109 protein-coding genes, 2 pseudogenes, 2 riboswitches and 1 other annotated feature (2 of these 114 running past the window's edge) are annotated in these 115,343 nt (G+C 41.5%); of the genes and pseudogenes, 80 read left to right on the top strand and 31 right to left on the bottom strand.

Annotated elements, in window-relative coordinates; translation table 11 throughout:
- Both EC328_RS10875 and EC328_RS10870 read left to right on the top strand, forming a co-directional pair.
- Positions 1–1,299 carry the 3' portion of a heavy metal translocating P-type ATPase gene (locus EC328_RS10875; protein WP_128426814.1) on the top strand. It extends 582 nt beyond the left edge of the window, so the window shows 1,299 of its 1,881 coding nt (coding positions 583–1,881); its start codon lies beyond the left edge, outside the window; its stop codon occupies positions 1,297–1,299.
- Between the two features lie 2 nt (positions 1,300–1,301).
- A complete protein-coding gene (locus tag EC328_RS10870) occupies positions 1,302–1,976 on the top strand; it encodes a Crp/Fnr family transcriptional regulator (RefSeq protein WP_128426813.1) in 675 nt (224 codons plus the stop codon).
- Between the two features lie 37 nt (positions 1,977–2,013).
- On the opposite strand, the gene EC328_RS10865 is transcribed toward EC328_RS10870, so the two are convergent.
- Positions 2,014–2,571 carry a hemerythrin domain-containing protein gene (locus EC328_RS10865; RefSeq protein WP_128426812.1) on the bottom strand — a complete coding sequence of 186 codons (558 nt, stop codon included), beginning with the start codon at positions 2,569–2,571 and terminating at the stop codon, positions 2,014–2,016.
- A 90-nt stretch (positions 2,572–2,661) separates the two neighbouring features.
- Between EC328_RS10865 and EC328_RS10860 the strand changes: the two genes are divergently transcribed.
- From EC328_RS10860 to EC328_RS10820, 9 genes are all read left to right on the top strand, one after another.
- Complete coding sequence (locus EC328_RS10860; protein WP_128426811.1) at positions 2,662–3,852, top strand: anaerobic nitric oxide reductase flavorubredoxin; 1,191 nt, start codon at positions 2,662–2,664, stop codon at positions 3,850–3,852.
- Between the two features lie 96 nt (positions 3,853–3,948).
- Positions 3,949–5,067, top strand: a complete 1,119-nt coding sequence (locus EC328_RS10855; RefSeq protein WP_128426810.1) for a glycerate kinase — start codon at positions 3,949–3,951, stop codon at positions 5,065–5,067.
- A gap of 16 nt (positions 5,068–5,083) precedes the next feature.
- The gene (gene mnmL / locus EC328_RS10850; RefSeq protein WP_128426809.1) at positions 5,084–5,998 is read left to right on the top strand and encodes a tRNA modification radical SAM protein MnmL/YtqA; all 915 of its coding nucleotides are present in this window, start codon (positions 5,084–5,086) and stop codon (positions 5,996–5,998) included.
- Between the two features lie 89 nt (positions 5,999–6,087).
- Positions 6,088–7,047: a hypothetical protein gene (locus EC328_RS10845; RefSeq protein WP_128426808.1), complete on the top strand. Its 960-nt coding sequence runs from the start codon at positions 6,088–6,090 to the stop codon at positions 7,045–7,047.
- Positions 7,048–7,197: 150 nt separating this feature from the next.
- Positions 7,198–8,430 carry a DUF438 domain-containing protein gene (locus EC328_RS10840; protein ID WP_128426807.1) on the top strand — a complete coding sequence of 411 codons (1,233 nt, stop codon included), beginning with the start codon at positions 7,198–7,200 and terminating at the stop codon, positions 8,428–8,430.
- A gap of 66 nt (positions 8,431–8,496) precedes the next feature.
- Positions 8,497–9,066, top strand: a complete 570-nt coding sequence (locus EC328_RS10835) for a DJ-1 family glyoxalase III (protein ID WP_128426806.1) — start codon at positions 8,497–8,499, stop codon at positions 9,064–9,066.
- A 109-nt stretch (positions 9,067–9,175) separates the two neighbouring features.
- Complete coding sequence (locus EC328_RS10830; protein WP_164906113.1) at positions 9,176–10,120, top strand: LCP family protein; 945 nt, start codon at positions 9,176–9,178, stop codon at positions 10,118–10,120.
- Positions 10,121–10,150: 30 nt separating this feature from the next.
- Positions 10,151–11,161, top strand: coding sequence for a type 2 isopentenyl-diphosphate Delta-isomerase (fni, locus tag EC328_RS10825; RefSeq protein ID WP_128426804.1), 1,011 nt, complete (start codon positions 10,151–10,153; stop codon positions 11,159–11,161).
- 55 nt (positions 11,162–11,216) lie between these two features.
- The gene (locus EC328_RS10820) at positions 11,217–12,194 is read left to right on the top strand and encodes a biotin--[acetyl-CoA-carboxylase] ligase (RefSeq protein ID WP_128426803.1); all 978 of its coding nucleotides are present in this window, start codon (positions 11,217–11,219) and stop codon (positions 12,192–12,194) included.
- Here EC328_RS10820 and EC328_RS10815 read toward each other — a convergent pair.
- Positions 12,153–12,704, bottom strand: a complete 552-nt coding sequence (locus tag EC328_RS10815) for a biotin transporter BioY (RefSeq protein ID WP_128426802.1) — start codon at positions 12,702–12,704, stop codon at positions 12,153–12,155. The genes EC328_RS10820 and EC328_RS10815 overlap by 42 nt on opposite strands.
- Positions 12,705–12,890: 186 nt before the next feature.
- Here EC328_RS10815 and EC328_RS10810 point away from each other — a divergent pair, with 186 nt between their 5' ends.
- Positions 12,891–13,781, top strand: a complete 891-nt coding sequence (locus EC328_RS10810; protein ID WP_128426801.1) for a DMT family transporter — start codon at positions 12,891–12,893, stop codon at positions 13,779–13,781.
- Positions 13,782–13,798: 17 nt separating this feature from the next.
- On the opposite strand, the gene EC328_RS10805 is transcribed toward EC328_RS10810, so the two are convergent.
- Complete coding sequence (locus EC328_RS10805; RefSeq protein WP_128426800.1) at positions 13,799–14,473, bottom strand: hydrolase; 675 nt, start codon at positions 14,471–14,473, stop codon at positions 13,799–13,801.
- Between the two features lie 156 nt (positions 14,474–14,629).
- Here EC328_RS10805 and corA point away from each other — a divergent pair, with 156 nt between their 5' ends.
- The gene (gene corA / locus EC328_RS10800) at positions 14,630–15,685 is read left to right on the top strand and encodes a magnesium/cobalt transporter CorA (RefSeq protein WP_164906112.1); all 1,056 of its coding nucleotides are present in this window, start codon (positions 14,630–14,632) and stop codon (positions 15,683–15,685) included.
- Here corA and EC328_RS10795 read toward each other — a convergent pair.
- Complete coding sequence (locus tag EC328_RS10795; protein WP_128426798.1) at positions 15,682–16,542, bottom strand: DMT family transporter; 861 nt, start codon at positions 16,540–16,542, stop codon at positions 15,682–15,684. The genes corA and EC328_RS10795 overlap by 4 nt on opposite strands.
- A 209-nt stretch (positions 16,543–16,751) precedes the next feature.
- Between EC328_RS10795 and EC328_RS10790 the strand changes: the two genes are divergently transcribed.
- Positions 16,752–17,237 (top strand): ECF transporter S component, encoded by a 486-nt coding sequence (locus tag EC328_RS10790; protein ID WP_128426797.1) that lies wholly within the window; start codon positions 16,752–16,754, stop codon positions 17,235–17,237.
- A 27-nt stretch (positions 17,238–17,264) separates the two neighbouring features.
- Here the strand turns inward: EC328_RS10790 and EC328_RS10785 are convergent, their stop codons facing one another.
- Positions 17,265–17,501, bottom strand: coding sequence for a hypothetical protein (locus EC328_RS10785; protein WP_128426796.1), 237 nt, complete (start codon positions 17,499–17,501; stop codon positions 17,265–17,267).
- Positions 17,502–17,525: 24 nt separating this feature from the next.
- Positions 17,526–18,065, bottom strand: a complete 540-nt coding sequence (locus EC328_RS10780) for a MarR family transcriptional regulator (protein WP_164906111.1) — start codon at positions 18,063–18,065, stop codon at positions 17,526–17,528.
- Positions 18,066–18,325: 260 nt separating this feature from the next.
- Here EC328_RS10780 and EC328_RS10775 point away from each other — a divergent pair, with 260 nt between their 5' ends.
- The 5 genes from EC328_RS10775 to EC328_RS10755 all read left to right on the top strand — a co-directional run bounded on the left by EC328_RS10775 (position 18,326) and on the right by EC328_RS10755 (position 23,943).
- Positions 18,326–19,501, top strand: coding sequence for a MalY/PatB family protein (locus tag EC328_RS10775; RefSeq protein ID WP_128426794.1), 1,176 nt, complete (start codon positions 18,326–18,328; stop codon positions 19,499–19,501).
- A gap of 216 nt (positions 19,502–19,717) precedes the next feature.
- Positions 19,718–21,058, top strand: a complete 1,341-nt coding sequence (locus tag EC328_RS10770) for an MATE family efflux transporter (protein WP_128426793.1) — start codon at positions 19,718–19,720, stop codon at positions 21,056–21,058.
- Between the two features lie 256 nt (positions 21,059–21,314).
- Complete coding sequence (locus EC328_RS10765; protein WP_128426792.1) at positions 21,315–21,998, top strand: response regulator transcription factor; 684 nt, start codon at positions 21,315–21,317, stop codon at positions 21,996–21,998.
- A complete protein-coding gene (locus EC328_RS10760) occupies positions 21,995–23,386 on the top strand; it encodes a sensor histidine kinase (protein ID WP_128426791.1) in 1,392 nt (463 codons plus the stop codon). The genes EC328_RS10765 and EC328_RS10760 overlap by 4 nt, the downstream gene beginning before the upstream one ends.
- A 95-nt stretch (positions 23,387–23,481) precedes the next feature.
- Positions 23,482–23,943, top strand: a complete 462-nt coding sequence (locus EC328_RS10755; RefSeq protein WP_128426790.1) for a hypothetical protein — start codon at positions 23,482–23,484, stop codon at positions 23,941–23,943.
- Between the two features lie 40 nt (positions 23,944–23,983).
- On the opposite strand, the gene EC328_RS10750 is transcribed toward EC328_RS10755, so the two are convergent.
- From EC328_RS10750 to yedE, 3 genes are read right to left on the bottom strand one after another with little or no spacing between them, the layout of a single operon-like run.
- Positions 23,984–24,223 carry a putative Se/S carrier protein gene (locus EC328_RS10750; RefSeq protein WP_128426789.1) on the bottom strand — a complete coding sequence of 80 codons (240 nt, stop codon included), beginning with the start codon at positions 24,221–24,223 and terminating at the stop codon, positions 23,984–23,986.
- Between the two features lies 1 nt (position 24,224).
- The gene (locus tag EC328_RS10745) at positions 24,225–24,431 is read right to left on the bottom strand and encodes a sulfurtransferase TusA family protein (RefSeq protein ID WP_128426788.1); all 207 of its coding nucleotides are present in this window, start codon (positions 24,429–24,431) and stop codon (positions 24,225–24,227) included.
- 26 nt (positions 24,432–24,457) lie between these two features.
- Positions 24,458–25,528, bottom strand: coding sequence for a YedE family putative selenium transporter (gene yedE / locus EC328_RS10740; protein WP_128426787.1), 1,071 nt, complete (start codon positions 25,526–25,528; stop codon positions 24,458–24,460).
- Positions 25,529–25,718: 190 nt separating this feature from the next.
- On the opposite strand from yedE, the gene EC328_RS10735 reads away from it, so the two are divergent.
- The 17 genes from EC328_RS10735 (at position 25,719) to EC328_RS10660 (ending at position 40,266) form a co-directional block, all read left to right on the top strand.
- Positions 25,719–26,867 (top strand): aminotransferase class V-fold PLP-dependent enzyme, encoded by a 1,149-nt coding sequence (locus EC328_RS10735; RefSeq protein WP_128426786.1) that lies wholly within the window; start codon positions 25,719–25,721, stop codon positions 26,865–26,867.
- Between the two features lie 118 nt (positions 26,868–26,985).
- Positions 26,986–27,792 carry an adenosylmethionine decarboxylase gene (gene speD / locus EC328_RS10730; protein WP_128426785.1) on the top strand — a complete coding sequence of 269 codons (807 nt, stop codon included), beginning with the start codon at positions 26,986–26,988 and terminating at the stop codon, positions 27,790–27,792.
- Between the two features lie 12 nt (positions 27,793–27,804).
- On the top strand, positions 27,805–28,656 hold the full coding sequence (gene speE / locus EC328_RS10725; protein WP_128426784.1) for a polyamine aminopropyltransferase: 852 nt from the start codon (positions 27,805–27,807) through the stop codon (positions 28,654–28,656).
- A 126-nt stretch (positions 28,657–28,782) separates the two neighbouring features.
- Positions 28,783–29,616, top strand: a complete 834-nt coding sequence (locus EC328_RS10720) for an RMD1 family protein (RefSeq protein ID WP_206363867.1) — start codon at positions 28,783–28,785, stop codon at positions 29,614–29,616.
- Between the two features lie 34 nt (positions 29,617–29,650).
- On the top strand, positions 29,651–30,025 hold the full coding sequence (locus EC328_RS10715; RefSeq protein ID WP_128426782.1) for a deoxyribodipyrimidine photo-lyase: 375 nt from the start codon (positions 29,651–29,653) through the stop codon (positions 30,023–30,025).
- A gap of 46 nt (positions 30,026–30,071) precedes the next feature.
- The gene (locus EC328_RS10710) at positions 30,072–30,275 is read left to right on the top strand and encodes a hypothetical protein (RefSeq protein ID WP_128426781.1); all 204 of its coding nucleotides are present in this window, start codon (positions 30,072–30,074) and stop codon (positions 30,273–30,275) included.
- A riboswitch (cobalamin riboswitch) is annotated at positions 30,268–30,449 on the top strand. (Overlaps the previous gene by 8 nt.)
- An 88-nt stretch (positions 30,450–30,537) precedes the next feature.
- Positions 30,538–31,377: a cobyric acid synthase gene (locus EC328_RS10705; protein ID WP_128426780.1), complete on the top strand. Its 840-nt coding sequence runs from the start codon at positions 30,538–30,540 to the stop codon at positions 31,375–31,377.
- A 1-nt stretch (position 31,378) separates the two neighbouring features.
- Positions 31,379–32,311, top strand: coding sequence for an adenosylcobinamide-phosphate synthase CbiB (gene cbiB / locus EC328_RS10700; protein ID WP_128426779.1), 933 nt, complete (start codon positions 31,379–31,381; stop codon positions 32,309–32,311).
- Between the two features lie 13 nt (positions 32,312–32,324).
- On the top strand, positions 32,325–33,377 hold the full coding sequence (locus EC328_RS10695) for a pyridoxal phosphate-dependent aminotransferase (RefSeq protein WP_128426778.1): 1,053 nt from the start codon (positions 32,325–32,327) through the stop codon (positions 33,375–33,377).
- 36 nt (positions 33,378–33,413) lie between these two features.
- A riboswitch (cobalamin riboswitch) is annotated at positions 33,414–33,596 on the top strand.
- 165 nt (positions 33,597–33,761) lie between these two features.
- Entirely contained in the window at positions 33,762–33,899 is a 138-nt protein-coding gene (locus EC328_RS11560) for a hypothetical protein (protein WP_164906110.1), read from the top strand.
- A 15-nt stretch (positions 33,900–33,914) separates the two neighbouring features.
- A complete protein-coding gene (locus EC328_RS10690; RefSeq protein ID WP_128426777.1) occupies positions 33,915–34,868 on the top strand; it encodes an ABC transporter substrate-binding protein in 954 nt (317 codons plus the stop codon).
- Positions 34,869–34,870: 2 nt separating this feature from the next.
- A complete protein-coding gene (locus EC328_RS10685; RefSeq protein ID WP_128426776.1) occupies positions 34,871–35,893 on the top strand; it encodes a FecCD family ABC transporter permease in 1,023 nt (340 codons plus the stop codon).
- Positions 35,887–36,681, top strand: coding sequence for an ABC transporter ATP-binding protein (locus EC328_RS10680; RefSeq protein ID WP_128426775.1), 795 nt, complete (start codon positions 35,887–35,889; stop codon positions 36,679–36,681). Before EC328_RS10685 ends, EC328_RS10680 begins: the two co-directional genes overlap by 7 nt.
- On the top strand, positions 36,665–37,189 hold the full coding sequence (locus EC328_RS10675) for an ATP:cob(I)alamin adenosyltransferase (protein ID WP_128426774.1): 525 nt from the start codon (positions 36,665–36,667) through the stop codon (positions 37,187–37,189). The genes EC328_RS10680 and EC328_RS10675 overlap by 17 nt, the downstream gene beginning before the upstream one ends.
- A 109-nt stretch (positions 37,190–37,298) precedes the next feature.
- Positions 37,299–37,814, top strand: a complete 516-nt coding sequence (locus EC328_RS10670) for a hypothetical protein (protein ID WP_128426773.1) — start codon at positions 37,299–37,301, stop codon at positions 37,812–37,814.
- Between the two features lie 211 nt (positions 37,815–38,025).
- Positions 38,026–39,660 carry a ribosomal protection-like ABC-F family protein gene (gene abc-f, locus EC328_RS10665; protein ID WP_128426772.1) on the top strand — a complete coding sequence of 545 codons (1,635 nt, stop codon included), beginning with the start codon at positions 38,026–38,028 and terminating at the stop codon, positions 39,658–39,660.
- Positions 39,661–39,720: 60 nt separating this feature from the next.
- The gene (locus EC328_RS10660) at positions 39,721–40,266 is read left to right on the top strand and encodes an NADPH-dependent FMN reductase (RefSeq protein ID WP_128426771.1); all 546 of its coding nucleotides are present in this window, start codon (positions 39,721–39,723) and stop codon (positions 40,264–40,266) included.
- A 33-nt stretch (positions 40,267–40,299) separates the two neighbouring features.
- Here EC328_RS10660 and EC328_RS10655 read toward each other — a convergent pair.
- A pseudogene (locus EC328_RS10655) lies at positions 40,300–41,514 on the bottom strand (aminopeptidase).
- A 166-nt stretch (positions 41,515–41,680) separates the two neighbouring features.
- On the opposite strand from EC328_RS10655, the gene EC328_RS10650 reads away from it, so the two are divergent.
- From EC328_RS10650 to EC328_RS10620, 7 genes are all read left to right on the top strand, one after another.
- Positions 41,681–42,205, top strand: a complete 525-nt coding sequence (locus tag EC328_RS10650) for an AI-2E family transporter (protein ID WP_164906109.1) — start codon at positions 41,681–41,683, stop codon at positions 42,203–42,205.
- A gap of 118 nt (positions 42,206–42,323) precedes the next feature.
- On the top strand, positions 42,324–42,806 hold the full coding sequence (locus EC328_RS10645; RefSeq protein WP_128426769.1) for a DUF2975 domain-containing protein: 483 nt from the start codon (positions 42,324–42,326) through the stop codon (positions 42,804–42,806).
- Between the two features lie 10 nt (positions 42,807–42,816).
- Positions 42,817–43,026, top strand: a complete 210-nt coding sequence (locus EC328_RS10640) for a helix-turn-helix domain-containing protein (protein ID WP_128426768.1) — start codon at positions 42,817–42,819, stop codon at positions 43,024–43,026.
- Between the two features lie 515 nt (positions 43,027–43,541).
- On the top strand, positions 43,542–45,527 hold the full coding sequence (locus tag EC328_RS10635; RefSeq protein WP_128426767.1) for a phospholipase D family protein: 1,986 nt from the start codon (positions 43,542–43,544) through the stop codon (positions 45,525–45,527).
- 66 nt (positions 45,528–45,593) lie between these two features.
- Positions 45,594–45,818, top strand: a complete 225-nt coding sequence (locus tag EC328_RS10630; protein WP_128426766.1) for a hypothetical protein — start codon at positions 45,594–45,596, stop codon at positions 45,816–45,818.
- A gap of 59 nt (positions 45,819–45,877) precedes the next feature.
- Positions 45,878–46,627, top strand: a complete 750-nt coding sequence (locus EC328_RS10625; RefSeq protein ID WP_128426765.1) for an Ldh family oxidoreductase — start codon at positions 45,878–45,880, stop codon at positions 46,625–46,627.
- A gap of 26 nt (positions 46,628–46,653) precedes the next feature.
- A complete protein-coding gene (locus tag EC328_RS10620) occupies positions 46,654–47,532 on the top strand; it encodes a dihydrodipicolinate synthase family protein (protein ID WP_206363865.1) in 879 nt (292 codons plus the stop codon).
- A 47-nt stretch (positions 47,533–47,579) separates the two neighbouring features.
- On the opposite strand, the gene EC328_RS10615 is transcribed toward EC328_RS10620, so the two are convergent.
- Both EC328_RS10615 and EC328_RS11950 read right to left on the bottom strand, forming a co-directional pair.
- Positions 47,580–48,137 carry a DUF924 family protein gene (locus EC328_RS10615; RefSeq protein WP_128426763.1) on the bottom strand — a complete coding sequence of 186 codons (558 nt, stop codon included), beginning with the start codon at positions 48,135–48,137 and terminating at the stop codon, positions 47,580–47,582.
- A gap of 128 nt (positions 48,138–48,265) precedes the next feature.
- A pseudogene (locus EC328_RS11950) lies at positions 48,266–48,400 on the bottom strand (IS3 family transposase); the annotation flags it as partial.
- 135 nt (positions 48,401–48,535) lie between these two features.
- Between EC328_RS11950 and EC328_RS10605 the strand changes: the two are divergent.
- Together EC328_RS10605 and EC328_RS10600 are read left to right on the top strand one after the other, a co-directional pair.
- Complete coding sequence (locus EC328_RS10605) at positions 48,536–49,240, top strand: EAL domain-containing protein (RefSeq protein ID WP_128426761.1); 705 nt, start codon at positions 48,536–48,538, stop codon at positions 49,238–49,240.
- 79 nt (positions 49,241–49,319) lie between these two features.
- A complete protein-coding gene (locus EC328_RS10600) occupies positions 49,320–50,108 on the top strand; it encodes a 2-keto-4-pentenoate hydratase (RefSeq protein ID WP_128426760.1) in 789 nt (262 codons plus the stop codon).
- Positions 50,109–50,146: 38 nt separating this feature from the next.
- Here EC328_RS10600 and EC328_RS10595 read toward each other — a convergent pair whose 3' ends face one another.
- Together EC328_RS10595 and EC328_RS10590 are read right to left on the bottom strand one after the other, a co-directional pair.
- Positions 50,147–51,310: a M20 aminoacylase family protein gene (locus EC328_RS10595; protein ID WP_128426759.1), complete on the bottom strand. Its 1,164-nt coding sequence runs from the start codon at positions 51,308–51,310 to the stop codon at positions 50,147–50,149.
- Between the two features lie 129 nt (positions 51,311–51,439).
- On the bottom strand, positions 51,440–52,030 hold the full coding sequence (locus EC328_RS10590) for a 5' nucleotidase, NT5C type (protein ID WP_206363864.1): 591 nt from the start codon (positions 52,028–52,030) through the stop codon (positions 51,440–51,442).
- Between the two features lie 782 nt (positions 52,031–52,812).
- On the opposite strand from EC328_RS10590, the gene EC328_RS10585 reads away from it, so the two are divergent.
- From EC328_RS10585 to EC328_RS10570, 4 genes are all read left to right on the top strand, one after another.
- Positions 52,813–53,151, top strand: a complete 339-nt coding sequence (locus EC328_RS10585) for an arsenate reductase/protein-tyrosine-phosphatase family protein (RefSeq protein ID WP_128426757.1) — start codon at positions 52,813–52,815, stop codon at positions 53,149–53,151.
- A 131-nt stretch (positions 53,152–53,282) separates the two neighbouring features.
- Positions 53,283–54,203, top strand: coding sequence for a Ppx/GppA phosphatase family protein (locus tag EC328_RS10580; RefSeq protein ID WP_128426756.1), 921 nt, complete (start codon positions 53,283–53,285; stop codon positions 54,201–54,203).
- Positions 54,193–56,331 (top strand): polyphosphate kinase 1, encoded by a 2,139-nt coding sequence (gene ppk1, locus EC328_RS10575; RefSeq protein WP_128427059.1) that lies wholly within the window; start codon positions 54,193–54,195, stop codon positions 56,329–56,331. Before EC328_RS10580 ends, ppk1 begins: the two co-directional genes overlap by 11 nt.
- Positions 56,332–56,367: 36 nt before the next feature.
- Positions 56,368–57,675: a CHAD domain-containing protein gene (locus EC328_RS10570; RefSeq protein WP_128426755.1), complete on the top strand. Its 1,308-nt coding sequence runs from the start codon at positions 56,368–56,370 to the stop codon at positions 57,673–57,675.
- A 39-nt stretch (positions 57,676–57,714) separates the two neighbouring features.
- On the opposite strand, the gene EC328_RS10565 is transcribed toward EC328_RS10570, so the two are convergent.
- Both EC328_RS10565 and EC328_RS10560 read right to left on the bottom strand, forming a co-directional pair.
- On the bottom strand, positions 57,715–58,848 hold the full coding sequence (locus EC328_RS10565; RefSeq protein ID WP_128426754.1) for a YibE/F family protein: 1,134 nt from the start codon (positions 58,846–58,848) through the stop codon (positions 57,715–57,717).
- Between the two features lie 71 nt (positions 58,849–58,919).
- Positions 58,920–60,503 (bottom strand): alkaline phosphatase, encoded by a 1,584-nt coding sequence (locus tag EC328_RS10560; RefSeq protein ID WP_128426753.1) that lies wholly within the window; start codon positions 60,501–60,503, stop codon positions 58,920–58,922.
- Positions 60,504–60,703: 200 nt separating this feature from the next.
- Here EC328_RS10560 and EC328_RS10555 point away from each other — a divergent pair, with 200 nt between their 5' ends.
- The 4 genes from EC328_RS10555 to EC328_RS10540 all read left to right on the top strand — a co-directional run bounded on the left by EC328_RS10555 (position 60,704) and on the right by EC328_RS10540 (position 71,029).
- The gene (locus EC328_RS10555) at positions 60,704–63,487 is read left to right on the top strand and encodes a PD-(D/E)XK nuclease family protein (protein WP_128426752.1); all 2,784 of its coding nucleotides are present in this window, start codon (positions 60,704–60,706) and stop codon (positions 63,485–63,487) included.
- Positions 63,478–66,855: a UvrD-helicase domain-containing protein gene (locus EC328_RS10550; protein WP_128426751.1), complete on the top strand. Its 3,378-nt coding sequence runs from the start codon at positions 63,478–63,480 to the stop codon at positions 66,853–66,855. The genes EC328_RS10555 and EC328_RS10550 overlap by 10 nt, the downstream gene beginning before the upstream one ends.
- A gap of 159 nt (positions 66,856–67,014) precedes the next feature.
- Positions 67,015–70,128, top strand: coding sequence for an HD domain-containing phosphohydrolase (locus EC328_RS10545; RefSeq protein ID WP_164906107.1), 3,114 nt, complete (start codon positions 67,015–67,017; stop codon positions 70,126–70,128).
- A gap of 55 nt (positions 70,129–70,183) precedes the next feature.
- Entirely contained in the window at positions 70,184–71,029 is an 846-nt protein-coding gene (locus EC328_RS10540) for a DUF6544 family protein (RefSeq protein WP_128426749.1), read from the top strand.
- Between the two features lie 11 nt (positions 71,030–71,040).
- Here the strand turns inward: EC328_RS10540 and EC328_RS10535 are convergent, their stop codons facing one another.
- Positions 71,041–71,817 carry an ABC transporter ATP-binding protein gene (locus EC328_RS10535; protein ID WP_128426748.1) on the bottom strand — a complete coding sequence of 259 codons (777 nt, stop codon included), beginning with the start codon at positions 71,815–71,817 and terminating at the stop codon, positions 71,041–71,043.
- A gap of 176 nt (positions 71,818–71,993) precedes the next feature.
- Here EC328_RS10535 and EC328_RS10530 point away from each other — a divergent pair, with 176 nt between their 5' ends.
- The 4 genes from EC328_RS10530 to pstB all read left to right on the top strand — a co-directional run bounded on the left by EC328_RS10530 (position 71,994) and on the right by pstB (position 75,691).
- Positions 71,994–73,019, top strand: a complete 1,026-nt coding sequence (locus EC328_RS10530) for a PstS family phosphate ABC transporter substrate-binding protein (protein WP_128426747.1) — start codon at positions 71,994–71,996, stop codon at positions 73,017–73,019.
- Positions 73,020–73,098: 79 nt separating this feature from the next.
- Positions 73,099–74,019: a phosphate ABC transporter permease subunit PstC gene (gene pstC, locus EC328_RS10525; protein ID WP_128426746.1), complete on the top strand. Its 921-nt coding sequence runs from the start codon at positions 73,099–73,101 to the stop codon at positions 74,017–74,019.
- Positions 74,019–74,897 carry a phosphate ABC transporter permease PstA gene (gene pstA / locus EC328_RS10520; RefSeq protein WP_128426745.1) on the top strand — a complete coding sequence of 293 codons (879 nt, stop codon included), beginning with the start codon at positions 74,019–74,021 and terminating at the stop codon, positions 74,895–74,897. The genes pstC and pstA overlap by 1 nt, the downstream gene beginning before the upstream one ends.
- A 14-nt stretch (positions 74,898–74,911) precedes the next feature.
- A complete protein-coding gene (gene pstB / locus EC328_RS10515) occupies positions 74,912–75,691 on the top strand; it encodes a phosphate ABC transporter ATP-binding protein PstB (RefSeq protein ID WP_128426744.1) in 780 nt (259 codons plus the stop codon).
- Between the two features lie 58 nt (positions 75,692–75,749).
- Here the strand turns inward: pstB and EC328_RS10510 are convergent, their stop codons facing one another.
- Together EC328_RS10510 and EC328_RS10505 are read right to left on the bottom strand one after the other, a co-directional pair.
- Positions 75,750–76,298, bottom strand: a complete 549-nt coding sequence (locus EC328_RS10510) for an isochorismatase family protein (RefSeq protein ID WP_128426743.1) — start codon at positions 76,296–76,298, stop codon at positions 75,750–75,752.
- 13 nt (positions 76,299–76,311) lie between these two features.
- Entirely contained in the window at positions 76,312–77,442 is a 1,131-nt protein-coding gene (locus EC328_RS10505) for a DUF362 domain-containing protein (RefSeq protein ID WP_128426742.1), read from the bottom strand.
- A gap of 63 nt (positions 77,443–77,505) precedes the next feature.
- Here EC328_RS10505 and EC328_RS10500 point away from each other — a divergent pair, with 63 nt between their 5' ends.
- The 10 genes from EC328_RS10500 (at position 77,506) to EC328_RS10455 (ending at position 90,008) form a co-directional block, all read left to right on the top strand.
- A complete protein-coding gene (locus EC328_RS10500; protein WP_240671489.1) occupies positions 77,506–78,132 on the top strand; it encodes a DUF3841 domain-containing protein in 627 nt (208 codons plus the stop codon).
- Positions 78,133–78,168: 36 nt separating this feature from the next.
- A complete protein-coding gene (locus EC328_RS10495) occupies positions 78,169–79,098 on the top strand; it encodes a D-alanyl-D-alanine carboxypeptidase family protein (protein ID WP_164906106.1) in 930 nt (309 codons plus the stop codon).
- Between the two features lie 19 nt (positions 79,099–79,117).
- Positions 79,118–80,398, top strand: coding sequence for a 3-phosphoshikimate 1-carboxyvinyltransferase (gene aroA / locus EC328_RS10490; protein ID WP_240671488.1), 1,281 nt, complete (start codon positions 79,118–79,120; stop codon positions 80,396–80,398).
- Entirely contained in the window at positions 80,388–81,479 is a 1,092-nt protein-coding gene (aroC, locus tag EC328_RS10485; protein WP_128426740.1) for a chorismate synthase, read from the top strand. The genes aroA and aroC overlap by 11 nt, the downstream gene beginning before the upstream one ends.
- A gap of 74 nt (positions 81,480–81,553) precedes the next feature.
- Positions 81,554–83,890 (top strand): ATP-dependent DNA helicase, encoded by a 2,337-nt coding sequence (locus EC328_RS10480; RefSeq protein ID WP_206363863.1) that lies wholly within the window; start codon positions 81,554–81,556, stop codon positions 83,888–83,890.
- 93 nt (positions 83,891–83,983) lie between these two features.
- Positions 83,984–85,852, top strand: coding sequence for a molecular chaperone HtpG (gene htpG / locus EC328_RS10475; protein WP_206363862.1), 1,869 nt, complete (start codon positions 83,984–83,986; stop codon positions 85,850–85,852).
- Between the two features lie 165 nt (positions 85,853–86,017).
- On the top strand, positions 86,018–87,466 hold the full coding sequence (locus EC328_RS10470) for a transglutaminase domain-containing protein (protein ID WP_164906105.1): 1,449 nt from the start codon (positions 86,018–86,020) through the stop codon (positions 87,464–87,466).
- Between the two features lie 87 nt (positions 87,467–87,553).
- Positions 87,554–87,803 (top strand) — a binding site (T-box leader).
- Positions 87,804–87,873: 70 nt separating this feature from the next.
- Entirely contained in the window at positions 87,874–88,656 is a 783-nt protein-coding gene (locus tag EC328_RS10465) for an amino acid ABC transporter substrate-binding protein (protein ID WP_240671487.1), read from the top strand.
- A 32-nt stretch (positions 88,657–88,688) separates the two neighbouring features.
- Positions 88,689–89,339 (top strand): amino acid ABC transporter permease, encoded by a 651-nt coding sequence (locus EC328_RS10460; protein WP_128426737.1) that lies wholly within the window; start codon positions 88,689–88,691, stop codon positions 89,337–89,339.
- Positions 89,340–89,348: 9 nt separating this feature from the next.
- Positions 89,349–90,008: an amino acid ABC transporter ATP-binding protein gene (locus EC328_RS10455; protein WP_128426736.1), complete on the top strand. Its 660-nt coding sequence runs from the start codon at positions 89,349–89,351 to the stop codon at positions 90,006–90,008.
- A 48-nt stretch (positions 90,009–90,056) separates the two neighbouring features.
- Here EC328_RS10455 and EC328_RS10450 read toward each other — a convergent pair whose 3' ends face one another.
- The 3 genes from EC328_RS10450 to ilvB all read right to left on the bottom strand — a co-directional run bounded on the left by EC328_RS10450 (position 90,057) and on the right by ilvB (position 93,510).
- The gene (locus EC328_RS10450; protein WP_164906104.1) at positions 90,057–91,217 is read right to left on the bottom strand and encodes an ATP-grasp domain-containing protein; all 1,161 of its coding nucleotides are present in this window, start codon (positions 91,215–91,217) and stop codon (positions 90,057–90,059) included.
- A 161-nt stretch (positions 91,218–91,378) separates the two neighbouring features.
- The gene (gene ilvN / locus EC328_RS10445) at positions 91,379–91,861 is read right to left on the bottom strand and encodes an acetolactate synthase small subunit (protein ID WP_128426734.1); all 483 of its coding nucleotides are present in this window, start codon (positions 91,859–91,861) and stop codon (positions 91,379–91,381) included.
- Positions 91,861–93,510 (bottom strand): biosynthetic-type acetolactate synthase large subunit, encoded by a 1,650-nt coding sequence (ilvB, locus tag EC328_RS10440; protein ID WP_128426733.1) that lies wholly within the window; start codon positions 93,508–93,510, stop codon positions 91,861–91,863. Before ilvB ends, ilvN begins: the two co-directional genes overlap by 1 nt.
- Before the next feature lie 203 nt (positions 93,511–93,713).
- On the opposite strand from ilvB, the gene EC328_RS10435 reads away from it, so the two are divergent.
- The 9 genes from EC328_RS10435 (at position 93,714) to rlmD (ending at position 101,187) form a co-directional block, all read left to right on the top strand.
- The gene (locus EC328_RS10435) at positions 93,714–93,974 is read left to right on the top strand and encodes a MoaD-like domain-containing protein (protein WP_128426732.1); all 261 of its coding nucleotides are present in this window, start codon (positions 93,714–93,716) and stop codon (positions 93,972–93,974) included.
- Between the two features lie 89 nt (positions 93,975–94,063).
- Complete coding sequence (locus EC328_RS10430) at positions 94,064–95,122, top strand: type II secretion system F family protein (protein WP_164906103.1); 1,059 nt, start codon at positions 94,064–94,066, stop codon at positions 95,120–95,122.
- 18 nt (positions 95,123–95,140) lie between these two features.
- Positions 95,141–95,452 (top strand): hypothetical protein, encoded by a 312-nt coding sequence (locus tag EC328_RS10425; protein ID WP_128426730.1) that lies wholly within the window; start codon positions 95,141–95,143, stop codon positions 95,450–95,452.
- Positions 95,453–95,460: 8 nt separating this feature from the next.
- Entirely contained in the window at positions 95,461–95,946 is a 486-nt protein-coding gene (locus EC328_RS10420) for a DUF4860 domain-containing protein (RefSeq protein ID WP_128426729.1), read from the top strand.
- Between the two features lie 17 nt (positions 95,947–95,963).
- A complete protein-coding gene (locus EC328_RS10415) occupies positions 95,964–96,476 on the top strand; it encodes a type II secretion system protein (protein WP_128426728.1) in 513 nt (170 codons plus the stop codon).
- Positions 96,473–96,940, top strand: a complete 468-nt coding sequence (locus EC328_RS10410) for a hypothetical protein (protein WP_128426727.1) — start codon at positions 96,473–96,475, stop codon at positions 96,938–96,940. The genes EC328_RS10415 and EC328_RS10410 overlap by 4 nt, the downstream gene beginning before the upstream one ends.
- Complete coding sequence (locus EC328_RS10405; RefSeq protein WP_128426726.1) at positions 96,933–97,994, top strand: type IV pilus twitching motility protein PilT; 1,062 nt, start codon at positions 96,933–96,935, stop codon at positions 97,992–97,994. Before EC328_RS10410 ends, EC328_RS10405 begins: the two co-directional genes overlap by 8 nt.
- A 35-nt stretch (positions 97,995–98,029) precedes the next feature.
- On the top strand, positions 98,030–99,445 hold the full coding sequence (locus tag EC328_RS10400; protein ID WP_128426725.1) for a transglutaminase domain-containing protein: 1,416 nt from the start codon (positions 98,030–98,032) through the stop codon (positions 99,443–99,445).
- Positions 99,446–99,549: 104 nt separating this feature from the next.
- Positions 99,550–101,187 (top strand): 23S rRNA (uracil(1939)-C(5))-methyltransferase RlmD, encoded by a 1,638-nt coding sequence (gene rlmD / locus EC328_RS10395; protein WP_128426724.1) that lies wholly within the window; start codon positions 99,550–99,552, stop codon positions 101,185–101,187.
- A 141-nt stretch (positions 101,188–101,328) separates the two neighbouring features.
- Here rlmD and EC328_RS10390 read toward each other — a convergent pair whose 3' ends face one another.
- Genes EC328_RS10390 through EC328_RS10380 form a run of 3 tightly spaced genes read right to left on the bottom strand, consistent with a single transcriptional unit; the run spans position 101,329 to position 102,873 of the window.
- Positions 101,329–101,781 carry a hypothetical protein gene (locus EC328_RS10390; RefSeq protein ID WP_128426723.1) on the bottom strand — a complete coding sequence of 151 codons (453 nt, stop codon included), beginning with the start codon at positions 101,779–101,781 and terminating at the stop codon, positions 101,329–101,331.
- A gap of 2 nt (positions 101,782–101,783) precedes the next feature.
- Positions 101,784–102,254 carry a hypothetical protein gene (locus tag EC328_RS10385; protein WP_164906102.1) on the bottom strand — a complete coding sequence of 157 codons (471 nt, stop codon included), beginning with the start codon at positions 102,252–102,254 and terminating at the stop codon, positions 101,784–101,786.
- A gap of 25 nt (positions 102,255–102,279) precedes the next feature.
- Positions 102,280–102,873, bottom strand: coding sequence for a recombinase family protein (locus EC328_RS10380; protein ID WP_128426721.1), 594 nt, complete (start codon positions 102,871–102,873; stop codon positions 102,280–102,282).
- 775 nt (positions 102,874–103,648) lie between these two features.
- Between EC328_RS10380 and dcm the strand changes: the two genes are divergently transcribed.
- The 3 genes from dcm to EC328_RS10365 all read left to right on the top strand — a co-directional run bounded on the left by dcm (position 103,649) and on the right by EC328_RS10365 (position 109,074).
- Positions 103,649–105,760 carry a DNA (cytosine-5-)-methyltransferase gene (gene dcm, locus EC328_RS10375; protein WP_240671486.1) on the top strand — a complete coding sequence of 704 codons (2,112 nt, stop codon included), beginning with the start codon at positions 103,649–103,651 and terminating at the stop codon, positions 105,758–105,760.
- A 563-nt stretch (positions 105,761–106,323) separates the two neighbouring features.
- Positions 106,324–106,761 (top strand): helix-turn-helix domain-containing protein, encoded by a 438-nt coding sequence (locus tag EC328_RS10370; protein WP_128426719.1) that lies wholly within the window; start codon positions 106,324–106,326, stop codon positions 106,759–106,761.
- Positions 106,762–107,202: 441 nt separating this feature from the next.
- On the top strand, positions 107,203–109,074 hold the full coding sequence (locus tag EC328_RS10365; protein WP_164906101.1) for an HNH endonuclease: 1,872 nt from the start codon (positions 107,203–107,205) through the stop codon (positions 109,072–109,074).
- Positions 109,075–109,395: 321 nt separating this feature from the next.
- Here the strand turns inward: EC328_RS10365 and EC328_RS10360 are convergent, their stop codons facing one another.
- Complete coding sequence (locus EC328_RS10360) at positions 109,396–110,424, bottom strand: DNA methyltransferase (protein WP_164906100.1); 1,029 nt, start codon at positions 110,422–110,424, stop codon at positions 109,396–109,398.
- A 316-nt stretch (positions 110,425–110,740) separates the two neighbouring features.
- On the opposite strand from EC328_RS10360, the gene EC328_RS10355 reads away from it, so the two are divergent.
- On the top strand, positions 110,741–112,438 hold the full coding sequence (locus EC328_RS10355; RefSeq protein WP_128426716.1) for a recombinase family protein: 1,698 nt from the start codon (positions 110,741–110,743) through the stop codon (positions 112,436–112,438).
- Between the two features lie 169 nt (positions 112,439–112,607).
- On the opposite strand, the gene EC328_RS10350 is transcribed toward EC328_RS10355, so the two are convergent.
- From EC328_RS10350 to EC328_RS10335, 5 genes are all read right to left on the bottom strand, one after another.
- Positions 112,608–113,165 carry a DNA cytosine methyltransferase gene (locus tag EC328_RS10350; protein WP_128427054.1) on the bottom strand — a complete coding sequence of 186 codons (558 nt, stop codon included), beginning with the start codon at positions 113,163–113,165 and terminating at the stop codon, positions 112,608–112,610.
- A gap of 1 nt (position 113,166) precedes the next feature.
- A complete protein-coding gene (locus EC328_RS11760) occupies positions 113,167–113,514 on the bottom strand; it encodes a DNA methyltransferase (protein ID WP_240671485.1) in 348 nt (115 codons plus the stop codon).
- A complete protein-coding gene (locus tag EC328_RS10345; RefSeq protein WP_240671484.1) occupies positions 113,421–114,332 on the bottom strand; it encodes a ParB N-terminal domain-containing protein in 912 nt (303 codons plus the stop codon). Before EC328_RS10345 ends, EC328_RS11760 begins: the two co-directional genes overlap by 94 nt.
- 3 nt (positions 114,333–114,335) lie before the next feature.
- Entirely contained in the window at positions 114,336–114,869 is a 534-nt protein-coding gene (locus tag EC328_RS10340) for a hypothetical protein (protein ID WP_128426715.1), read from the bottom strand.
- 128 nt (positions 114,870–114,997) lie between these two features.
- On the bottom strand, positions 114,998–115,343 hold the 3' portion of the coding sequence (locus tag EC328_RS10335; protein WP_128426714.1) for an HNH endonuclease signature motif containing protein. The gene runs 5 nt beyond the window's last position; 346 of the gene's 351 nt are visible here — the last part of the coding sequence; its start codon lies off the right edge, out of view; its stop codon occupies positions 114,998–115,000.

Here is a 115,343-nt window from a genome sequence, read left to right as displayed (position 1 = left end):
ATAAGAGCTGACAAAATTGGAGACGACACAACTTTTGCCAGGATATTGGAAATGGTTGAGGAAGCTCAGGATAAAAAAGCCAAGACCCAGAAGTTTCTGGAGAGATTCTCAAGATATTATACTCCAGGGATCATAGTCCTTGCAGCTGCATTATACTTTTTTACCAGAGATTTGGTGCTTTCGCTTACGCTTCTTGTAATTGCCTGTCCGGGAGCACTGGTGATTTCCACTCCGGTCTCCATAGTTGCAGGTATTGGAAATGGCGCAAAGCACGGAGTACTTGTAAAGGGCGGAGAAATAATGGAAAAGCTTGGAACAATAAAGGTCATTGCCTTTGACAAGACCGGAACCCTGACAATTGGGAAGCCTACTGTAACTGAAGTGGCAGCATTTGGAATAGAGAAGAATGAGCTTTTGAGGATAGCGGCTATTGGGGAGGGCTATTCTGAGCATCCCCTGGGCAGAGCAATAATCAACTATGCAAGTGAGCAGCTGGGGTCAATAGAAGGACACCCGGAAGAAGCCGAAATGGTTACCGGACAGGGGATAAGGGCTAAAATAGAGCGCCAGGTTTACCTGCTTGGCAATAGAAAGCTATTCAATGAGAATGGTTATGATCTTGAAAAGTACGAGGAGATCCTCCGATCCGAGGAGGATAAGGGACAGACTGCAGTTATAGTTGGGGCAGAGGGGAATGTATTGGGTATCATAGCCATAGCTGATGTAGTTCGTGAGGATGCAAAGAAGCTTATAAAGAATCTTAAGGAACAAGGCATTAGTAAAGTGGTAATGCTTACCGGAGACAACGAAAGAGCAGCAAAAGCAATCGCCAAGGAATTGGAGCTGGACGGATACTATGCTGAGCTTCTTCCTCAGGATAAGGTGAGGGTATTGATGGAGCTTCAGGAGAAATATGGTCCCGCAGGGATGGTGGGTGACGGAGTCAACGATGCTCCCGCCCTTGCATCTGCAGAGCTTGGGATCGCAGTCGGAGGTGCCGGGAAGGATGTCGCAATGGAGACTGCCGATGTAATTCTGATGAGCGAGGAGATAAGAAAGCTTTCCCACGCTATCGGACTGAGCAGGGCAACGGTTAGAAATATGAAGCAAAACATATACTTTGCCATAGCAGTAGCAGCATTACTCTTAATGGGTGTTTTGGTAAAGACTGTGAACCTATCCTTAGGGATGCTTGTTCATGAAATGAGTGTTCTTCTGGTTATAATAAATGCAGTGAGGCTTCTGGGCTTTGGAGATAAGGGAAGCAGCAGGAAGAAGGTACTTCAGACAGGAGAATGATCATGAAATGTAATTGCGGTGATAGAGGACAAAACTGTATAGAAATGGTTCCAATATTCAGCAATCTGACAAAAGATGAGATGTTGGAGATCGCAATGATAACCTCAGAGAAAGAGTTGGACAAAGGCGACACCATCTACTCAGCTGGATTTCTTACTGACAGCCTCTACGTAATCCACAAGGGAAGGGTAAAGATAGTGAGACTCAATGAATCAGGCAAGGAGCAGATAATAAGAGTGCTTGGTCCAGGGCAATTCATCGGTGAACTTGCTATCTTCAACCGCGAGCCCGCATCAGACAGCGCCATAGCTATTGAGAAGACCATAATGTGTAAGATAGACGGTCAGGACATCAAATCTCTCATGGCAAGATTTCCTTCGATAGCCTTCAAAATATTGGAGGAGTTAAGCCAAAGGCTCCAGAAAGCTGAAGCTCTTGTGGAAGACATAAGCCTTTCATCGGTTGAAAAACGTGTTGCCAAGAGTATCCTGCAAATGGATACAGAGGATATTGTAAAGCTTCAGATGAGCAAGGGAGATTGGGCATCTCACCTTGGAATGAGCCAGGAGACTCTTTCACGAAAGTTGACAGCCTTTCAGGATCAGGGCTTGATAGAGCTGGTTGGACATAGAGGGATAAGGATCATAAACCGGGAAGGTCTTGAGGATATCCAGTAAAGCAAAACAAAAAGCCCCTTAAGGGCTTTGATGTCCACTAACCTAGATATTTATCCTCAAGAGACTTCAAGCTGGAGAGAGAATGATTCTGGATACCATCATCCAGAGCCTTTTTTTCAACTATTTCGCAGTCTGCATCGACCTTTTGCTTGGTTTCATGGCTAAGCATATTCTGGGCGAATTTGTATAGGGCAGTATTCTCTTTCTCTATATGTCTGTCAAGTAGGTCAGTATAGGCTATGGCATTGGCAATAATATCGAGCCTTGCCCGATCTTCTCCAGCCCTAAATGCCTCAACTCCCTTGAGAAGATTTGCTATAAACAACCTGCCCTGGTCGTGCTCAATGTACATCCCGGTTATAGCACCTGATTTGGCAAGCTTCTGGATCTCGGAGTTCATCGCTTCAAACAGTATGTCCTCTTCTTTTCCGTGGTGGAGCTTATCAGCATAATTTTTTATAAAATCCGTGACTGGGCCAAAGTCCTCAAGACTGAAGTCTCCATTAGTAAGGACCCTGTAAGAGATTTCTCTGACAACCTTTAGCATTCTTCGTATATTTTCGTGCTCATTAACCATAATATCAATTGATTTCATATCGACACCCCACATATGTTTGATCGTATTGATGTTACCCAATATGTAATGTGTATAACAATAGAGTAATAAAAAAGAGGAGGTTTTGTTATGAGTTTTAAAATGACAGACAAGGTCACCTGGGTAGGCAAAATCGACTGGGAACTGAGACGTTTCCATGGAGACGAGTACTCAACAGATAAGGGTACCTCCTATAACTCCTATCTTATCAGAGACAAGAAGACAGTACTTATCGACACAGTTTGGGAGCCTTATGCTCATGAATTCATCGCAAATTTGAAAAGAGAGATCGACCTGAAGGAAATCGACTACATCATAGCTCAGCACGGTGAAAGCGACCACAGCGGCGCTCTCCCCCTATTGCTTAAGGAGATCCCAGGGACGCCTGTTTACTGTACGAAGAACGGAAGAAAGATACTCGAAGGCCACTACCACGAGGACTGGAACTTTGTAGAGGTTAAAACAGGGGATACGCTTGAAATCGGAGATTCAACCTTAACCTTTGTGGAAGCAAGGATGCTTCACTGGCCTGACAGCATGATGACTTATATGAGCGGGGACAATATCCTTTTCTCCAACGACGCCTTCGGCCAGCACTACGCATCTGAGTTTATGTATAACGACAAGGTGGATCAGTGCGAGCTTTATGTTGAAGCCCTTAAATACTATGCAAACATACTGACTCCATTCAGCAAGCTTGTCACCATGAAGATAAATGAGGTATTGAGCTTCAACCTTCCACTTAGCATGATCGCAACGTCACACGGTATAATATGGAGGGATGATCCTGCACAGATAGTCCATAAGTATCTTGAATGGGCAAATGATTATCAGGAAAACCAGATATCCTTGGTGTATGACTCTATGTGGCATGGTACCAGACGTATGGCAGAGGCTATTGCAGAGGGCATCCGCGAGGAGGATCCCGAGGTTACGGTCAAACTGTTCAACGCTGCAATAACTGACAAGAACGATATCATAGCTGAGATATTCAAATCAAAGGGAGTTCTTTTCGGATCATCAACTGTGAACAAGAGTATCCAGCATGCTGTAGGCGGGATATTGGATATGATCAGGGGTCTTGACTTCAAGAACAAAAAGGCATCCAGCTTCGGCTCTTACGGTTGGAGCGGTGAGTCAGTCCAGATACTATCTGACAGACTTGAAGCTTCGGGCTTCGAGATAGTCCAGCCGGGAATCAAGGCTCTTTGGAATCCGGACCAATCGGCAAAAGCAGAGTGTTTCGAATTCGGCAAGAGCTTTGCAAAGAGCTTCAAATAAATATTCCAAAGACGGGATCTGATCCCGTCTTTTTAGTGTAGAAAATGATTTATTGGGGTAATATGTCCTCATAGTGAAAAGAGAGGGCTTGGTAATATGAAGATCGTAGTAGCTCCCTGCGGAATCCGGGAAAGGATGACGCCAAAGGAAATGGCAGATCATATAGAAAAGGGAATAAGAAGGGCAGCTCCTGAAGCAGAGATCAAATTATACCCTCTTCTTAAAGGTGATGATCCGCTTGAACAGTTGACAGCCTTTGGAGGAACACTAATCGAAGCGGATGCTTCAGATCCATTGGGCAGATCTATCAAGGCAAGCTATGGAGTCTTTCGTGACAAGTTTACCCTAATAGATCTGAAGCAAGCCTCAGGTCTTGGGAGACTTACCGAAGAGGAGAGAAATCCGCTTCTTACATCCACTTTCGGAACAGGACAGCTAATTTTAGATGCTCTTGATCGGGGTTTGAGAGAGTTCTTCATATTTACGAAGGGAACTGCAACGAATGATGGCGGGATTGGTATTCTTTCTGCCATCGGATACAGATTCTTTGGAAGTGATGGAGAATCGGTACCATTAAATGGCAAGGGTCTGTATGCCATAAGGTCCATCGATGAAAAATCCGCAGACGAAAGGCTTAAGGAGTGCAGTTTCACACTTGTTACAGACTATATAAACCTGTACTCCGGAGTACGGGGGATAGCTTATGGATATGGACCATTAAAGGGCGCAAGTCCACTTATGGTACAATCTCTTGACAGAGGGTTGAGAAACTATGCCATTGAGGTAGAAAAAGCTACCGGAGTCGATGTGGAAAAGATAAGAGGTACAGGAGCAGGAGGAGGAACCGGTGCCGGGCTTGTGGCATTTTTAAAAGCTGATATAATATCATTTGTGGAAGCATTCAGGATAATAACTGGAGCAGATGACGATATCAGGTCAGCAGACCTGGTCATAACCGGTGCCGGGAAGGCAGGGAGCCTGGATAAAATCCACAAGGGTATGATGGCAACTGCACAGATGAGTCAGAGAAACCATATACCCTTGGTTGGGCTATTTGGATATCTGGATGATAACTACAACGAACTATATACCAGAGGCTTCTCGGGGATCTATGCTTTGTACAACGATAAAAATCCCACGGATATACAATGGGATAAAGCAGGGATGCTGCTGGAAAGAATGTCTGAGGCTGTAGTACAGCTTACAATGGAATGAATGGAGAACAACGGGGATGGATGGGAAAAGATACACAAATCTTAGCTCAGAGCTAAGACGGGTATTTGGTGAGAAGGTGGGAAAGCTTGCTCTGGATGGAGGATTCACATGTCCGAACAGAGACGGCAGACTTGGAAACAGAGGCTGCATATATTGCGGCGAAAGAGGTGCAGGTGAGTTCACCCATAAAAAAATACCCATTTCAGAGCAGATAAGATTCCAGACCTTAGACAACTATAAAAAGTGGGGAGCAAGTAAGTACATTGCATACTTTCAGTCCTTCACAAATACCTATGCTCCTTTGGACAGGCTTAAGGAGCTATATGATGAAGCACTGGCGAATCCTGGGATAGTAGGTCTTGCTATAGCCACCAGACCTGACTGCCTGCCCGAGGATGTTCTCGACTATCTTGAGGAGCTCAATAGGCGAACGTACCTATGGGTCGAGCTTGGACTTCAGACAATCCATCAAGACACAGCAAGCTTGATACGCAGAAGGTATCCTCTTTCTGCTTATGATGAGGCAGTAGAAAAATTAAAGGAAAGAAAGCTTCGTACAGTCACACACCTTATACTTGGACTTCCAGGCGAAACCAGTGAGAAAATACTTGAATCGGTTGACCATGTTGCAAAAACCGGGACCTGGGGGATCAAGCTTCATTCACTGTATATCCAAAGAGATACCGATCTCTATGGATTATATAAGAAGGACCCTTTTCCTCTTATGGATAAGGAAGATTATGTCAAGCTGGCCTCAGAAGCCCTGACGAGACTTTCTGAAGATATGGTGGTCCACAGGATAACAGGAGATGGAGAAAAAAGTCTTTTATACAAGCCTGAGTGGAGTGCTGATAAGCTGGGGGTCATCTCCTCGATCGATAGGTATATGAAGGAAAATAATTTGAAGCAAGGGTGCCGATTTAAATTGTAATTATATTGTAAAGACTTTCTGCGTGGGAGGTCTTTTTTGGGGGGTATACTATAAGCGTAGGGCTTAACCTGATTAAGGGAGGTGCAGATATGAAAAAGAAGGCTTTGATTTTTCTTGTGTTTGTATTGGTATTGACAGTAGTTTTTGCAGGCTGCAAGAAGAAGGATGAACCGGTAGAGGAGCCAAACACACCACTGGTGCAGCAGCCAGTCGAGGAAGCTGAGGAAAACGAGAAGAAAGCGATAATGGATGGATTCAATGAGCTGATCAGCAAGGATCCACATGTGCTTGATATAAAGGAGTATATCCATGAAAATATTGCAAAGCTGGGTCCTTTAGAGGTCAGCACCATGGTGGATAATCTGGAAGCCGCCTTGAAAAAAGGCCTTGATGGCTTAAGGACAGAAATTGGTTCTATAGATAAGGATAATGAGCTGATCGAGTTAGTTGGCCAGGATCTGTTCCTCAAGGAAGCCATGATCGATGACATCAGGAACGCAGAGCTTAAGGAATTAGTAACCAAGGCTTATAATGGTCATTATAAGCTGATGTCAACTGAGGGAATGATAGAGCCTGTCATAGACTACATATCACTGCTGCAATACGGGGATAAGCTGACCGATGAGTGGAGGGAGTATATCGAGCTGATGGCTGAAGACTCAGACTCGCCGCCATATCTTGACGGTTCCTTGTTAATTAGCTTTGATGAGCTTGGTCAGAGGATTATAAATCTGGAAAGCTACATGAACAGGTACATTTCAGGTCCAAGACATGAGGAGCTTGTTGACATTTATGAAGAAAGACTTACGGCCTTCATGAAGGGACTGCCCAACTCTCCTCTTGCTGCATATGATAACAACATTATTTTTGAGAATATATACAAAGCCTATGAGTCTTTTGGAGCCAATGAAGGCTTAGTATCCACCGGTTTTGTTTACGACTATATGGCTGCCATAAGGGACAATGGGATGAAGGTGGACAGCAATATTTTGAGGCTGGCTGATGAGTATATAGAGGAAGCTGTAAGGATAATGAAGGAATTTAAGTAAATGCTCAATGAATCAAGAGCCGTCTCAGGTTTTCTGCAGGCGGCTTATTTATGGGATAATTTAAAAGTTGTCAGGTTTTTAATGCAATTTGAATGGGTAGATATAGGTGAATATGTTTAGCTATAAACATATTATACGAGGAGGGATATTATGAGTGAGTTGATTGACAATAGACGGAATCTGATGTCAGATGATGAAAGACAGGATAAGCTTAAAGAGGTGATCCAGGAGCTGCACGCCGGGAAGACTGTCGCAGAGGTCAAGGCAAAGTTTGCCGACGTGATAGCAGGGGTATCGCCTGTTGAAATATCAAGGCTGGAGGTACAGCTTGTAAAGGATGGGCTCCCTATTGAGGAGATCCAGAATCTTTGCGATGTACATGCTGAGGTTTTCAAGGGCTCACTTGAAGAGTACCACCACCCAGAGGAAGTCCCAGGACATCCTGTGTACACAATGAAGCAGGAAAATGAAGCTTTAAGGGCATTGATGAAAGTAGGCTTAAGGGGTGATCTGGATGCGTTTAAAGCGGATCCTTCGGATGACAACAGGTTCAAGCTCCTTGAAAGTGTAAACCTGTTCTACGATATCGATAAGCACTATAGCAGGAAGGAAAACCTGATTTTCCCATTCCTTGAAGCTGCTGGTGTTACCGCTCCTCCAAAGGTCATGTGGGGAGTAGATGATGAAATAAGACAAAAGATCAAGGATGCAAAGAAAGCACTGGTTGAATTTTCCGGAGATGTGAAAAATGTGGAAGAAAAACTCAATGCTGCAATCGTTCAGGCTGGAGAAATGATCTTCAAGGAAGAAAGCATATTATTCCCAATGTGTCTTGAGACACTGTCAGAGGACGAATGGATCAAGGTCTATGAGGGCTCGGATGAAATCGGATACACCCTGATACCCCCACAAAAGGAGTGGGAGCTTAAGAGGGTAAACGTAGTCAAGAAGGAGCAGGACAAGGGGATTACTGAAAGCGGCTTTATCAGATTCGACACAGGCGTTCTCTCTGCAAAGGAGCTGAATCTGATGCTGAATCATATGCCTGTAGATTTCACCTTTGTGGATAAGGACAACGTCGTGAAGTACTTTTCAAACGGAAAGGAAAGGATCTTTGCAAGGACCAAGGCAATAATCGGAAGAACGGTTGAGAATTGCCATCCTCCAAAGAGCGCACATATTGTTGAGAAGCTGGTTGAAGATTTGAAATCGGGAAAGAAGGATTCAGAGAGCTTTTGGATCCAGATGGGCGATAGATTTGTCGTTATCTCATACTATGCAGTAAGGGATGAAAATGGCGAATTTATGGGAACTCTCGAGTTCAGCCAGGATATAGCACCATTGAAAGCCCTTGAGGGCGAGAAGCGACTTATGTCAGAATAGCCATCTTCCCCGGGGTTGTCCGGGGATATTTGTTTTTTGGGTATTATTAGGGGAGGTGTTTTTTTGATGAGCAAGATCCTGGTCATGCTTGCAGAGGGATTTGAGGAGGTAGAAGCCATTACAGTAATTGACTATCTCAGGAGAACGGGAGTAGAAGCGGAAATCATATCAACCGAGAAGGAACTTTACGTAGAGGGAGCTCATGGAATAAGCGTAGCGGCTGATAAGCTGCTCAATCAAATAAAAGACCTGTCCGGCTACAGGGGGGTTGTGATCCCTGGTGGTAGACCCGGGGCAATGTCACTGAGAGAGAATGATAGAGTCATCCAAATAGTTCAGGAGCTTTATGCCTCAGGAAAACTTGTAGCTGCCATTTGCGCAGGGCCGATAGTTTTAGAACGAGCAGGTGTACTGAAGGGTAAGGCGGCGACGTGTTATCCGGGATTTGACAAAGAGATGAAGGATATATCCATGAAGGAGGAGCTCGTCGTTAAGGATGGCAATATCATAACTTCGAGGGGACCAGCTACTGCTGTGTACTTTGCTTTAAATCTTGTAGAATACCTGCAGGGTGAGGATAAGATGATTGAATTGAAAAGGGCGATCCTGCTTGACCTTATAGATGACAGCAATTGAAGTACCCAATTGTATCCAAATTGTAACCCGGTAGTTGCCATAAGTAATTGTAATCCCTCCTCATATATAGTATTATTTATAATAGCTATTTATATGAATGAGGTGTAACATGAAAAAACTATTTATTACGGTTTTCCTGGTATCTATCGTTGTATTCGGGCTGTTTTATAGCTTCCTGGGAGATGCAATCTTCGAAGATGAGCCCGTATCGGCAGAGACGCCTTCACCCTCCGATGAGGAGCCAGTGGCGGAGGAGCCGGCAGAGCCTGAAAATAATGATATAATATTTCTGCTTATGGGAGTCGATGCAAAGGACGTTGCCAAATCCAAGGGAACAAGGACTGACACACTTATGCTTACACGGGTAAATCTTGACTCGGGAAAGATAAGCATCATGTCAATCCCAAGGGATACAAGGACAACTGTCAATGGGAAAAAGGACAAGATAAATGCAGCCCATGCATACGGTGGCGCTGAAGCGGCACTTGAAGCTGTGGAGGAATTACTTGGACTGGATCTTGAGTACTACGTCAAGGTGGACTATCAGATAGTACAGGACGTTGTAAATGCTATTGGTGGAGTTACCGTCGAGGTACCCTTCAACATGAGATACAACGATCCTACAGCTGATCCTCCTTTAAAAATCAATATTGACAAGGGTCTGCAGACACTTGATGGAAAGAATGCCCATGATTTTCTTCGCTTCAGACATAATAACGACATGACGGTGGGATATCCTGATGGGGATGTTGGAAGAACAAAGACCCAGCAGTATTTCATGAAGGAGCTTGTCAAACAGACTATAACTCCAAAAAATCTTTTGAAGCTGCCAAAGCTTGTGGAAACCTTTTTCGACAATGTTGAGACAAATATTACTCTGAAGCTTATGCTTAAGGGTGCCCTTGCAGCAAATAAGATAGACGTAGAGGCAATGGAAACTGCAACACTGCCTGGAGCTGGAGGATATATCGGTGAAGTAAGCTATTTCCTTCACGATGCAGAGGCTACGGATCAGCTTGTTAAGTCTATGTTTGGAGATTATTCTCCAGAATAATTGAACCCGAACTCTAAAAGAGGTGTAAAAATGCGAAGGGTCAGAAAAAAAGAGCACATTGAGAACTATTTGAAAACCTCCTACAAAGGGGATAATTTGATGGGAGATGTTTATTTAGCCCATAATTCACTTCCTGAGTTGGACTTTGTCCAAATCGATACCAGCACCGGATTTCTCGGTAAGGTTATAGACTATCCAATATTGATCAATGCTATGACCGGAGGATCTGAATTTACCCAGGAGATAAACAAGGACCTTGCTGCACTGGCCAGGGAATTGAGGATACCTATGGCGGTAGGATCCCAAACCATAGCATTGGAGGATGACAGCGCCAGGGAATCCTTTCACATCGTCAGGGAGGTTGTAGGACCTGATGGTATAGTAATCAGTAACCTTAGTGGCCTTGCAACTGTTGATGAAGCCAAGAGAGCCATCGAGATGGTTGACGGGGATGCTCTTCAGCTGCACCTTAATCTGGCTCAGGAGCTTGTAATGGAAGAGGGAGACAGGGACTTCAGGGGAGTTCTTAGGAATATCGAGGCTATAGTAAAGGAAATTGACAAACCGGTAATCGTCAAAGAGGTAGGATTTGGGATATCTCTTGATGCAGCCTCCAGATTATACGATGCAGGAGTAAGATATATAGATGTATCCGGCTTCGGCGGGACGAACTTTATTGAAATTGAAAACCTGAGGAACAATGCATACGACTATACTGATCTCTATTCCTGGGGCATCCCGACTGCTGCAGCTCTTATCCAGTGCAGGAGACTGCCTCATGACCTTAAACTCATCTCCAGCGGTGGTATAAGGACAAGCATGGATGTGGTCAAGTCTATAATCCTTGGAGCGGACATTGCGGCTATTAGCGGGGAGCTACTTGCTTATTTGGTGCATGGAGGATATGCAAATGCAATTGAGTACCTGGAGGGAATTATCCACAAGCTGAGAATCGTGATGATGCTTCTGGGCAAGGAAAATATTGAAGCACTTAAGAATACAGATTATAAAATAACTGGTAAATTAAAGGATATAATTTAACGGAAAGGCTCTTTAATGGAGCCTCTTTTTTATATACAAGTAGGGGGGAATATATATGAAACATAAAATCATAGACAGGCTTCATGAGGAGGAAGGATTCATATCCGGGGAAAAGCTTTCTGAAGAGTTTGGATTGTCGAGGACGGCAATTTGGAAGCACGTAAACGCCCTTAGGGAAGATGGATATGAAATAGAGTCAGTTACAAGAAGGGGCTACAGACTTATTTCTTCGCCGGATATAATAAACTACGATGAGATAAAAGGAGAGCTTACAGCTTCTGTAATTGGTAAGAAGCTAATATATTTCCAAAGCATTGGCTCGACAAACGACAAGGCAAAGGAATTGGCAGCTAAAGCGGAAGAGGGTACTGTAATCGTTGCTGAAGAGCAGACCTCTGGAAAAGGAAGACTTGGAAGAAGCTGGTCATCACCTGGAAGAAAAGGGATATACGCTTCAATCATCCTAAAACCTGATATGGAGCCCTTCAATGCAGCTAAACTGACACTTTTGGGAGCAGCTTCAGTTGCGCTTGCACTTGAGGATTGTGGCATCGAATCACAGATCAAGTGGCCTAACGATATAATCATAGGTGGTAAGAAGGTCGCTGGAATACTTACAGAAATGAGCTGCGAATTGGGCATAGTCAATTACATTATTTTAGGAATTGGTATCAACGTAAACCAGAGCGTTGAAGAGCTTCCACCGGAATTAGTGGACAAAGCAACTTCACTGAGGATAGCTGAAGGGAAGGCGATCAAAAGGAAGCACCTTTTAGCTCAGGTACTGAACAGACTGGATGAGCTTTATGTCCAGCTTAAGGTAACAGGCGACATCGAGCAGGCCTTGGACATATGCAGAGAGAGATCCGCAGTTATCGGAAAGGACATAATAGTAGTTCAAGGACGAAAGCAAAGACCTGGTCATGCAGTGAGCATCAATCACGATGGAGAGCTTATGGTAAGATTTGATGAGGGTCTCGAGCAGGTAATATCAGGAGAGGTCTCGATCAGAACTGAGTACGGATATGTTTAGTCTTTTTCCTAAATATGCAGCGATGATCAACTTAATGAGATCTCCTGGAATAAATGCAATAACTCCTATACTAAGGATTTTTTCAAGTGAAAGACCGCTATCCATAACATAATTAAGAATAAACGCCATGTATGGAAGTCCGAATAAATATATTACAAGTGTGCCTGCTGAACAGGCGGCAAGATAACTAAAGAATCCTTTTGCTCTACGGGACAGGGTCCCTACAGTATAGGCCCCTGCAACGAATCCAATTAGAAATCCAAAGGATGGCTTTACGATCGATTGGATCCCTCCGGAGAAGCCCGCGAAAATTGGAAGACCAATCAAACCAAGAGATATGTAGATTAGCTGCGACAACGCAGCTTTTCTTGCACCCAGGACATAACCAGATACCAGAACGAAAAGGGTTTGAAGAGTCAAAGGAACCGGGCCTAACGGAATTGATATAAAGGCTCCAATAGATGTAAGTGATGCAAATAGTGATATTAAGGTAAGGTCTTTAGCTTTCAAATTTGTCCCTCCAAGATTGTCAACTTAAAATCATAAATCAAGTTTACAATTATTCTTCTATTATTGCAAGTAAAAAAATGAAATGCTGAATAAACCGAGCAAATATCCACGATTTAATCTAATCCCCCTACAGTGTATTGTTTATTATGCTCCCATAGGATATAATCTTATCCGGAGGAGATTTTGATGAATGACAAAAAAGCACTTATAGCAGACATTTCACTACTTATTGTTGCAGCGATCTGGGGCTCAAGCTTCGTGGTAACCAAAAGCACACTTGACCATATAACTCCCTTTTACCTCTTGGCATTCAGATTCATAATTGCGACGATCCTGATAGGGATAGTATCACTTAAACATTTGAAAAAAGCAAAGATCTCAGACATCAAGGCAGGCCTTGTCATAGGGATAACCATGCTTTTAGGATTTTTATTACAGACAATTGGCCTTATGAATACTACTGTTGGCGTAAATTCTTTTATTGTAAGCGCAAATGTTGTAATGGTACCTTTCTTCTATTGGCTTCTAACCCGGCGTAGGCCTGATGGCTACGAGATATTTGGGGCAATCATGTGCTTTGTTGGAATAGGAGTTTTGAGCTTAGACGGGAATTTAAGACTTGGATCCGGCGAGATATTATCCCTTATCAGCGCATTGTTCTTTGCTCTTCAAATAGTTGCTGTAGGTCACTATGCGAGAGAATCTGATGTTTATGTGATCACGACAGTACAAATGGCTTTTGTTGCGGTATCAGCCTTAATACTGGCATCAATATTTGAACCCCAAATAACCACTTTCAATACTGATATGGCAGTACCTATAATCTATTTGGCAGTATTTAGCTCTATGATTGCCTTTCTTGTTCAAAATATTGCACAAGCTCACACTTCATCTACCCATGCAGCCATAATCCTAAGTACTGAAGCATTATTTGGAAGCATAATGGGAGTAATATTCCTTAAGGAAATTATAACAATAAAGTTTCTGATTGGATGTATGGCGATATTGATATCTGTTATTATAAGTGAGGTAAAACCAAACCTATCAAACCTTAAAAGACAAAAGACTCCTGCTTAGGAGTCTTTTGCTATAAATCAAAGCTCATTTCTGTACTTCTTCATCACACCAGCAAATATTTCTCCGGTAGATGGGGGAGTGTATGTTATAGCGTTGGCACCTGCATCGATTGTATCCAGAATACTTTCTTCAGTCGGTCCTCCAGTAGCAATGATAGGAAATTCTCTGCCCAGCACTCCTCTTATGACCCTTACCATTTCTACTGTATTTGAACCTCCCGATACATTCAGTATACTTACACCGGAATCGATCTTACCTCTATAATCGTCATTAAGCGATGCTACAGTGGCAATGATAGGGATATCAAGTATCTTTTTCATTTCCCTTATGACATCATTTTGCATAGGAGCATTAACAACTACTCCATAAGCTCCAAGGAGCTCGGCTTGGATGGCTATCTGGATCGACCTCTGACCGGTAGTCAGACCTCCTCCGACTCCAACAAAAACTGGAACACTGGCCACTTCAAGTATAGCGTGTGTTATTGATAGCTGTGGAGTAAAGGGGTACACTGCAATGATTGAATTTGCATTGGTATTCTTTATTATTGCTACATCCGTTGAAAACAATAGAGATTTTATGCGGGTACCCAGAATTTTGATCCCGCTTGCTCTGTATATTGCCTCGGGGACTATAACTGAGCGGCCTCTTAACTGAGAAGAAATCTCTGGGACAAATTTTTCTTTATCCATAGGTACACCTCCAGTGTTATTGCCTATATCGCTTGGTGGAATAATTATAGCATAATAAGTCGATAATTGATACTGGGATAAATAGCAAGAACAAGCTACATTACAAGCTTTATAAGGGGTATAATAAGTATATGGGATCCAATGGGAGATGGTAAAATGTTAAGTAAAGTTAAAAATCTATCGGCTACAGCAAACAAACCGCCAGGTTCTCTTATATACACGGGTAAAGGTGAAAAACAGAATCAGAAACTGGTTCTAACTGTATATAACGATGAAATCCTGGAAAGGCAGGAGATAAAATCCTCCAAAGAACTCCTTGATGAAAACAGGAACGTGGTCAAATGGCTTGATGTTATTGGAATAGCTAACACTGAGACTGTTTTTGAGATTTGCAGAACTTTTGGGATTCATGCTCTTGCTCAGGAGGACATACTCAATACCTCTCAAAATCCGAAAGCTGAGGAGTACGATAGTTTTCTTTTCATAGTCACAAAAAATATCTTTTTCGATGAAAGTGGAGCCCTGGATACGGAGCAGATATGTCTGGTCCTCTTTGATGATTCAGTAATCACTTTCCAGGAATATAACAATGACAGCTTTCAGTTTATACACCAAAGACTGGAGGAGGGAAAGACCTTAAGGAAAAACGGATCTGATGATCTTGTATATGCACTGATAGACTCCATAGTTGACAATTACTTTATTGTTCTTGAAGCGATAGGAGAAGAAATAGATGAGGTAGAGGACCAGTTGCTCGAAAAACCTGAGAAGGAAGTATTGAATAGGATATACCGACTAAAAAGAGAGCTCATTTTTTTCAGGAATATCCTCTGGCCAACTAGAAATCTAGCCAGTGAACTGGCGAGAGGAGAGTTTGAAGCTATAGATCAAAAGACGATAATTTACTTCAGGGATGTATATGACCATGTAATCCAGATGATAGATATAGTTGAAACCTATAGAGATATTTGTTCTGGAATGCTTGATACCTATCTCTCCAGCATAGGTTATAAGACCAATGAGGTAATGAAGATACTTACAGTATTCTCAACCATATTTATTCCATTGACGTTCCTTGCAGGTGTATATGGCATGAACTTCAAGTACTTTCCAGAGATCGAATGGAGGTTCGGCTACTTCGGCTTCTGGGGAGTATCAGCGCTGATCACCATATTTATGTTAAGGTTCTTGCGTAAAAAAGGCTGGCTCTAAGCCCTTGCAACCAAATAAGCACCGAATAAAACCCCTGCACCGCCAATTAACTGCCAAACGGTCAAGAATTGCTGAAGCATAATAGCTGACAATACTACAGTATAAACTGCCTCCGTCAAACTAATGATGGAGGTTTTTGTAGGTCCGATATACTCCATTCCTTTAAAAAATGTGATCATGGCGATTACTGAGCAGACAAGAGCTATTCCAATGATCCATATCCAGGTGTATGGTTCGAAGTCCAGGTTGTATCCGCCGGAGAGTGATCCGATTATGAAGGTGCCAAACGCTGAGAATAGCACTATATAAGCGCTTGCAGTGACAGCAGGGACTCTCTTTATGAGCTTGTTGCTGGCAACAATATATAAGGAATACACCAAGGAAGCCAAAAGAGCAAACCCAACTCCACGAATATCAACTGATCCCATGGAGGCGCCCATCACCAGCACAAGGCCAAGTGAAGATATGACAATCGAAGCTGCCAATCTAAGTGAAGGCTTTTCCTTATCGACAAAATATGTAATTATACTTACGATAACCGGATATGTGTAAAGAAACATACTGGCTATAGCAGGAGTTATATACTTGAGTGCCATGAAGAAAAATCTGCTTTGAAGAGTGTATCCAAAAACCCCTAATAATAAGAACTTAAAGAGAGTGCTCCTGTCAAGCTTTATGTTATATCTTTTTAGCTTGAGATAGCTGAAGAATACTACTGTAGCGAGGGAAAATCTGATCAAAAGCAAGGTATTGGCATCCGCTCCTCCATCATATGCGAATACTACAAAAATCGGCAGAAAGCTGAATGCAAATGCTGAGGCGAGTACTAAAAGGACTCCCTTCAAATAGTTGTTCATTCCTCAAGACCTCCCAAATGTTATGAATCAATTATACAACGGAAGGATTTGTAAGACAACTCATTTAGAGACGTTGAATATCAGAACGTACAGGATGGAAATTGCCCAAGAAAGTAGTTGAACAAATCTAACCAAGGTGTTATTATAATAATAGGTACACTACCAATACAAAACAAAAGTGTAACGATACAATTAAAGAGGTGTTACTTATGAAAAAAACAAAAACACTTGTTACCTACGCTGTATTAATGGCTCTTACAGTAGTTATGACAATGGTGGTTCAAATACCAACACCAACAAGCTATGGCTATCTAAACCTGGGGGATATGGTAATATTTGTTGCAGCATTCATGCTGGGAAAGAAAGCAGGTTTTCTTGTTGGAGGTATTGGGTCTGCAATGGCTGACATTCTCCTTGGATGGGGGGCATATGCACCAATAACCTTCGTGGCCAAAGGGTTGGAAGGATTTGTGGCAGGACTTCTAATGGAAACGACGTGGGGGAAAAAACTGCCATTTATACCCACTGCGATCGGAGGCCTTGTAATGGCAGGGGGTTATTATCTTGCGGAGATATTTATGTATGGCGCAAAGGCAGCAGTAGTAAATCTACCGGCAAATATCATGCAAGGTCTATTTGGTGCTATAGCAGCTACTATCCTATGGAGAGTTTTGAAAAATAGGCTAAAGGTATAAAAAATAAGGTCGGACAATAGTCCGGCCTTATGATATTAATGCAACTAATATGAATAGTATAGGAAAAAACGCGAGAAATAATCCTACGCGGTAATATTTCTTGGTGAACATAAGTATAAATCCTGCAATCCAGAAAAGGACGGCGCTTAAATCGTCTATAAGGCTTACATCAAGTCCTCTCTTCTCGATGATAGGCAAAACTATTAAAAAGGCGATGAATCCCGTAGCCATTACATACATTGACCTAAATATGGATCTTCTCATACAAGATTGTCCTCCTTTTAGTTCCTACTTACCATCCCTGTTCTTCAGAAGAGTCTTATAAAGTTCAAGACTGTTGAACATAATGAGTATTTCGTCCACGCTCAGCTCCCTATTAAGGACTTTAAGTGTTTTTATTGTGTCTAAAACATCATATCTTTTATGGTCGTCGGAAATTTTTTTACCTCTTTCCGTAGGGCTAAGGTGAAATACTTTACCGCTATCTTCAGATTCTTTTCTTTGAATGAGTCCTTTTGACATTAATTTCCTAACTGTCTGGCTGGTTGCACTTTTTGATCTTTCCCAGTTTTCAGCTAGAGTTGTGACCGTCATATTCTCATTGTCACATATATCTGTGAGAATGTGAGCCTCCATCATAGACATTGGTATACCATCGGAGTATTCATGTCCGGAGTTCATATAGTCATTATAGGTCAATACAAATTTGTATATTTTTAGCATCTCTTCATTGATTTGACTAAATAACATATCTACTTCCTCAGCTGGCATTGAAAAAATGTCCAGCTTTTGAGACCTTACTAAGCTTTCCATTAACTTCTTATCCATTTTCCACCTCTTATAGATTTTATTCATCATAAAGAAACCTTAGAACGTCAAATACATTATAACTTAAACTATTTAGAGGGTCAAATAATATATGTAATAGTTACTACAGATTTCCCTATCACAAAATCTTACAATTCAAGAAATAAATGTTGAATCGTATTAGGCCTTAAAGTATAATGACCTTAAATAGTTTAAGTACTAAACAATTATATTTTTGCACAGTAGGCAAGCATATTAAATAAATAAGAAGGGGGATTCAAGTGAAGTACAACTTTGATCAAATCATCGATAGAAAAGGCACAAATGCTTCTAAGTGGGAGCCTCAGGTTTTGAATCAGCTGTTTGGAGAGGAGGATCTTCTTCCATTTTGGGTAGCAGATATGGATTTTAAGGTAGCACAACCCATTGTCGATGCAATTGTAAAGGCTGCCGAGCACGGGATTTACGGTTACTCCGTTAGACCGGAAGAGTATTATAAGGCAATAATAGACTGGACAGAAAAGAGGTTTGGATGGAAGATCGATAAAGAGTGGATAGATTACACTCCAGGGATCGTTCCAGCAGTTAACTACGCAATTCAAGCTTTCTGTATGCCAGGAGATAATGTAGTGATCCAACAACCCGTATATTACCCATTCTCTAATGCTATCAAAAACAACGGCTGTCACGTAGTGAGTAATGATCTGGTATTCGATGGGGGAAAATACAATATGGATTTTGGGGATCTAGAGAGCAAGCTTAAAGATCCAAAGGTGACCATGATGATTCTGTGCAGTCCCCATAATCCGGTATCTAGAGTTTGGGATCTGGAGGATCTAAAAAAGGTTGCGCAGCTATGTCTTGAAAATAACGTACTCCTTATATCTGATGAGATACATAACGATCTTGTATATTCAGGATATAAACATACGATCTTCGGGCTTGTTGGAGAAGAATTTCTTGACAACCTCATGGTATGTACAGCTCCAAGTAAAACCTTCAATCTTGCAGGGATGCAATCGTCAAATGTCATAATACCAAATCCGGTACACAGACAGCGATTCAGAAGAATTCTGGAGAAGAATTCAATAGGTGGACAAAATCCTCTAAGTATAGTTTCCCTTATAGCAGCTTACACCGAGGGAGAAGAGTGGCTTGAGCAATTACTTGAATACTTAGAGGGAAACATCAAATTCATAGAAGAGTATTTGAAGGAAAATCTTCCTAAAGCGAAGATGATTAAGCCACAGGCAACCTATCTTGCATGGATCGATTTCAGTGGGTATGAGTCTGACAGCAGGAAGCTTGAGGAGTTGATGGCTAAGAAGGCAAGGGTTGCAATGGATGGCGGTACCTGGTTTGGAGACCAGGGAGCTGGATATATGAGGCTCAACTTTGCATGTCCAAGGGAGCTGTTGAAGAAGGGATTGGATAGAATAGCAGCTGCTTTAAGTTAAGCTTTGTAAAGTGGAGAATTACAATTACCAGCATTGTTTATTATCGACGAAACTGGTACAATAGTATACGCTAAGTATGCTAAAAACCTTGGAGATCTACCTTCAGCTGAAGAAATAGCAGCAATGGTGTAGTTAAAAAAAATAAGCTCCATTTGTCCATAGAAGCATACTTGTTGTATCCTGGACAAATGGAGCTTTAAATAATTGGAGAGAGTTATGACGGATGAAATGATCAGGAGCATTAGAAAAAGAATATTAGCCATGATAATCCCAATAACCTCAGAGAACCTGCTACAGATGATCGCAGGAACAGTGACGATGGCTTTCATGGGAAGGCTCGATGCTGCTTCGGTTGGTGCTGTTGGAATCGGCAATATCATCTTCAGGATGGCGTGGGCAATATTCAGAGGCATTGGAATAGGGGCTTCTGCTGCGATATCAAGGTATTATGGTTCAAATGACACCCACAGGATGTACCGCCTTATCGTTGAGGGGATAGGGGCTGTATTTTTGCTGTCTCTTTTTGTGCAACAGATAGTTTTCCGGTTTGCAAAGTATCTGATAGGCTTTTTAAGCAGTGGAGGGGGACTTCTTGAGGATGCTCTTATGTTTACCGGCATAATTTCATACAGCATACCACTCATGGCTTTAGTTGTTTTTTCCGCAGGCGTATTTCAAGGTATGACAAATTCAAAGACTCCAATGTATGCAGTAGGGATAATGAACGGCATCAATATAATATTCAGTTACCTTTTAATATTTGGGAATTTTGGTTTGCCGGCGCTGGGAATAAGGGGTGCTGGATATGCCTATAATATAGCACAGCTCAGTGCAGCTATTTTCAGTTTAACAATGCTGCTGGGAGCAACAAGGAAGCTTAAGCCCAAGGACACTAAAGGATTTTCATTCACTGGCTATTCAATTAGAGAGCTTGTAAGGTATGGTTTTCCATCAGCTATGGAGATCTTACTATGGCAGGTATCCTCTGTTGTTTTAACCAAAGCGGTCCTCACATATGGTGAAACAGCTTATGCCTCCTATCAACTGGGGCTTCAGGCAGAATCCATATCATACATGCCAGCTGCAGGATTCTCGATAGCTGCAACTGCTTTTATCGGTCAGCATCTTGGAGCTAACGACTTCAAACAGTCTAAAACCTATATGAGCGAGCTTAGGAAGATGGTAGTGGCCATTACTCTTGTGATGAGTTCAGTTTTGGTATTTATACCTGGACTTGTAATGAGACTTCTTACAACGGATCAATCGATGATAGCTATAGGGAGCACCTATCTAATAGTAATGGGTGTATCTCAACTGCCTCAAAATCTTGCAGGCCTGTATAATGGCGCATTAAGGGGAGCTGGTTACCCAAATGTTCCAATGTTTACAACTATACTTGGCATATGGTTCATCAGGATACCGCTTGTCCTAATTCTAACTTACGTTATTAAAGCTGAACTTCACTGGATATGGATAGCCATGGCTTTGGACCTTTTCAGCAGATATATATTCTCAAGGACCTCATTTAAAAGAAATGTAGAGAGAAGATATGAATAGTTTTATATAAATACATTTTGATAAATACATTTTTGAAAATAACGAGGTAGTTCCATATTTGGAGCTACCTCGTTATTCTTTTCCTGCTATAGAATTTCGCTGTATACATATCCTCTTTTCCTTATCTCAATTCCCATATGAACCATCACCTACATTCTATATAACACAATTTTATCACATTTAGATAATATAATATCTCATAGTGACCATTAAAATTTCTAATTGGGTATAGAAACCTTCGAGGGAGGAAAATCTAATGAATATACTTATTGCTGATGATGAAATAAAGATGAGAAAATTATTGAAGGAATACCTTGTTATTGAAGGATATAATACCTTCGAAGCATCGAACGGCAATGAAGCAATCGAGCAATTTGAACTGAGAGAATACGAGGCAGTTTTGCTGGATGTCATGATGCCTGTAGTAGATGGGTGGACTGTTCTAAGAACAATCAGGAGGAGCTCGGAGGTTCCTGTTATAATGCTTACAGCTCGAGGTGAGGAATATGATAAGCTGTTTGGATTTGAGCTTGGAGCAGACGATTACATGGTGAAGCCCTTTAGCCCTAAGGAATTAATGGCAAGGCTCAAGGCTGTAACTAAGAGAAATTTAAAGTTTAAGGATACCGGAGCCGACGGGTACACATTTGAGGGTTTAAGAGTCGACACAAGCGCAAGAGCGGTTTATATAGACGGAACTCAGGTCAAAATGACTCCCAAGGAATATGAGCTCTTAGTATACCTTGCTGCGAATAAGAATCGGGCACTAACACGTCAGCAAATACTTGATGGAGTTTGGGGAATAGATTTCTTTGGAGACGACAGGACAGTGGATACTCACATAAAGGTGTTAAGAGAAAGTCTTGGACCATATAAGAGCATGGTATCCACAGTTTGGGGAGTAGGATATAAATTTGATCCGGAGGATAGCGGAAAATGAGAAAGATATCATATAAACTGATTCTTGGGATGATCATTCTCGTTTCAGTAACTCTTGGATCCATTTGGTTATACCAGACCGTATTTCTTGAAAGGAATTATACGAATCGAATAGTTGACACCTTAAAGACTAACCTCCATGAAGCAGCTAATTTGTACGAAGCTGGGGACATGACTGGCTTTGAGGAGTATGCAGAAAATATCCTTATATCAAGGAATATTACCATAGAAGTATTTGGCATTGACGGGATGACTACCCTTAGAGGCCCTGGAGGTATGCGTGGACAAATGGCTGGATCCAAGGTATTAAAGGGTGCATACCTGGATGAGCTTCTTAGATCAGGAGAAGCTCTGACTCGCACTACTCATCCAAGGCAGAACCTTGAACTTATTGCATACTCCATTCTGATACCGGAAAGTGAGATAATAATTACAGGTACAATACCTGCTGAGCCGATCAGCGAAACTGTGGGCATATTAAAGGATCAGCTAGTAGGTATATCATTATTGCTTCTGATACTATCAGCTGCAATAGGCACCTTTATTGCAAGGATGCTGTTAAAGCCTGTAAGAGAACTGAACCGAGCAGTAAATCAGCTTGCAGAAGGAAATATGGATGCTCGGGCAGAGGTATCTACAAAGGATGAATTGGGAGAGTTGGCTAATAACTTTAACAGGATGGCCGATCAACTGTCAAAGCTGGACAGCTTAAGAAAGGACCTGGTTGCCAACGTTTCCCATGAACTGCGTACTCCTCTGGGACTTATAAGAGGTTATGCAGAGCTTGCCAGAGATGTTCAATATGAGCAAACAGACAACAGAAGAGAAAGTCTTGATATAATCATAGAGGAGACTGACAGATTGAGCGTAATGGTAGATGATATTTTGAATCTTTCCCAGATCCAGGCAGGCTATGCTGATATAAACCCAGTGGAAGGGGATATTACAGCCGATGTACAGACTGCTGTTTCAAAGTACATCATAGCTGCAGAGAATAAGGGTATAGAGCTTTTGCTTGAGACAGATAAGGATTCAGAAATTGCATACTACGATGCCAAGAGGCTTCAGCAGGTTTTTCATAACCTTATAACAAATGCCATCAACCATACTGATCCAGGAGGAAAAGTTTCAATTTCTGTAGAGAGCTTAGTCTCTGCTGTCAGAATTGAGGTAAGAGACACAGGAACAGGGATCCCTGAAGAGGAGCTTCCCTTTATATGGGAGAGATACTACAAAATCGATAAAAGCGGCTCGGGAGCCAAAGGGTCAGGTATCGGTCTTGCTATAGTAAAGGGTATCCTTGAAGCCCATGGATCAAAATACGGCGTCGAAAGCAAACTGGGGGCTGGAACCACCTTTTGGTTTGAAATTGATAAAAATAGTAAATGATCTAACAAAAAATATATATTTTCATCACAATTCCAACATAACTCTTTTATATACTTTAAGCATCAGATAAAGATAAGAATAAGGAGTGTGTTGAGATGAAAAAGTCAGTAGTAGTTTTAGCAGTCGCAGTTATGCTTTTAGGCTCAATGAGTGTTGCCTTTGCCGAAGCAAGCTGGAGTCCAGCAAAGACATTTGGAGAAATGAAGGGAATGACCGAGCAGGAGGCATATGCTTATAGGAATGAGCAAAACAATAGGTTTGGGGAGCTTGCACAAGCTGAAGGTGAGTCTTTCTACGTTAAATTCAGGGAGGAAATGCTGGAAGCGAAAAAAGCTATGCTTAATGAAATGGTTGGGCTTGGAAAGCTGACTCAGGAAAGAGCGGATGAGATCTTAGCTAAGCTTGAAGTATGTGACGGAACACAAATAAGAGCAATGCAGGGCACCGGATTATTCGGTAACAGAGATGGTGAAGGCTTCCGTGGTGGCTTTGGCGGACAAAAAGATCTTGGTCAGGGCGGAATGATGAGAAGAGGATTCAACATTAACGGAAACTAATCAAAAATCAGAAAACAGCCCGATCGGGCTGTTTTCCTGTTTAATCGTTTACCTCATATTGAAGTAAAAATTTTTCATCTTCAATACGGAATATCTTTTCTATCTCCTCATCCAGGAATACCTCGTAGTCATTAGACTCAAAACTGGCTCCTATACCGCAATTTGAGCTTAGAGTCCTCGGAACTGGAAGTAATTTGCATTTAATTCCAGACTTATCAAGCTTTCTCTGAAACTTTATAGCACCTGAGTGTGTGAAGAAGATTGCCAAATAGCTATACATTCTATTTAGTTCCCTTCAATAAAAATTCATCTTCCATTTCAGTAATTGAAACTCTATACCCAGAGCTGCTTAAAAATCTTTCAACATTCCCCCTTGCGGTCTCATTATCCACGAGCACCTCTACTTCGGCAGGCAAGCTTTTAATTGCATTTTTAGTCATAAGCACGGGCTGAGGGCAAGACATTCCTCTTGCATCTATTTTATCCATATATTTCCACTCCCTTCTAAAAATATCTAAGCCTTTTGTGAGCTCTTGCCGAAAGTTAGCTCTGAGTTTGCCAGAGAAATGGCGAGTACTATTACGAAGCTTATAACTACAGCGATTTGACCATTTGCAGTAGGTCCAGCTCCACTTGAAGCCAGACCAAAATTGTGGGCAATTGCAGCTCCTGCAACAAGTCCCATAACGGTTACTGCTGAATCAGTGTTACCTTCCCCTGCAAGTATAAGCTGTCTTAGAGGACAACCACCAAGAAGAACTGAACCCCAGCCTGCAAGAGCCATTCCGAGGAAGTTCCATAATCCATCAGTGTGAGCGATTGGCTGACCTTCAAAGCCAAGGTTAAAGTAACCTAAAGCTAAGTTTCCAATAAAAGCAAATACGAGAATGGAAATAAATCCTGAGATAAGGTGGGTATCCTTAAACATCATGAGATCCCTGATTCCGCCAACCATACAAAGTCTGTGCCTTTGAGCAAGTGCTCCTACAACAAGACCCGCTGCAAGCGAGATCCAGATCGGAGCATGCATAGATCCTGGTCCTTCAGCACTAAAGAATAAGAACCCGGCACCTGAAAGCAGAAGGATCAGTAGTCCAACATTTATAGCAGGGAATATGTAACCCTCAGATGCAGACATTTTATAGCTTCTTCTGAGTGAAAATCCTTTGTTCATAAATACTACTCCGAAGAAGATACCAAATGCATAGCCTGCGATACCAACGAGTGCATTAAGATCGCCACCAGCAAGTCTTAGGATCATTCTTAGAGGGCAGCCTAAGAACATTAGCGCTCCAATCATTACAAGAGCTCCAAGAACGAACCTTGTAAATGGCGATGAACCACCTGAGGTTTTGAACTCTTTGTTTTTAAGCGAGATGAAGAATGCCCCAAGAACAAGTCCAATTATCTCAGGTCTTATGTACTGCACCACTGGTGCTCTGTGAAGCCCTATGCCTCCGGCAATGTCTCTTAGGAAGCAGGCTATGCAAAAGCCCATATTTGAGGGGTTTCCAAAATAAACCAGCATTACAGATATTATACCTACGATTCCGCCGGCAATGATGATTCCTTTTTTTCCTTTCATGCTTGACCTCCTGTAATATGTAATATGATTTATAACGCACATCGTTATGATTATATCAATACCTGGCAACAAATTGTAATTGAGAATTTTAGTAAAAAACATAATCTCATTAAATTATCTAATACCTATTGTTGGAGCTGGTAGTAAATAGTAGCATGAAGTTGTAAGAAAACCCGAGGAGGTTAAGTAGATGAAGAGAGTATACCTTGATAATGGGGCTACCAGCTATCCCAAGGCACCAGGAGTAGCAGAGGCTATGAGTGATTACATATTGAATAATGGTGCAAATGTAGGGAGAGGAGCATACGAAAGCTCCTTTCTGGCAGAAAATATTGTTTATGAGACTAGGGAACTTATCGCTGAAATGTTCAACAGTAATAAATCTGAGAATGTTGTATTTACAAAGAATGTTACTGAGAGTCTCAATGTACTTATTAAAGGTGTATTAGAAGCTGGTGATCATGCAATAGTATCCTCCATGGAGCACAATGCAGTTATGAGACCCTTGAATGCACTATCTAAAAAGGATATAAGCTTCTCTAAGGTAAAGTGCAGTAACCTCGGAGAACTGGATCCTGATGATATTAGAGGTTTTATCAAGCCAAACACAAAGGCTGTAATCATGACCCATGCATCAAATGTCTGTGGAACTATACTTGATATAGAGACAGTTGGCAGGATTTGTAAGGAATATGGACTGATATTTATAATTGATACTGCTCAGACTGCTGGATTCCTGGAAATAGATATAAACAGGCTTAATGCTGATGCTATTGCCTTCACAGGGCATAAAGGTCTCTTAGGTCCGCAGGGTTTGGGGGGATTTGTTGTTACAGAGTCCCTTGCGAAATCCATCGATACATTTATTGAAGGCGGTACTGGCAGCTTATCAGATCAAGAGATCCAGCCGGAGTATATGCCTGACAAGCTTGAAGCTGGAACCATTAATATCCCAGGTATTTATGGACTTAATGCAGCCTTAAAGTTTGTCAGAGATACAGGCACCGAGACCATAAGAGCAGGAGAAATAGATCTTGTAGAACGATTCCTGACAGGACTAAAGGAAATCGACCTAATACACGTAATTGGTAGAGATGACATAAAAAATAGAACCGGAGTAGTGTCAATTGATGTGCCAACAAGGGATAATGCTGATATATCCTATAAGCTTTACAGCGAATACGGTATAGCGACAAGGTGCGGGATGCACTGTGCGCCTTCAGCTCATCAGACCCTGGGTACATTCCCAAAAGGGACGGTGCGTTTCAGTTTCTCCCATTTCAATACAATTGAAGATGTAGATTATGCATTAGGAGCTTTAAATAAAATATTATACTAAACTAATAACCGGGAGCTTAATGCATCTCGGTTTTTTATTCGGAATCCTTGCAACAACAGGCTTAAAATTGTAAAATAATCATAGATTTCAATTTATTTTAGAATGAAAGGGATGGAAAATGGAAAAATTACAACTGTATGGATTTAATAACTTGACGAAGACTCTTAGCTTCAATATTTATGACGTATGCTATGCCGTAACGCCTGAGGATAAGCAAAAATACATCGAATACATCGATGAGCAGTACAACTCCACCAGATTGACAGAGATCCTGACAGAAGTAACAAGGATCATTGGTGCGAATCTGCTAAATATAGCAAAACAGGACTACGTTCCACAGGGAGCAAGTGTAAACTTTCTTATTACAGAGGAGAAGCTTCCTGATGTGTGCGTGGATCCTTCATGCAATTTAGGGGATGTTATTGCAAGTCCCAGAAACGTCATCGGACACCTGGATAAGAGTCATATCAGCGTCCATACTTATCCCGAATACCATCCTGACAGGGGTATTATGACATTTAGAGTAGATCTCGATGTATCCACATGTGGGCAGATATCTCCTTTAAAAGCCCTCGATTTTCTCTTTGAGAGCTTTGATTCAGATATTGTAATATGTGACTACAGGATCAGAGGTTTCACACGAGATCTGGATGGAACAAAGCATTTCAAGGACCATATAATCAATTCAATACAGGACTACATCTCTAAAGAAAATCTTAATAAATACAACAGCATAGACGTTAATGTTTACCAGGAGAACATATTCCACACAAAGATGATGCTTAAGGAGCTTGAACTTGATAACTATCTTTTTGAGATCAAGGAAGAGGACCTAACAGGCAGGCAAAAAAGAGAGATCCTGGATAAGCTAAACGAAGAAATGCACGAAATCTACTATGGGAGAAATTACGGAATTGACTACTAAAGGAGGGATATTGTGGAGCTTTGGTTTTCGGAAAAGAGTACAGAGACCTGTGAGTTTAAGATAAAGGTTAAAGCTCAGATATATTCTGAAGAAACGCCATTCCAAAAGATCGCTTTTTTTGAATCCTACGATTTTGGAAGGTTTTTTACCCTAGACGGCTTGATGATGGTAAACGAAAAAGATGAGTTCATTTATCACGATATGATAGTACATGTTCCGTTAGCTGTAAATCCTGAGATAAAGAGAGTTATGGTTATAGGCGGAGGCGACGGTGGAACAATTAGGGAGCTTACAAGGTATAAACATATTGAGCATATAGATTTTGTTGAAATAGATGAAAGAGTTGTTCAGCTGTGCAGGGAATACCTGCCTCAAACAGCATGCAAGGTAGATGATCCAAGGGTGCATCACCATTATGTTGATGGTATTAAGTTTGTAAAGGAAAATAAAGACTACTACGACCTTATACTGGTTGATTCAACAGATCCGATAGGGCCTGGAGAAGGACTTTTCACAAGAGAATTCTATACAGACTGCTACAACGCACTAAATGATAAGGGGATATTGATCAATCAGCACGAGAGCCCATATTACCCCAACTATGCAAAAGAAATGATAAAGGCTCATTCAAAGCTTAAAGCCATATTTCCAGTGTGCAAGGTGTACCAGTTCCATATGCCTACCTATGCCAGTGGACACTGGCTGTTCGGCTTCGCCAGCAAAGAACTTGATCCATTAATAGATCATAAGCCAGAAATCTGGGAATCTTTTGGATTGAAGACAAAGTACTATAACACAGAGCTTCATAGGGGGTGCTTCGCACTTCCAACATATGTAATTGAGCAGCTTGAGGATGCTAATTGAAACGGTTGAACTTTAGGAGCAGGACAAACTGCTCCTTTTCCAATGTATGTCTTGATGTTGAAATAGATGGATTACGTTAGGGTATATATTCTGAAGTAAACATACGAAAAGAGAGTGAATAATATGATGAAGTACAAGTTTACAGCCAAGGGTATTTGCAGTGAGTTTAATGTCTCAGAGATCGGGAAGCATTTTGGGATCGAAAAAAAAATTAAATGGGAAGAACCTCTCATTGTAAAGACGGATATTACCATAGGAAAAGCTGTTTATCTTTATCATTTTGGTGTTCTGGTTTTCCTGAACTATGATGAAGATGAAATGCTTGAATTCGTAAGGGAGATAAAGGCAATACCAGGGAGTATAAAGAGCATAAATACAGACATCGTTTATGGTGAGGTTGAGACATACACTCTTATAGAGGATCCCGAATCAGAGGAAAGTGAGCTGGAGTTTCAGGAGTACAGGAACAGCATAATAAAGAAGTTCCATGTTGACATGGCTGCTCTTGTTCTTGCAAAGTCTGTAGCTCTAGAGATAATTGAGATAAACATAGACAGGGCATTCGATGAGATAGAGGGAACCGTTGTCAGCCTTAGAAATGGAAAGGTAAAGACAAGCGAGAAAAAGACAATTTCAGCCATTGGGAAGATCCTTGCATTCAAGCATACAACCATTTCCTACATCATGATGCTGGATAAACCATCCATAACCTGGAAGGAAAGGGAAGCTGAAATCTTCTTTGATGAACTCGCTGAGCTATATGAGCTGGACGACAGATATGATAAGCTAAATGCCAAGATCGATGCACTACTTGATACTGCTGAGGTAATTGCAGATCTCCAGCACTCAAGGATGTCAAAATATCTTGAGATAGTTGTAATATTATTGATCCTGATCGAAGTGGTGCATGCATTTGAGGAGCCTATAATAAATTTCCTCAAAGCTCTCATAGCATTTTAGAAGGAAGCTGTTGCATTATTTGGGGGAAAGATATATGCACATAAGCAGGGTAAAGCAGCTAAATAATGAAACCAATAAGGATGGAGACTATGTCCTATATTGGATGCAGCACTCGCAAAGAACAAATGCTGACCACGCCCTTGATTTTTCTATCAAAATTGCTAATGATCTTTGTAAGCCACTTCTCGTTTGCTTTGGACTTACTGATGGATTCCCTGAGGCTAATCTGAGACACTACAGCTTTATGTTGGAGGGACTTAAGGAAGTAAAAGAAGATCTTGAAAGTGCAGGGATAGGATTTGTAATTGCTAAAGGGAACCCTGATGAGGCCGTATTACTTCTTGGTGAAAGGGCATGTGCAATAGTAAATGACAGAGGTTATTTGAGAGTAGAGAGAATGGAGACATAAAGCTGCTGAAAAAACAGACTGTTCCCTGCATCAAATAGAGTCTGATTTGATTGTCCCAATAGAGGAAGCTTCAGTCAAGGAGGAATACTCAGCTGCTACCATAAGAAAAAAGATAATGCTAAGACTGGAGGAGTATAATGACCTTGATGAGACGCCAACTATAATTAACAAGTTCAATAATAATCTTTATGATCTTATGATAATAAATCATTTGAGTACTGCTGACGTTAGTCTGATATTTGCAAAATAGGATTGCATAATATATAATCATCAATAACTGAATAATATATGGAAGACGGGTGAGAATCCCGCACTGTCTCGCAACTGTATTGGAGGAGCTGATGCTATACGCCACTGGGCAACTGGGAAGGCTGCGTTAATCAATGATACCTAAGTCAGGATACATGATTTGTCATTTTTCTTACGAAGGATAAGAAATGTCTATAATTAAGTATTTTGGCACTTATCTTACGATAGGTGCTTTTTATTTTAACTCAAAGGGAGGTTAGGATATGGGCGCAATAATGGTACAGGGGACTACTTCCTCTGCAGGGAAAAGTATACTATGTACAGCCTTATGCAGGATATTCAAGCAAGATGGAATGAAGGTTTACCCATTTAAGTCACAGAACATGAGCAGCAAATATCACAAGACAAAAGACGGAAAAATCATAGCAATTGCTCAGGCACTTCAAGCTTGGGCAGCAGGTCTTGAGCCCCACGAGAATATGAATCCAATACTACTTATACCAAATTCAGATTTGAGTTCTATGCTTATAATCAATGGTGAGGACTCAGGGGAAACGACCTCAGTCGATTATTTTAAGAACAAAGCGGTATTAAGAGAAATGATAACAGAAAGGTATAAGGAAGTTGAAAGCCTTAATGATCTAGTTATAATAGAGGGAGCGGGAAGTCCTGCTGAAATAAACCTCAGTAAAGATGACATTGTGAACATGGGTATGGCAAGGATTGCAGATGCTCCAGTTCTTCTTGTAACTGACATCGACAGGGGAGGATCGTTTGCTGCTGTATATGGCACTGTTATGCTCCTTGAAAATGAAGATAGAAGGAGAATAAAGGGAATTGTGTTCAACAAGTTCAGAGGGGATAGATCATTACTTGAGCCTGGGATCGAAATGCTGGAGAAACTTATTGATATACCTGTAGTAGGAATAATTCCATACATAGACCTGAATATAGCAGATGAAGATACTCTGACAGATAAAACAAAAAAATGTGAAGATGGATCGCAGACCCGAGATGAACTTGAAGAAGAACTTGAAAAGCTTGCAGAAGTAGTTAGAGCGAATATAGACATGGATATTATTTGCAAACTTGCAGGTATCTAAAATGATAGAAATAATTGCAGGTGTAATCTTAGATATTTTTGTAGGAGACCCAAAAAGCTTTCCACACCCTGTAAAGGCAATGGGCAAGTTAATATGCCTTGAAGAGAAGATAGTTAGAAAAATAATACATAATGATCTTAGTTTAAAGGTTGCCGGTCTTTTGATCGTTTCTATAAATCTGTTCATAGGTTTCTTCCTGCCGTTCTACTTATTAAAGTTACTTGAATCCAACAGGGCATTACGTTTCTTGCTGAGTACGTACTTAGTATATTCATGTGTAGCAGCCAGAGATCTTCATTTCGAGGCTTTCGAGGTGATCAAGGCGTTGAAAAGATCCTTGAATGAAGGAAGGGCAAGGCTGTCTTACATAGTTGGGAGAGATACCGACAAATTGCAGGAAGAGGATATATATAGAGCAGTGGTAGAGACGGTATCTGAGAACACGTCAGATGGAGTAATAGCCCCTCTGTTTTATATGATACTTCTCGGACCTTCTGGAGGACTGGCATATAAGTTTGCAAATACAATGGACTCTATGCTTGGCTATAAAAACGATAAATACAGATATTTAGGGTATTTCCCAGCAAGAGTAGATGATCTTCTAAATATTTTGCCATCAAGGATCACCTCATTGATGATGGTGTTAACATCAATCGGGAGATTTGACTTAAAGAATGGCTACAGTATATTAATGAGAGATCACTATAAACATAAAAGCCCCAACAGTGGTTGGCCTGAAAGTGCGGCAGCAGGACTTCTTGGGATAAGACTTGGAGGGGGGAGCTATTATGGAGGTGTCTTTGTTGATAAACCATTCCTTGGAGAGGAAGGCGAAGCATCAAGTGAAAAACATGTAAGAAGTGCAGTGGAAATAATGTACCGCACTGAGATTGGAGTTATTTTGATTTGGATATTGATATCGTACCTGGTATAATTGGAGGTCACACATGAAACATGGCGGAGATATACTTACCTACTTTGGGAATGAAAGAAAGAATATCATAGATTTTAGCAGCAATATAAATCCCATAGGATACCCTAGGGATCTTGAGGCTCAGTTGATCAAAAGCTTTGAAGATTTGAGGTACTATCCTGATATAAAATATAGAGTGCTTAAAAACAACCTATCTGAATATCTGGGGTGCAACGACAGTAATGTAATAGCTGGTAATGGAGCGATTGAGATAATCGACAGCTTTATTATGTCATTCGAAAGAGTAGTTGTAGTGATTCCTTCCTTTTCTGAATACGTTGAAAGGGCTTCAGTGCACAATAAAGAAATAGTAAAAATCAGTCTTGGCACGGATTTTATGATAAAACCTGAGATGTTTGAAATAGTTAAAAAAGGAGATCTTGTGATACTTGGGAATCCAAATAATCCTACAGGAAGAAGGCTCAGAAAAGAAGCTTTGCTTGAGTTATATGGAAGCATATCAAAGAAAAATGCATTTTTGCTTCTTGATGAAGCCTTTTATGAATTCTGCCCAATGGATTATGACAGTATACAGTTATTTCAAGTATTTAACTATAAAAATGTGGGGATAATACGAGCAGCAACAAAATTTTTTGGCCTTCCCGGAATAAGACTTGGATATTGTTGTGCAGATGTTATAACAGCCAAGATGATCTCTGAAACTCAAATGCCATGGAGTATAAATTCCTTTGCAGCCGCTGCATCAGAAATTATATTCAAGGATAAGGAGTTTATTGAAAACTCTAAGGAGTACATAGAGAAAGAAAGAATCTATCTACTTAATGCCTTAGAGCAATTCAAGATTCTCCAGGCATATACTACCGAAGCTAACTTTATACTGATTAGACTTTTCGGGGAATCAGAGGAAAAGATATTTGATTTTCTTCTGGAGATGGGTATTCTGGTTAGAAAATGCTCGAGCTTTGAAGGTCTTGTAGGAGATCATATCCGAATAGCAATAAAATCCAGAGCTGACAATGAGAGGCTCATTGGCGCACTAATGGGTTTCGAGAAGTTGTTGTATTGACTTATAGTTGTTATGGTGCTATCATCAAGAGGAATACAAATGAATAATATTTTATGTTCCGTTCGACAAATCGGACGGCTAAGAGGGAAACAGGTTAGAGTCCTGTGCGGTCCCGCCGCTGTAAGCGTGTTGTAGTATTCGTATCCACTGAGGAAACTCGGGAAGGTGAATCCTGCGTATAACGTAAGCCAGAAGACCTGCATAAAATATCGTTCCAGCCAACGGGCAATTGGCAGAGGAATGGATGACCGCAGGTATATTTGCGGCTATCGATCTAAGAACAGTAAATTCGGACTGTAGCTAAGGCTACAGTTCTTTTTTTATTTATTTCGACTTAGACTCTGCCTGTAAGAAGAAAGTAAAAAAAAGAAAGGGGAGTTAGAAATGGAAAAAAAGTATCACGTAGTGTTCAAGAAAATCGATGAGGAAACAATGTTTGGCGAGGAGATGACGAGGGAAGACATCCACCGCATAAGGAAAGACAAGTCCATAATTATAATCAAGATTTCAGACATTAAATAGGATGGGGGATATAACATGAGAAATAATAAGCTATTACTGACCTTTTTACTACTGATAAGCCTTCTGCTTCCGGCCTGTACTACCGCTGGTCCATCAGCACAACCTCAGCCAGAGGCTTCTGTTGAAACCACTGTGAAAAGTGAGCTGCCAACTACAGACCCCGCAGGAAATGCCATAGTAGTCCCAGAAAAAATTGAAAAGATAGTATCTCTCGCACCATCAATAACCGAGATATTGATTGAAATGGGTTACGCGGATAAGCTAGTAGCAGTTGACCTCCAGTCAAAAAAACTTGAAAATCTTCCCGAAGGACTGGAATATTTTGAACTGATGTCTCCAGATGCTGAAAGACTGGTTGCAATGAAACCTGATATAATCTATGCTTCAACATTAAGTATCGGTGATGGAGCAGACGTTTTAAGCCCACTTAAGGAGTTTGGGATATCTGTAGCCTATATCCCTTCAAGCGATAGTATTGATGGGATATACAAGGATATTGAATTTGTAGCTGCAACGCTCCAAAACCAGGCTGAAGGGGATAGAATAGTTGCTGAAATGAGAGAGAGGATAGAAGAAATAAGGAGTCTGAGTGAGACCATAACTGACAAAAAGACTGTTTACTTTGAGATAAGCGCTGCTCCCTATATGTACAGCTTTGGTAAGGGTGTGTTTCTTGATGAAATGATCGAAATAATTGGAGCTGAAAATCTGCTCGCTGATCAAGAGGGCTGGATATCAGTTTCTGAAGAGTTGATACTAAGTAAAAATCCTCAGGTAATACTTACGAATGTGAACTATATCGAAAATCCAGTTGAAGAGATAAAAGAACGTGCTGGGTGGGACTCTGTTGAGGCAATAAAAAACGGAGAAATCTACTATATCGACAACATGTCAAGCTCACTCCCCAATCAAAATATAGTAAAAGCACTGGAGGAAATGCTAAGAGCAGTATATCCGGAGCTTAATTGATCATGAGTACGGCCCAAAGAGCTGCTTTTGCGGCAGTATTAAGCTTCGTAGTCCTGGTCTTGGGAGTGGGTATTGGAAGCGTGTACATACCCCCTGCGGAAGTACTTAAAATATTTGGTGAGAAACTTCTTGGCATAAGCACCGACTCAAGTCATACAGTGGCATCAATAGTATGGGACATAAGGCTTCCAAGAGTATTATTGGCATATATTGTGGGAGCGGCATTATCGGTAAGTGGGGCAGTTATGCAATCGGTTCTTAAGAATCCTCTTGCATCCTCCTATACACTGGGAGTCTCCTCCGGAGCTTCCTTTGGTGCAGCTATCATCATAGTGACAGGGCTAAGACTGCCTGTATTCGGAGCATTTACACTTCCATTCACTGGTCTTGCATTTGGGATTATTACCGTAATACTCGCTATCAGCTTTGCCTCAAGATTGGACAGCAATATGGAAAATAACACAATAATACTGGTAGGAATAGTATTTTCATTATTTATAAATGCAATTCTTACTATGATAACAGCCCTATTCAGGGATAAGGTTGCACAGCTTACATTCTGGCAGATGGGTAGCTTCTCACTAAAGGAGTGGTCGAGTATATATATCTTGCTCCCGATCTTGATTACACTTGTCTCCATACTGCTTTTGTATTCTAAGGAGATGGATATATTGACTTTTGGTGAGGAACAGGCATTTGCTATAGGTGTAGACGTTCAAAGGGTTAAGTGGCTGCTGCTGGGACTTGCTGCAGCGCTGACTGGAAGTGCAATCGCTTTTGTTGGCGTTATAGGATTCATCGACCTTGTGGCTCCACATATAGTAAGGAAATTATTCGGATCCTCTCACAGCATCGTTCTACCAATGACTGCAATTTTTGGGGGCTCATTCATGGTAGTGTGTGATTTGATCGCAAGAACGATAATTGCACCCATAGAGCTACCGGTTGGTGCGATTACAGCGATGGTAGGGGCACCTTTTTTCACTTATCTCTATTTCTCAGGGAGGAGGAGTTCTCAATGCTGAGTATTAAAAAGCTTTACGCTGGCTACAATGGTTACGACGTACTTAAAAACATATCGGCTGAAGTTGATAATAATCAGAATCTTTGTATAATTGGAGGCAACGGTTGTGGCAAGACGACACTTATAAAGGCTATAGCTGGTATGATCCCCTTCAGGGGATCTATTACACTTGATGGTGAGAATACAGCTTCGATGAGGCGACTCGAGCTGGCCGAAAAGATGGCAGTAATGACTCAGATTTCATCAGTGTACTTCTCTTATTCTGTATTTGAAACCGTGTTAATGGGAAGATATGCTAAAATTAAGAACACTTTTCTAAAAAAGCACACTGCATATGATAAGGAAGTTGTATACAGCTGCCTCGAAGCAACCGGGTTAAAAGATCTCAGAGACAGGCCTATCCTGGAGCTATCTGGCGGGCAATTGCAAAGAGTACATCTTGCAAGGGCTATAGCTCAGCAGCCTCAAATAATATTACTGGATGAACCCACCAACCACCTGGACCTTAGGTATCAAGTAGAAATAATCGACTTCCTAAGAGAATGGTCAAAAGAGGAAGGCCATTCAGTCATAGGTATTTTACATGATATAAACCTTGCAGTTAGACTTTCCGACAAGGTGCTGCTGCTTAAGGACGGACAACAGGTAGGCTATGGAAAGACAGAGGAAGTAATCGATAAGGCATTACTGAAGAAGGTATATGACATGGACGTTGTAGAATATATGGTCAAATCCTACAAAAGGTGGGAGAGGCTTGATTGGAGGAATTCAAATGAAAGGGTTGTATAGAAGCAAATATGAAGCGTATCCTTTTTTGAGCGACCATGGAGACGACTTAAGGTGTGATTTTGAAATACTTACAGATGAAACTGCCAGCTTAATAGGGTTATTAAGATCAGATATTGAGGATGAGTTCCTGAGGGAAGAGCTTTTAAAGATCTGCGAGATAACCTATCATATCAACCCTAGTCTTAGGACATTTTTCTCAGTTACTGAGGAGGAAATGGAGTGGTTAGAGGAGGCAACCCGATGGCTGTCTGAGGAGACCAAGGGGAGATACCAAAGATTTGTACTTACTCAAGGCTCTAAATCAGCTTGCCAGGCTCATGTGATAAGGACAAAATTCAAGGAGATAGTGAGGATGATATACAGACACGTCCACAAGGGGAACAGAGTCCCCGACGCACTGATAGATGCCTGCAATATCCTTTCCAATTATTTCTTTTTCCTCGCATTAAAGTTAAACGAGCTTGAAGAAGTGGCTGAGGTGGAGTATCAGAGCAGGAATTATAAATAAATATCAAAAAAACAAAATCTACATAAGACCAACATAATTGGAACACATCTATCTTCTATACTTAAAACATAGAAAGCAGTAAACAAATAAAAAAAGGAGAGTGTAGAAGATGAAAAAATCAGTAGTAATGTTGGCAGTGGTAGTAATGATGCTTGGGACGATGGGTGTAGCCTTTGCGGATGCAAGCTGGGGTCCGGCAGCGATTTATGCAACATATTCTGACAAAGCTGATACAGAAGAAGAAGCATATGAACTGAAGGTCGAAAAGGATATGACCTTCGGAGAAATGGCTCAGGAAGAAGGAATCTACGATGAGTTCAAGGCCGCAGCTCTTGCAGGCAAAGAAACAATGCTTGATCAGTTGGTAAAAGACGGTAAAATAACCCAAGAAAAAGCTGATGAAGTACTTAAAGCAATGGAAGCTTGCGATGGAGACAGCCAAGGCCTACTGAAGGGAACCGGACTATTCGGACAAAGAAACGGTAATGGTCAAGGAGCAGGCAATGGGCAAGGAAACGGAGCAAAAGCTGGCAACGGTGAAGGATTTGGTGGTGGAGCTCAAAACAGAGGTGGAAACGGCGGTAACGGACAGAGAATTATGGATGGAAGCTGCATAGAAGATTAACTTTAATAGAGCCAGGGATGTTTAGTCCCTGGCTCTTTATTTGAAACCTATTCACTACCGTGTTATAATTTTTTCAGAATAAGTAGTCCAATACCACGAAAGAGAAGGTAAGGAATAATGTGCATCTGATCTAAGACATCAGCCTGATAGTAATGGAAAGCCCTTGTAATATTGGGCATATTTTCATGCGATAAAGAGGGGGAGTTAACAGATGCTTTTAATAAATGCAAAAAACATTAAGAAATATTACGGTGACCGACTAATAATTGATCTTCCTGAGTTGAGTGTATTTGAAGGTGACAGAATTGGCATAGTAGGGAACAACGGAGCAGGGAAGACTACATTGGTTGGTCTATTGACCGGGGATATATTGCCTGATAGCGGTACGGTTGATATAAGATGCAGCTATAGTTATATTTCTCAACTGGATGTTCCTAAAATAAAATCAATATCTTCGGAGTTTGCTTCAAAGCTGAATATTCCTGAAGTATATACAGAAACAATGAGTGGTGGAGAGAAAACCCGATTTAAATTGGCCACAGTAATGCAAAATAATGATACACTTATTATTGCAGATGAACCGACGAGCAATCTTGACATTGAAGGTATTGAGGAGTTGGAAAAGACTCTTAATGAACATAAAGGTGGGCTAATCATTATCTCTCATGACAGAAAGCTTCTTGACTCCTGCTGCAATAGTATCATAGAGATTGAAGACGGCAGGATTGAAATATATGAGGGGAACTATTCAAGATTTATTCAGCAAAGAGAGGAAAGAAGAGAGAGGCAGATATTTGAATACCAGCAGTATAAAAGAGAGAAGGAAAGACTTCAGGAATCAATGATTCAGATCAGTGAGAAGTCAAAGTCAACAAGAAATGCTCCAAGGAGAATGGGTAATTCTGAGGCAAGACTCCACAAAATGGGAGGTCAGAGCGCGAAGAAAAATCTGGACAACAGGAAAAAAGCCGTCCAAACAAGGATTGAGCACCTTGAGAAGAAAGATAAACCCAAGGAAGCAAAGCCTGTCCATGTAGACCTTTCAAAAGGTCTACTGCAAAGCAGGAGGATAATCTCAGGTGAGGGTATAAATAAAAGCTTTGGTGAAAAGGTAATCTTTGAGGACGCTGAGTTTCTTGTCGGGCCAAGAGAAAAACTAGCACTTGTGGGACCTAATGGCTCAGGGAAAAGTACACTTATTAAAATGGTCCTTTCAGACGAGGGAGGCATAAAGAAAGCAAAAAGTGCCAAGATAGGATACTTCAGTCAGAACTTTGAGATTTTAGATCAGAGCAGTACGCTCCTTGAGAGTGTACTAAAAGACAGTCCCTACTCAGAAACCTATGTAAGAACAATGCTTGGGAGACTTCTTTTCAGAAGAGATGACGTTCATAAAAGGATCGAGATGCTAAGCGGGGGAGAAAAAGTAAAGGCATGTGTTGCAAAGCTTATACTATCCGATAACAATCTACTGATAATGGATGAACCAACCAATTACCTGGACATAGCATCCATAGAAGCATTGGAGGAAGCGATGTCAGACCATGAAGGAAGCATGCTGTTTGCCACTCATGACAGAGCTTTGATCGATAGAATAGCAACAGGATTACTGATAATCACAGGGAAAAAGATCGTTAGGTTTGATGGGAACTATGAGGAGTACCTGCAATATGGAAGTAGGATCAAAAAAGATGATTCCTCGGAGACTCTTGCGGTTTTGGAGAACAGGCTTTCTATCCTCGTAGGACAGCTAGCATCAATCAATGATACAGAAGAAAAGAATAGGCTAGAGCAGGAATACTTCCTTACAGCCGAAAAGATAAAAGAACTGAGACGTAATAAGTAGGTGTTTCCACACTCTCTAAGTGGGTAAAAGTGCCTTGATTGAGGCAAAGGAGATGATTTAATGAAGATTGCAATAATAGTTGGGAGCCTGAGGGAAAAATCCTTTAATAGAAGAATTGCGGAGTTCATAAAACAAAGATATGAAGGTGAACATGAAATGGAGGTCATTAGATTAAATGACCTGCCGTTATTCAACGAGGATTTCGAGAAGGATCCTCCACAGTCTGTAAAGGAGTTCAAAGAAAAAATAAAACAAAGTGAAGCAATACTGATAATAAGCCCAGAGTATAACCATTCGATCCCCGGAGGGATGAAAAATGCTCTGGACTGGTGCTCCAGAGTCGATCGAGTGTTTGTAAATAAACCTGTTTTGATAATGGGTGCTTCAAATGGCAATGTCGGTACCGCAAGAAGTCAATCTGAGATCCGGCAGGTGCTCAATGCACCAGGATTATCAGCTTTGGTACTTCCAGGGAACCATCTCCTCATAGCAAACGTTCAGGATCATTTTGATGAGAATGGAAATTTTGCAGATGAACGAACTATTAAATATCTGGATAAGGTTATGGAGAACTTAATAAAATGGGCTGAGAAGATAAAATTATAAAATCCACGGCAGTCGCCGAGGATTTTATAATAACTAAACTGCCCATTCTCCGTCCATAAAAACCTCGATCTCTTCTCCATCTTGAGTAATCCCCACAATTGAAAGATCGGATGTGCCTATCATAAAGTCCTCATGGGTGAAGGAGTCGTTGACTTCATGTGCCTCAAGTTCTTTCTCGTTCATGGAAGGACCTCCTTCTATACAGGTAGGATATGCCTTACCAAGAGCCAGGTGACATGCTGCATTTTCATCAAATAGAGTATTCATAAATAGTATCCCTGCTCTTTCAATAGGTGAGCTGTACGGAACAAGTGCCACCTCCCCCAGATACCTTGAACCCTCATCCATGTCAAGAAGCTCAGCCAGCAAATCATGGCCTGTCTTTGCTTCAAAGTCGACAACCTTACCATTTTCGAAAACAAGGCTGAAGTTATCTATCAGATTTCCTCCATAGTTAAGAGGTTTTGTACTGTAAACAACACCATTTACTCCGTACTTTGCAGGAAGAGTGAACACTTCCTCTGTAGGCATATTAGCTACAAAAAGATCTCCCTTGGCATTTACACTTCCCCCGCCAGCCCATATGTGGCCTTCAGGAAGTTCTATCATAAGATCTGTGCCGTTATTGGAGGTATAGTGAAGCTTGGCAAATTTCTTTCCATTAAGATAATTTACCTTTTTCTTAAGCGTTTCTATATGCTGTTTCCAGGCCTCAACAGGATCATCGCTGTTCATTCTCGTTGCTTCGAGGATAGCATCCCAAAGCTTTTCAACAGCTTCTCCCTCCTCCACCTCCGGGAATAATTGTTTAGCCTAGGAAATAGTTGGAATAGAGGCAACGCACCAAGAATTAATGTCGTTCATAGTGTAGTTTCTGTATTCCTTTAAGCCAATTCCGGAAGCTTTATTATTGGCTGATATTTTTCTTGTGTCTATACCCTGGAGCAATTGAGGATCCTCAGCTGAGATATATATAAAGTTACCACCCTTTTTTGCAAATTCCTCCATAGGTTCTGCCTTCCATCTTGGGAAGCTCTCAAAGACCTCAAGCGGCGCATTCTCATATTTGAGTCTGGTAAGGACGTCATCCGTCCAATTCATGTAAATGTCTGTACATCCATGCTGATAGGCAATTTTTGCCATCATTCTTACGAATTCTGCACCTTCGACGGGAGCAGAGATAACAAGAGGTTCGCCTGGCTTTAGATTTACACCAACCTCAACAAGCAACCGGGCATACTCTTCCATTTTTCCCTTAAAGCTTGACATTTGATCACCCCAATTTAAGAATCTACCATCAGTTTACCTAATAAACGGGATAATGTAAACAACTCCTCCAAAATTAGCTTTAGTTTAACGTGATAAATGAAATGTAAATGGCTATATTATCAAATACTCACTTGATATCATACAATTGACAGCGATTGACTCTCATACCGGCTTTATACTTAGACAATTCTCTCCAAATAGAGCAAAAATCCTTATAAGCATTAAAAATTGCCTGAAGAATACGTTGCTTGTGGTTTTCAAATCATACGGAACGATAATGTTCATAACATTTATTGAGCTTTCGGGAGGACTGATTTTGATTGATGTACCAAATCCTATCCTTATAGCAATGATCATAGCAGCCTTCGATATACTGCCTCTCTTTGGAACTGGAGGGATAATGGTTCCATGGGTAATTTTTAATCTCGTTATCGGAAGCTATGGAAGGGCGTTGGGGCTGTTTATACTCTATGTATTTGTAACGGTAGTTAGAAATATGATAGAACCAAAGATCGTAGGGGGGCAGCTGGGGATACATCCTATCGTCGCTTTGATGAGTATGTTCATAGGAGCTACCTACTTCGGTATCCTTGGATTATTCGGTTTCCCGATCACTCTTTCGCTTTTGAAGCACTTAAATGATGAAGGAATAATAAAGGTATTCAAGTGATGTAATGGCTTGTTCGAATGAATCAGCCTTCATCATATCAACTTGAGTTAACTATTTATTGATAAACGATAAACTATTCGCTATAATATTCCTGAGGGCTATAAAAGAGGTGTAATATATGAAAAAAGGAACAACACTATTCCTAAAGCTGGCAGTAATAATTATTGCACTGCCAATACTTGCATTGTGTGTTTTGGGGCTGCCAACTATCGTAAGAAGCTCAATTGCTCACCCATGGGAATTGAACAGGTATTTGTACGGTATAATCGGGGGAATGTATGTAACAGCCATTCCATTTTTCTACGCCCTGTATCAGGCAATGAAGCTGTTAGGGTATATTGATAAAAGTAATGCTTTTTCCTTTGATTCAGTGCAGGCACTGAACAGGATCAAGTGGAGCGGGCTCACTATTAGCGCAATATATATAGTATTAATGCCATTGTTCTATATAATAGGCGAGCTGGATGATGCTCCCGGTGTAATATTGATTGGTATGGCATTCACATTTGCACCTGCGGTGATTTCAGTATTTGCTGCTGTACTCCAAAGGCTGTTGAAGGAAGCTATAGAGTTCAAGGCTGAAAACGAGCTTACAGTGTGAGGTGGTGGAAATGGCAATAATAATTAATTTAGATGTAATGCTTGCCAAAAGGAAAATGAGCGTTACCGAGCTCTCAGAGAGAGTGGGAATAACAATGGCAAATTTATCAATACTGAAAAATGGTAAAGCAAAAGCAATCAGATTCTCCACCCTTGAAGGCATTTGCAGCGCACTTGACTGCCAACCTGGAGATATACTTGAATACAGAGAAGACAAATAGGATCCCTCGGGGATCTTTTTTCATACCTAAAACTTTAACACTTTACTAAAATAAAAAAGGATGTATAAGATATCTAATATTCTTTTTTGACGGAGTGATGACAGTGGTAAAATATGCTAAAAGAATGCAAAACAAGGATTCTTTACTGAAGGCAATGGCAGAGGTACAAACTGCATGAGGCTTTGCTTCAGCTCAGTACCGGTTGACAAGATCAACCTTGGTATAGAAAGGCTGGGGAGAATCATAAAACAAAGGTTAAGTTAATAAAGCTTTACAAAGATTTCACATTTAGGACACGAAACCTTAACAATTTTCCTATATACTGATAACAGATAGTAAACAACACTGTCCCCCATTCATTTATATAGTATGCTGCTTCATACAACTTGAGCTCCATATACGGAGCTCATTTTCTTTTTTGAATTTTCAAATTTTGTTCTGAAAAGGAGGATTTCCCAGCTAAATGTAGTATATTAATATTTAAGAGAGCAATTGCGAAAGGGAGATTTGAAACCATGAAAACATACAATCAGGACAGTCTATTTGATAAGCAATCCCAAAATAACCACAAATTGGATGTGGTCAGAATGGACTACATTGAAGCTCAAGCATTGACTTGGAAGGAGTTGTTCCAGGGTTATGAAAAGCTCTATGCAATTACATATTCATCAGCCATTGGATTTGCATCCGAGCTTCTAAAGCTATTTGACTATGCTGAAATAATATTTGGTTACGAAGGAGTTATAAACTACGATCTACATGAGGTCATGGCTTATCAGCAAAGGACAATTGAGAATCTCAAGGAATCAGCTAGCAACAATAAGATTGATCTTGCAAAAAGGATAGATGACGGTTCATTAAAGCTTCATGTTGCGGATAAAAAGCTTTCTCATGAGAAACTATATCTTCTTGAAGCAAATGACGGCAGTAAAAGAGTTATTACAGGGTCTGCAAATATGTCCTACTCAGCATTTAGAGGTCTACAAAGAGAAAATATCATATACATTGATGGTGATAAGGCTTTTGCTTGGTATTTCAAGCAATATCTGGAACTAAAGTCTGACAGCACCTCTGAAATTACCAAAAAGGCTCTCGGGATAGAAGATTTCACTGAAGAAGTAGATGAATTGCCGATTTTCAATAAAGTAAAAGTACAGAAAGCCATGATTATTGAAAAGGAAACAGTAAACGTAGATGCAATAAAATTTGTATTCTCAGTTGATGATCTGTCAAAGCAATATAAAAAGAGCATACCACCATCGGACAGAAAAGGTAAAGTATTCCTGTCACCAGACAAAGTAGTCGAAACCAGAAGGAGGCTTATAGAGAATAAAAGGATAGATCAGGAGATGAGATCCGAGTATCCTGCTCTAGTCCTGGATTATGACAATAAAAGGGCCGTTCTCAATGATATTCCGCTAAATCTTGAACCGGACACTGAAGAAATAAGAAGAGATGCAGCACTATTTTTAGAGTACATGAACGGATATGAAAAATTTTATGGAAATGTGGCAGAGATGCAAAGCAAATACTATGCATTTGCTGTGTGGTTCCTAACAAGTCCATTCATGGCAATTATGAGAATAACTGCTGAAAGGAACAATAGACCACAACTTCCTTACCCTGTATTTGGGCTCATATACGGCAAATCAAAGGCAGGAAAAACATCATTTCTTGAAACTCTTTTAAAGATGATGATAGGTCAAAAGACAAAGCTCGTTGCACCTGACTTTACAAGAACAAACATCGACGGTCTAAAACGAGTGGTAAAAGGAGCTCCAATAATTGTAGACGACCTTAACCAGAGCAGGTTTAGTACTCATGCAATAGAAATGATAAAGAATGACGATTTTGGAGTGTTGGAGAACAACGAATCTTTCCCAGCCGTTGTAATAAGTGCAAATGAAGACGTAAAGGCAGTCGCACCAGAAATAATTAGGAGGACTGTTATTTGCCATGTTCAAGCCGGGCTCACCAACAGGGAGGTCATGAGGGACAGGATTGTCAGAAAGGTTCAAAGCAACATAGGGACAGCTCTATACAGGGAATTTCTAAGGAGGATGTTCGAAATAATCCCATCACTAATTGATGAATTGATGGATCAAACTATTGAATACAACCCTGATATACTTGCGGAAGCTTCTTCGGTGTTTTATGAGATACTATCTGAAAACACGGATGTTGAACTACCAATATTCATAAGAAGATTAAGCTTAGATGACTACTTTGGCGAAAAAATTACCAGCTCCCAGGCAATAGATACCATTAGAAGAGCTTGGATGATCAATAAAAAAGCATTTTCCTACGATAAAAAGCAAAATACCTTGACCTATAATGCCGGTCAAAACTGGGATGCAAGCTATATAGTCAAGGAGTTGCCCGAAGATCTTGAAGCAAAACAATCGAGAGAGCTTGTGGTGTTCGACATAGACAAAGCATCTAAGTTTTTTGAAATAGATTTTAAAAAGGAATTCAGTTGGATAGGAAGGTTTGTTAAGTAGATTATATTTGTATCTATCCATTACTATTTCAATATCCTTAGATACCCATAGGAGGAGTTGAGAAAAGTGTTTGATTTTCTGGAAGACATGTTCTTGGCTCTCCGCTTCATTATCCAGTTCATGACCCACGGGTTGAGTATTACAGGTGCTGTTGCAGCTTCAATTGAGGTATTGCAGATATTGCTTGGTATCTATGGATCTAAGGTAAAAAAGAAAGGCAAGTACTGGCTTATGGCCCATAGAACGATTGCAGTAATGCTTCTTATTGCTATTTTGATACATATCGAATGAGCAACTAATTTAATATAAATAAACCAAGAAAATTGAGTAGATAAAAAAACCGATAATATATTGGGATTGGTGCTGTCTTAATTAGAAATACGAATAATGTGGGTGCTCTGGGGCTTTATACTGAGATGGTTGCGGAATCTGGCATGTTTTCAGTATTATGCTGCAATGCTTCCCCAGCAATGGCTCCATGGGGAGGTATGGAGCAATTCTTTGGCACTCAGCCTTTTTCTATTGGTATTTACACGGGGAATGATTTTGTTATTTCTGCTGATATGGCAACATCAGAGGTTGCTAGAGGGAAAATACGCCAGGCTGCAAGAGAAGGGAAGGAGATCCCTGATACTTGGGCTTTAGACATAGAAGGGAATCCTACTACAGATCCAATAGAGGCTATAAAGGGGGTCCTTCTTCCAATTGGTGGAGCTAAAGGCTCAGCAATAGCTCTTTCTATAGATATTCTTGCAGGTATGATATCAGGTTCAAATTATGCACCGAATGTCCGAGCTATCCATTATCCGGAGGGACAGGCAGGTATTGGTTGTTCACTAATTGCGATTGACATAGAGCATTTTATTTCATTGGATGAATTCAGAACCAAAATGAACGATTATATACAGAATATAAAGAGTATGAAAAAAGCGAATGGCTTTGATAAAATATCTCTTCCTGGTGAGAATAGCAAGCAAAGGGAGAAGCATTCCATGGAGAACGGCATTGAGCTTTCGGAGAAAGCGATAGAGTCCCTGGACAAGATTCTGGAGGGAATTGGTTCTAATAAGAGAATCATGATGAATAATAGCCAAAACTAGTAATGCAAGTATTGGGAGGGTTAGAATTGTTAAACGGTATTTACACGCCAGTAGTAACACCATTTGATATAGAAGAAAGAATCGATTACATAAAGATGGACCATAATCTTGATAAATGGGGTAAGACAGATCTTGACGGCATAGTGGTACTCGGATCAAACGGTGAATTTGTATATCTTAATGATGGAGAAAAAAAGGAACTTGTTAATCACGTTGTAAAGAATTTCAACAGGGAAAAGAAAATCATCGTTGGCGCGTCATGCGAATCCACTATAGAGACCATCAAAGACTGCGAGGAATACAGTAAAATCGGAGCTGATGCAGCTTTGGTATTGCCTCCTCATTATTATAAGGGAAGTATGAAAGAAAGTGTCTTACACAAGTACTTTGAAGATGTCGCTGATAGATCTCCGATACCATTGATGATTTACAATATGCCGGGAAACACTGGAATCAACTTATCTTCAAGCTTAGTTGCAAGTTTGAGTCGACATGAAAACATTGTCGGTATTAAGGATACATCAGGCAATATTGTTCAGATTTCTGAAATTGTCAGAGATACTGCTGAGGATTTTTCAGTATTTGCTGGTAACGCAGGGTATCTTTTACCTGCACTCAGTGTTGGCGCTAGGGGTGCAACGCTTGCACTGGCAAATGTACTACCTGAGGAGTGCTGTGATTTGGTATCTTTATTTAGGGATGGGAAATTAGATGAAGCAAGAGAATTACAGCTCAAATTGATTGAGATAAATTTTACTGTTACCGGAAAGCTTGGAGTTGCAGGCTTAAAATATGCAATGGACCTAATGGGATACATGGGAGGAGAAGTTAGGAGGCCTCTAATAAGACTCTCAACGGAAGATAGACAATATGTAGAAAAGCTGATTGCCCCCTTTAGAAGATAGTAAACGATGTAAAGCAGGATATGATTATTATCCTGCTTTACATCGTTTTACCCATAAAAGTTCCCATTCTTCTCCTTTAAATACTCAAGCTCTTCCGGTGTGGACTCCCTTCCAAGATCTTCATTTTGATAAGGGTACCTGCCAAATTTATCCAGAACCTTCCTGTGAAGCTTCTCAAAGTATAGGGTTCCTCCGCCATCCTCAAGCTCTTCAAAATATTTCATAGCCCAATCATGAAGTTTAGTTGATTCTGAGTGCATGAAGGGCAGCAGTATGAATTTCTTTTCATCCGGAGTCAGTTTGTGGTAATCGGGGTTACTAATGACCTCCTGCGAAAGTGCAATAGCCATCCTGTCCTGAGTGTATGTCCTGATATCGTTTCTGAAAAGGTTTCTTGAAAACTGATCCAGAACGATTATCTCAGCCAATCGCCCCCTTATATCTTTTCTCCATTCCACAAGTAATCCTTGCCTTGCAGCCTCCCAGGTCTCAAGGAACTCCGTCCTGATTTTTTCGTCAAATTCATTGTTCTCATCAAAATGGAGAGGCACATGCTCCTGGTCAAACCAAAACTTGAGGACATCCTCATAGGTTTTCACTGCCATATTATCAATCCTTTCTTAAATCATTTGTTTTTGTCTATATACCAGATAGGTATATATTGTAATCATAAACCTGCCAAGAATTAGCTTAAGCAAGTACTTGATTGTGAATGTCAATGAAGAAGTTGACCAATTGTATTTACTAGTTCAGCAATAGGTGATGTTCCAATTGTACAACTTACAGGGATTCCATCAAAACAATCAATAATCGGGGACAAATATATTTTCCCAGCAGGTATGTGAAATCCTGTGATATCTGTTAGCCAATTTATCATTATGATATTTTCTACTTTAATGACAAAATTGAGGATCAAATCATAAAGGAGGGAATCATTACAAGGGAGCTCATTCAAATAGCAGAAGGTAAAGAAACTGATAGACTATTCCTTCAATTTTAGCCTATTCTGGATGTTGAAAGCAACAGGATCAGCGGCTTCGAGGCCCTGGCAAGACTTAGAAGCAGAAAACTGGGCATGATATCACCCAATGAGTTCATACCTATCGCCGAGAGGAAGAAACTGATAATCCCGATAGGTGATCTGATAATCGATGGAGCTCTAAGGTTTCTTACAAAGCTAAGAGAAACTGGAAGGACCGATCTGACAGTATCTATTAATATCTCAACAATCCAGCTGTTAAAGCCTGATTTTGAGAAGAAGCTTTTAGCCTTGGTCAGGAATTTTAAAGTTGATCCCCAAAATATTGAAATTGAGGTAACAGAGTCAGTATTTGCAGCAAACCTCGAGGATATTAATGAAATCCTTGGAGATCTTAAGGCCAGTGGGATCAGTATTGCAATAGATGACTTCGGTACAGGCTATTCATCTCTTGCGAGGGAGATCGAGATCAATGCAAGCTGCCTTAAAATTGACAAGTACTTCATTGATAAGCTGTTGGAGATAGAGCCTCAAAACACATTGGTAAGCGATATAATGTCGATGGGACACAAGCTTGGCTATTATATAGTTGCTGAGGGCGTTGAGCATGGATCGCAGCTTGAATACCTGAAGACTAATGGGTGTGACAAAGCTCAGGGCTACTTTATATCAAAACCACTCGATGAAGATAAAGCAATAGATTCACTTATGAGAGAACCTGGCAGATGATGTCAGGATCTCTCATATATTGGGTATAGGCATACAGAATTTGCGAAATACTAAAATACATATGAATGGAGGAATAAAAATGAATGAGAGAAAGTTCAGTAATGATGAATTATCAAGAAGGCTCTATGAAGCAATGAAAAAAGGTGAACCTATGGAGATAATAAGCGGGCTGGATGGATCATTAACCGTTAAGGATGCATATGACATACAGCTGATGAACGTGGAAAGAGCTCTTGAGGATGGAGAGATAATCAGCGGAAAGAAAATTGGCCTTACCTCTAAACCTATGCAGGAGCTTTTCGGGATAGATGAACCAGACTATGGTCATCTGTATAAAAGCACCGAGGTTCCAAATGGCGGATCAATAAAAATTGAAACCTTAAACAAGCCTAAGGTTGAAGGCGAGATAGCATTTGTACTGAAGGATGATTTGAAAGGCCCAGGGGTAACTGTTGAGGATGTCTACAGAGCGACAGATTATATTTCAGCGTCGATCGAAATAGTTGATACCAGATACAGGGACTGGAAAATAAAGCTTGTTGATACAATTTCCGACAATGGCTCCAGTGTACTGTATCTGATGGGAGACAAAAGGTTTGGTGTTGATCAGATACATATTCCGGAAATTGAGATGACCCTTTATAAAAATGGGGAAGAGATAAATAATGGGACCGGGGCTGACGTTCTTGGTAATCCCGCAGAGGCTGTTGCATGGCTTGCAAATAAGCTGCAGGAGTTCGGAGTCCAGCTAAACAAAGGTGATGTAATTTTGTCGGGAGCTATCACTGCTGCGCCTGAAGCTACCGGGGGAGATGTATTCGAATGTGTATTCAGTGATCTTGGGAGTGTTAAGGTAACATTTGAATAGTAATAAAGGCTTCCGGAATTTCCCGGAAGCCTTTATTACTATTTTCCTAGCTTTAGCCTGACGATTTCCGAAAAAAACTCTGCTCCAGTCTCAAGAATAGAATCATTATAATCAAATACCGAATTGTGGAGAGGAACCATATTGTTTGGATCATTATTTTTAAGTCCGCCGACGAATACAAAGCAGCCAGGGACCTTATCCATAAAGCACCCAAAGTCTTCGGACACCATCATTGGGACACAGTCTGGGAAAGTCTTTTCCTCACCGACGATATTTTTGGCAGCCTGCAATGCAGTTTGTGTTTGCTCTGACCAGTTGATCGTAGGGGAGAACTCATGAGTATATTCGAAGTTACATTCAGCATCATTTGCCTGACAGATACCCATACATATCTTTCTCATCCTATCTTCGATAAGAGCCTGGATCTTAGGGCTGAAGCTCCTTGTGTCTCCCTTTATTATAACATTTGTGGGGATAGCATTGTGTATTCCATCTGTAAGGATCTCGGTACACGAGATTACTGCATTTTCAAGAGGGCTAACATTTCTGGAAACTATAGCCTGCAATGCCAGAATAATCTCTGCAGCAATTACAAGAGGATCATTTCCTAAATGAGGGCTCGATGCATGGCAACCTTTACCTTTGATTTTTATGACAAAGTTGTCCTCGCTCGCCATTATACCGCCAGATCTGGTATGTATGGTACCCTCTGGAAGATTAGGCATGTTGTGAAGGCCATATATCTCATCTATTGGAAATCGTTCAAAAAGCCCGTCATCGATCATAGCCAACGCTCCCTTTCCAGGCTCTTCGGCGGGCTGGAAAATAAGCCTTACTGTACCATTGAAGTTTCTTCTCTCAGACAAGAGCATTGCCGCTCCCAATAGAGTCGCTGCATGTCCGTCGTGACCGCAGGCGTGCATCCTGTTTGAAGTTTGAGATGCATATGGCAACTCCGCGGTTTCCTGCATCTGGATGCAGTCTATATCTGCCCTAAATCCTATAACTCCCTCGCCTTCCCCTACAGTTAAACTGGCAACGACACCAGTTTTACCAATCCCGGTATGTACGTCGTATCCCATTTTAACAAGCTCTTTCGCTATGAATTTTGAGGTTTCCACTTCTTCAAAGGCACTCTCCGGATGCATGTGAAGATAATGCCTCCATTCCTTAAGCTGAGTAATAAAAATGTCTCTATCCATAAGCAACCTCCTCGTTTGATTGACTAATATAATCATATACTTAAAGAACAGATAATGACAGCATAAATAAATAACTATATCAAATCAAGAATAAAAAACCCGACCTTGATGCTTCCAGGGTCGGGTTTTCTATGCTATTCTTGCTTCAGCTTTATTCAGTTTTTCATAGATAGTTTCAATTTCCTCATAGATATCTATCCAGTCTCTGACTCTGGTGATGCCTGGAAGCAGAGGAAGTCTGTTGTAGCTGCAGTCTACCAGTAAAACCTGGAAACCTTCAAGTGCCAGTTGGATTGCATTTTCGTATCTATCCTCTATAAAGATATCGCATTCAAGCTGTTTTGCTCTTTCTACCTTGTAGTGAGAACCGAGCATATGCAACTCAGCAAGAGGCAGCTCGTTCTTTACGAACCAGTTTTCAGTTGTTTTTTTGATCCATTGTTCCCTTGCAGTAACGTAGAAGATATTGTGCTGCTGATTTAGCTTCCAAAGTACTATTTCGGCATTCTCTCTTACCTCAGCTTTTGAGTGCAGTGTTTCTGCATAAAGATTATAAAATTCGTTATATGCCTCTCTGGATACTTTTAGAACCTCGTGAATATCGTATGTTGTTACCTGATAAGGCTTTATGTCTGTCCCAAAATGTCGATTTGCCATGTCCAGCCAGTAATAAGGCTCTGTTATTGTGCCATCGATATCGACGCAGATGTTAAGCTTCATAATAACACTCCTTTCATTTTTATGATTAGACTTTACCTTATACGTATTAACTTAAGGTTAAGAGTGTATAAGGTTTTGGTTAATTTTATCTTTATTTTGAACATGAAACTGTTTCAATCATTTTGATTACAAACGTTTTGCGTACGTCTTGAGACTGGCGAGGTATTCAGTAAGCTCATATATATTGTCAAATTTAGATTCCTTATAGTTATTTACAGCACAGGTGACCGTCATCAATGGAAATTCTTCCTCACAGCCCAAAATGATTTGGATCGGAAACGAAAAAACTATGAACCCCGGAAACCTTCTCATCCGGACGAACAGTGTCGGTATAAGAGCATATATGCTTGATATGGGTATTTGGTAAAGAGTAATTATTGATAGCATTCTTCTTTTGATTAATGGCTCTTATCCTCTTAATTATATCCTCGTATATCTCAAGGATCCTTTCTGCAGGTTTTTGAATGAAATAGTCTCGTCATTAGTTGATGCCCAAATAGTAACAAAATTAGGGGATATTTGTGTTTAAGTAGCGTTATAATACTGTAAAAATTATGTTAAATGTAGATTGAATATGAAGTTTTGAATTTTCTTAACAATAATTTAACACTGCCATGTCTCAATTTTAATACTGGTACAATAATATAGGTTTAATAGATTCACTACATTATAAGAAGTCTTAAAAGGTTAATAAATCATAGAACTGATAACGGGGTATAGACATTTCAACACAGCCAATAAAAGTGTTATTCGTATGTGTAAAAAACTCTTTTTGAAGCCAAATAGCCGAAGCGATCCTAAATACCAAGTATGGAGATGAGTTCATTGCTGAGAGCGCAGGACTTAATGCTTCAAGTATACATCCCCTGGCAATAGAGGTAATGAAAAGCCATGGAGTTGACATATCTGGAAATTCTGTCAACAATGTCTTCGACTATTATAAGGAAGGCAGGTTTTATACCAATGTGGTTACAGTATGTAGCGGAGAACAGGAAAAGGAGTGCCCAATATTTCCAGGTGTAAAAATGAGACTCAATTGGGGGCTGGAAAACCTTGAGGACTTTGAGGGCTCTGATGAAGAAAAAATTGATAAGGCTTACAAACTGGTTCAGGAAATTTAACGAAGAATTGATGATTTAGTTATGAAGATAAGGTCGAATTCAGAGAGGTCAACCAGTATTTAAGGAAATCAGAGGGTATATATACAGAAAGTTAGCAGATCAAATATTAACTGATCAATGAGGTGGAGACTATGTACGGGATCATAGATATTGGTGCAAACTCAATGAGACTAAGCATTTACAAATTCGAAAACAATGAAATATATCCTATGCTTACGAAAAAAATAACTGCTGGGTTGGCTGGCTATGTTAACGACGCTGGTTATATGACGACCAAGGGAATAGATAAGGCTGTGGGATACCTTAATGAATTTCGCAAAATACTGCGAAATGTTGACGTTAAGGATACCTATGTGTTTGCAACTGCATCTCTTAGAAATATAAAGAATACTGAAGAAGCGGCAAGAATTATTGAATCCAGAACAGGTTTAAACATCGAGGTTATATCCGGAGAGGAAGAAGCAACGTTAGATTACGTGGGAGCTTCCATGAAGCTGAACCTTGAGAATGGACTACTTATAGATATTGGTGGCGGCAGCACCGAACTTGTATTTTATATGAATGGGGAGATAAAGAGTGCACAGTCTCTGCCAGTGGGATCACTTAATATGCATAACAAGTACGTCGAAGACTTTTTGCCTACTAAGAATGAAATGATCAAGATTGAAAGGAAAGTTATTAAGGAGCTTGAAAAAGCTGTTAAAATTGGCATACCGGTAAATACGAGAATCATATGCGGAGTAGGCGGCACCGTAAGAGCAACCTGTAAACTAATGAATGAGATATATGATCTGCCAGAAAGCAACAGGAATATACCTGTTGAGGATATTGGCAAGATAATAGAGTATTATAAAGAAGACAGGTATGACTTCATTACCCAGATCATCAAGACTATACCGGACAGACTGCATACTATTTTACCTGGAATGATTATCCTCAACACTCTGGCTACACATTTTAAAAGCGAGACTATCAATGTGAGCGAGTTTGGAGTCAGAGAAGGATATTTATATAAGATGATAATGAGTAGGATTGAAGAAGATGTCAGATGAATTATTAACTAACCAAGACTACAGTTTCAAACAGAATAGGGATATCTCTTGGCTCAGATTCAACCGGAGAGTTCTCGAAGAAGCAGAGGATTCATATATACCGTTATTGGAGAGACTTAAGTTTGTGGCAATTTATGCAACAAATCTTGATGAGTTCTTTATGATAAGGGTGGGCAGCCTATATGATGAGCTTGCCTATGCCCCGACTGCAATAGACACTAAATCAGGCCTGACTCCTGGCGAGCAGTTAAGCAAGATATATGGCATGGTTGCTGAACTGAATAAGGATTATAACAAATGCTTTCTGAAAGTTGAGAGAGAGCTGAAGTCAAAATCAATTGAATCTCTTGATATAAGTGACTTGAATGAACAGGAACACAAATTTGTGAAGAAGTATTTCACTGACACAATTTATCCGCTTCTTTCACCTCAGATAGTGGATACACACCACCCATTTCCGCATCTTGCCAATAAGTCCATCTATGTGATGTGTATGCTTAAGCAAAAAAATAAAAAAATACTAGGCATAGTGCCGGTACCGGAAAGTATTCCACCATTACTTACAATGCCGGTAAGCTCTGTAAGATATATTCACACCGAGAAAATTATTTCAGAGTATCTGGGTTCTATCTTTGAGTCATATCAGATCGGTGAAAGAACGTGCTTGTCAGTAACCAGAAACGCAGATATATCATCCGATGAGGATATGTTCAGCGAAAACGTTGACTTCAGAAAAAGGATGAAAAAGCTGCTAAAGGAGAGGAAAAAACTTGCTGTTGTAAGGGTTGAAACCAGTGAAAAGTTAAGTGGTGAATTTACCGACTACATATGCAAGAGACTTGAAATTACGAATAATCAAATATATGTAATGGATGCTCCAATAAGGATGAACTATGTATATAGCCTTATCGGGCACCTGCCAAAAAGCATAAGCGAACCTTTGCTTTACAATCACTATGAGCCTGTGAATATTCAATCCCTGACTGATAAAAACATGTTTCAGATAGTTTCTAAAAAGGATATGCTTTTTCATTATCCTTATTTCAGCATTAAACCATTCCTAAGCCTTTTGAAGCAGGCAGCAAATGACCCCAATGTGATATCGATTAGAATTACCATTTACAGGCTGGCCTTAAAAGCCAATATAGTTGACTACCTGTGTTCTGCAGCAGAAAATGGAAAAGACGTAACTGTTATTATTGAGCTAAGAGCAAGATTCGACGAACAAAACAATATTGACTGGTCTGAAAAGCTCGAGGATGCTGGGTGCAAGATAATCTATGGCTTCGAGGAGTATAAAGTTCACTCAAAGGTTTGTCTTATAACATATAAGGACAAGGGTAAGATCAAATATGTGACTCAGATAGGAACAGGCAATTACAATGAAAAAACAGCTGAGCTTTACACAGATCTGTCTTTTATCACAGGAAATTATGAGATTGGAGAAGATGCAGCTGAGTTTTTTAAAAATATGTCCATAGGGAACCTGAATGGGAAGTATAAGCACCTCTTGGTTGCGCCATTCGGCTTAAAGGCTGGTATTTTGAGCCTCATAGATGAGGAGATAACAAAAGGAAAAGAAGGCAGGATAACTATAAAGGCGAATTCACTGACGGATATAGATGTAATTAACAAGCTATCGGAGGCTTCCATTGCGGGTGTCAGGATTTCTATGGTTATAAGAGGCATCTGTTGCATTCTGCCTGGCGTTGAAGGAAAAACAGACAATATCAAAGTGAAAAGTGTTGTTGGAAGGTTTTTGGAGCATTCAAGAATATATTCATTCGGATATGGAGATTCCCAGAAGATATTTATTTCTTCGGCAGATCTTATGACGAGAAATCTAAATAGACGAGTTGAGGTGGCGTGTCCGATATACGATCCTGAAATTAAGAATGAAATAAACAAGATGCTCGACATTATGCTTTATGATAATGTCAAGGCTCGGGTGATCGATTCGAAGGGAAGCTTCACAAGAATTCCCGATAACAGGATCTCCATTAACAGTCAAGAGCAGTTTATGATCCAGGCTATACAACAAAAGTATTCCAAGTCAAGGTATCAAATCAACAGATTTAGAGGATTAAAGGATTATGTGAGAAATAGCCTTGAAAGGTTGTTTGGATAAGTTAAGGAGAAACATGGGTAAAACGGAGGTAAGCCAATGGAAATTATTTTAGTCAGGCACGGTAAAGCTGAAGGGTTGAGAAAAGCATCTGAGGATATTAATAGAAGCCTGGTCGACAGGGGCATAGAGGACATTAAAAGATCAATGCCGGTTATAAAGAAGTGGCTGCAGGAAAAGGAAAATATAATTATCTGGTCAAGCCCGGCAGCAAGAGCTGACCAAACTGCAAGATTGATCGCTGACGACCTCGAAATAAGTGAGGTAAATCATTTTGACTTCCTTTGGAATGGAGACTTTAAGTCATTTACTAAGCAGTTAAAATCAGTTCCTGATAATACACAATTATTTGTAGTCGGTCACGAGCCTTACTTGAGTAAGTGGAGCAGGAAATTTTCAGAGGATGAACTAAACTTCAGGAAAGGGATGATGGCTGGCTATGAAGTAATTCAGGTCGAGCCGCTTTCAGCAACACTGAAGTGGACTCAGAAGCCAAGGCCAAGTAAGACAGAGCTTAATGAAAAGTCAAAACCTGAGCTTAAGGTATCAGAAATCAAGGCGATTTTGCATGAGATTATCTCAGACCTTGAGGAAATGTTGATCTCACAGGATGACGCCACCGATGATATGGAGTTCATACACCAGATCAGAGTAAGAATAAGACACCTTAAATCAATTTTTTCAATGATTAAAGGTTATCTGAATTCAGAAGACTACCGGATTTACCAGGACAAGCTGTCAGTAATGGCAAGAAAATTTTCTTATTTGAGGGAGCTTGACGTAGTCATTGACCAATGGGAAGCTCTTAGAAAGTCAAACCAATACATCCAACAGGAATCTGCTCTTTCCAGGGTGTTATGGGATGAGAGGGAAAATGAAAGGCTATCTGTAAGGGAGTATATTTCTGGCAAAGAAATGTTATATGGCCTCAAGGATATTTCAGAGTGGATCTCTGGCTGGAGCGAGGAACCAAATGATGATTCAAGGCTGTCAAGGAATGCTGTAAACAAGTATGAGGAATGGATTAGGGCAATAGATAATGGATTAAAAACGATCGACATGAATGAATTGAGTGAAATCCACGCTTTACGTCTTCTTATAAAAAAGGCGCGATATGTTCAGGTCAGGATCAAGTACTTCAGTAACCACAAAAAATGGAGTGCATCCAAGCTAAAGGATAAGCAGAATGACCTTGGAAAGCTTTGTGATATACTCAATAACGTATCACTGATCAGAAACCTCAATTCCTTTGAAGACCGAGATAGTCTGGAGTTTGAGAAGGGGTATCTGCTGGGGTATCAGGAATTTGAAAAACAAATGTTGGTGGAGAGGCATTCAGAGAAGTAGGATTTCAATTATTTAAGAGGATTGCAAGACCAGGATGGTTTATGCAATCCTCTTTATTTTATCCTCAAACATTATTGCACTTACAAAGGACGTCAAGGGAGAAACAAGGACCAGGCCGATACACCCAACAAATGTGTGGAGTATTTCCGCAGCAATCGGCTTGGAGTTAAGTATGTTCATAAGCGGTGTCCCTTGGGCCATATAAACCATCATGATGGTTATGTAGCTGCCCATGTAAGCTAAAAGAAGCGTTGTAGTCTGACTACCTACAACTGATCTGCCAATGTTGATGCCTGACAACAAAAGAGCTTTCCTAGTAATTTTGGGCTGATAAATGACTATTTCTTCAAGGGCTGAGGATATATCGATCGCTAAATCAAGTATTGCTCCAGAGCTTGCAAGATATATACCTGCCTGAAAGATAGAAGTCAGGTCCAGCCCGAGAAATCCGGAATACAAAAGGGATTCGGATCCTTCCATCACAGCTCCATGTATGTTGAATATATTCCCAAAAAATATTGCTAAAAGGCAAGTTGCAAGTGAGCTTGTAACTGAGCTAATGATTGCAGCATAGGCTTTTTTTGAAAATCCTGCCACAAGAAGCAGGGTCACTATTGTAAGTACATTACCAATTAATAGCGCAGTAAGAAGAGGATTAGCACCGTTTAGCATGGAGGGAATCAAAATTTTCCAAATACTGAGAATGGCAAAGGCGAATGAAAGCAGAGTTCGTATGCCTGTATAGCCCGAGAATAAAATTAATACTAATGCAAATACAACCACAAGTAAAATCTCCTTGTCTACCCTGAAATGATCGATCATATTTGCAAAGTTGATATTGCCTGACTCATCGAATCCAATTAGAACCCATGCCGTGTCGCCAGCCTGGAATATTTTGTCCTCTGATAATCTACCAGTCAGCATGTTGTTTGCCTGAACGAGCTCACCTCTTCTTGTGCCTGACAATATTTCAATCTGAGCACTCTGATCGCCCATCTTGAATATTCCTGAGGTATATATCCCGGCATCATTAACTGAGATAACCCTGGCTTTAACACCTTCAGTATATTTGTATTCCTGCTTTTGGAATCCTGTGGGGAGAAGCGCCAGAAGGAACAATACTATTAGCAGAACAGCTATAAATATAACTTCTTTCCTCTTAAATATTACCATTTTATAGCCCCTTTATATAAATCAAGGCTGGATAACCATCCAGCCTTGACAGTATAGTATGTTTTGTTTGGTTACTTTAATTTTGTTATTTGCACGAGCTTATCGTAAATTTCAGTATTGTCATAAGCACCATTGAACAGATGGGCATTGACACCAGTAGCATAAACCGGTACAGGAACTCCGGTGTGAGAATATGAAGTCCAACCAATACCAGCCTTACTGTTAAGAATATGAGTCAATGTAACAGATAGCGGAGTATATCCGCCGTATATCAGCGAGGTTTCTTCAAAACTCTTTTCAGTGGATCCTTCCTTCAGAGTTTCTTCCAATGCATCCTCAAGTCTTGACACTTCATAGTCTGAAAGCTCTAGAGTCATATAGGTTGATTTTTCAGCCTTCTTATCATTGATATCTCCGTCGACTAAATTAACCAAACCAAAGTTTTCTGTTATTACAGGCATGACTTCATCAAAAGTGAACACATCAGTATCTTTTTTTATCATATCACCAATCAATTTATCGAATTCAACATAAGACATTTTTTGGTTTTTTAGTATATCAAAGGCAGTATCATACCCTGTGGTTGCCTGGCCAATAGTCATTCCACCTGTTTCATGATCTCCAGTAACGATTATCAGGGTATCCTTTGGATGTTTTTTTGCAAAGTCGATAGCTACTTGAATTGCATCCTCAAACGCTATAACATCCCCGATGTTTGCCATTGCATCGTTGGCATGCCCTGCCCAGTCAATTTTCCCTGACTCAGTCATCATAAAGAAGCCTTTATTAGTATTGTATAAAACATCTATGCCCTTCTCAACGAAATCTGCCAGTGTCAGATCTCCAGCCTCTGTGTCGATAGCATAAGGCATTGCTCCTCCATCCTGAACCTTTGGTGTTACCGCATAAACCTTACCTGACTTATTGTTCAGTGCAAGGATATCCTCCTTGGTATTTACTATATTATAGCCTTTCTCCTTAAGAATACCATAAGCATCCGGTTTATCATTATCCTTACCAGTTGGCTGGCTTATTGTTCCGCCACCAAAGTAGTCAAAGCCAGAATCTGCCATTTGCATAGCTATGTCATAGTAGTCATTTCTTGAGGGAACATGCGCGTAATATGCTGCAGGTGTTGCATGATTGATCGTAACAGTGGAAATGATACCTATCTTCATGCCTTTTTCCTTCTTTAATCTCTCTGCAATGGTCATTGGAACATCATCCGGGTCAACATTTACAGGTTTGTTTCCTGATACAACTCCAACTGGCTTAAGGCCTAATGTTCCACTCCAGGTTTTAAAACCAGATGAAAGGGCAGTTGCTGTGGAAGCAGAATCAGGTGCAAAGGATGTTGCATCGTGAGTGGTTTGATATCCAACTGCTTCAAATTCCTGGAAGTTCATCTCATCAAGAGACATGTTATTGTGTTCGTTGTTTCCGCCGAAAATTTGAGCTGAATTTACCTGTACTGCAGACATCCCATCACCAATGAACATAAATATGTACTTGGGAGCTCTTTGTGTAACAAGTGTGCCTGCTACTGCTGCAGTTTGAACAAGTGCACTGTTTGCCTGTGGTGTTGCTGTGCAGCCTGCCGTAAAGGTGATGATCATTGCCAGAATTAGTACTGATGACAACAGTTTTTTCAACATTACAACCTCCTATTATTATTTATTTTGTTCGGACAATATCAATTTAGAACATTAATGTTAAATCCATATTAAGGTAAAGTAATGAAAGAGTTAACGTTATGTAAAATTGGCATTTATTATTTTGATTTAACTCAATAACCTCATTTTTCAACATTCTGCACTGGAATATGGTATCATTTAAGTAATCGGGAGGGATACTAATGGAACTGAAACCACTTTTTTTAGATATGAATCTTAGAAAAATAGTCTTGGTGGATAAAACCTCCAACAGCTACCACGCGAGAAGATACCTGACAGATAAGTATGGGATCCTCTTAAACACTTATATCATGACACTTGGTCAGTATATTTCCCAACTGACAGAGCGGGCTTTAAATGAGAAGAAACTGGAGCTGATTGACAGGGAGGATTCTCTGTACCTGATCGAGTCAATCATGAATGATGAAAAATCAGAATTCCAATACTTTAAAAGAGAAGTAATTTCACTTAATACATACACTGAAGTTCTGGCAACGATCCATGAGCTAAAGAAAACAGGGATCAGCTACGATAATTATGCTCTGCGAGGAAGGATAAAGGCAGAGGAATTTGCAAGAATATTCAGGCAGTATCATGCTGCCCTGACGCGCCTAAAAATGGTTGACGAGGCTGACCTTCTGAAGCTGCCTGCTGTTCCAGCTCCAAATTCCATACATTTAGTATTCGACAATGTTACATGGTTACCTTTGGAGAAGTCATTTTTTGAGAATTTATGCAGAGGTGATTTCAGGCTTATCGGCCTTCCAAAACCAGGCTGCATCCAAAGGCCATCAAATTACACCTATCTCAGTGAGAATGTGGTAGTGGACAATGGCTATCTTATAAACACCTTTTGCGACGGAAGAACACCAAATAATCTTAGGATAACCAGGGCATACGGGCAATCAAACGAGATAAACGGGATATTTAGAGATATACTCTTAAGAGGGCTCCGGTTTGACCAATGTATGGTTCTCTACACTGGGGGCGAATATGTTGACTATATAAGAAATGCTGCGGATTATTACGGTATTCCTGTTACTATCCAGGAAGGACTGAAACTTGAGGACACCAAGCCTTTCTACCTTGTCTCCCAGTTGATTTGGTATGCAGCCAAGGGATTCATTACAGAGGATATTAAGCCAATTTTTCATTCAGCTGTCCTGAGACTCGAGATCCTTGACTACAAGGGTGAAAGGGTTGCTGATTCTAAGCTATATGAATATATTAGAGCACTAAGAGTGCACAGCGGGGCTGTAAGGCTTCTGAATAAGCTTGACTCACATGTCAGAGACTGCGATGAAATCTCCAGGAAGATGATCGAGGGACCTTCAAAAGACAAGTATCTTAAGTCAATAGCCATAGGCAAGGGACTTATGCACTTCGTTGAAGATCTGGCAAGGTTGGAGGATATTAGCTCCGGAACGGATGAGTGGTTAAAATCATTGTTGGATATTATGGTCAAATATGCTTCAACTCCGGAGGATGATAAAGAGGAGGGTGGTAAGGACAAAAGAGCCCTCGAGGCAATTAGAAATACTATAGAAAGGTACCTGGAGGGGCCCTGCAGCTACAGAAGCGTCAGCGCAAAGTGGCTCTATGAGCTACAGCAAAGACTTAAAGGTTCAAGTAAAGACCTTTCAACACCGGAACCGGGGAAGCTGCATGCTGCAAGATTTTCAAACACCATGCTGATCTCCAGGCCATATGTGTTTGTGGTGGGGCTTGATGCCGGACATTTCCCTGAGAGGAGGTCAGAATCAACTATCCTGAGTGATGTCGACAGAAAAGGGCTAAGCAAGGATCTGGTATTGGAACAGAGAAAGACCGATTCCACATACAAGCTTCTTGAGGTCCTCGGGGGCTTTAAAGGCGAGGTAAATTTCATATACAGTTATTATGATACCGTCAAGGTAAAGGAGACAAATCCATCCTCATTTATACAGGAAATGCTTGGAAGAGATGGCGTTCCCAAATCAGAGTATTCATTCCTGCCGGGATCGATTGAGAGTGCACTGACTCCCATGGAGGATCTGATGCTCGATCCATCGGAGCTTCTCCATAAGGGAGAAGATATAGGCAATAAGGCCACAGGAACGGTGAAGGATTTCATTTCCGGCCATATATTCTCAGCCTCTCAGATAGAAATGATGGCTAAATGCAGAAGGATGTTCTACTACAAATATGTTCTTGACATACCAGAAGATACTGAGGAGGTCCCAGGGCACATAGGCTGGCTCAATCCTGCCGACAGGGGTTCATTGCTCCATTCAATCCTTGAAAGAGTCGTAAGTGAGACAAAGGGATCTGAACAGCCTGATTTGATGATCGAGAGAATCTGTAACGAAGAGTTCAGGGAAATGGATAAACGAGTACCCTGCGTAGTCAGACATCATTATGATATCATGCTTAAAACATTCCAGCGGGCTGCCTTAAGATATGGAAGATACTATCTTTCAATGATAACCTCAGGAGAAGTATTATCATCCGAAACAGAGAAGGATTTCATTGTTCCTGTGGAAATCATGTTTTTGAATGAGGAAGAAAAACGCAGCAGGACAATAATTTTGAGGGGGATAATAGACAGGGTCGATATAAACCGTGATGGCACAATAACAATAGTTGATTATAAATCCGGCAAGCCTTTTGAAGACAACTCTGCCAACAGGGAGAAGCTGCAGGATTACTTGTATACCCTGGCCGCACGGGAGATATATAGGGGCAGGGAGGTAAAGGAAGCCAGATACGAATTTCCTCTTGAGGAAGCAGAGGGTATTTATTGGGCTATGGATGGAGCCAAGCTTGATGCTCTTACCAATGAAAAGGCAAGGATAATCCTTGCTGCCATTGAAGATGTTTCCAGGGGATGCTTCAGGAGGGCAGAGGATTCAAAGCATTGTACCTATTGCAGTTTTTATCTGCATTGCAGACCACACATCAATGGAGGTGACGAGTCATGGATGTAGAAGTATCTCTAAGGGAAAGAATCCTGACGGATTTTAATACCAATTTCATGGTCGAAGCTGGTGCAGGTGCAGGGAAGACAACACTGGTCATAGACAGAATACTAAACCAGATCACTGCGCCATCAAAGGATGGAGCTCCGTTGAAGCTTGAGGATATTGCAGCGATAACCTTTACTGAGAAGGCGGCCAATGAGCTGAAGCTGAGGATCTCATCCGGAATCAGAAAAAGGATTGAAAATGAAACATCTAAGGAGAAGATACAACTGCTGGATAGAGCAAAGCTTTCAATTGATGATCAGTTCGTTGGGACCATCCATTCATTTTGTCAGGAGTTGTTGAGGAGTAATGCGTTTGAGGCAGGATTGGGCCTTGATTATAAGGTTATAGATCAGGATGAGGATGCACAGGTCAGAGAACTCGTATGGCAGAGATACATTTTGGAGAATCAGGCGGGACTATCAGGAATGATGAGCAGGATGGATGAGCTCGGTATATCGACCGAGGAAGCCAAAGCCGTCTTCGACACGATTTCAAGGCATGAGTATTCAATCATAGAGTTCGATCCAAAGGCCTGGGAAGATGATCCACCATATCTGGAGCTTATGGAGATGTTAAATCCACTGACTGAGATTTTTCATTATGGTCCGGATGGAGAGCTTGAGACAAAGTTTGGTGAGCCGATGGATAAGGTGCTAAACTCTCCTGAGAGAAAGGCTTTCATTCCATATTACAGGAATCAAACCGGGAAGGGAGCTGTTGCACTGGCTAAAGCCCTTTTATCAAAATATGATGCAGAGGGGACCATCTTCTCTAAGAGCTATGCAAAGAAAGGCCTGTGTCTTGGTGTGCTTGAAGGACTTGATTTTGAAGGTATGAAAACACTATGTGAATCCTACTATATTTATACGTATGATGTGATCATGTCCATAGTCTACCCTGCAATCAAGGAATACACCCGGTATAAGAGGGAGATAATGGCTGTGAGTTTTGACGATCTGCTAATACTCACAAGGAATTTACTAAGAGATTCCAAGGAGGCAAGAGAGCGGACCAGAGAAAGGTACAAGTGCTTGTATATTGATGAATACCAGGATACTGATTCCATCCAGTCGGAAATAATGTTCTACTTAAATGGTGACGACTCCGATGAAGGTGCCTCCTGGAGTGAAAGAAAGCTAATCCCTGGCTCCACGTTTATTGTCGGAGATCCAAAGCAGTCTATTTACAGATTCAGGGGAGCAGATATTACACAATACAACAAAGTGAAGACAATTTTCGAGGCAGCTCCTGGATGTGAGGTGGTCGTCCTTAAGAAAAATTTCAGGACGCAATCAGGGATTGTCCACTGGGTCGAGAATGTTTTCAAGCTTCCGGAGGGAAGCAAGGACGAGCTTGTGGATAGCGGGTTTGGAGCTTCACGATTCCTGTTTAATGATCCTGCATCGTGGCAAGCATCTTTCTATGGAATGGATGCTCAAAGAATCGACTCTGATTCTCACGGCGAAAAAATAATTAAGGGAGTATATTCATTCCTTGCCGGACCTCTGGAAAGAGTTGATGAATACAGAAGAAGTGAAGCTGTTTGGGTATCAGGTCTTATAAAAAAGCTTGTAGTGGAGAATTATTTATTGCAGACCTTTGACGTTTCAACCGGGACAATGGAGACCAGACCGATACAATATGGAGACTTTCTAATACTACTCTACAACACAAAGGGAATGATGGACTATATCTCAGCTCTTAAGGATACGAATATACCTGTATCCTATGCAGGTAAGCTAAAGCTTGGAAATATTGATGAGATAGCTAACTTTATAGACATGGCTGAGTATCTTGCAGATCCAGGGAATGAATCGATGCTCTGCAATGTTCTCATCAATTGTTATGGGCTGAAGAACCTTGAGGAGTGGAAAAGAGTAGAGAATAACGGGGATGTAATGACTATTGAGCTGACCTCATTTTTGGAAATGGAAAACCCTGAGGATGTGCCATTCCCACTGAGAGAAGCAATGCAAAGCATTAGAGAGCTTGCTTTATTAAAGGATTCCCTGAGCCCAATAGCATTCATGAGAAGACTGCTGGATGAGTATGAAAGATTGTACCTTGGCAGGTATAACGAGATACTTGTAAGGTCCGTGGCGGGTACCCTCCACTTTTTAATAGAAAAGCTTTCCACAAAAAACCTGGCAAGCTTTCAAATGGCTGCTGAAGAGTTGACACTTCTAAAGGATATTGATACAGACAGAGAGATGATGCTGGAGGACAGAGGTACCAATGGAGATTTTGGTTATGTAAGAATAATGAATCTTCATAAAGCTAAGGGTCTGGAAGCCCCGATAGTAATACTTGCCACTGGAGGCATTGATTACAGCCATTCTGCTTCTTTAGCGATAAGGAATTCCGACAAGGGGAAAATTGTGGACATTAAGCTCTCAAAGGGAAATGGGGTGCTTGGATATAGCAGAAACTGGCTCAAGGTTGAGCCAGATGAGGAAAAAAACCTTAAGGCTGAAGCCTTGAGGCTCCACTATGTTGCAACAACAAGGCCGATCAATGCGTTAATAATTAGTGCCTGGAGCAAGAATAACTGGAGGAGATACAAGGAATTTCCTTCCAAGGAAATACCTGTTGATTTCCCAGTAGAATATATCGGAGCAGGGGAACTATACCCACTTAAGTATGATAAAGTCGAGGAAAGGAAGAAAAGACTTAATCATAAGAGGGCTTCATTGACAAGGATATCAGCAAAGCAAAGCTACCTTGAGATAAGACCGAGTAAGCTTAAGGAATTTCGGGGAATTGAACGGGGTTATGAGGCTGGACGCGGAACCATGGAGATTCCTTCAGGAGAGAATTGGGGTACGCTTATCCACAGGGTTTTTGAGCTTTATTTTACCTATGTATCGGTATCTGATAAGAGCATAAACCTTGATATCGAGTCCAAGTTGATAGACATAGCTATAGATGAGTTGAGGGAAGTTGAAGACTTCAGCGGTTATAGGAGAGCTATCACTAATATACTGAGAAGCTTTATATCCAATCATGATATTGCAAGGATTACATCGTCAGCCAAGCTTATTCCGGAGCTCCGTTTCGATCTTGTAAGACAAACTGGGGAAGAGCCGGAGTATATTACTGGCATTATCGACCTTCTCGCTTATACGGAGGAGGGAGTATATCTGATGGATTATAAAACCAATGTTCCGCACACAGATGATGGGGAGGAATTCATAGGTCACATGATAGAAACATATAAGCCTCAAATAGACCTCTACAGAGAATTTTTGGCAGACAACCTGGGCAAGAGAGTACTTGGATCATATCTCTATCTTACGTCACTGGACAGAGTTGTCGATGTCAGTCAATAATTCAGCTGATAACTAAAGCATCGTAAACAAGGAACCAAATCAGAATCTTCGAACATATAGAGAGTTGATAATGTCTGAACCCAATGCTATAATTAATTAGAAATGTTCATTTTACAGCGTTTTGGAAAGAAAAAACCTAAATTACGAAAGGGTTATAGTATGAAGAACAACCAAAATAGATTTTTTAGTGGTATATCAATAAAAACGATCATACTTATCTCCTTCATAGTCAGCGTAGCAGTTACTGTGGGAGGGATCGGCTACCTGATCTATAACAGGTGGAGCAGCTCAAATAATACGGTTATTAAAAGAATAGCTGATGATTTGAACATTCAGATAATCCATCAGATCGATCAGTATCTTAACGAGCCTGAACACATTATCGAGGTCAATTCAGGCCTGGTTGAGAAAGGTGTTGTCGATCTCAGTGATGAGGCTCAAAGAGATATGTTTTTTTTGAATATACTAAATACTCACAAAGGCAACGTATACAGTGTCAGCTTTGGTTCAGAGCTTGGAGAGTATTATGGAGCCAGGAAAAACGAGAACGACAAAATTGAGATAATAAGAAACAATGAGGAGACTGGAGGTAATTCCTGGTATTTCTCTGTTGACGAGGAAGGTGTTATCGGTGACCTTGTAAAGGATGCGGGTCGATTTGACCCAAGGACCAGAGAATGGTATAAAACAGCTAAAAACGCGAATGAGTTTACATTCTCACCAATTTATAAGCATTTTGTGGTGGATGACTTGACAGTCTCTGCTGCAGCTCCTGTTAAAAATGAAAATGGAGTCATAGAGGGTGTTTTTGGTGTCCATTTGCTGTTATCGGGTCTTAACGAAGCGCTGGAAGAGATAGCTGTACCTGCCGGCTCGTATGCACTAATAGTGGAGAAGGATACAGGAAATCTGGTAGCAAACTCCTTAGGTGAGGATAATTACGCCATAGGCCTGGACAGCTCTTTTGGAAGGCTTCATCTTTCATATACAGAGAACAGAGTTGCATGGAAAACCTACCAGGAATATCTGAAAGGAAATTCCGATCTTGTGTCAGGTTACCGGGGAAAGGAGAAGCTCTTCAGCAAGTACGAGGAATTTAGCCGACCAGGGATCGATTGGCTTGTTATTACTGCCGTACCGGAAAGTCTATTGGGCAACACCCTTATGGAAGCAGTTGACGACAGCATAAAAATCGGGCTTTTATCTTTGATAGCCTCGATATTTGTTTTTATTGTAATTTCAAAGAAATTATTCTCACCCATCGACGAGATCCTGGAGGCTAATAAAAGATTTTCAGAGGGAGATCTTAAGAGGCGGATAAAAGCCAGTCGAAACGATGAGATCGGAAGAATAGCAGAATCCTATAACGAAATGGCGGAAAGGATCTATACACTGGTCAACAACCTTGAGGAAGAGGTAACTGACAGAACTGACGGCATAAGAAAGGTAAACAGTGAGCTTCGCGAAAGCAAGGACAGCCTCCAGCTGATCCTGGACTCTGCAGCTGAGGGCATATATGGAATAGACAAGGACGGGAACTGTACATTCATTAACAAAAGTGCACTTTCTCTTTTGGGTTACTCGTCTCCTGAGGAGCTTTTAGGAAAAAACATGCATGGTATGATACATCACAGCCGCAGAGATGGAATGCCAATGTGGCCCGAGACATGCAAGATACTGCTTGGTATGAAGCAGGGAAAGGGCGTAAGGGTAGATGATGAGGTTTTCTGGCGAAGAGACAATACGAGCTTTGATGTGGAATATTTCAGCTATCCTCAGATTGAAAACGGAGAAATCATTGGCGGAGTTGTAACCTTTAATGATATCACTGAGAAGCTCAAGCTTCAAAGGCAGATATACAACGATAAGGAGCAATACAGGACTACCCTGCTATCCGTGGGGGATGGCGTAATATCCACAGATAACAAAGGCAGGGTGGAGGTAATGAATCCGGTAGCGGAAATGCTTACTGGATGGACACAGGAGGAGGCAAAGGGGAAACGATTTGACAAGGTATTCCACATCATCAACGAACACACAGGAGAGTTAAGCGGGAACCCTGTGGAGCGGGTTCTTGAGAGTATGGAGATAATTGAACTTGCCAATCATACGGTCCTTATTTCCAAGGACGGCAGAAGGGTGCCTATCGAGGACAGTGCTGCTCCGATCAGAAGTGAGGACGGTACGATTACAGGTGTAGTTATTGTATTCAGAGATTATACCGAGAAAAGAGAGAAGCTGAAGGAAATAGAATATCTAAGCTTCCACGATCATCTTACAGGATTATACAACAGGAGATATATGGAGGACTCAATAAGAAGGCTTGATTCATCAAGAAACCTTCCATTTACTATACTCGCAATAGACGTAAATGGGCTGAAGCTGACAAATGACGCCTTTGGGCACAGGATGGGAGACAATCTCCTAATGAACGTAGCCAGTATGCTTAAGCGGGTCTGCCGGGAGGATGACATAATAGGAAGGATGGGAGGGGACGAGTTTATGGTGCTCCTTCCAAGGACAGATCAAAGTATGGCAGAAAGCATCAAAATTCGTATAGAGGAAGCCTCGCGGGAAGTTAAGCTGGACTCAGTGATAGTTTCCCTTGCTGTGGGGTATGCCACAAAGACAAAAAAAGAAGAAGATATTAGCGCTATCATGACCTTGGCAGACAACAATATGTACAAGGATAAGCTTAAATATGGAAGACTAATGAGGAGTCAGACCATAGAGATAGTACTTAAGAATATCAATCTTAAGTATGACAAAGAGCAGATCCATACAGAGAGAGTGTCACAATATTGTGCCGCCATTGCTCGTGAGATGGACTTCCCAGATGCTGAGATAGAGAAAATAAAGACATCGGCAATACTTCATGACATTGGCAAGATCACAGTTCCTCCTGAGATTCTGAATAAACCTGGGAGACTTACTCCAGAGGAATATGAGATGATCAAGAAGCATCCTGAGACTGGATATCAGATCCTCAAGTCAGTCGACGAGTATGCCTCGCTGGCAAACTATGTATTGTATCACCATGAAAGGATCGACGGAACGGGCTACCCTGAAGGACTAAAAGGAGAAGACATACCCCTTGTTTCAAGGATAATAGCAGTCGCTGATGCATATGAAGCAATGACTTCAAAAAGGTCATATCAGGCACCAAGAACTAGGGAGGAAGCGGCTAAGGAGCTTCTTAGGTGCTCTGGAACTCAATTTGATTCTGAAATTGTTGGCATATTTGTCAGGAGAGTTCTCGGGCTGGATTTCTAATTGGATCATACCGGGAAATATTGGTAGAGGATATTGCAGATTAGGAGGGAACCTGATGAATGTATTATTCGATTTTATTTATGTAGTTGGTGTTCTGCTTCTAATTGCAATGACTGTTATATGGATTGGCTCACGGGGATTTAAAAAGAGTGTCAAGAATGATCTGAAAGCACTTTATGAGTTCCAGGGAGAAGTTAAAAAGGGACAGATCAGAGAGAAGGATATTGATCATCTTCCGGAGGCTGTGAAGAAATGGATGAGAGTCAGTGGTGTCGTAGGCAGTAATATGCCAAGATTAGCGGTGCTCGAGGAAAAGGGGTATATAAGACTGGACCCCGAGAAGGAGAAATGGATTTTTGCCTCTGCAAAACATCATATAGGTATAGAAAATCCTTCATTTGTGTGGACGGTGCGGGCTGAGCTTTTTCCCGGTATTTACGTACATGGAAGAAATCATTATCTTGACGGATCCGGAGCACTTCAAATGAGACTTTTAAACCTTGTTAAGGTAGCCAACGAAGAAGGTGGACACAAAATCAACCAGTCTTCCTTTCAAAGATACCTGCTGGAGCTGCCTTGGTATCCATACGCAGCATTAAATCCGAACATGAGGTGGACACAGCTCGACGATGGTTCTGCAAAAGTAGTCATCAGCAATCGTGGAATATCAGGCGAAGCAAGGTTTTGGTTTGATGAAGAAGGTAATGTAATTAAGTGCAGTGCCATGAGATATAAGGAAACTTCAGAAAAGGCACCCCTATATGAGTGTATAGGGGTGTCGGGGAATACTATCGAGTTCAATGGAATCAGGATACCCAGAGAGGTACATGTGACCTGGTTACTGCCTAAAGGGGATCATACCTGGTTTAAGGTCGAGGTAACCAAGGCAGAATATAAATAAAACAACATAAATCAGAGCTGAAAGCTGATGGCATACCTGTCATTAGCTTTTTTGCATTCAATATCAGTTTCAAAGAAATCAGATAGGTTCTCTGTAGTCAGCATATCAGCTGTAGATCCCTGAGAATGGATCTCACCCCTTCTCATTAGCAGAGAATGGCTAAAGGAAGGAAGGATTTCATCGATTTGATGCGTGACATATACCAAAGTAGGAGCATAGTCGATTTTGCTTAATTCATCAACGGTTTTTAGCAACTGTTCCCTCGAAAATATATCAAGCCCTGTACAGGGTTCGTCAAGTATCAGAAGCTTTGGATCAGACATAAGCCCTCTTGCTATTAGGATTTTCTGTTTTTCACCCTGTGATAGAGTTCCATAAAATCTGCCTGAGAAAGCTTCAGCATCCAGAAGTTCAAGCTTTTCAAGAGCAGTTTCCTTGTCTTCATCAGAAGGTACATTGAAAAGTCCTATAGATGCATACCGACCGCTTACTACTATATCGATTGCTCTTTCATTCCCATATAATCTTTCCTGCAATGCAGTACTCACCCAGCCTATTGATTTCCTAAGCTCTCTGAGATCATACTTTCCAAATGGCTTTCCAAGTACTGTTACCTCACCACTGGAAGGAAAGATATATCCATTTATCATATTTAAAAGTGTTGTTTTACCTGAACCATTAAGGCCAAGAACGACCCAATGCTGGCCATCTTCAATACTCCAGCTGATATCCCTGAGTATGTATTTAGAATCTCTTCTGATTGATACGTTTTTTATGTCTAATATCATTCCTGATCCGCCTTTCCTAAAATGAACATTTTTACCATTATATCAGTTTATTCTAATAATTGATCAAATATTTATTAATCGATTTTACATAACCTTAACATTGACATCATGAATTCTTAATGATGCCTTGTTATTATTAGCATGTGAGTTAAAAGAAAACTAAGGAGGAAGAAGAATTGAAAATTTCTAAGAAAATAATTTTGACATTAATGGCTCTTGTATTAACTTTTTCATTAGCTGCTTGTGCAAGCCCAGAGCCAGCACCTGCAGAAACACCAGCAGAAACACCAGCAGAAACACCAGCAGAAGCTCCTGCAGTTGAAGAGCTTGAGGGAACAGTTATAATTGATGGATCAGGAACTGTATACCCACTTATGGCAAACATCGCAGAAGAGTACATGACAAACGTTCAGCCTGGAGTAAGTGTTCAGGTAGGTAGAGCAGGTTCAAGTGCAGGATTCAAAAAGTTCATACCTGGGGAAACTGACTTCTCAGATGCTTCAAGAAAGATCAAGGATGAAGAGATCGCACAGCTTGAAGAAAATGGACTTAAGTTTGGCGACGATATTATGGAAATCAAGCTTGCATATGACGGCTTAACCATGGTAATCAATAAAGACAACACCTGGGCAACTGAAATGACTGCAGAAGAAATCGTGAAAATGTATATCTCGGGCTCATATAATGCTGAGGACAAGGTAATGTGGTCTGATATCAGAGCTGACTGGCCAAAAGAGCAGATAAACTTCTACGGCCCAAATGAAAACCACGGTACTTTTGAGTTTTTCTATGAAGTGATACTTGATGAGCAGGACCTTGTTAAAACAGCAAACCTTCAACAAGAATACTCAACGCTTGTAGACCTTGTTTCAAAGGATAAAAACGCGATCGCATTCTTTGGTTATGGCTACTATGCGACAAACACTGATAAATTGACAGCTGTAAAAGTAGACTTTGGCAATGGACCAGTTGCACCATCACTTGAAACCATAGGTGAAGATCTTCCATACGCTGGATTTACAAGACTGGTTTACACATACCTCAACCTCCAGTATGCAAAGGAAAAACCTGAAGTCCTTGACTACGCTATGTATGTCGTATCACCAGAAGGAGCTGCAAGACTTGCGGGAGATAATGGATTTGCCCCACTGCCAGCAGCAACATACGCAGAATACTACTCACAGCTTGAGGCTATGAAATAAAGAAAGAAAACCTGGGAATGAGGGGCAACAGCCTCTCATTCCGACATGTTTCAAATAGAATGCTTGGGAGAGAAAAGCAATGGAAAGTAAGAATGTCAGGGAGATTATCCAGACTAATATAAGAAATAAAAAGTATAGATCAGACAAGATAATGCCTATGGTTTTTTTGGCTATGGCGCTGATATCAGTTGCAACTACCTTTGGTATAGTGTACACCTTGATTTTTGATGCTGCCAAGTTTTTTGCAGCAGTACCTTTAGGAGAAATATTCAGTACTGAACTCAGCCCTTTGTCCAAGAATCCAAAGTTCGGAATGCTTCCCTTATTAAATGGGACTCTTATGACTACTGTAATAGCTATGCTGGTAGCCGTTCCAATAGGTATGGCTGCGGCGATATATCTTAGTCAGTTTGCATCCACGGCAGTCAGAAAGGTTCTTAAGCCAGTACTTGAGGTTTTGGCAGGGATACCGACTATAGTTTACGGTTTTTTCGCTTATTCATTTGTAACTCCATTGCTGATGAAGCTGATTCCTTCACTAGGGGCAAAAAATGCATTGAGTCCTGGAATAGTCATGGGTGTAATGATCATCCCGATGGTCGCATCACTATCTGAGGACGCAATGAATTCAGTCCCGGGAATAATGAAGGACGGAGCTTTAGGGCTTGGTTCAACCAAGCTTGAGACAACATGGAAGGTTATTATCCCCGCCTCCATATCAGGAATTATGGCATCCATAGTTCTTGCGGTATCCAGAGCCATAGGAGAAACAATGATAGTAACCATAGCCAGCGGCAGCTCAAAAAACTTTACATTTGACATAACTCAATCCATGCAGACCATGACTGCATATATCGTAGAGTTTACCAGCGGAGACGCTGGTAGTGGTACGGTTGGTTATTATAGCCTTTATGCAGTAGGACTTATTCTATTTATTTTTACCTTGATAATGAATCTTGGCGCACAGTATATATCCAGGAAGTACAGGGAGGAATACTGATGAATAAGATCAAAGTCGACAGTAATAAAATAGAAAAAAGAGTCCGGCTGAACAATAATCTTAAAATAGTTTTTTCAATAATGACCCTATCTGCAGTCGTTGTACTGGGGATACTCCTTTACCAGATTTTTAGAGACAGCATAGGATGGCTGGATATTCAGTTTCTTACCAGCAAACTGTCGATTAATCCAGAAAAAGCCGGAATAAAGGGAGTAATTATCGGTACGGTATACATGATGCTTATTATTATACCTGTAACCTTGTTGCTTGGTGTTTCAACTGCAATATACCTTGAGGAGTACACCAAGGACAGTAAAATGCAAAGGATAATAAAGATAAACATATCAAACCTTGCGAGTGTACCATCAGTAATATTTGGACTTTTGGGATTAACGGTTTTTTCAAGAGCTTTGGGGCTCGGTTCGAGCATATTGGCAGGTGGTTTGACAATGTCTCTTCTCGTCCTGCCTATTGTCGTAGTAGCTTCCCAGGAGGCTCTAAAGGCCGTGCCTGGATTTTTAAGAGAGGCCTCCTATGGCATGGGTGCCGGTAAATGGACCACCATTTGGAGAGTAGTATTGCCAGTAGCAATCCCGGGGATATTGACCGGTGCTATACTTGGGATCTCAAGGGCAATAGGAGAAACTGCTCCCCTTGTTGTATTAGGTATTCCAACACTGTTATTGAAAATACCAACGAGTATAATGTCAGATTTTACAACCTTGCCAATCCAGATATACTACTGGACACTGGATACGGTACTGACACCTGAGTACGCATATCTTGCGGCTGCAACCATTGTGGTCCTTCTGGTGACCTTGTTCATCCTTAATTCAGCTGCAATAATTATTAGGAATAAATTTCAAAAGCAATTTTAGCAGGGGGAAAAGAGATGAATGAACTAAACCAAGCAAATAATGGATATGTATATGACATTCGAGGGTTAAATCTTTGGTATGGGGATAAGCAGGCCCTTATAGATATTAATATGAAGGTCAATAAAAACGAAATAGCTGCGATAATTGGACCATCTGGCTGCGGTAAATCAACATTTATCAAAACGCTGAACAGGATGATTGAAAATGTACCGGGCGTTAAGACGACAGGAAAAATAATATATCATGGCAGAGATATTTTTGACCCAACTCTAAGAGTAGAGGAACTAAGAACAAGGGTAGGAATGGTTTTCCAGAAACCAAATCCATTTCCTAAGTCAATTTATGAGAATGTAGTCTATGGACCCAAAATTCATGGGATAAAGGATAAGAAGATCCTGATGGAGATCGCAGAGCAGAGCCTTAGAGGCGCTGCAATATGGGATGAGGTTAAAGACAGGTTGAACGACAATGCTTACGGCCTGTCAGGAGGTCAGCAGCAGCGAATCTGTATAGCAAGAAGCTTAGCGGTCAATCCTGAGGTCATCCTTATGGACGAGCCTACTTCAGCATTGGATCCACTTGCTACTCTGAAGATTGAGGAGCTGATGGAGGATCTTAAGAAAGATTACACTGTAATAATAGTAACTCATAATATGCAGCAAGCAGCCCGTATTTCTGACAGAACAGCTTTTTTCTTAAATGGGGAATTGATAGAATACGACAGGACGAATGTGATCTTCAGTAATCCTTCCGATAAGAGGACAGAGGATTACATCACTGGCAGATTTGGTTAAGAAAAGCCCCCTGAGGTCACATCAGAGGGCTCTTAAGACCTGGAGTTAGGGACCAGGTCTATTTTATTAGCTTGGATACAAGCTTGAATTCGGGGCTCCCGGCCTCTTTCAAGAGATCAAAAAGCACAGTCTCCATATTTGTGATCACAGCACCCAATTCCTTCATAAGCTCAAAACCACTCCGAGTATTTTCAACAGTTCTTGAAGCAATCCCATCAGTAACCACAAATACGTTATAGCCGTCCTTCAGGAGATCTCTTGCCGTCTGGAATACGCATACATGTGATTCCATCCCGGTCAGGATTATGTTCTTTCTTCCACTGGCGATCAATAAGGATTTAAGTTCGTCATTATAGGCAGAAAAGACAACCTTCTCAAGAGGCCTTTCTTCTTGAAGGTGCTCCAAAAGGGAAGGTACAGTCCTGCCAAGACCCTTAGGATATTGTTCTGTATAAATGATCGGCACACCCATTTCCTTAAATGCCTGGAGCATGATCCCGTTGACCTCTATTGCTTTATTTTCTGGATACATGGCTGGCACCAGTCTTTCCTGGATATCAATCATCAGCATTATTGAATCATCAGTACTGAGAGAGTAATTTTTCATATGGATCTCCTTTCTATTTTCCGAACACCAGCCTGTGAAGGGGGTGTCTTTTTATTCCTATAGCTTTTTCAGGGCATAGTTCATGACAGCAAAAGCACCTGATACAATGTTCTGTGTCTATGACAGCCTTATGATCCACCATAGATATGACCTTTGGAGGGCAATTCCTGGCACAAATACCACAGCCAACGCAAAGATCCTTTTTCACCATTGGGTATGGCCGTATGCTGTCTAAAAGGAAGTTTTCAACGTATTTTGGTATCCTTCCCTTTACAAAATTCACATGGGTGGAACCAGGTAGTCTGAATGGTAACACCGTAAGCTCTTCAGGCGTTATGTTGGTATATTCAATATCCTTTTGATCGAAAAGCCCTCTTGCTTCAGCCTGAATTATTGTAGGTACATTGGATAAGCCTGCTATTTTTGCAGCAGAATGATCCAGCTCATAGGGACTTTCCCCTGCGAGCAACAGCCCAAGCTCTCTAATATCACCACTTGAAGGGCCGTCGCCCTCCATGGCGTGGATCCCGTCGATTATTGAAAAGTCGGGCCTCACATAGTCGCATACATCCAACAGCATGTCCGCAAAATGAGCGATGTCATTAAGCTTCAGATGATAGTCTGCCTTTGTAACTCCGGGTATCATTCCGAAAAGATTCTTAACTGCTCCTGTGTATGTCATCATAGTGTGGGTTTTAAGCTTTGCACATGAAATGACATAATCTACCTCTGTAAAGGCCTTCACAAGCTTAAGGGAATGGACGAGCTTAGAGTTTTGGGGCTTAACATCGATTGAATCTGTGCTGAAGTTAAGCTCACAACCTGTTCGTGCAGCTACTGAGGCAATGCCTGAGGCATCGTAGATCGCCTTCAAAATGACAGGATTGAAGGGTCCTCCTGGACTGTCTCCTATCAATACATGATGCCCGAGACCTTGCAGATATCTAACCACTCCCTCCACAACAAATGGATGTGTCGTAACTCCATCCTCAGGTTTATTCAGCTTTAACAAGTTTGTCTTTACTAAAACCCGTCCAGGTCGCAACAACTTGATGGAAGGTATGTCATCAAGAACCTTGGCCACCGTATCCAGTACTCTATTGTATTCATAATCTCCGCATTTATATATAGCAACCTTGCCCATTAGTTGTTTCCTCCATGTTATAATTAGATTATACAGGAATTTTAATCCTGCAAGAAGGGTATAATGAAAAAAATGAATATTTCGGGTGGTGAAGCTATGAATGGCGAAACTGTAAGACTATGGACAAGACAGGACGAAAAAAGTCTTGAGCAGCTTGAAAGAAATGGAGTTTTTCATAATAAGAGAGAATACATTGAAGCCCAGTATGAGGATATCGCAGATCACTTCATCAAGCTTTACAGATGGTTTGTCGAGGCTGCCTCCAAAAGGGTTCCTAAGCCGGAGTGTGTCGAATTCCCGATATGGTGCTCAATCAGCCTTGCCAATATGCTAAGGCCTGTGGAAGGAACAGTTTGTTATGAACTGGAGCTGCCCAAGGATAAGGTCATCTATTTCGATGGTTCCAAATGGGATTACGTGCTTAACCATATATACATACCGATTAATGAGGAAGATCAACTGGAATATATCAAGGATCTCAAGAGGAAAGGCTTCAAGGATGAGTTCAACCTTTATGAGGGGAAATATGCTCACCTGTATCCTCTTGAAAGGAAGAGGATAATTGACAGCTGGGAGAGGATATTTCAGATTGACAGCTGGAATGAATTTGTTGTACAGGGAAACATCTGGGAAATAAGGCCTGAGTATATTAGCAAAATACAAAAATTTGGAGATGGACCGATATTTTAGATGATTAGTGGCAGGCGCGAATCAGGAGGTTATACCATGAATCCAAGGCTAAAGCTGGCGGCAAGTCTTATATTGTTTATAGTTCTTATCTTTGTCATGATCCCTGATATGCTTAAAAGGGATTCAGGTGACTTCAATATCGATGCACCCGTTTTGTCTGAGCCATCTGCAGATAAAACCGATATAGATTCGGAACCTGATACTGTGCTGGAAGAACGATCCCATATGTTCGCCACTGGAAATCTAAACATCAGATCAGGTCCTGGGATGGACAATGAAATCATTAAGGTGATCCCAACCGGAGAAAAGGTCCAGATCGATGAAAGAGGAGATATCTGGTATAAGGTTACATATAGAGATGCAACCGGCTACAGCCATAGTGATTATTTATCTGACTCCCTCGGGGATAATACTCAGGTTAATGCTGTAACAGAGGGATTTGTCGAGGGAGTCAAACAGGTTAACGGTTTGATCTTGGTCAACAAAGAGCATAAGCTCCCGGCTGAATATAGCCCCGGGGAGAATCCCGAGGCAAGATCCAGGCTCGATGACATGCTCCTTCAGGGTGAAAAAGAAATAGGAAAACCTATGTATGCATTTTCAGGCTACAGAAGCTATGCCTACCAGGAAAATCTATACCTGAGTGATCTATACAACTATGGACAGGAGTATGTAGACAAATTCACTGCAAAACCAGGGCATTCTGAGCATCAAACGGGGCTGGCATTTGATATTGGCGGAGAATCCAAATGCTGGGCTGACCCTTGCTTTGACGATACAGAAGAAGCCAAATGGCTTGCAGATAACGCACACAGATTTGGTTTCATACTTAGGTATCCTAAGGGAAAAGAGGACATAACAGGCTACGGCTATGAATCGTGGCACTACAGATATGTGGGTGAAGAGCATGCCGTCAGGATTTATGAAGAGGGGCTCTCTCTTGAGGAATACCTTCTAATGCAATAAAGATTCCTTATGGAAGGGAATGATGTTATTGAAGCATTTATCAATCAGGTCGGGTCTATTGACTGGTTCAGTCGATGTACCCCCATCAAAGAGTATAGCCCATAGAGCTATAATTGCAGCAGCCTTAGCTGATGGTTATAGTCTTGTTGAGAATTTTATTGTCTCCAGGGATATGGAGGCAACAATAGAGGGTATGAGAAGACTTGGAGCAACGATAAAAATCAATGATGAGGGCGAAAGCCTTGAAATATCGGGTGGGTCAAAAATCAAATCCCCTATCGAGATAGACTGCATAGAGTCAGGTTCAACTCTAAGGTTTCTTATACCCATAGCCTTGGTTAAGAACAGGGAGGCCATATTCAAAGGTCAGGGAAGGCTGGTAGAGAGACCTCTAAGTGAGTATTTGAAGATATTTGAAAGCCAGGGTATCGAGTTTAGCCTTCCGGGGAACAGACTTCCATTGTCAGTAAAGGGTTCACTAAAGTCAGGAGAGTTTAAAGTAAATGGAGGAGTTAGCTCTCAGTTTATAACAGGACTTCTTTTTGCCCTGCCGCTTCTTCATGGAAACTCAAGGATCTTGATTGAAGGTGAGCTTGAATCGCGAGGCTATGTGGATCTCACAATAGATGTATTGAAGGATTTTGGGATTGAGATAAGGAACAAAGCATATAAGGAATTTTTCATACAGGGAGATCAGATATATAGAAGCAGGAGCTTCAGAATAGAAGGAGATTACTCCCAAGCTGCATTTTGGCTTGCTGCAGGAGTTCTGGGAAATGGAATTAGACTTAATGGACTCAATATCCACTCGCTTCAGGGAGATAGGGTAATAGCAGACATACTTAGAGCTATGGGTGGAGATATTATTTCTGGTGATGATTGGATCGAGGCAAAGCCTTCTGTACTTAAAGGGATCAGGATAGACGTTTCACAGTGCCCCGACCTTGTTCCCGTACTCGCTGTGCTTGGAACCTATGCAGAAGGCGTCACGACAATTGAAAATGGAGCAAGGGCAAGGCTAAAGGAGTCAGACAGGCTCCATGCCATAGCAGCAGGGTTGAATAAACTTGGCGGAGATGTGACTGAGACGATAGAGGGTCTTACAGTTCATGGTGCAAGAGAGTTAAGGGGAGGAGTAGTGGACAGCTTTAACGACCACAGAATAGCAATGGCTCTTGCAGTTGCTGCTTCAGGAGCAAGAGGAGAGGTAATCATTAGCGAGAGCGAATCTGTCAAAAAGTCGTATCCCAGATTTTGGGATGATTTTAGTAAGCTGGGAGGTTTAGTATATGAGCGGTAGCTGGGGCAGAAATATTCGAATATCGATATTTGGAGAATCACATGGAGCTGCTGTCGGCATAGTACTTGATGGTATAGAGCCAGGATTTAAGCTCAATATGGAAAAAATCAAACAGCAGATGAGAAGAAGATCTCCTGGATTGGATGAGCTCTCAAGCCCCCGGAAGGAGCAGGATCAGTTTGAACTATTGAGCGGAATATACAATGGAACAACCACTGGTACTCCAATTGGTATTTTGATCAGAAATATTGACCAGCGATCGGAGGATTACGAAAAAGCGGGTCTTATATTCAGACCCTCTCACGCGGACCACACCGGTTGGGTGAAATACAAAGGCTTCAATGACCCAAGGGGAGGAGGTCACTTTTCAGGGAGACTGACTGCAGCGGTTGTCTGTGCAGGAGCAATTGCCATGCAGCTTTTAGAGAAGGAAGATATTCATATCGGTTCACACATACTGAAGGCAGGAAGCGTTGAGTCAGTAAGCACCCTTGACGATCCTCTTTCCATGGAAGAACTTTCAGAGCTAAAAAACTCCGACTTCCCTGTAAGAGATGAAACCATTAGAGATTCCATGGTTGACGAAATAATAAGTGCAAAAGCCGGAGGAGATTCCTTGGGAGGAGTAGTGGAGGTCATCGCTCTTGGACTTTCTTCAGGTATTGGCGATCCGTTCTTCGACTCGGTCGAAAGTGTTCTATCCGGTTTGTTTTTCTCTATTCCTGCCGTTAAAGGTGTTGAGTTCGGAATAGGATTCAAATTTCCCGGGATGAAGGGCTCAGAGGCTAATGATCAACTCAGGATGGAAGGTGGAAGAATAGTCTACAGCTCAAACAATAATGGCGGGATACTTGGAGGGATAACCAATGGCATGCCATTGGTCGCAAGACTTGCGATAAAGCCTACACCATCAATAGCTCTCCCTCAAAGGACAGTATCGTTTGATACAGGGACAGATAAAGAGATTGCGTTAGCGGGCAGACATGACCCTGCAATCATAAGGAGGATCGCTCCTGTTGCAGAGGCTGCAGCAGCACTTGGAATATTAGATATATTGATGGAAAGTAGAAAATGGGACTAGCTCTTTTGCTGGTCCTTATTCATGAGATGGAAAGCATGGTATAATAGTGTTAATAATGATTCGGGGTAAGCACAGTGAATAGATTCGTAAGGATATCCGTAAGAAACCTAATTGAATATGTTCTAAGGTCCGGAGACATCGACAACAGATTTGTGTCCATGTCAAGAGCTGTTGAGGGGACCATGGCTCATCAGAGGGTCCAAAAAGATTATGCCAAAGGGGATCTTAAGGAAGCTGTCCTGAAACACTCAATTGAGTATGGGCAATTTACCTTTCAAATCGAAGGCAGAGCGGACGGGATACTGTTCACAGATGACGGGATAGTAATAGATGAGATAAAAAGTACCACAAGAGATCTCAAGGAGCTTGCAGGTGATATAAACCTTAGACATTGGGCTCAAGGCATATGCTATGGCTATATATACGCATACCAGAACAGTCTGCAATCAATTGGGATCCAGCTGACATATTTCAATCTTGAAACAGAGGATAGAGTTAGCTTTAAGCGTACTATGACCTTCACCGAAGCTGAAGGATTTTTCCTGGATCTTTTGGATAGATTCATTCACTGGGCTGGACTTACCTTTGGTTGGGGAGAAAAAAGAGATTCTTCAATAGCTTCGCTGGAGTTTCCGTTCCCAAGCTACAGAAAAGGGCAAAGAGAGCTTGCGGTTGCAGCTTATAAGACAATCAAGGAGGGGAAAAGCCTTTTTGCGCAGGCGCCAACAGGTATAGGAAAGACAATGTCAACCCTGTACCCGGCACTGAAGGCCATGGGCGAGGGGGTAACAGACAAGATATTCTATTTAACCGCCAAAACCCTGACCAGAGAGGTTCCCCTGTACTCAATGAAGCTTCTAAGCGGGAGAGGACTTAGTGCAAAGTCGCTCATAATAACAGCAAAGGATAAAATATGCCTGAACGATGAAGTGAAGTGCAACCCGAGAGACTGCCCCTATGCAAAGGGTCATTTCGATAGAGTGAACGATGCAATCATTGATTTGTTTGACAAAGAGGACCTGCTTACAAGAGATATTATAGAGAGATACTCACAAAAACATAGGGTATGTCCTTTTGAATATCAGCTTGATATGAGTCTATGGTCTGATGTTATTATTTGTGATTATAACTATGTGTTTGATCCCCAGGTGTATTTAAAGAGATTCTTTGAAATGGAAAAGGGGAACTACGTATTCCTTATCGATGAGGCTCACAATCTGGTGGACAGGTCCAGGGAAATGTTTTCTGCAGATCTTAAGAAAACTCAGTTAGCTGAAATTAAACCATTTGTGAAGGAGAGGTCTCCAAAGCTCTATAAAGCGATCAATGGGATTATAAAAATACTGAATGCACAGAGGGGAAGAGATGGATTCTCTGAGGGCTTCTACCAGAGAGAGGAGCTTTCTGACATCTACTTCCCAATCAAAAAAGCTCTCACTATCATGGAAGGATATCTTACGGAGCAGAGAGATACAGAGGGTTACGACATAGTCCTGCAGCTTTACTTTGATTTGCTTAGCTTCATCAGGATATCAGACCTTTATGGGGAGGATTTTGTAACTACATTCCAAGGGAATTCAAAGGAAGTTCATCTTAGGCTTTTTTGCGTGGATGCCTCAAGACTTCTAAGAAATGGAGTAGCAAGGGGAGGGAGTGCGATTTTCTTCTCAGCGACTTTGACTCCGATGGATTACTTCAAGGAGGTTTTGGGAGGTGATAAGGAGGACTATCACATAAGGCTGACATCGCCCTTCCCAAGGCATAATCTAGGACTTGCAGTCCATGGTGATATCTCAACCCGTTATAGACACAGGGAGGAAACCTATGAGGATATAGCTTTAATGATCCATGAGTTCGTTCAGTCAAGACAAGGCAATTACCTCATATTCTTTCCCTCATATGTTTACATGAACAGGGTTTTTGAATTGTTCTCCATTATGTATCCAGGCCTTAATGCTGTCAGGCAGGAGGGAGGAATGGACGAAGGAGCCAAGGAATCATTTTTGGCAGACTTTCAGCTTGAGGATGATCTGATCGCATTTGCAGTCCTTGGAGGTACTTTTTCAGAAGGAATAGACCTTGCAGGAGACAGACTTATAGGGGCTGTAATAGTAGGAGTAGGATTGCCGCAGATTGGCTTTGAGAGGAACATCATCAAAGATTATTTTGACAGCACCCATGGAGAAGGCTTCAATTACTCCTATGTGTATCCTGGAATGAATAAGGTGCTTCAGGCGGCAGGGCGAGTAATAAGGACTGAAAATGACAGAGGGGCAATCCTTCTTTTAGACGACAGGTATCTGACATCAAGGTATAAATCACTGATGCCTCCTGAGTGGAATGGATTCAGGATCATAAGAGATAGCAGTGATCTTGGGGTATACCTTGAAAATTTTTGGGACGAAAGATGAGTACAGACTTCTTGACATAAAAAAGGATATATGTTATTTTTTAATTAGCACTTGATATTCGAGAGTGCTAATTTTATTTTGAAATGGGAGTGAATGATTGTGGAGAAAAAGCAATTTCAGGCAGAGTCAAAGCGTCTCTTGGATCTGATGATCAACTCGATCTATACCCATAAGGAGATTTTCCTGAGGGAGCTGATCTCAAATGCATCGGATGCGATAGACAAGATTTATTATAAAGCCCTGACCGACGATTCGATCCAGTTCAACAAGGATGATTACTTCATCAAGGTTGAGACTGACGATGAAAACAGGACTCTCAAGATAACCGACACCGGAATAGGTATGACCAGAGAGGAGCTTGAGGATAATCTCGGTACAATAGCAAAAAGTGGCAGCCTTCAATTCAAAAAGGATGTAGAATTGAAGGATGGCTATGATATTATCGGTCAGTTCGGAGTAGGCTTCTATTCTGCTTTCATGGTGGCAGATAAGGTTGAAGTTGTATCCAGAGCATTCGGAGAAGACGAGGCGTGGAGATGGGTTTCAGAAGGAGCGGAGGGCTATACCATAGAACCTTCTGAGAAAGATCAGATTGGTACCGAAATAACCCTTACCCTCAAGAAAAGCAGCGAGGATGAGGACTACGACCAATACCTTGATGAATATACACTAAAGGGCATCATTAAGAAGTACTCTGACTTCATCAGGTATCCTATAAGGATGGAGATATCAGAATACAAGAAAAACGAAGAAACTGATAAATATGAGACCGTTAAGGAAGAAAAGACGATAAACAGCATGATACCCATCTGGAGAAAGAGCAGAAAAGAGCTTAAGGACGAGGATTACGAGAACTTCTATTCCGAGAAGCACTTTGGTTTCGATAAGCCTGCTAAATGGACCCATATAAGCATAGATGGTGCAGTTAGATACGATGCTATCCTCTATATCCCTGAGAAGGCACCCTACGATTACTATACCAGAGAGTACGAAAAGGGTCTGGAGTTATATTCAAGCGGAGTTCTCATAATGAACAAATGCCCTGAGTTGTTGCCTGACTACTTCAGCTTCGTCAAAGGCGTCGTAGATTCAGAGGATCTCTCCCTGAATATATCAAGGGAGATGCTGCAGCACGACAGACAGCTTAAGCTGATGGCAAAGAAAATTGAAGAGAAGATCAAGGACGAGCTTGCTTCGATGCTTAAAAACGAAAGAGAGAAGTATGTAGAATTTTTCAAGACCTTTGGAAAACAGCTCAAATTTGGCATATACTCAGATTTTGGCATGAACAGGGAAAAGCTCGAAGATCTGTTGATGTTCCAATCCTCAAAGGACAAGGAGCTTGTAACCCTTGCAGAGTATGTTGACAGAATGCCAGAGGACCAGCCTTTTATCTATTATGCAGCAGGGGACTCGGTTTCAAGGCTTGAGAAGCTGCCGCAGACTGAGTTGCTTAGGGACAAGGGATATGAGATACTTTACTTTACTGATGAGGTGGATGAATTTGCAATAAGGATGATCCCCAAATATAAGGAAAAGGAATTCAGGAATGTTTCTGGAAGTGACCTTGGACTAAAGGAACAGGAAAAGGAAGTAGTTGAGGATAATGAGAAAGAGCTGTTTGAAAAGATGAAGGATATTCTCGGGGACAAGGTTAAGTCAGTAAGACCCTCAAATAGGCTTAAGAGTCATCCGGTGTGCTTCGCAAGCGAGGGTGAGATATCCATAGAAATGGAGAAGATATTAAGTTCCATGCCAAATGCCGAGGGAGTGCACGCAGACAAGGTACTTGAGCTAAACCAATCACACCCGATATTCGAGAAGCTTAAGAATGCCGAAAAAGATGATCCTGAGAGATTCGCTTTATACACTGAGCTCCTGTACGATCAGGCGAGATTGATCGAGGGACTTCCACTTGAGGATCCGGTTGAATTTGCAAACAGGGTCGCAAAACTGATGTAGTTAATTTGAATAACTTAAGAACTGAGGGATCTTGTAAATGCAATTTTCAAGTATAGCTTGGATATAAGAGCAAGCATCCTCAGTTTTTTTGTTTGTTTCAATATGTCTTGTTTGCTTATTTGTGGTGCTATATACTATATTAAATACGTTGCTGCGGAGGGTTTGATGACAAAAAAAAGAAAAATACTGGTAGTTTTAATTATTATACTGGTTGTACCGATTATTACAATTGGAGTCCTGTATGCAAAATTTGAAAATGATTACAAGGAAGCATCAATAATGTTTGAAGATGGGGATTACACAGGATATTTGAACAATATGGAGCATCTGGATTTTTATATTAAGACCGAAGAAGACAGGAACAGGGTGGACTATGCTACAGCTATGAGGATGCTTGATCTTGGAAAATTTGATGATGCATATGAATTGTTTACTAAAATAAGTAGTTTCAAGGATAGCGAAAATAGAGCCAAAGAGAGCTTGTATTACATGGCACGCGTGCATATTCAAAATTCCAACTGGAATCAGGCTTCTGAAATTTTCGCATTAATTGAAGACTACAATGATAGCAGTGAGCTATTGAAGTATTGCAAGTATAATTACGCTATGGATTTAATCAGATCAAAAAAGCTTACTTCAGCAGTCGATGTACTTAAGACAATACAAGGATATGCTGATTCAGACGAGTATATTCAAAAATGCTTGTATAAAATTGGTGAATTAAGCTACGAGGAAGGAAATTTTGAGGAAGCAAGAAAAATCTTTGAAGGGCTGGGTGACTATGAAAACAGTAGACATATTTTACAGCAAATGATAATCAACGAAAAGCTGTCAATTACCAATACCAACTTTCCAGACCCTGTCGACATACAAGCAATTCCAAAATCTACACAGGATCTGATACAGATCTTAAGGTATATGATCCACAACAATCAGCTTAAATACAGCATAACCTATTACTCGGAAGTCGATACAGATGAGTTGAGTGAGAACCTTTATGAAGCATATCTGTATGTTATAAGCAATTATGTGGAAGAATTCTCACATATTGATTTTTATAATACCGACGTATATCTAAACGATAGCAACAACCAGGTATTAACAATCCGGTTGGGAAACAGCAGCATTGCCAAAATGAAAACACATCTCAAAGAATTCAGATCAGAATCATATGAGATAATCCTGGATTTAATTGAAAGCGGAAAGCTAAAACCAGGCATGTCACAGCGTGATATGGCCAAGGTTTTGTATATCTGGGTCGCACAGAATCTTAGATACGACTATAGCTTCGGAGATGAAAGTTTTTCAGGCTATGGAGCTGTCAATAGTGGGTTGGCAGTATGCAACGGTTATACCGCATTATACAATCAACTTTGCAAAATAGTAGGTATCGATGTGATTGGAGTTCACGGAATAGTAGACCCAAAGTCTGATCAACCTGACCATATTTGGACATATGCAAATCTGGACGGGAATAAAACCTACATAGATGTTACCTGGGGAGATCCCAGTCCGTATGATGATGAGACATATGACCTGGATTATTTCGCAGTAGATGAAAGCTTTATGAGAAAAAGCAGGAGATGGGATGTTGATAAATTTATCCTGGACTAAAATAAGAGAAAAATATTATAAAATTTTAAATTTAGTACTTTACAAAAAGACTTTCACATGGTAGCATATGAAATATCAGTTTAATATGCTAATGTGATGACAGGAAAGAGTAAGCGGCAGGAAGTTTTCAGAGAGTGCATGGATGGTGAAAATGCACAGCGGGCGGCCGAAGAACACATCCTTGAGCAGGTCGGTGAAATCCGTCTGGAAAGTAGCTGGATTCGGGGCTCGCACCCGTTACAGTGCAAGGGTATAGATGATGTGTACCCACAGAGGATGATGTCGCGAGGCGTCGTCGAATAGAGGTGGAACCACGGGAATAGCTCCCGTCCTCTGGCATTCAGGCTGGAGGGCGGGAGTTTTTTAGTCTGAATAGATATTAAACTATTATAAAGGAGTAGATGAAAATGACAATGAAAAAAGGTACGCTGTTGATGGTAGTAGCAATGTTGGTACTTGCGATTCTGGTAACAGGGTGTGCTCCTAATACACCTGCTGCAGAGACCAAGGTACTTGTCGTGGGTCTTGACGATACCTTTGCGCCGATGGGCTTCAGAAATGAAAAGAATGAGATAGTTGGATTTGACGTTGACCTGGCACTGGAAGTTGCAGCGAGAAACGGCTGGGAGATCCAGTTCCAACCAATAGATTGGGCAATGAAGGAAACTGAGCTAAACGCAGGAAACATAGACATGATCTGGAATGGCTATACAATAACTGAAGAAAGGAAAGAAAAGGTAAACTTCTCCGACCCATATCTGGCTAATGCGCAAATCATAGTCACCATGGCTGGTTCTGACATCGAAACACTGGCAGATCTTGCCGGAAGAGCAGTAGCAACTCAGGCAGAATCAAGCTCACTGGATGCAGCCAGAGCCAAGGCAGGCTTTGTTGAAAGCCTGAAGGATGGAAAACTTATCGAGTACGCAACATTTAACGAGGTATTCAATGACCTTGAGTCTGGAAGAACTGAAGCAATAATTGTTGACGAGGTTTTAGCAAGATACTACATGAATAACAAGGGCGGAGACGCTTATAAAGTTCTTGAGGAGAACCTGGGGCCAGAGGAGTTCGGTGTAGGAGTAAGAAAGGACGATACAGAGCTTTTGGATGCTCTTAATGCTGCCTTGAATGAAATGAAGGAAGATGGAACCTACGATGAGATATATGGGAAGTGGTTCGCAAAATAAAGTAGTAAAATGAAAGGTAAAGGATGTTGTTGATGAAGGTCTTTGAAATGCTTGTTCCAATGACAATTGAAGGACTAAAGGTCACACTGGGCGTTTTCGCCGTCACCTTAGTCTTTTCCCTTCCCCTTGCAGTATTGGTGGCCCTGTTGAGGCGTTCAGGCAACAGGGCTGTTTCTGCTGTTACGGGAGGTTATATATATGTTATGAGGGGCACTCCCCTTTTGCTTCAGCTGATGTTCATTTTCTTCGGATTTCACTTTGTGCCGGTAATCGGATATGCCTTCAGTAGATTCCAGGCGATTTATATCGCCTTTATTCTGAATTACACTGCATATTTCGCTGAGATATTCAGAGGTGGTATAAATGCGATCGATATTGGACAATACGAAGCGGCGAAAGTGCTGGGGATGAGCAAAACGTTCGCATTTATTAAGATAATATTGCCTCAGGTTGTAAAAAATGTGCTTCCTGCAGTTGGGAATGAGGTTATTACCCTTGTTAAGGACACGTCGCTGGTTTATATACTTGGGGCAAGCGACATTCTCAAGGCTGCAAAGTCGGTTTCAAACACCTACTCGACCTTTACGCCCTATATAATAGTAGCTTTGGTTTATCTGGCAATAATTGCAGTGTTGACCAAGCTGCTCTCCGGTGTTGAGAAGCGCTACAATTATTATAGATAGGAGGCCGCTATGAGTGTTATAGTTGAAAACATAAGCAAGGCCTTCGGTGATGTGAAGGTATTTGAAAACATATCCTTTAAGGTTGAGCCAGGAGAGATAGTTTGTATCAAGGGTAAATCCGGAGAGGGGAAGACGACTCTTCTCAGGTGTCTCAATCATCTTGAGACAGTCGACGAAGGCAGGATAATTATCGATGGCTTGGATCTTACTAATGTAAAGGACAGCAGACTGGTGGGCCAAAAGATTGGTCTGGTATTCCAGAGCTACAACCTATTTCCTCACTTAAGTGTGATGGAAAACCTCGCTCTTGCACCAAAATACCTTAAGACCGGAACAGATGAGGAGATAATAAACAGAGGCAGGGAGCTTTTAAAGACTCTTGAGATTCTTGATAAGGAGGATGTGTATCCATATCAGCTTTCCGGAGGTCAAAAACAAAGAGTGGCTATCGCCAGAGCCTGTATGCTGAATCCTTCTGTGCTGTGCTTTGATGAACCTACCTCAGCCTTGGATGCTGAGACAACAAAGCAGATATCCAGTGTCATAAGAAAGCTGGCAGCAACCGGGATGTCGATCCTAATAGTGACTCACGACGAGCAGTTTGTTGATGAGATAGCAGAAAGGATCATTAAAATGTCAAACGGAAAAATTGAAGAGATAAAGAAATAAAGCAGGAGGAACCGAATCGCCCTTCTGCTTTTTACCTACTGGTTTTAATCATCGTTCTGTCGCAAACAGGATTCCCTTCCTCAGCTCATCCAAATCAACATGCCTTAATATCACAGCATATTCTCCCATTGATGGAGCAAACAGGGGAGGATTTGGTGCGCTGTAAACGACCATAGCGCCTAAGGCCGATCTATTATCCTCCATAGTATGGATTGGTGGGACCGGGTGTATCTTCAAACCGACAAATGCACTGTAATAAGGTCGTTCTATTATTTTCTCAGTGGCCTTTCCTGCGACGGTCAAGGCGTATTGTTTGTAGATGTCAGAATCAGAAGCGAAGTTGGAGGCATCCAGACAAAGACCTCCAGGTGGTCTTGCATTGATCTCCAAGGCCATTAAACTTCCGTCCTTCAACCTGAAAAACTCCAGATGGAAGAATCGCTCCTTCAAACCAAAGGCTTTTATAGCATTAGAGCCGATTTCATCCAGATCTTTGGGTATAGTCTTTTCGACAATAAATATACTGTCAAGATTTTCGTTGACCGTTTCCATCAGTCCGGCTGAATAGCTCATCGATGATGTTTGTACTATTTCACCAGCAGCATCCGTAAACCCATCAAAGGTAACGATTTTTCCTTCGATATATTCTTCGAATATGTAGTCCATGTCAGGTTTATCCTTGAAAAATTCCTTAAGCTGTGATTCATCGTCAATTTTATAAGTTTGTGAAGCACCTACCCCTGAATCGGGCTTTGCAACCATCGGATATCCAACCTCGATCGCCAGGTCTTTTCCTTCTTCAAAATTTCCTATGACTCTGCCTCTCGCTACTGCTATGCCGGATGACCTAAAAACATCCTTCATCTTTGACTTGCTTTTAACTGTATCGGTATCTTCAGGCTTTAATCCAAAAACATTGAAATCCTTCCTCAGCTTGGCATCCTGAAGGAGCCAGTGTTCGTTATGTGATTCTATCCTATCGAGCTTTCCATACCTAAATGTCAGAAATGCACAGGCCTTGAGCATCTGATCGTAGTTGCCCATGTCATCTACCTTATAGTATTCTGTCAGCGAGTTCTTAAGCTCTTGATCCAATGAGTCGTAGGAGTCTGAACCGATCCCAAGAACAGTTATCCCTTCATCTCTGAGTCTTAGGGCAAATTGTTTGAAGTTAGGTGGGAAATTAGGTGATATAAGAACGTAGTTCATATGAGCCCTCCTCACACATCTATATATTATTTTTGGTTCCATTTTTAATTGAGGTATCCCAATGCTAAAGTAGAATTAGAATGATTAGCAAAGGATGATTCTTGGCCTCCTTGCAAAACCTTTTGGTTATTGACATTATACCAATAAAATGCCGGTTACAATCATCCTCTTTCAATTGCTGTCAGTCCTGTTCTTACAATCTCTAAGATTCCAAATGGCTTCATCAATTCAATGAATGCATTATTTTTATCCTCATCCCCTGTGACCTCAACGGTTATGCTTTTCGGTGCTATATCTACTGTCTTTCCCTTGAAAACATTTGCCAGTTGGATTATCTCAGATCTGTTTTCGTTTGTGGAAGATATTCTTAGGAACATAAGCTCTCTCAGGATAGACTTTTTACATGTCAGGTCAGTGATCTTGATAACATTGATCAGCTTATTCAACTGTTTAGTGATCTGTTCCAGTACTTCCTCGTCTCCTGTAACGGTTACAGTTATCCTTGAAACATTTGGGTCCATCGTCTCAGCAACATTCAGGGTATCAATATTGTAGCCTCTTCTTGTGAAGAGTCCAGCCACCTTGCTAAGTGTACCAGCATAGTTTTCAACCGTAATGGATAGAACGTGTCTGTCCTTATTCATTATCTCCACCTCCAGTGTGCAAGTGTTGGGAAATCGGGATTTACCCTGCACTGAATTAAACACGGCTCATTTGTTTCGTATGCTTTCTCAAGTACTTCATCAATCTGAGAATCCTCCTCAATCAAATACCCCTTGATGTTATAAGCCTCTGCCAGCTTCATGTAATCAGGATTAAAACCAATATCGATCCCATAATAGCTTTCATTGCCATAGGCATTCAATTGAAGCTCACGAACCATACCGAGTCGTTCATTCGTTATGATCACTACCTTTATATCCAGATCATGCTCCCTGACTAGAGCCAGTTCACCCATGAGCATCTGGAATCCTCCCTCTCCCATAACAGCAGTAACTGTGGTATCATTATCTGCTGCCATTCTTGCACCTATAGCAGCCGGAAGACTATACCCCATCGTTCCCAATCCACCCGATGTAAAATACCTCCTGCTCTCATCTGCAAGAAAATAATGAGCTGTCCATATTTGATTCTGCCCTACATCAGAAGTTACAACAGCTTTCCTGCCTGTTTTATCAGAAATTGATTTTATTAATTTACAAGGGTTTGCTCCCTGGACATCCCATTCTCTATTAAGGTTTTCCTCCATGTACCTCTTCCTCTCCAGCATTATCCCGCCTGTCCAGGAGGATATTTCCGAAGTATAGTCATATGTATTCAATTGCCGAAGAATTGCTCCCGCATCACCAACAACTGGTGTATGAGTCTTTACATTTTTCCCTATTTCAGCAGGGTCTATGTCTATATGGATAACATACTGTGAAGCATTCTTATCAGATATGACTGCAGTGGATCTGTCCGCAAATCTCGCTCCGATAACTATGATCAAATCAGCTTTATTCATAGCTTTGTTTACAAACGGATATCCATGTGAGCCCAGTAAGCCTGCAAAATATGGATTGCCGTTTGGGAAGCCGTCAACTCCCATAAGCGTACATACTACAGGCATCTTGGCTTTTTCTACAAATTCAACCAGCTCCTTGTTGCAACCAGAGGAGCTGATACCTCCTCCAAGGCACAATATTGGCTGACGGGCATTATTTATCTGTTCCACAATCCTTGTGATTTGTTTGGAATGGCCTGATATAGTCGGCTTATATCCTCTGATGTCAACCTCTGAAGGATAGATGAATTCTATTTCCTCATCCTGGATATCCTTAGGGATATCGATAAGCACTGGACCCTTTCTCCCGGTATTTGCTATGTGGAAAGCCTCCTTGATGATCCTCGGCAGATCCTTTGCATTCTTAACAAGGTAATTGTGCTTGGTAAAAGACTCCGAAGCGCCTACAACATCTGCCTCCTGGAACATATCGGTCCCAATTTTCTTTGAATTGACCTGCCCGGTTATAGCTATAAGAGGTATGGAATCCATGTGTGCTGTAGCAAGCCCTGTAAGCAGGTTGGTAGCACCAGGGCCTGAGGTTGCTATGCATACTCCAACTTTATTATTTACACGCCCATATCCACTTGCCATATGGGCAGCTGACTGCTCCTGTCGTACCAATACATGCTTCATATCAAGCTTTCTCATCGCTTCATATAGAGGAAGCACCGCTCCTCCAGGATATCCATATACCGTATTTACACCCTCCAGTTGCAGACATTTGATTATCGCTTCGGCTGCTTTCATATGCGACTACCTCTCTCCATTTTAATTTAACGCTTTGATACAATAAACCATAGATAAAATTTTCTTATCATTGTATCATGCAATGTATAAATAAAGCAATATGATTCTGAATTTTCAACATAATCATCATAATAGTATGGTAAAATATTATTCAGGAGCATCACTATTATTGTAAAAAGAACATTCAAGAACGAAGGGTTAATATGGAAACGAAACATATAATAAAGTTATATAAATCATTTCATAGATCAGAGTTTGAGGAATACTTTCAACAGCTCGGCAGAGAGACCGGAAAGGATGAATACTCTGGTGAGGGCTGGAGAGCAAAGGTAGGAGATGAGGCTGAAACATGGTTAGGTTCTTTTAAAATGAACCAGATCAGGATAGATCTCTGGTTGAGAGAGGATATAGAAGGGGAATTTCTCGATTCTATTAGGATCAAATTCCTAAGAGGCGGAGGATAAAGCCATTTTTGCGTACTATATAGGACTACGGGGTATAATTTTGTAAACGCAGTGATCAGATAACCGTGACTTTTCTGGGGGGAATGATTGTGAGTGAAGGTAAAGGAAATTCTGGTAAATTGAGTATGGAGGAATTATCACTGTTTTCCTATCAACTGTCAGTGATAATGAAGTCAGGAGTACCATATCTGGAAGGGCTGGAGATAATGAAGGATGAGCTTGAAAATGGCAGGCTCAAGTCTCTTTCTGCGGGGATCTATGAGGATGTAAAGGCTGGGAAAAAGCTTTATGAATCCCTGCGAAGTAAAGATATGTTCCCTGGTTATTTTATTCAGATGACTGAAATAGCGGAGAAGACAGGAATGCTCGATTTGGAGATGGAAAGGCTCAGCAGATTTTACGAGAAGCAGGAGGCTATACAGTATAAGGTCAGGAGTGCTCTTGTTTATCCTGTTATCCTGTTTGTCCTTATGTCAGCTGTCCTCATGCTTCTTGTGCTTAAAGTATTCCCGGTATTTCAGGATGTTCTCTCTTCACTTGGAGGCAATCTGCCTGAGTCATCAAAGATACTTCTAAGCACCGCAAAAAGCCTCCAGAGTGCAGCTATCTGGATCATGATGATATTAGGTGCAGTTGTGGCTGGACTGTTTATTTATTCCAGAAGCAGCAAGGGTGGAGCAAAACTTGATTCCTTCCTTCTTGGATCCAGATTGTTTGGAGGCCTTTATAAACGTCTGATCACACTCAGGTTTTCTCAGGGTATGAGCATGATGGTGAAAGCAGGGATACCATTTGAAGAAGCTGTGGGTATGTCCGCACCTCTTACAGACAATAAATTCGCTGTTGAGAGGCTGAGAGAAGTTCAAGGAAGGCTATTAAATGGTGAATCCATACCCGATGCTATGCAGTCAGCTGGTATATTCCCTTCACTTTTCAATCAAATGATAAGAGTTGGAGTGAAATCAGGTCAGGTTGATTCCACATTGGAAAAGCTTTCTGAAATATATGAGGTGGAGCTAGAAAGATCAGCAAATAGATTAGCATCATCAATTGAACCGACACTTGTAATAATACTATCAGTTGTCGTTGGCATTGTTTTGCTCACTGTAATGCTGCCGATGATCCAGATAATGTCATCTATCGGATAGCTCCATGGAGGTGGAGATATGAAGAAGCTTCTAAGGCCCCTGGGAGGACAGGGAGTTGTTTTGATAATAGTTTCGATAGTAATTATGATCGCTGCTTACAGTGCAGTTTCAACAGTTTCTCAAAACAGCAGCGAGAATTCAATAGAAGCTTTAGAGGAGGAATTGATGAGGGCTTCAGTTCAGTGCTATGCTCTCGAGGGGGGATACCCTCCTTCATTGGAATATTTAAGCGACAATTATGGAGTAATTTTGGACCTGGATACATATTATTACCATTATGATATTCAGGGTTCGAATATAGCCCCACAAATAAAGGTGATCAAAAGGTAGGTGCAATAATGAGAAAAAGGAAGGGAAGAGCTTCTACGGAATTAATACTGGCGATGGTGCTGCTTATCCTTTTTTCAGCAGCTACACTAACGCTGGTCTCCATTGGTACGGATGTTTACACGTCGACAACCAGGGTGAGCGATGCTAATTCTAGTCTCAGGGTGGCTGCATCCTACATCTATACCAGGGCAAGGCAGTCTATGGAAGCTGGTGCCATAAGAGTAGCGGTATACGATTCAATCGATGGAGACTGTCTCGTAATGCGCCAAAGTATAGAAGGTGCACCCTATGAGACGGTAATTTTTATACATGAAGGGTTTTTAAAGGAAGCACTTATTCCAATGGGGGGACAGCCTGAACCTGATTCCAGCTTTGAGATAGTGGAGCTATCAGGGTTTATGCTTGAGGAGGATGACAGTGGGATCCAGTTTAATGTTATTTTGGAAACTGATAAGCAAAATTCAGCAATTGAAGGGTATTTATCCAAGCTGTAGGCCGGGGAGAGGTTAGGATGAATTGGTTTATTAGGAAAGCTGAAAAGAAAAGAGGCTTCACAATAGTTGAGTTGATAATATCCGTAGGAACCCTGGCAATCGCCGGAACAATTATGATCCAGCTGTTTATGGGAGCGAAGGACATAGCTCTGCGTGCAGAGGAGCTTGACAGAAGTGTATTCCTTTCGACGAGGATTATTGAATCTATAAAGTCAGAGCAGTGGGATGAAGAGCCATTGAATAAAATGTACACTGAGTATGCTGTGATATATGGAAATAAGCTTAAAAAAACCGGCTACTACAATCAAGAATGGGAAGAGGTTGAAGAGGATAGTGAGGATATACTCTTCGTATCGACTCTATCCATGGAAAGCGAAGATATCGTAGAAGAAGATAAGTCCCTTTATGAACTAAAGCTCCAAATTCGAAGGCTTAAACCATACTTCAAGGGAAAGGAAGCAGAGCCGATTCTAAATTCGGTGAAAACGATGGTATATATCCGGACTCCTCTGGAGGTGATCGAACCATGATGCTTAGAAACAGAAGAGGCAGCTCAAGCGTTCTTGTGATTTTAACCTTCCTTCTTCTCATGGTGTTCAGCATTCTTGCGATATCATCATCGTATGCCGATTACAGACTGGCAGAGAAGAATGCAGATTGGACCAGGGAGTATTATTTGTTGGAGGGTGAAGCATCAGAATTCATCAGCTCAATAAACAAAGTCCTTGAGGGAAATAGTGGCATCGGGCTGGAGGATTCAATTAGAATCATACAGTCGACACACACTGAGGCAGAGATCCAGGACTATCCTGAGCTTATTGAGATATCAAGGATACTTAAAAATGATTCAGGAAGTGAGCTTCTGCTTAAGATGGAGATATATAGGATAGCGCCAGATCAGGCTATAGTAAGTGCTGTTAAGATTTTACCTGAAGATTTCGAATACGATGAAAGCATTGAATTTGAGGATGTGGAGGTAATCGAGGATGATTGATTCGAATCAGCTCCTTGAGAGAGCGGTAGAAATGAAGGCATCAGATATTTTCATAACAGTCGGCGTACCTCCAACATTTAAAATTGACGGGAAGCTCGTTCCCCTGGACCATCCTGTTTTAAATCCTGAGGATACTGAGGAGTTCGCCAAGAGCCTTTTTAAAAGGGAGGAGCATTACAAGGAATTTCTTGAGAACGGAGACAAGGATTTTTCAGTATCTCTTAAAGGAGTTGGGAGGTACAGGGTAGTAGTGTACAACCAGAGGGGCTCATTTGCCGTAGCCATAAGAGTTCTGAGCTTTATCCAGGATGAACCCGAGGATTTAAGGATACCACAATCGGTCCTTAATTTCCATAAACGTACAAAGGGGCTTGTATTGATCACAGGTCCGACAGGTAGCGGGAAATCAACTACACTGTCAAAAATCATCGATCTGATTAACAGAAATAGATCCTGTCACATAATTACACTTGAGGATCCAATCGAGTATCTGCATAAGCATAACAAGAGCATAGTTGACCAGCGTGAGATAGGTCTTGATGCTAAGAGCTACAGCCAGGCTCTAAGATCTGCCATGAGACAGGCACCAGATGTTATCCTCATTGGCGAGATGAGAGACCATGAGACCATAGCGGCTGCACTTACAGCTGCTGAGACTGGGCACCTGGTATTCTCAACGCTCCATACCCTTGGAGCAGCAAAGACCATAGACAGGATCGTCGACATATTTCCCGCTAATCAACAGCAGCAGGTAAGAGTTCAGCTTTCCACTGTACTCCAGGGTGTGGTATCCCAGCAGCTGATACCTTCAGAAAAGCTTGGAAGAGTGCCAGCCTTTGAGATAATGCTTGCGAATCCCGCTATAAGGAACCTTATCAGGGAAGGGAAAGTGCCCCAAATAGATGCTGCGATACAAACAGGAAGATCAGACGGTATGACAAGCATGGATCTAAGCCTTGCCCAGTTATGTAATGAGGGTTATATATCCAGAGATGATGCTATTCAATATAGCTTCAATCTGGACGTTCTATCCAGATACCTTAAGGAGGAATAGAACAGACCTCACTGAATTTACAATGGGGTGTTTTCATGAAAAGACTTTTTGGAATAGCTTTAATATTGGTGTTTATATTAGTACCGGCTGTAGCAAATGCAAGCTCGACGGTATTAAATCTTGACGGGACTCAGAGTGGCTGGGCTGAAAGTGAGCTTAGACAAGCATTCGCATATGGGCTTACTTACTCAGGTGTCATGAGCAATTATAAAAGGGATATCACCAGGGAGGAATTTTCCTCCCTTGCAGTCAAGCTCTACGAAGGACTGACTGGAAATAAGGCTTTGGCAGGGGCTAATCCCTTTAGTGACACTAAGAACACTGAGGTTTTAAAAGCGTATAGGCTGCAGATAATAAATGGGAAATCCCCCACAAGCTTTTATCCCTATGACAAGATAACTAGGCAGGAGATAGCCGTTATGATCACAAGGACCTTGAATGCCTCCGGCATCAGCACTAAGGTCACCAGTTCTTCCTTTCCTTTTACTGATAAGGGTCAGGTGTCCTCATGGGCTCTCGATGCTATGCAGTTCGTATATTCCAATGGAATAATGAAGGGGATAGATTCAAGCAGGATAGGACCACTTCAGAACACAAGCAGAGAGCAGGCTATAGTCTTAATGAAAAGGACGTACGAAAAGTACAAGGGCATAACTGCTGTAGTCCAGCCTCAACCATTGCCGATCCAGCCTTCTCCAACACAAACGGTAACAACAGTCCAGGGAACCGGAGCATATATAGACACGAGCCAAAAGGACAAGGGTCTTGTCAGAGCAGGCTACAAGGGCAGCGGCACAGAGAAGCTAAAGGTTATGGTCGCAAAAGGAGATACAAAATATTACTATCCTCTAAAGCCGGATGGAGTTATCCATGGTTTTCCATTACAACTTGGAAATGGAGAGTATAAGGTCAGCGTTTTAAATAATATATCAGGGAACCAATATGGTTATGTAAAGACGGAGACCTTAAGCATAAACCTTAAGGATCCAAATATAGTTTATTTGAACTCCATTCAAACTATAACCTGGACGCCTGATAGCGCTGCAGCCAGGAAAAACCTTCAGTTGGTCGGAAACCTAACGGACACGACAGGAAGGATAAACGCCAGCTATGACTTCATAGTGAAGAATGTAACCTACAACTACGATAAAATCAATGGTTTGACTACAGACTATACACCGAATCCGGATGAAACCTTGAGAGTTCTCAACGGCATTTGCTACGATTACTCCTCGCTATTTGCTGCTATGAAGAGAAGCGAGGGTATTCCTATAAAGCTTGTTAAGGGATATAACAGGTATACGGATGTTTATCATGCATGGAATGAGGTCTTTATAAACAACAAGTGGGTAGTGGTGGACACGACCTTCGATTCTGTTTATTACAGCAACAAACAGGAGTATACGTTCCAGAAGAACAGCAGCGATTACACCAAGGTATACGAATATTGATACTTTGTAAAAACGGTTGAACAACTGAAATATATTCTATATAATAGTAACAGTCAAAAAGGGGAGACACGAAGGTCTTCCCTTGATTTATTAGGAGGAGTAGAATGCCCAGAAAGAATAGATTAATTGAATTTAGAATAGAAAGACTTGAGTTCCCAAATAAAGGGATCGGAGAGTTTGAGGGGAAATCAATCAGGATCAAGGGAGGTTTGCCTGGGCAAAAGATTACAGCCAGGGTCTCCAGGAGGCGAAAGGATTATTGGGAGGCAAAGCCTGTCGAGGTTATTGAAAGATCCCCTTTGGAAACTCAGAAAGGTTGTGCTCACATAGGAATTTGCGGGGGATGTTCCTACCAGGCGCTCTCCTATGAGGATGAGCTTAAGCTTAAGCATTCTCAGGTTCAGGATCTGTTTGACAAGGAAGGACTTGGAATAAAGCTTGAGGAAATTGAACCTTCACCCATAGTCAGCGGATATAGAAACAAGATGGAATATACCTTTGGTGACGAAATAAAGGATGGTCCCCTGGCTCTTGGCCTTCACATGAAAAACAGGTTCTATGAAGTTGTAAATACCTATGACTGTAATATAGTCCACAAGGATTTTACTATAATAAGAGAGGCTGTAAGAAACCACTTCGACAATTTGGGAGTATCCTTTTACAATAAGAGAAACCATGAGGGTGTTCTAAGGCACCTTGTTATAAGAAGAGCCCACAGCACAGGAGAGATCCTTGTAAATCTAGTGACTTCAAGCCAAGAGTTCATAGACAGAGAAGCATTTAAAAATATACTCCTTGAATTGAGGGGAAATATTAATGGCAGCATAACCGGAATACTCCACACAATAAATGACGGCCTTGGAGACACGGTAACAGCCGATTCAATGGAGCTTTTATACGGGAAGGACAACATTAGAGAAGAGATCCTGGGTCTCAGGTTCGACATTTCTCCTTTCTCATTTTTCCAGACAAACACTTCGTCGGCGGAAAGATTGTATTCAATGGCAAGGGAATTTGCCGGGGATAAAAGAGACAGGATAATATTCGACCTTTACTCCGGTACAGGGACCATAGCCCAAATGATGGCAGCAGTAGCAAAAAAGGTAATTGGCATAGAAATAGTGGAAGAGGCTGTTGAAAAAGCAAGAGATAATGCCAAGATTAACGGGCTTAACAATGTAGAATTCATAGCTGATGATGTATTCCATGGAGTTGAAAAACTGGAATATAGGCCTGATCTAATAATTCTCGATCCCCCGAGAGATGGAATTCATCCAAAATCCATCGAGAAGATCATAGACTTCAGACCAGAAACCTTTGTATATGTGTCCTGTAACCCTGTGACTCTTGTAAGGGATCTGAAAATATTCGTAGAAAAAGGTTATAAAATAAAAAGAGCTAAATGTGTGGACCAATTTCCAAAAACCCCGCATGTGGAGACGGTTGTTTTATTGTCCCACAAAAAACCTGACGATTTTATCAGCATAAAAATGGACTATAGTGAGGACAGAGAAACCCAGCCAGACCGTGTTACCTATAAGTTGATACAGGATTATATAATGAAAAAGTACGGCTTCAAAGTTCACAGTGCTTATATTGCAGAGGTTAAACGCAGTCTTGGCCTCCCTATGTACGACGCACCAAACGCAGTGGAAGAATTGAAACACCCATATAAACCAGCACCTCAACACAAAGTAGAGGCTATCAAAGATGCACTACGTCATTTCAAGGTAATAGATTAAGAAGAACCCTCACGGAGCGTTTTATTCGCTCCGAGAGGGTCTTTTCCTTTATCTGCACCATAACGGCCTATGGCGAAAAAAAATAGTAGGACGATAAACATACGGTATATAATTAGAAGAAACTCTTTAGAGGCAAGGGTTTTATCCGCAAGCCATCAGAAGCATTAGAGCTTTTGTACTCTCTACGTCTCGGGTATCCAGAAACGCCTCAAAGTCTTTGACGACTTCTTTTATGTGTTCTTCTGACTCCTCAGCGTCAGTATAGCTCTGCGAGTCATTATAATCCAATGAAAAGACCTTTCCATCATTCCAGCAGTACTTCCAGCCTGCGGGTAATTCTCCCAGTATCTTATACTTTAAATGTTTAGATAACTGGATAACGATACTCGGATGGTACATATCAGAAGCAGTGCCTACGCTATTGACGCTGTAAATTGCCATCACAGGCTCAAGTCCAAGGTTATAAAGTCTGTCCACTATACCAACCAGTATGGGGTCAGTCAATACCTGTCGTTTTATCTGACACTCATGCTCAGTGCTATTTGTGATGGCCTGTTTACAAATCATGCAATAACTTTTAGTTTCGACAACCATACTCATACCTCCAATAGTAGGAGTAATGCCTTTACAGCCTCGCAATCCCTTGTGTCCAAGTAGTCCTCAAATTGTTTTATCAGTTCATATACTCGAGTTTCTGCACTCTCACCGAATCCAAGGTTATACCAATGTTCCACGTAGGCAATCATATGTAACTCCGACCTATCAGGGGTCACAGTATGCCAATGATATTGCCAGCCTGCGGGCAGTTCTCCCAGCACAGCCTCGCTTATCTTTTGGCCAATATCAATCTTAATTGTTATTAAGTACTTGGAGTCACTTGCTTCTCCCAGCTCCGTGGTAGACCACACCGCAACCATCGGCGTAATCCCCATCATGTACAACCTGTCTACAATCCCTACCATTTCTTTATCAGCCACAACTAAATTCTCTGTCGAACATTTATGTGTTTTTTCACTGCCTACCCATATTTTGCACTTCATGCAATATGACCTAAATTCAATATCCATATTAAAATCCTCCCTTAAATCAGTTTTATTGGCCTTCATATATCGTCTTGTATTTGTAAGCCGTCTGCCTGCTAATACCACATACACGAGCCAGTTCAGTAAGGGTTAAGTCCCCAGACTTGTATTTTGGATAATGGCGAAGAAATCCAGTGGGTATGTTATCCAGTGTAGTTTTAGGTCGTCCAATCACAGCACCCTTTGCCTTAGCATTTGCCATGCCTGACTTAACTCTCTGCGAAATAATCGCAGCCTCAAGCTCGGCAAACACGCCCCACATTAGAATCATTCCTCGGCTCATAGGGTCATCCTTGCTACAATCTATTTCCAGACCTCCTATAATGAGTTTTATTCGCCTTTCCTGAGCTATTTCGATAATTTCGCACAACTGTTTGGTAGACCTTGATATACGGCTCACCTCGGTAGTAGCTATCGCATCGCCTTCCTCAATTCTTTCCAATAGCCTCTCCCACTCAACCTTGACAAGTTTCTTGCCACTTACGTATTCAAAGTAGATGTGTTCGTCATTTACACCCAGTTTCCGTAGTTCTCGCCTTTGACGGTCAATATCCTGTCTTGATTCATCAGTACTACATCTGCAATAACCATAGATTGTACTCATAATTAAAACCTCCTTCCTTTTCATTGACATCTTCATCTACTGCCTGAACGCCTGAATTTCCAAGAGTGTAAAGAAAACCGTCATTTTTCTTTCTTTGACATTTGCATCATTTTATACGCCTCAAAGACCGCATAAAATCAAAATTCTTATTTTCCACGAATCCCGACAGTATCAGGCTTACTGCAATAACGAAAGGTATTCTTTTCGTTGACACGACTCTACCGGGCCACGAACCTATAGTCAATAGGTATTTTTCAGTTCTATCCGATACCATCGAGCTTCTTGCGTCAGGTAGTCATTTTAACCTTTATTAAAGACGCAATAAAACATACCCCTTAGCAGGGTTAGGTTTTTCTGCTAAGGGGTATATTTTTGCCTATCGAAATTCCATCGACATCAACACACGTCAATTTTTTACATTCCAAGTCGACCAAAACCTCAAGAGCCGACTTCAACATCTTTGTAGCTCGATTTAGAACGTCTTTAATTTCTTTCATCAAGTTTTAACCGACCCTATCAGGCCTCCCTTTAGCCAAACAAATTTATAAAAATTTTTGCGATAAATTTACCACTTTAAATCCAATTTCTAAATATTATTTCGGATTTAAATTGTGAGCATAGATGCTAAAATATAAATAAATTAATAAACATGTTTTATAAAAGAATTAGCATAGAGTACAGCAAATGTAGTAATTTCAACTATTATAAAGATTTATCTTTTTAAAAAGTAATTTTATGATATAATAACTTACAAAAGAAAGGTGGTAGCGTGAACTTGAAGTTTATAGATTTATTTGCTGGTATAGGTGGTTTTAGGTTAGGATTTGAACGAGAGGGTTTTGAGTGTGTATATAGTAGTGAAATAGATGAACATGCTTGTAGTGTATATGAAGCTAATTTTGGAGAAAACCCATATAGTGATATAACAAAAGTTGACCCAAAAGAAATTCCAGATTTTGATGTGTTATTAGCAGGTTTTCCTTGTCAAACATTTTCTATTTGTGGTAAACAGAAAGGTTTTTATGATACTACAAGAGGAACGCTTTTTTTTGATATATGTAGAATATTAGAAGCAAAAAAACCTAAAGCATTTGTATTAGAGAATGTTAGTAATCTTGAGAAACATGATAAGGGTAAAACATTAACTATCATGTTAGATAGCTTACATGAGTTAGGATATACAGTAAATTATAAAGTTTTAAATGCAAAAGACTTCGGTGTACCTCAAAATAGAGAGAGAATAATTATAGTAGGTAGTATAGATGGTTTTTTATTTGATTTTGAAAAATTAGAAAAAAAACCTGTTATATCAATGAAACCTTTTTTGGATAAAGATGGAAGCTTTGATTACCTAAATGAAGATGAGTATACTTTAATAGATAAAAAGTATATAAATGTTCAGAAATCTGGATTAATATTTGTAGGATATAGAAATAAAAAAATTAGAACAGTAGGGGTTAGACCTGGAACAGAACATTTATCAAGGGTTCACAAACAACCTAATAGAATTTATTCTGCAGAGGGGATACATCCTACAATAGCATCACAAGAAACAAGTGGAAGGTACTGGATTTTAGTGGATGGGAAAGTAAGAAAATTAACACTTAATGAGTGTTTTCGATTTATGGGTTTTCCAGAAAACTTTAAGAAAGTTGGGACCATAGGTCAGTTGTATCTACGAGTAGGTAACAGCATATGTGTAAACATGGTACAAGCTGTTGCAAAAGAAATTAAAAATCAATTCTTCACAAAGGGGGTAAATGTTGAAATGACAGAACCAATGCAGTTCCTTGAATCAATATATCAAGAAGCAATAGCCATGAAAGATATTAGCGAAGCAGGTTTAACAAAAAAACAGTTGGATTGGGTAAATGCTATTGTAGAAAAAGAGGAAACACAAAAAGGTGTTTTTACAGTAACATTTACAAGTTTAACTTATAAATGTCTACATCCAGAGCAAGATGTTCGATTACATCAAGCAAATATGGAAGGTGGGTATAGCGGAAGAACTTTTGATACTAAATATGTTACACCTTTCTTAAAGAGCAAGAGGTTTTATGGTGCAATGAAAGAGAGTGGTTGGTTGACAAGAAGTTTGGAACAAAATATTCCATACCACAAAGACTTTCCAGGTAAGATTAGTAATAAAAAAGTAAAGGAAGCATTTTTAAATATATTAGATGACATAGAAACAAATAAAGCAGACCCTAAAAAGTATTTAAAAGCAATAATTAAAGGTAGTGTAGTTGAAAAAAGTAAAAAAGCCTTGGTGTTAATAAACCCAATAGAAGCTGAAACCAAATTAAGTATTAATGATATAATGTTATATTTACATAGACACTTTTATTATAAATACAAAAGCAGAGGTGCTTCTATACTTCCAGTTTTAGCCTTATATAGTGTGTATGAATGTATAGTAGAGGAATTAAAGAGGTTTAAGGGTAAAAAATTAGATGCATTAGCATCACATACAAGTAGTGATAGAAGTAGTGGTGCAACAGGTGATATAGTAGTAAGAAATGAAGATGGTAGTTTATATGAGGTAGTAGAAGTAAAATTTGATATTGCACCTGATAGTATCATGATTGAGGATGCGTATAAGAAAATAGCAACAACGACAATCCAAAGATATTATGTATTAAGTACAGAAAGTCCAATAGATGAGGAGTATGAGAAAATACAGGCAGTTGTAAGTAGAATAAGAGAAGAGCATGGATGTCAAGTAATTATAAATGGGGTTTTTCCGACTTTAAAATATTATCTCAGATTATTAGAGAATACTGATAAATTTGTTGAAAGGTATCTTTATAATTTAGCAAATGACCCTGAAATCAATTATGAGCAAAAACTTGCTTGGAACATTATAACAAATGAGGAAAATGATTAAAATGGTTAAAATTGTATTTAAGCAACCTTAAACCATAATGAGGTAAGTAATTTATTGAAATCCTAATGATGACAATTCTATCAAATGACAAAATATAACATATATCTTCTTCCCTCACATAGTCAAGTATTTCCTTTAACTTTGGACGATTAGTGGTTTACACTTTTGCTCAATAAAGTTTAATCCACATAAATCTATAGAAACAGTCCTTATCCAAGGGCTGTTTTTCTTATCCAAACCTCTCCAATCGCCCTACAACCGCCTCAACACCCCTCCTAAGTATCATAAGACTACTTCTCCACCTAAAACCCCACAGAACGCTCCCAGACGCCTAAAAAGCATAGTTTAGTGGGCTTTTATCGGAGGTAAGCCTCCACTTAATGTATAGCACGCTCAATGAGCAACTACGAAAGTCGTACCCACGCATTGAGCGTTACGCTCATTGACGTATGCGCTCACTCAGCCTAAAATTCTTAAAATAATATTGACAACACGCTCAATGAGTGGTATATTATACATATACACTCAATGAGCGTGTCGTCACTTATAAGGAGGTAATTAAGATGACTACTGCTGAAAGAATTAAGCAAGCACGGCTAAAAGCAGGGCTTTCAAAGAAAGAATTATCTGAAAAATATAGAATTCCTCTAAGAAGTATTCAGCAATGGGAAGAAGGCAGTCGTAAGCCACCAGAGTATGTAATCGACCTATTGGTACGTTGCTTAGAACTTGATTTCAACCATGAACCCGCAGAGCAGGAACAGGATTTATCCGCACCGAAGCAACTTATCTTTACCGACCACATAGGCAAACCGCTTAAAGAGCCTTTTCTATCGGCCGTTAAGCAAGCTTACGACGATAGAAAAGTACAATTCATACCCGCCACAGACGATGAAGGCAACCAGATTGAGAACCCTCGCAAAGGCAAGCTCTACATGGTCTTAGCCCCCGAAGAATACGGCTTAGACATGGGTTTTGAGTTCAGGATAAAGGAGGTATAAATTATGGTTACGATTACAGAGCTTAAAAATATGCTCGACCTATTAACAATTGACACCTTAACCAATATTAATCGCAAGATAGTCACCGAGGAGCCTTATAGCTGGGGACGCACCCCGCTACTACACTACGCCCCCGAAGCATTAGCCGACTATGCAGATGCTATTTATCGGTACGTCATCGCCCCTCTTGACCCAGACACTGCTACAGACGACGACCTCAACCAATACATAGCCCAATACCTTGCCCATTACGAGCAAGCGGAAACTGCCTTTGCCTCGGTCAGTGTAGACCTTGCCCATAGACTAATCACCATCAGTCGTACACCGATTAAGCCAGAGCTTCCGCCAAACTTCATAGACGAAGGCGATAACGTTTACAACCTAATCGCAGACTACTTCGACGGCAAATCCTACGACCTTTACCCTCATTTCAGCAATTTCTTGTATTCTTACTTGTCCCCACTCCGTCGAGCCGACCTAATCGCACACGACCAACGCCTAATCGACCTTGTCAAAGAGGCAGACGAGCTTATAGCCCCTCACAACAAAGCTCTCAGTGCTTTTATCGGGCGTGAGCTTAAGCGATTACAGTCAGCAGTCAAAGACCGTATCAGATACACCAAACTAAAGCCTGAGGACATAGACACGCTAAAACGCAACCATCACCGCATCCTAACAGACGACTGGCAATCCATTAACCAAGCTATCAACACACGCTCTTTATCGGCCTCCATCTTAAAACTGATAAAACGCACCCTGCAAGACCTTAAGACTGCACCAAAGCCAGCACCAAAGCCAGCACCAAAGCCAGTTATGTCTTTATCCGCCTACATCCAGCACTTTACGGACAGCTTGGAGGCAGCCTACGCCAAGCTAATGGCTAAAAGAGCCAATGCCTATGCTGACGGTGTCGACCCCATTGACGACATTAAAGCTGGACTGCTTGCATCACAGCGAGCCGTCACCCAAGGTATCGACCTATCAGGCATAGAGGAGACACAGGCAAAGGGCAGGGAGTTTTTCAGTCATTTTAGTAATTTAAGGGCGATTTTAACGGCCTGCTTACAGATAGACCTATATACACTCTCAGTAGATAGCGTTTTTACACCAGAGGTACTAAATCATGGCGTTATACAGGGCATACTTGCTTTTACCGCTAAGCTCCGTCCACACTTTAAGACCCGCAATCTTATACTTATGTATGACCGTCTTGCCGAGGAGTTATATAGCTCTATCAGCAGACACACCTGTGGTTTTGCCGATGCACTGCCTCTACCAGACATCGCACCACTATCAGACGATGTCATAGCAATCACACCCAAAGCTCCCCGCATTGCACCTGACAGTAAGCCGTTGCCCTTTGACTTGACACAGCCTATACAGGATATACTTAGCACCCTTGGTGCAGATGTAGTCACCACGGACACCGAGGTTTTATCCGCACCAGACCCCAGCACCTTAACGCCAGTCGACGACCAGACCCTAAAAACCATAGCCTGCTACCTTACAGGTAGTGCCTCCACTCCGTACTTGTTTAATGGCGACCTGATAATCCACAGCCCCCAAACAAACCAATACCTAAAAGTCCTGCCCACCATACGAGAGGACGGCTACGCAGACTACGTATTTACTGCCTACAACATCAAAGCCCTAAAAGACCGCATTAACACTTTACAGGGGGTTTTATTAGCCGACCCAAGGTATCGTAGTAGTCTGTCACCATGTATCACCCATATCCCGCAGGGCGACCCTGTAGCACGTCAAAAAGCCATTAAGGATATGCAGGAGTTGGCCGACATACTGTTAGCTCAAGTTAATGACCTCTACAAGTACGATGCTGATGATTATGATGGCGATACCGATTATGTTGTCACCAAACGCACCATACGTCAGATAGTCCAGACCCCGTACTACAAACCGATTTATCTGTCTGCACATCGTCTGGCAGCCTATGTCTACTACCCTAAGGAGTACTCAACTTATATAGCAGCCAAACCAACCGACCCTATAACGGGCAAGCCATTGGTTTACCACGTCCACCACAAAGATGGGTGCCGAAGCAACAACTGCCCAAAAAACCTTGAAATCGTATCTAAGCAGACAAACGACACAAGCAGGAGTACCAGCAAACCCGTGATTTATCAGGGCATCCATTATGACACAATCAAAGACTTTGCTGTTGCCAATGGGTTTAGCCATGATGCACTACGCCAAGCAATCAGCAGGGCAAAGCGGCAAGGCAAAACTGTTATTACCCATAAAGGGCTCAACATACATTTATCTAATGATGGTAGCGTATCAATCAATAACTAATAAAATAAGCCCTTAACCCCGTGATATCAGAGTTAAGGGCTTATATGTCACACGAGGTAAGTCGTATTTTTGCATAATACAATTTCCAGTTACCCAAAATCCAATTTCTAAAGATTTTATTTGCTTTTCCACGATTTTTATTTAATTTTTAGTCCTCCTGTCCAAAACACCATAAAATGACCTGTTAAGCTCTACGCCATCGGGCTTAACCTCAAAAATACACAGATGTCACACGCCATATATATATATAAAAAATTCAAAGTGCGACTCCACCTGCCACCATCACCCTCCCCATTTACCATTTATGTTAATATTTACCATTTACCTGTCGTGTCCAAAGAGCCGTCGCACCCGTAGCCTTGTAGTCCTTACGGCTTCCTCGTCTACGTCGCAGGCAATCACCCTACGACCCCCAAGCTCAAGGGCAGCTACGACAGTCGACCCTCCGCCACACATAATGTCGCAGATTACGTCGCCATCTTTAGTGAGCCGACGCAAAAGCTCTTTAACCCCCTCAACGCTCTGCCCCCACTTATGGTATGTTTTATCTGTACCGTCAGGGTCTGGCGGGGCTTCGATTAAATCGTAAACCATCTTTCCTTCGTACTTTCCCTTGACATACCATAAGACGTGTTTAACCGCCGTAGCCACATTACGACTATGTATCAATGGTGAGCCGTTGCTTTTACAGACGTAAGCGAGCGTCCAGTTGTACCGTAACCTTTTATCCGTAGACAGCTCCACAATAGCCTTGTCAAGATTAGCTCCTCCACACAACACCAGCAGTGAGCCTCCCTCTCTCAATATCCTACCAGCTACGGTAGATATATGACTGTAAAGCTCCTCGACCGTCTTAACGTCGTACGGAGGGTCTACAAATATCAAATCCACAGACTCATCTTTTATTTGTGGTAGGCCTGTCCTAATGTCATCAACAAACACCTCGACGTCCTCCTCTGTGACAGTCAGCAGAGGATTTTTATTTGCCCTTGTACACTCCTTGTATAACAACCTTTGGCAGTATCTTGGCGACCTACTCCCTCTCTCCATCATCTTATCAAGTACACCCGGGGTCTTTATAGCTCGTATCGACCGTCCACTCAACCCATCGAGAATATCTGGATGCTCCATTATGTACGGATGGTTCGTCCAGTCGTACGCACCTGTGTCCACCTGTCCATTTTGGACAGTTTTATCTGCTAATTCCCGCCTTACAGAGCCGACCGTAGTAGGCGATACACCCAACATCTTGGCAATTTGTCTATCAGACAGTTCGGGAGCAACCCGCAGTCTGTCGGTAATCTGACGTCTTTTCTCGCTTTGCGTAGGCGGTTTTATTTGCTTACGCACTTTATCACCTCCTATGAGCCGATACCATTTTATCATACATTTTGCGTAACAATCAAAATCAAATGTGTGCCTTGCTCAAATCTTATCAAAAGTCACAGGAGGGTACATAGATGGATAAGGGTAGAGCAAGAGAAAAATTTGTGTCAATTATGGCTTCAATGATTGAGAAGTACGGAGAAGAAGTGCTTGTGGAAATAGAAGCCGACAGTCAAAAATAGGATATGTTTTATCAGGACTACTTACGCAGGTAGTCCTTTTTATTTACACACAAGACCGTTCTGTGTGATATAATAGCTCACAAAGGACGGTGGTATGTATGAAAAAACGGAAAAAAGCAGTAGTGTACTTGCGAGTATCAACATCTATGCAAGTAGACGGCTATTCTTTGGACGCACAAAGAGCGTCCATTGAGCGATATGCAAGAGCCTTTGACATAGATATAATTGACGTTTACAAAGATGAGGGTCGGTCAGGTAAGTCCATTGCAGGGCGAGAAGATTTTATCCGTATGTTCAACGACATTGAGGAGGGTAAAATAGATGTTGATTATGTAATGGTTTTTAAACTCTCACGTTTTGGTCGTAATTCGGCCGATGTGTTATTCTCACTACAAAAACTTCAACAGTACAATGTAAATCTGATTTGCACAGAGGAAGGGCTAAACTCAGCGCAAGCGTATAGTAAGATGATGTTAACAGTTTTATCCGCAGTAGCTGAGCTCGAGCGTGATAATATAGTAGACCAGACTATGTCTGGTCGTAAACAAAAAGCCAGTGAAGGTAAGTGGAATGGAGGTTTCCCGCCATACGGATACGGCATAAACGAGGACGATATTTTAGTAATCAATGATAAAGAAGCCGAAGCCATACGCATTATTTATAAGAAGTACTTAGAGGGTCTTGGGTTCAACGCAATATCAAAATATCTTAAGCGTCAGGGTATAGATAAAATACCTCGCAAAAACGGAACTCTTACACAATGGAGTGCCAAGCTAATCAAAGACATCATCGACAACCCAGTATATTGCGGGAAAATCGCTTACGGACGACGTACAAAGAAAAAGAAGAAAGGTACAGACAACGAGTACCAGACAGTTAAGCAAGTAAAGGACGCCTACATAATTGCTCAGGGAAAACATGAGTCAATTATATCTGAAGAAGATTGGATTAAAGCTCAACAACGCAGAGAGGAAACAGGAGTAGCCTCCCCATCTTCTATCGGGCGCAACAGAGTACACATTTTATCGGGGATACTCCGCTGTCCAGAGTGTGGCGGTCCAATGTATACCAACAAAAATGCGTGGGTGCGTAAAGACGGAACACCAGTGGAGCGCCACTATTATGTATGCTCCCGTGCCTATCACGCAAGAGGAATAGATTGCAAGTACAAGGCGAGCCTGCGAGAGGATGTTATTGAGCAAGATGTAATCAAAGCAATAAAGACTTTATCGGCAGACCAAGGCTTTGAGGAAGAAGTAAAAGCCAAGATAGGTAAAACCTTTGATACAGCGGAAATTGATAAAGAGTTGACTCAGTACGAAAAAGCACTTAAACAGGCAACAGCAGTAAAAGATACATTAGAGCGTGAAATAGATACGCTACCTTACGATGCACCTCACAGAGACAGGAAGTTGCAAGACCTTAACAAGCGATTAGATAAAGCCTATGACGACCTCATCGAGGTTGAGCAACTTATAGATGACTTAAAAATACGTCGTGCAGCAATCAGGTCTAATGCTTTATCGGTAGAGCAGATATACACTCTGCTTGAGAATTTCGAACTCCTCTTTGATAAATTAACAGCTGAGGAAAAACGGCAGGTAATATCAGCATTAGTAAAAGAGGTTGAGGTTACTAAAGAGCCGTCTGGTAGGAAAAAGAGCGACACCAAGAGTCGTTTGAGGTCTATAACCTTTAATTTCCCAATATACTACGACGGTAATGTTGGTGATAAAATTTTGTGGGAAAAAGATACGCACGTTGAGTGCGTGGTGTTGATGTCAAGGGTAAAATGAGAGGTGTGCGAAAAGCCTAGTAATACTGGGATTTTTGCGTATTTGTGATATAATTCCATTGTATGAAAATAGAAAAAATATCGCTTCGTGGGAATATATCCGAGAGGATGATATTGACCCGTACAGAGCGATATAGATGTCATAGTCTGGCGAGTGGTCAGGATAGATGTCAGCGGTTCGCGTGTGGTCGATTTAGATGTTTTTCGGATTTTGGGAGGGTTGTGTGGTCAGGTTGGATTTGTAGATCAATCTCGATATTAAACGACACTGACAGGCGGGGGTGCGCCTCCGCACTTTCGTCTTTGATGCGGACAAGTTCATTCAAAACCTCCTGAAAATCAAGCCCTCCGTTTGAGGAATATATATCCGGCACGTTTTCCAGCACGGCAAACTTCGGGTATTCGTTGCCTGTGGCGGCGAGCATTTCCTTAATGATTCGTATCACCTGAAAGAACAGTCCCGACAGCTCGCCGTGAAGTCCGGCGCGCTTGCCCGCGACTGAAAGGTCTTGGCAGCAAAAACCGCCCGTGACGATATCCACGGGCTGCACTTTGGAACCGTCTATCTTGTTGATATCGCCCAAGTGTTTCATCCGCGGCAGGCGTTTGGTGGTTACCCGTATGGGGAACGACTCGATTTCGGAAGCCCAGAGCGGTTCGATTCCCGTTAAAACGGCCCCGAGCGGAAAACCGCCGGAGCCGTCGAAAAGCGAACCGAGCGTAAGCATTTTATCCACGTCCCGCCACCTCCTTGACGAGGTCGGCATAGGCAAACGTCTTTCCGCCGCGCTCGCAGGTGATGTCTTCATCGTTTCCTTTGAACTCGGCGTACCGGCGCAGGATGACGGAAGCATATTTTTCATCCAGTTCCATCATGCAGCAGATGCGGTCGGTCTGCTCACAGGCGATGAGCGTGGAACCGGAGCCGCCGAAGGTGTCCAGCACGATGCCGTTTGCCTGACTGGAGTTGCGGATGGGATAGGTCAGCAGGTCGAGGGGCTTGCTTGTTGGGTGGTCGCTGTTTTTCTTTGCTTGGCGAAATTCCAGACGGTGGCTTCCAAGCGCCCCGCGTACCACTTGTGGGTGCCGGTTTTGAGCCAGCCATACAGAATCGGCTCGTGCTGCCACTGGTATGGCGAGCACCTCATCACAAAGCTGTCCTTCACCCAGATGCAGGTGCCGGAGAGGTGAAAGCCCGCTTCCCGGAACGCCGAGAGCAGGAAAGCGTAGAACTGACCGGGCTCCTGGCTGTCGTTCTTGATTTTCAGCCCGCCGGAGCCTTTGAAATCCACGTTGTACGGCGGGTCGGTCAGAACAAGATTTGCTTTTCGTCCGTTCATCAGCCTTTTGACCGTGTCCGCATCGGTGGCGTCGCCGCAGATCAGGCGGTGGTGCCCCAGCGTCCACACATCGCCGGGCAAAACAAAAGCCGCCTCTTCCAAAGCGGCTGTTAAATCGAAGTCATCGTCCTGTACCCTGTTGCCGTCATCGGCAAAGAGCTTTTCGATTTTCTTCGGGTCGAATCCTGTGAGCTCCAGATCGAAGCCGAGGTCTTTCAGTTCCCCGAATTCCAGGGCCAGCAGTTCTTCGTCCCATCTGGCGTTCAGCGCCAGCCGGTTGTCCGCAAGAATATAGGCGCGCTTCTGCGCTTCGGTCAGATGTTCCGCAAACACGCAGGGAATCTCGGTCAGCTCTTCTTCGCGGGCGGCCAGCACACGTCCGTGCCCGGCGATGATGTTGTAGTCCTTATCCACAATTACGGGGTTGACAAAGCCGAATTCCCGCAGGGAGGCGCGGAGCTGCAGAATCTGCTCCTTGGAGTGCGTCCGGGCGTTCCGGGCATACGGCACCAGCTTGTCAATATTCACCTTTTCAAACCGTTCGGTCGACTGCATCTCTTAAAACCCCCTGTTTTTCAGCATTTCGAGAAATTCGTTCTTTCCCTCGTATTTCGTTTCGCAGTTCTGCGAGACGATCAGCCAAATCTGGTTGTAGACCGCCATCATGGCCTTCTGGTAATCCAGCTCCATGTTGACGTAAGGCGACCGCTTGCCGGACGCGATGCGCCCCAGCCTGCGGTTCATGTATTCGCATTCTAGATAGGCCCTGCGCAGAAACGCAAAGTCCTCGATGAGGTTGGGCGCGATTAGTTCCCCGCACCCGGACCCGTCGATCCAATCGGCGAGCATTTTGTAAATTTTGCTGGCTGGCGGCAGGACGTCGCCACCTTCCTTGGCGGTCATGTCCAGATAGGTGGGCAGGCGGTGCACGTCCTTTGATTTCTTTGATTTTTCAGCGTTTGATTTTTCCGGGGTCTCGCCCTGAAATTTCAAAACAGTCAGCTCCCGCTTGCCTGGGTTGCCCTCCAGGAGCTTGTCGGCAAGCGGCTTTTTGGGGCGGTCCGCACAGGGCCTTGCTCCTCCTCTCGGCACGGACCTCACCTCCATTATGCATCTTTGAAAAAGTTTTTGAATTTGCGAAAATTTATACGAAAGGCCGGGCGCGCTGCCCAGCTTGAAAACCGTAGAGATTCAGACCACCCCTCCCGATTTCAAAAAATCTAAAAATAATCGCTCCGCTCCGCGTGAATCCTCGAATGGCATTCCTGACACAGCGCCAGCAGATTCGACCAGTCGTTTGTTCCGCCGTCGGTCAGCCTGCGCTTGTGATGAACCAGAACGGCGGGGGTCAGCCTGCCTTCCTCCCGGCACCGTTCGCACAGCGGATAAGCCGCAAGAAAGGCCGCGCGTATCTTCGCCCATGACCTGCCGTAGCGCTTGTTGGACTCCGGGTCGCGGCCGTAACGGTTGTAGCGTTTTGCTTCCAGTTTTGCGTGCTCCTCGCAGTAGCGCCCGGCAGTCAGTCTGGGACAGCCTGGGTAGGCGCAGGGTTTCTTTGGTTTGTAC

The sequence above is a fragment of the Gudongella oleilytica genome (assembly GCF_004101785.1).
GTDB lineage: Bacteria > Bacillota > Clostridia > Tissierellales > Tissierellaceae > Gudongella > Gudongella oleilytica.
This window is presented reverse-complemented; position numbering and strand designations above follow the sequence as displayed.

Bases quoted from the DNA above. Each gene is read 5' to 3' on its own strand.
- EC328_RS10535 (WP_128426748.1), bottom strand. From the start codon at position 71,817: ATGATATTAGACATAAAAAACGTATCAATCAGAAGAGATTCTAAATAC.
- EC328_RS10460 (WP_128426737.1), top strand. From the start codon at position 88,689: ATGAAGGTCTTTGAAATGCTTGTTCCAATGACAATTGAAGGACTAAAG.
- EC328_RS10695 (WP_128426778.1), top strand. From the start codon at position 32,325: ATGAAACATGGCGGAGATATACTTACCTACTTTGGGAATGAAAGAAAG.
- EC328_RS10790 (WP_128426797.1), top strand. From the start codon at position 16,752: ATGAAAAAAACAAAAACACTTGTTACCTACGCTGTATTAATGGCTCTT.
- corA (WP_164906112.1), top strand. From the start codon at position 14,630: ATGTTAAGTAAAGTTAAAAATCTATCGGCTACAGCAAACAAACCGCCA.
- EC328_RS10715 (WP_128426782.1), top strand. From the start codon at position 29,651: ATGCACATAAGCAGGGTAAAGCAGCTAAATAATGAAACCAATAAGGAT.
- EC328_RS10400 (WP_128426725.1), top strand. From the start codon at position 98,030: ATGAAAAGACTTTTTGGAATAGCTTTAATATTGGTGTTTATATTAGTA.
- aroA (WP_240671488.1), top strand. From the start codon at position 79,118: ATGATGTTATTGAAGCATTTATCAATCAGGTCGGGTCTATTGACTGGT.
- EC328_RS10685 (WP_128426776.1), top strand. From the start codon at position 34,871: ATGAGTACGGCCCAAAGAGCTGCTTTTGCGGCAGTATTAAGCTTCGTA.
- EC328_RS10405 (WP_128426726.1), top strand. From the start codon at position 96,933: ATGATTGATTCGAATCAGCTCCTTGAGAGAGCGGTAGAAATGAAGGCA.
- EC328_RS10640 (WP_128426768.1), top strand. From the start codon at position 42,817: ATGGCAATAATAATTAATTTAGATGTAATGCTTGCCAAAAGGAAAATG.
- EC328_RS10545 (WP_164906107.1), top strand. From the start codon at position 67,015: ATGAAGAACAACCAAAATAGATTTTTTAGTGGTATATCAATAAAAACG.
- ilvB (WP_128426733.1), bottom strand. From the start codon at position 93,510: ATGAAAGCAGCCGAAGCGATAATCAAATGTCTGCAACTGGAGGGTGTA.
- EC328_RS10705 (WP_128426780.1), top strand. From the start codon at position 30,538: ATGGGCGCAATAATGGTACAGGGGACTACTTCCTCTGCAGGGAAAAGT.
- EC328_RS10720 (WP_206363867.1), top strand. From the start codon at position 28,783: ATGAAGTACAAGTTTACAGCCAAGGGTATTTGCAGTGAGTTTAATGTC.
- EC328_RS10745 (WP_128426788.1), bottom strand. From the start codon at position 24,431: ATGGATAAAATAGATGCAAGAGGAATGTCTTGCCCTCAGCCCGTGCTT.
- EC328_RS10555 (WP_128426752.1), top strand. From the start codon at position 60,704: ATGGAACTGAAACCACTTTTTTTAGATATGAATCTTAGAAAAATAGTC.
- EC328_RS10500 (WP_240671489.1), top strand. From the start codon at position 77,506: ATGAAAAAAATGAATATTTCGGGTGGTGAAGCTATGAATGGCGAAACT.
- EC328_RS10565 (WP_128426754.1), bottom strand. From the start codon at position 58,848: ATGGTAATATTTAAGAGGAAAGAAGTTATATTTATAGCTGTTCTGCTA.
- pstA (WP_128426745.1), top strand. From the start codon at position 74,019: ATGAATAAGATCAAAGTCGACAGTAATAAAATAGAAAAAAGAGTCCGG.
- EC328_RS10455 (WP_128426736.1), top strand. From the start codon at position 89,349: ATGAGTGTTATAGTTGAAAACATAAGCAAGGCCTTCGGTGATGTGAAG.
- EC328_RS10785 (WP_128426796.1), bottom strand. From the start codon at position 17,501: ATGAGAAGATCCATATTTAGGTCAATGTATGTAATGGCTACGGGATTC.
- EC328_RS10470 (WP_164906105.1), top strand. From the start codon at position 86,018: ATGACAAAAAAAAGAAAAATACTGGTAGTTTTAATTATTATACTGGTT.
- EC328_RS10840 (WP_128426807.1), top strand. From the start codon at position 7,198: ATGAGTGAGTTGATTGACAATAGACGGAATCTGATGTCAGATGATGAA.
- mnmL (WP_128426809.1), top strand. From the start codon at position 5,084: ATGGATGGGAAAAGATACACAAATCTTAGCTCAGAGCTAAGACGGGTA.
- EC328_RS10590 (WP_206363864.1), bottom strand. From the start codon at position 52,030: ATGAAGCTTAACATCTGCGTCGATATCGATGGCACAATAACAGAGCCT.
- EC328_RS10540 (WP_128426749.1), top strand. From the start codon at position 70,184: ATGAATGTATTATTCGATTTTATTTATGTAGTTGGTGTTCTGCTTCTA.
- EC328_RS10370 (WP_128426719.1), top strand. From the start codon at position 106,324: ATGACTACTGCTGAAAGAATTAAGCAAGCACGGCTAAAAGCAGGGCTT.
- EC328_RS10865 (WP_128426812.1), bottom strand. From the start codon at position 2,571: ATGAAATCAATTGATATTATGGTTAATGAGCACGAAAATATACGAAGA.
- EC328_RS10510 (WP_128426743.1), bottom strand. From the start codon at position 76,298: ATGAAAAATTACTCTCTCAGTACTGATGATTCAATAATGCTGATGATT.
- EC328_RS10770 (WP_128426793.1), top strand. From the start codon at position 19,718: ATGACGGATGAAATGATCAGGAGCATTAGAAAAAGAATATTAGCCATG.
- abc-f (WP_128426772.1), top strand. From the start codon at position 38,026: ATGCTTTTAATAAATGCAAAAAACATTAAGAAATATTACGGTGACCGA.
- EC328_RS10635 (WP_128426767.1), top strand. From the start codon at position 43,542: ATGAAAACATACAATCAGGACAGTCTATTTGATAAGCAATCCCAAAAT.
- ppk1 (WP_128427059.1), top strand. From the start codon at position 54,193: ATGTCAGATGAATTATTAACTAACCAAGACTACAGTTTCAAACAGAAT.
- ilvN (WP_128426734.1), bottom strand. From the start codon at position 91,861: ATGAATAAGGACAGACACGTTCTATCCATTACGGTTGAAAACTATGCT.
- EC328_RS10870 (WP_128426813.1), top strand. From the start codon at position 1,302: ATGAAATGTAATTGCGGTGATAGAGGACAAAACTGTATAGAAATGGTT.
- EC328_RS10595 (WP_128426759.1), bottom strand. From the start codon at position 51,310: ATGGATAGAGACATTTTTATTACTCAGCTTAAGGAATGGAGGCATTAT.
- EC328_RS10810 (WP_128426801.1), top strand. From the start codon at position 12,891: ATGAATGACAAAAAAGCACTTATAGCAGACATTTCACTACTTATTGTT.
- EC328_RS10805 (WP_128426800.1), bottom strand. From the start codon at position 14,473: ATGGATAAAGAAAAATTTGTCCCAGAGATTTCTTCTCAGTTAAGAGGC.
- pstB (WP_128426744.1), top strand. From the start codon at position 74,912: ATGAATGAACTAAACCAAGCAAATAATGGATATGTATATGACATTCGA.
- EC328_RS10580 (WP_128426756.1), top strand. From the start codon at position 53,283: ATGTACGGGATCATAGATATTGGTGCAAACTCAATGAGACTAAGCATT.
- EC328_RS10350 (WP_128427054.1), bottom strand. From the start codon at position 113,165: ATGCTTACGCTCGGTTCGCTTTTCGACGGCTCCGGCGGTTTTCCGCTC.
- EC328_RS10680 (WP_128426775.1), top strand. From the start codon at position 35,887: ATGCTGAGTATTAAAAAGCTTTACGCTGGCTACAATGGTTACGACGTA.
- EC328_RS10450 (WP_164906104.1), bottom strand. From the start codon at position 91,217: ATGAACTACGTTCTTATATCACCTAATTTCCCACCTAACTTCAAACAA.
- EC328_RS10410 (WP_128426727.1), top strand. From the start codon at position 96,473: ATGATGCTTAGAAACAGAAGAGGCAGCTCAAGCGTTCTTGTGATTTTA.
- EC328_RS10570 (WP_128426755.1), top strand. From the start codon at position 56,368: ATGGAAATTATTTTAGTCAGGCACGGTAAAGCTGAAGGGTTGAGAAAA.
- EC328_RS10615 (WP_128426763.1), bottom strand. From the start codon at position 48,137: ATGGCAGTGAAAACCTATGAGGATGTCCTCAAGTTTTGGTTTGACCAG.
- htpG (WP_206363862.1), top strand. From the start codon at position 83,984: ATGATTGTGGAGAAAAAGCAATTTCAGGCAGAGTCAAAGCGTCTCTTG.
- EC328_RS10820 (WP_128426803.1), top strand. From the start codon at position 11,217: ATGAAACATAAAATCATAGACAGGCTTCATGAGGAGGAAGGATTCATA.
- EC328_RS10760 (WP_128426791.1), top strand. From the start codon at position 21,995: ATGAGAAAGATATCATATAAACTGATTCTTGGGATGATCATTCTCGTT.
- EC328_RS10675 (WP_128426774.1), top strand. From the start codon at position 36,665: ATGAAAGGGTTGTATAGAAGCAAATATGAAGCGTATCCTTTTTTGAGC.
- EC328_RS10755 (WP_128426790.1), top strand. From the start codon at position 23,482: ATGAAAAAGTCAGTAGTAGTTTTAGCAGTCGCAGTTATGCTTTTAGGC.
- EC328_RS11560 (WP_164906110.1), top strand. From the start codon at position 33,762: ATGGAAAAAAAGTATCACGTAGTGTTCAAGAAAATCGATGAGGAAACA.
- EC328_RS10735 (WP_128426786.1), top strand. From the start codon at position 25,719: ATGAAGAGAGTATACCTTGATAATGGGGCTACCAGCTATCCCAAGGCA.
- yedE (WP_128426787.1), bottom strand. From the start codon at position 25,528: ATGAAAGGAAAAAAAGGAATCATCATTGCCGGCGGAATCGTAGGTATA.
- EC328_RS10435 (WP_128426732.1), top strand. From the start codon at position 93,714: ATGGAAACGAAACATATAATAAAGTTATATAAATCATTTCATAGATCA.
- EC328_RS10390 (WP_128426723.1), bottom strand. From the start codon at position 101,781: ATGGTTGTCGAAACTAAAAGTTATTGCATGATTTGTAAACAGGCCATC.
- EC328_RS10345 (WP_240671484.1), bottom strand. From the start codon at position 114,332: ATGCAGTCGACCGAACGGTTTGAAAAGGTGAATATTGACAAGCTGGTG.
- EC328_RS10855 (WP_128426810.1), top strand. From the start codon at position 3,949: ATGAAGATCGTAGTAGCTCCCTGCGGAATCCGGGAAAGGATGACGCCA.
- EC328_RS10600 (WP_128426760.1), top strand. From the start codon at position 49,320: ATGAATGAGAGAAAGTTCAGTAATGATGAATTATCAAGAAGGCTCTAT.
- EC328_RS10550 (WP_128426751.1), top strand. From the start codon at position 63,478: ATGGATGTAGAAGTATCTCTAAGGGAAAGAATCCTGACGGATTTTAAT.
- EC328_RS10795 (WP_128426798.1), bottom strand. From the start codon at position 16,542: ATGAACAACTATTTGAAGGGAGTCCTTTTAGTACTCGCCTCAGCATTT.
- EC328_RS10780 (WP_164906111.1), bottom strand. From the start codon at position 18,065: ATGGATAAGAAGTTAATGGAAAGCTTAGTAAGGTCTCAAAAGCTGGAC.
- cbiB (WP_128426779.1), top strand. From the start codon at position 31,379: ATGATAGAAATAATTGCAGGTGTAATCTTAGATATTTTTGTAGGAGAC.
- fni (WP_128426804.1), top strand. From the start codon at position 10,151: ATGCGAAGGGTCAGAAAAAAAGAGCACATTGAGAACTATTTGAAAACC.
- EC328_RS10690 (WP_128426777.1), top strand. From the start codon at position 33,915: ATGAGAAATAATAAGCTATTACTGACCTTTTTACTACTGATAAGCCTT.
- EC328_RS10465 (WP_240671487.1), top strand. From the start codon at position 87,874: ATGACAATGAAAAAAGGTACGCTGTTGATGGTAGTAGCAATGTTGGTA.
- EC328_RS10860 (WP_128426811.1), top strand. From the start codon at position 2,662: ATGAGTTTTAAAATGACAGACAAGGTCACCTGGGTAGGCAAAATCGAC.
- EC328_RS10835 (WP_128426806.1), top strand. From the start codon at position 8,497: ATGAGCAAGATCCTGGTCATGCTTGCAGAGGGATTTGAGGAGGTAGAA.
- EC328_RS10420 (WP_128426729.1), top strand. From the start codon at position 95,461: ATGAGAAAAAGGAAGGGAAGAGCTTCTACGGAATTAATACTGGCGATG.
- EC328_RS10415 (WP_128426728.1), top strand. From the start codon at position 95,964: ATGAATTGGTTTATTAGGAAAGCTGAAAAGAAAAGAGGCTTCACAATA.
- EC328_RS10380 (WP_128426721.1), bottom strand. From the start codon at position 102,873: ATGAGTACAATCTATGGTTATTGCAGATGTAGTACTGATGAATCAAGA.
- EC328_RS10660 (WP_128426771.1), top strand. From the start codon at position 39,721: ATGAAGATTGCAATAATAGTTGGGAGCCTGAGGGAAAAATCCTTTAAT.
- EC328_RS10385 (WP_164906102.1), bottom strand. From the start codon at position 102,254: ATGGATATTGAATTTAGGTCATATTGCATGAAGTGCAAAATATGGGTA.
- EC328_RS10355 (WP_128426716.1), top strand. From the start codon at position 110,741: ATGAAAAAACGGAAAAAAGCAGTAGTGTACTTGCGAGTATCAACATCT.
- EC328_RS10670 (WP_128426773.1), top strand. From the start codon at position 37,299: ATGAAAAAATCAGTAGTAATGTTGGCAGTGGTAGTAATGATGCTTGGG.
- rlmD (WP_128426724.1), top strand. From the start codon at position 99,550: ATGCCCAGAAAGAATAGATTAATTGAATTTAGAATAGAAAGACTTGAG.
- aroC (WP_128426740.1), top strand. From the start codon at position 80,388: ATGAGCGGTAGCTGGGGCAGAAATATTCGAATATCGATATTTGGAGAA.
- EC328_RS10645 (WP_128426769.1), top strand. From the start codon at position 42,324: ATGAAAAAAGGAACAACACTATTCCTAAAGCTGGCAGTAATAATTATT.
- EC328_RS10830 (WP_164906113.1), top strand. From the start codon at position 9,176: ATGAAAAAACTATTTATTACGGTTTTCCTGGTATCTATCGTTGTATTC.
- EC328_RS10425 (WP_128426730.1), top strand. From the start codon at position 95,141: ATGAAGAAGCTTCTAAGGCCCCTGGGAGGACAGGGAGTTGTTTTGATA.
- EC328_RS10765 (WP_128426792.1), top strand. From the start codon at position 21,315: ATGAATATACTTATTGCTGATGATGAAATAAAGATGAGAAAATTATTG.
- pstC (WP_128426746.1), top strand. From the start codon at position 73,099: ATGGAAAGTAAGAATGTCAGGGAGATTATCCAGACTAATATAAGAAAT.
- EC328_RS10505 (WP_128426742.1), bottom strand. From the start codon at position 77,442: ATGGGCAAGGTTGCTATATATAAATGCGGAGATTATGAATACAATAGA.
- EC328_RS10495 (WP_164906106.1), top strand. From the start codon at position 78,169: ATGAATCCAAGGCTAAAGCTGGCGGCAAGTCTTATATTGTTTATAGTT.
- EC328_RS10750 (WP_128426789.1), bottom strand. From the start codon at position 24,223: ATGTATAGCTATTTGGCAATCTTCTTCACACACTCAGGTGCTATAAAG.
- speD (WP_128426785.1), top strand. From the start codon at position 26,986: ATGGAAAAATTACAACTGTATGGATTTAATAACTTGACGAAGACTCTT.
- EC328_RS10560 (WP_128426753.1), bottom strand. From the start codon at position 60,503: ATGTTGAAAAAACTGTTGTCATCAGTACTAATTCTGGCAATGATCATC.
- EC328_RS10845 (WP_128426808.1), top strand. From the start codon at position 6,088: ATGAAAAAGAAGGCTTTGATTTTTCTTGTGTTTGTATTGGTATTGACA.